Origin of the sequence: Wenjunlia tyrosinilytica (assembly GCF_014646055.1) — a bacterium.
Taxonomy (GTDB): Bacteria; Actinomycetota; Actinomycetes; order Streptomycetales; family Streptomycetaceae; genus Wenjunlia; species Wenjunlia tyrosinilytica.
In genome coordinates, this window is record NZ_BMMS01000001.1 from 1 (window position 1) to 113,290 (window position 113,290).

Annotated in this window: 100 protein-coding genes and 1 pseudogene (1 of these 101 cut by a window edge); 38 read left to right on the top strand and 63 right to left on the bottom strand. The window is 71.7% G+C overall.

Features of this window, described 5'->3' with window-relative positions:
• Positions 1-261: 261 nt before the first annotated feature.
• Positions 262-465, bottom strand: coding sequence for a hypothetical protein (locus IEY86_RS00005; RefSeq protein WP_189129332.1), 204 nt, complete (start codon positions 463-465; stop codon positions 262-264).
• A 130-nt stretch (positions 466-595) separates the two neighbouring features.
• On the opposite strand from IEY86_RS00005, the gene IEY86_RS00010 reads away from it, so the two are divergent.
• The 4 genes from IEY86_RS00010 (at position 596) to IEY86_RS00025 (ending at position 5,572) form a co-directional block, all read left to right on the top strand.
• Entirely contained in the window at positions 596-1,792 is a 1,197-nt protein-coding gene (locus tag IEY86_RS00010) for a bifunctional adenosylcobinamide kinase/adenosylcobinamide-phosphate guanylyltransferase (protein ID WP_189129333.1), read from the top strand.
• Between the two features lie 31 nt (positions 1,793-1,823).
• On the top strand, positions 1,824-3,101 hold the full coding sequence (cobT, locus tag IEY86_RS00015) for a nicotinate-nucleotide--dimethylbenzimidazole phosphoribosyltransferase (RefSeq protein WP_189129334.1): 1,278 nt from the start codon (positions 1,824-1,826) through the stop codon (positions 3,099-3,101).
• On the top strand, positions 3,098-3,883 hold the full coding sequence (locus tag IEY86_RS00020) for an adenosylcobinamide-GDP ribazoletransferase (RefSeq protein WP_189129335.1): 786 nt from the start codon (positions 3,098-3,100) through the stop codon (positions 3,881-3,883). Before cobT ends, IEY86_RS00020 begins: the two co-directional genes overlap by 4 nt.
• A gap of 162 nt (positions 3,884-4,045) precedes the next feature.
• Positions 4,046-5,572 (top strand): leucyl aminopeptidase, encoded by a 1,527-nt coding sequence (locus tag IEY86_RS00025; protein ID WP_189129336.1) that lies wholly within the window; start codon positions 4,046-4,048, stop codon positions 5,570-5,572.
• A 152-nt stretch (positions 5,573-5,724) separates the two neighbouring features.
• Here IEY86_RS00025 and IEY86_RS00030 read toward each other — a convergent pair whose 3' ends face one another.
• Positions 5,725-5,985: a hypothetical protein gene (locus tag IEY86_RS00030; RefSeq protein ID WP_229698042.1), complete on the bottom strand. Its 261-nt coding sequence runs from the start codon at positions 5,983-5,985 to the stop codon at positions 5,725-5,727.
• Positions 5,986-6,367: 382 nt separating this feature from the next.
• Here IEY86_RS00030 and lpdA point away from each other — a divergent pair, with 382 nt between their 5' ends.
• From lpdA to IEY86_RS00045, 3 genes are all read left to right on the top strand, one after another.
• A complete protein-coding gene (gene lpdA / locus IEY86_RS00035) occupies positions 6,368-7,756 on the top strand; it encodes a dihydrolipoyl dehydrogenase (protein WP_189129338.1) in 1,389 nt (462 codons plus the stop codon).
• Positions 7,757-7,812: 56 nt separating this feature from the next.
• Positions 7,813-9,606 carry a 2-oxoglutarate dehydrogenase, E2 component, dihydrolipoamide succinyltransferase gene (sucB, locus tag IEY86_RS00040; RefSeq protein WP_189129339.1) on the top strand — a complete coding sequence of 598 codons (1,794 nt, stop codon included), beginning with the start codon at positions 7,813-7,815 and terminating at the stop codon, positions 9,604-9,606.
• A 199-nt stretch (positions 9,607-9,805) separates the two neighbouring features.
• Positions 9,806-10,330, top strand: coding sequence for a DUF4240 domain-containing protein (locus tag IEY86_RS00045; protein WP_189129702.1), 525 nt, complete (start codon positions 9,806-9,808; stop codon positions 10,328-10,330).
• A 4-nt stretch (positions 10,331-10,334) separates the two neighbouring features.
• On the opposite strand, the gene IEY86_RS00050 is transcribed toward IEY86_RS00045, so the two are convergent.
• A complete protein-coding gene (locus IEY86_RS00050) occupies positions 10,335-10,832 on the bottom strand; it encodes a GNAT family N-acetyltransferase (protein ID WP_189129340.1) in 498 nt (165 codons plus the stop codon).
• Between the two features lie 64 nt (positions 10,833-10,896).
• Here IEY86_RS00050 and IEY86_RS00055 point away from each other — a divergent pair, with 64 nt between their 5' ends.
• Together IEY86_RS00055 and IEY86_RS00060 are read left to right on the top strand one after the other, a co-directional pair.
• Positions 10,897-11,805, top strand: coding sequence for a TIGR01777 family oxidoreductase (locus IEY86_RS00055; RefSeq protein WP_189129341.1), 909 nt, complete (start codon positions 10,897-10,899; stop codon positions 11,803-11,805).
• A gap of 171 nt (positions 11,806-11,976) precedes the next feature.
• Positions 11,977-13,281, top strand: a complete 1,305-nt coding sequence (locus IEY86_RS00060) for an NAD(P)/FAD-dependent oxidoreductase (RefSeq protein ID WP_189129342.1) — start codon at positions 11,977-11,979, stop codon at positions 13,279-13,281.
• Between the two features lie 65 nt (positions 13,282-13,346).
• Here IEY86_RS00060 and IEY86_RS00065 read toward each other — a convergent pair whose 3' ends face one another.
• Positions 13,347-14,846, bottom strand: a complete 1,500-nt coding sequence (locus IEY86_RS00065) for an NsdA family TPR-like regulatory protein (protein ID WP_189129343.1) — start codon at positions 14,844-14,846, stop codon at positions 13,347-13,349.
• Between the two features lie 321 nt (positions 14,847-15,167).
• Between IEY86_RS00065 and lipB the strand changes: the two genes are divergently transcribed.
• From lipB to IEY86_RS00085, 4 genes are all read left to right on the top strand, one after another.
• Positions 15,168-15,986: a lipoyl(octanoyl) transferase LipB gene (gene lipB, locus IEY86_RS00070; protein ID WP_189129344.1), complete on the top strand. Its 819-nt coding sequence runs from the start codon at positions 15,168-15,170 to the stop codon at positions 15,984-15,986.
• Positions 15,987-16,199: 213 nt separating this feature from the next.
• Complete coding sequence (lipA, locus tag IEY86_RS00075) at positions 16,200-17,150, top strand: lipoyl synthase (RefSeq protein WP_189129345.1); 951 nt, start codon at positions 16,200-16,202, stop codon at positions 17,148-17,150.
• 272 nt (positions 17,151-17,422) lie between these two features.
• Complete coding sequence (locus tag IEY86_RS00080) at positions 17,423-17,653, top strand: SCO2195 family GlnR-regulated protein (protein ID WP_373286939.1); 231 nt, start codon at positions 17,423-17,425, stop codon at positions 17,651-17,653.
• A gap of 88 nt (positions 17,654-17,741) precedes the next feature.
• Complete coding sequence (locus tag IEY86_RS00085) at positions 17,742-18,422, top strand: DUF4191 domain-containing protein (protein ID WP_189129346.1); 681 nt, start codon at positions 17,742-17,744, stop codon at positions 18,420-18,422.
• 237 nt (positions 18,423-18,659) lie between these two features.
• On the opposite strand, the gene IEY86_RS00090 is transcribed toward IEY86_RS00085, so the two are convergent.
• A complete protein-coding gene (locus tag IEY86_RS00090) occupies positions 18,660-19,127 on the bottom strand; it encodes an RDD family protein (protein WP_189129347.1) in 468 nt (155 codons plus the stop codon).
• 204 nt (positions 19,128-19,331) lie between these two features.
• Here IEY86_RS00090 and glnA point away from each other — a divergent pair, with 204 nt between their 5' ends.
• Together glnA and IEY86_RS00100 are read left to right on the top strand one after the other, a co-directional pair.
• The gene (gene glnA, locus IEY86_RS00095) at positions 19,332-20,741 is read left to right on the top strand and encodes a type I glutamate--ammonia ligase (protein WP_189129348.1); all 1,410 of its coding nucleotides are present in this window, start codon (positions 19,332-19,334) and stop codon (positions 20,739-20,741) included.
• A 203-nt stretch (positions 20,742-20,944) separates the two neighbouring features.
• Complete coding sequence (locus IEY86_RS00100; protein WP_189129349.1) at positions 20,945-21,433, top strand: hypothetical protein; 489 nt, start codon at positions 20,945-20,947, stop codon at positions 21,431-21,433.
• 40 nt (positions 21,434-21,473) lie between these two features.
• On the opposite strand, the gene IEY86_RS00105 is transcribed toward IEY86_RS00100, so the two are convergent.
• The 5 genes from IEY86_RS00105 to IEY86_RS00125 all read right to left on the bottom strand — a co-directional run bounded on the left by IEY86_RS00105 (position 21,474) and on the right by IEY86_RS00125 (position 28,113).
• Entirely contained in the window at positions 21,474-23,273 is a 1,800-nt protein-coding gene (locus IEY86_RS00105) for a choline/carnitine O-acyltransferase (protein ID WP_189129350.1), read from the bottom strand.
• A gap of 23 nt (positions 23,274-23,296) precedes the next feature.
• Entirely contained in the window at positions 23,297-24,247 is a 951-nt protein-coding gene (locus IEY86_RS00110; protein WP_229698043.1) for a class I SAM-dependent methyltransferase, read from the bottom strand.
• A 262-nt stretch (positions 24,248-24,509) separates the two neighbouring features.
• On the bottom strand, positions 24,510-25,379 hold the full coding sequence (locus IEY86_RS00115; protein WP_189129351.1) for a HalD/BesD family halogenase: 870 nt from the start codon (positions 25,377-25,379) through the stop codon (positions 24,510-24,512).
• A gap of 257 nt (positions 25,380-25,636) precedes the next feature.
• A complete protein-coding gene (locus IEY86_RS00120; RefSeq protein WP_189129352.1) occupies positions 25,637-26,458 on the bottom strand; it encodes a putative protein N(5)-glutamine methyltransferase in 822 nt (273 codons plus the stop codon).
• A gap of 206 nt (positions 26,459-26,664) precedes the next feature.
• Entirely contained in the window at positions 26,665-28,113 is a 1,449-nt protein-coding gene (locus IEY86_RS00125) for an MFS transporter (protein ID WP_189129353.1), read from the bottom strand.
• Between the two features lie 100 nt (positions 28,114-28,213).
• Between IEY86_RS00125 and IEY86_RS00130 the strand changes: the two genes are divergently transcribed.
• Complete coding sequence (locus tag IEY86_RS00130; RefSeq protein ID WP_189129354.1) at positions 28,214-29,311, top strand: DUF5937 family protein; 1,098 nt, start codon at positions 28,214-28,216, stop codon at positions 29,309-29,311.
• Positions 29,312-29,445: 134 nt separating this feature from the next.
• Here the strand turns inward: IEY86_RS00130 and IEY86_RS00135 are convergent, their stop codons facing one another.
• Together IEY86_RS00135 and IEY86_RS00140 are read right to left on the bottom strand one after the other, a co-directional pair.
• On the bottom strand, positions 29,446-30,603 hold the full coding sequence (locus IEY86_RS00135) for a YncE family protein (RefSeq protein ID WP_189129355.1): 1,158 nt from the start codon (positions 30,601-30,603) through the stop codon (positions 29,446-29,448).
• The gene (locus IEY86_RS00140) at positions 30,600-31,433 is read right to left on the bottom strand and encodes a polysaccharide deacetylase family protein (protein WP_229698044.1); all 834 of its coding nucleotides are present in this window, start codon (positions 31,431-31,433) and stop codon (positions 30,600-30,602) included. Before IEY86_RS00140 ends, IEY86_RS00135 begins: the two co-directional genes overlap by 4 nt.
• A gap of 632 nt (positions 31,434-32,065) precedes the next feature.
• Here IEY86_RS00140 and IEY86_RS00145 point away from each other — a divergent pair.
• A complete protein-coding gene (locus IEY86_RS00145) occupies positions 32,066-33,067 on the top strand; it encodes an AraC family transcriptional regulator (RefSeq protein WP_189129356.1) in 1,002 nt (333 codons plus the stop codon).
• On the opposite strand, the gene IEY86_RS00150 is transcribed toward IEY86_RS00145, so the two are convergent.
• Entirely contained in the window at positions 33,037-33,930 is an 894-nt protein-coding gene (locus tag IEY86_RS00150) for a Gfo/Idh/MocA family protein (protein WP_189129705.1), read from the bottom strand. The genes IEY86_RS00145 and IEY86_RS00150 overlap by 31 nt on opposite strands.
• A 220-nt stretch (positions 33,931-34,150) precedes the next feature.
• On the opposite strand from IEY86_RS00150, the gene IEY86_RS00155 reads away from it, so the two are divergent.
• Genes IEY86_RS00155 through IEY86_RS00170 form a run of 4 tightly spaced genes read left to right on the top strand, consistent with a single transcriptional unit; the run spans position 34,151 to position 38,401 of the window.
• Positions 34,151-35,425: an NAD(P)/FAD-dependent oxidoreductase gene (locus tag IEY86_RS00155; protein WP_189129357.1), complete on the top strand. Its 1,275-nt coding sequence runs from the start codon at positions 34,151-34,153 to the stop codon at positions 35,423-35,425.
• Positions 35,422-36,177: a DUF1365 domain-containing protein gene (locus tag IEY86_RS00160; protein ID WP_189129706.1), complete on the top strand. Its 756-nt coding sequence runs from the start codon at positions 35,422-35,424 to the stop codon at positions 36,175-36,177. Before IEY86_RS00155 ends, IEY86_RS00160 begins: the two co-directional genes overlap by 4 nt.
• A gap of 50 nt (positions 36,178-36,227) precedes the next feature.
• Complete coding sequence (locus tag IEY86_RS00165; protein ID WP_189129707.1) at positions 36,228-37,613, top strand: SAM-dependent methyltransferase; 1,386 nt, start codon at positions 36,228-36,230, stop codon at positions 37,611-37,613.
• A complete protein-coding gene (locus IEY86_RS00170) occupies positions 37,610-38,401 on the top strand; it encodes a DUF1295 domain-containing protein (RefSeq protein ID WP_189129358.1) in 792 nt (263 codons plus the stop codon). Before IEY86_RS00165 ends, IEY86_RS00170 begins: the two co-directional genes overlap by 4 nt.
• A 113-nt stretch (positions 38,402-38,514) precedes the next feature.
• Here the strand turns inward: IEY86_RS00170 and IEY86_RS00175 are convergent, their stop codons facing one another.
• The 4 genes and pseudogenes from IEY86_RS00175 to IEY86_RS00190 form a co-directional block, all read right to left on the bottom strand.
• Positions 38,515-39,351 carry an anti-sigma factor gene (locus IEY86_RS00175; protein WP_189129359.1) on the bottom strand — a complete coding sequence of 279 codons (837 nt, stop codon included), beginning with the start codon at positions 39,349-39,351 and terminating at the stop codon, positions 38,515-38,517.
• Complete coding sequence (locus IEY86_RS00180) at positions 39,348-39,932, bottom strand: sigma-70 family RNA polymerase sigma factor (RefSeq protein WP_189129360.1); 585 nt, start codon at positions 39,930-39,932, stop codon at positions 39,348-39,350. The genes IEY86_RS00175 and IEY86_RS00180 overlap by 4 nt, the downstream gene beginning before the upstream one ends.
• A gap of 214 nt (positions 39,933-40,146) precedes the next feature.
• A complete protein-coding gene (gene pulA / locus IEY86_RS00185) occupies positions 40,147-45,471 on the bottom strand; it encodes a pullulanase-type alpha-1,6-glucosidase (RefSeq protein ID WP_229698084.1) in 5,325 nt (1,774 codons plus the stop codon).
• A gap of 71 nt (positions 45,472-45,542) precedes the next feature.
• Positions 45,543-46,946, bottom strand: a pseudogene (locus tag IEY86_RS00190) (alpha-amylase); the annotation flags it as partial.
• Positions 46,947-47,217: 271 nt separating this feature from the next.
• Between IEY86_RS00190 and IEY86_RS00195 the strand changes: the two are divergent.
• The 6 genes from IEY86_RS00195 to IEY86_RS00220 all read left to right on the top strand — a co-directional run bounded on the left by IEY86_RS00195 (position 47,218) and on the right by IEY86_RS00220 (position 54,583).
• Positions 47,218-48,513, top strand: a complete 1,296-nt coding sequence (locus tag IEY86_RS00195; RefSeq protein ID WP_189129363.1) for an extracellular solute-binding protein — start codon at positions 47,218-47,220, stop codon at positions 48,511-48,513.
• 136 nt (positions 48,514-48,649) lie between these two features.
• Positions 48,650-49,654 carry a carbohydrate ABC transporter permease gene (locus IEY86_RS00200; protein WP_189129364.1) on the top strand — a complete coding sequence of 335 codons (1,005 nt, stop codon included), beginning with the start codon at positions 48,650-48,652 and terminating at the stop codon, positions 49,652-49,654.
• On the top strand, positions 49,654-50,562 hold the full coding sequence (locus tag IEY86_RS00205; protein WP_189129365.1) for a sugar ABC transporter permease: 909 nt from the start codon (positions 49,654-49,656) through the stop codon (positions 50,560-50,562). Before IEY86_RS00200 ends, IEY86_RS00205 begins: the two co-directional genes overlap by 1 nt.
• Positions 50,563-50,647: 85 nt before the next feature.
• Positions 50,648-52,258 carry a glycoside hydrolase family 13 protein gene (locus IEY86_RS00210; protein WP_189129366.1) on the top strand — a complete coding sequence of 537 codons (1,611 nt, stop codon included), beginning with the start codon at positions 50,648-50,650 and terminating at the stop codon, positions 52,256-52,258.
• Positions 52,259-52,283: 25 nt separating this feature from the next.
• Positions 52,284-53,315: a LacI family DNA-binding transcriptional regulator gene (locus tag IEY86_RS00215; protein WP_189129367.1), complete on the top strand. Its 1,032-nt coding sequence runs from the start codon at positions 52,284-52,286 to the stop codon at positions 53,313-53,315.
• Between the two features lie 194 nt (positions 53,316-53,509).
• Complete coding sequence (locus IEY86_RS00220; protein WP_189129368.1) at positions 53,510-54,583, top strand: phosphatase PAP2 family protein; 1,074 nt, start codon at positions 53,510-53,512, stop codon at positions 54,581-54,583.
• On the opposite strand, the gene IEY86_RS00225 is transcribed toward IEY86_RS00220, so the two are convergent.
• From IEY86_RS00225 to IEY86_RS00390, 34 genes are all read right to left on the bottom strand, one after another.
• Positions 54,559-57,564 carry a bifunctional [glutamine synthetase] adenylyltransferase/[glutamine synthetase]-adenylyl-L-tyrosine phosphorylase gene (locus IEY86_RS00225; RefSeq protein ID WP_189129369.1) on the bottom strand — a complete coding sequence of 1,002 codons (3,006 nt, stop codon included), beginning with the start codon at positions 57,562-57,564 and terminating at the stop codon, positions 54,559-54,561. The two genes, IEY86_RS00220 and IEY86_RS00225, sit on opposite strands and share 25 nt — an antisense overlap.
• 80 nt (positions 57,565-57,644) lie before the next feature.
• Positions 57,645-59,006 carry a gamma-glutamylpolyamine synthetase GlnA2 gene (glnA2, locus tag IEY86_RS00230; RefSeq protein WP_189129370.1) on the bottom strand — a complete coding sequence of 454 codons (1,362 nt, stop codon included), beginning with the start codon at positions 59,004-59,006 and terminating at the stop codon, positions 57,645-57,647.
• A gap of 127 nt (positions 59,007-59,133) precedes the next feature.
• On the bottom strand, positions 59,134-59,712 hold the full coding sequence (locus tag IEY86_RS00235) for a DUF2867 domain-containing protein (protein ID WP_189129371.1): 579 nt from the start codon (positions 59,710-59,712) through the stop codon (positions 59,134-59,136).
• A 2-nt stretch (positions 59,713-59,714) separates the two neighbouring features.
• On the bottom strand, positions 59,715-59,927 hold the full coding sequence (locus IEY86_RS37960) for an acyl-CoA carboxylase subunit epsilon (RefSeq protein WP_373286927.1): 213 nt from the start codon (positions 59,925-59,927) through the stop codon (positions 59,715-59,717).
• Positions 59,927-61,486: an acyl-CoA carboxylase subunit beta gene (locus IEY86_RS00245; RefSeq protein ID WP_189129708.1), complete on the bottom strand. Its 1,560-nt coding sequence runs from the start codon at positions 61,484-61,486 to the stop codon at positions 59,927-59,929. Before IEY86_RS00245 ends, IEY86_RS37960 begins: the two co-directional genes overlap by 1 nt.
• A 231-nt stretch (positions 61,487-61,717) precedes the next feature.
• On the bottom strand, positions 61,718-62,749 hold the full coding sequence (gene fabD, locus IEY86_RS00250; protein WP_229698046.1) for an ACP S-malonyltransferase: 1,032 nt from the start codon (positions 62,747-62,749) through the stop codon (positions 61,718-61,720).
• Positions 62,750-62,776: 27 nt separating this feature from the next.
• Complete coding sequence (locus tag IEY86_RS00255) at positions 62,777-64,369, bottom strand: MFS transporter (RefSeq protein ID WP_189129373.1); 1,593 nt, start codon at positions 64,367-64,369, stop codon at positions 62,777-62,779.
• 40 nt (positions 64,370-64,409) lie between these two features.
• Positions 64,410-65,228, bottom strand: a complete 819-nt coding sequence (locus IEY86_RS00260) for an alpha/beta fold hydrolase (protein WP_189129374.1) — start codon at positions 65,226-65,228, stop codon at positions 64,410-64,412.
• Positions 65,225-66,391: a beta-ketoacyl synthase N-terminal-like domain-containing protein gene (locus tag IEY86_RS00265; protein WP_189129375.1), complete on the bottom strand. Its 1,167-nt coding sequence runs from the start codon at positions 66,389-66,391 to the stop codon at positions 65,225-65,227. The genes IEY86_RS00260 and IEY86_RS00265 overlap by 4 nt, the downstream gene beginning before the upstream one ends.
• Positions 66,388-67,587, bottom strand: a complete 1,200-nt coding sequence (locus tag IEY86_RS00270) for a beta-ketoacyl-[acyl-carrier-protein] synthase family protein (RefSeq protein ID WP_189129376.1) — start codon at positions 67,585-67,587, stop codon at positions 66,388-66,390. The genes IEY86_RS00265 and IEY86_RS00270 overlap by 4 nt, the downstream gene beginning before the upstream one ends.
• Complete coding sequence (locus IEY86_RS00275; protein WP_189129377.1) at positions 67,584-68,066, bottom strand: 3-hydroxyacyl-ACP dehydratase FabZ family protein; 483 nt, start codon at positions 68,064-68,066, stop codon at positions 67,584-67,586. The genes IEY86_RS00270 and IEY86_RS00275 overlap by 4 nt, the downstream gene beginning before the upstream one ends.
• A complete protein-coding gene (locus IEY86_RS00280; protein WP_189129378.1) occupies positions 68,036-68,560 on the bottom strand; it encodes a 3-hydroxyacyl-ACP dehydratase FabZ family protein in 525 nt (174 codons plus the stop codon). Before IEY86_RS00280 ends, IEY86_RS00275 begins: the two co-directional genes overlap by 31 nt.
• Positions 68,557-69,297, bottom strand: a complete 741-nt coding sequence (gene fabG / locus IEY86_RS00285) for a 3-oxoacyl-[acyl-carrier-protein] reductase (protein ID WP_189129379.1) — start codon at positions 69,295-69,297, stop codon at positions 68,557-68,559. Before fabG ends, IEY86_RS00280 begins: the two co-directional genes overlap by 4 nt.
• A gap of 118 nt (positions 69,298-69,415) precedes the next feature.
• A complete protein-coding gene (locus tag IEY86_RS00290; RefSeq protein WP_189129380.1) occupies positions 69,416-69,622 on the bottom strand; it encodes a hypothetical protein in 207 nt (68 codons plus the stop codon).
• A gap of 11 nt (positions 69,623-69,633) precedes the next feature.
• Complete coding sequence (locus tag IEY86_RS00295; protein ID WP_189129381.1) at positions 69,634-70,272, bottom strand: 2-hydroxychromene-2-carboxylate isomerase; 639 nt, start codon at positions 70,270-70,272, stop codon at positions 69,634-69,636.
• Entirely contained in the window at positions 70,269-72,047 is a 1,779-nt protein-coding gene (locus tag IEY86_RS00300) for an alpha/beta fold hydrolase (RefSeq protein ID WP_189129382.1), read from the bottom strand. Before IEY86_RS00300 ends, IEY86_RS00295 begins: the two co-directional genes overlap by 4 nt.
• The gene (locus IEY86_RS00305; protein WP_189129383.1) at positions 72,044-72,913 is read right to left on the bottom strand and encodes a beta-ketoacyl synthase N-terminal-like domain-containing protein; all 870 of its coding nucleotides are present in this window, start codon (positions 72,911-72,913) and stop codon (positions 72,044-72,046) included. Before IEY86_RS00305 ends, IEY86_RS00300 begins: the two co-directional genes overlap by 4 nt.
• Positions 72,906-74,123 (bottom strand): beta-ketoacyl-[acyl-carrier-protein] synthase family protein, encoded by a 1,218-nt coding sequence (locus IEY86_RS00310; RefSeq protein ID WP_229698047.1) that lies wholly within the window; start codon positions 74,121-74,123, stop codon positions 72,906-72,908. Before IEY86_RS00310 ends, IEY86_RS00305 begins: the two co-directional genes overlap by 8 nt.
• Positions 74,107-75,282, bottom strand: coding sequence for a beta-ketoacyl synthase N-terminal-like domain-containing protein (locus IEY86_RS00315; protein ID WP_189129385.1), 1,176 nt, complete (start codon positions 75,280-75,282; stop codon positions 74,107-74,109). Before IEY86_RS00315 ends, IEY86_RS00310 begins: the two co-directional genes overlap by 17 nt.
• Positions 75,279-76,484 carry a beta-ketoacyl-[acyl-carrier-protein] synthase family protein gene (locus tag IEY86_RS00320; protein ID WP_189129386.1) on the bottom strand — a complete coding sequence of 402 codons (1,206 nt, stop codon included), beginning with the start codon at positions 76,482-76,484 and terminating at the stop codon, positions 75,279-75,281. The genes IEY86_RS00315 and IEY86_RS00320 overlap by 4 nt, the downstream gene beginning before the upstream one ends.
• Before the next feature lie 4 nt (positions 76,485-76,488).
• Entirely contained in the window at positions 76,489-76,752 is a 264-nt protein-coding gene (locus tag IEY86_RS00325) for an acyl carrier protein (protein WP_189129387.1), read from the bottom strand.
• Between the two features lie 288 nt (positions 76,753-77,040).
• Positions 77,041-78,090: a hotdog family protein gene (locus tag IEY86_RS00330; protein ID WP_189129388.1), complete on the bottom strand. Its 1,050-nt coding sequence runs from the start codon at positions 78,088-78,090 to the stop codon at positions 77,041-77,043.
• Positions 78,087-78,665 carry a 3-hydroxyacyl-ACP dehydratase FabZ family protein gene (locus IEY86_RS00335; RefSeq protein WP_229698048.1) on the bottom strand — a complete coding sequence of 193 codons (579 nt, stop codon included), beginning with the start codon at positions 78,663-78,665 and terminating at the stop codon, positions 78,087-78,089. Before IEY86_RS00335 ends, IEY86_RS00330 begins: the two co-directional genes overlap by 4 nt.
• Positions 78,662-79,054, bottom strand: coding sequence for a hypothetical protein (locus IEY86_RS00340; protein WP_189129389.1), 393 nt, complete (start codon positions 79,052-79,054; stop codon positions 78,662-78,664). Before IEY86_RS00340 ends, IEY86_RS00335 begins: the two co-directional genes overlap by 4 nt.
• Positions 79,054-79,467: a hypothetical protein gene (locus IEY86_RS00345; protein ID WP_189129390.1), complete on the bottom strand. Its 414-nt coding sequence runs from the start codon at positions 79,465-79,467 to the stop codon at positions 79,054-79,056. Before IEY86_RS00345 ends, IEY86_RS00340 begins: the two co-directional genes overlap by 1 nt.
• Entirely contained in the window at positions 79,467-79,799 is a 333-nt protein-coding gene (locus IEY86_RS00350; protein ID WP_229698049.1) for a DsrE family protein, read from the bottom strand. The genes IEY86_RS00345 and IEY86_RS00350 overlap by 1 nt, the downstream gene beginning before the upstream one ends.
• Positions 79,800-79,822: 23 nt before the next feature.
• The gene (locus IEY86_RS00355; protein WP_189129392.1) at positions 79,823-80,344 is read right to left on the bottom strand and encodes a hypothetical protein; all 522 of its coding nucleotides are present in this window, start codon (positions 80,342-80,344) and stop codon (positions 79,823-79,825) included.
• 9 nt (positions 80,345-80,353) lie between these two features.
• On the bottom strand, positions 80,354-80,731 hold the full coding sequence (locus tag IEY86_RS00360) for an ApeI family dehydratase (RefSeq protein WP_189129393.1): 378 nt from the start codon (positions 80,729-80,731) through the stop codon (positions 80,354-80,356).
• Positions 80,728-80,982, bottom strand: a complete 255-nt coding sequence (locus tag IEY86_RS00365; RefSeq protein WP_189129394.1) for an acyl carrier protein — start codon at positions 80,980-80,982, stop codon at positions 80,728-80,730. Before IEY86_RS00365 ends, IEY86_RS00360 begins: the two co-directional genes overlap by 4 nt.
• Before the next feature lie 169 nt (positions 80,983-81,151).
• A complete protein-coding gene (locus tag IEY86_RS00370; RefSeq protein WP_189129395.1) occupies positions 81,152-82,237 on the bottom strand; it encodes a recombinase family protein in 1,086 nt (361 codons plus the stop codon).
• 79 nt (positions 82,238-82,316) lie between these two features.
• Complete coding sequence (locus IEY86_RS00375) at positions 82,317-83,426, bottom strand: beta-ketoacyl synthase N-terminal-like domain-containing protein (protein ID WP_189129396.1); 1,110 nt, start codon at positions 83,424-83,426, stop codon at positions 82,317-82,319.
• Complete coding sequence (locus IEY86_RS00380; protein WP_189129397.1) at positions 83,423-84,577, bottom strand: beta-ketoacyl-[acyl-carrier-protein] synthase family protein; 1,155 nt, start codon at positions 84,575-84,577, stop codon at positions 83,423-83,425. Before IEY86_RS00380 ends, IEY86_RS00375 begins: the two co-directional genes overlap by 4 nt.
• A gap of 712 nt (positions 84,578-85,289) precedes the next feature.
• Complete coding sequence (locus tag IEY86_RS00385) at positions 85,290-86,072, bottom strand: 4'-phosphopantetheinyl transferase family protein (RefSeq protein WP_189129398.1); 783 nt, start codon at positions 86,070-86,072, stop codon at positions 85,290-85,292.
• Positions 86,069-86,782, bottom strand: coding sequence for a helix-turn-helix transcriptional regulator (locus IEY86_RS00390; protein ID WP_229698050.1), 714 nt, complete (start codon positions 86,780-86,782; stop codon positions 86,069-86,071). The genes IEY86_RS00385 and IEY86_RS00390 overlap by 4 nt, the downstream gene beginning before the upstream one ends.
• Positions 86,783-87,453: 671 nt before the next feature.
• Here IEY86_RS00390 and IEY86_RS00395 point away from each other — a divergent pair.
• Positions 87,454-89,205 carry an NAD+ synthase gene (locus tag IEY86_RS00395; protein ID WP_189129399.1) on the top strand — a complete coding sequence of 584 codons (1,752 nt, stop codon included), beginning with the start codon at positions 87,454-87,456 and terminating at the stop codon, positions 89,203-89,205.
• 126 nt (positions 89,206-89,331) lie between these two features.
• On the opposite strand, the gene IEY86_RS00400 is transcribed toward IEY86_RS00395, so the two are convergent.
• The 3 genes from IEY86_RS00400 to IEY86_RS00410 form a co-directional block, all read right to left on the bottom strand.
• A complete protein-coding gene (locus tag IEY86_RS00400; protein WP_373286940.1) occupies positions 89,332-90,225 on the bottom strand; it encodes an endonuclease/exonuclease/phosphatase family protein in 894 nt (297 codons plus the stop codon).
• 288 nt (positions 90,226-90,513) lie between these two features.
• The gene (locus tag IEY86_RS00405; protein WP_229698051.1) at positions 90,514-91,158 is read right to left on the bottom strand and encodes a TetR/AcrR family transcriptional regulator; all 645 of its coding nucleotides are present in this window, start codon (positions 91,156-91,158) and stop codon (positions 90,514-90,516) included.
• A gap of 11 nt (positions 91,159-91,169) precedes the next feature.
• Positions 91,170-92,783, bottom strand: coding sequence for an MFS transporter (locus IEY86_RS00410; RefSeq protein ID WP_189129402.1), 1,614 nt, complete (start codon positions 92,781-92,783; stop codon positions 91,170-91,172).
• Positions 92,784-92,938: 155 nt separating this feature from the next.
• Between IEY86_RS00410 and panB the strand changes: the two genes are divergently transcribed.
• The 3 genes from panB to IEY86_RS00425 all read left to right on the top strand — a co-directional run bounded on the left by panB (position 92,939) and on the right by IEY86_RS00425 (position 95,904).
• Positions 92,939-93,805 (top strand): 3-methyl-2-oxobutanoate hydroxymethyltransferase, encoded by an 867-nt coding sequence (gene panB, locus IEY86_RS00415; RefSeq protein WP_189129403.1) that lies wholly within the window; start codon positions 92,939-92,941, stop codon positions 93,803-93,805.
• 249 nt (positions 93,806-94,054) lie between these two features.
• Entirely contained in the window at positions 94,055-95,089 is a 1,035-nt protein-coding gene (locus IEY86_RS00420; protein ID WP_229698052.1) for an ATP-binding cassette domain-containing protein, read from the top strand.
• Positions 95,086-95,904 carry an ABC transporter permease gene (locus IEY86_RS00425; protein WP_189129405.1) on the top strand — a complete coding sequence of 273 codons (819 nt, stop codon included), beginning with the start codon at positions 95,086-95,088 and terminating at the stop codon, positions 95,902-95,904. The genes IEY86_RS00420 and IEY86_RS00425 overlap by 4 nt, the downstream gene beginning before the upstream one ends.
• Positions 95,905-95,997: 93 nt before the next feature.
• Here IEY86_RS00425 and IEY86_RS00430 read toward each other — a convergent pair whose 3' ends face one another.
• On the bottom strand, positions 95,998-99,441 hold the full coding sequence (locus IEY86_RS00430; protein ID WP_308425088.1) for an AfsR/SARP family transcriptional regulator: 3,444 nt from the start codon (positions 99,439-99,441) through the stop codon (positions 95,998-96,000).
• Positions 99,442-99,533: 92 nt separating this feature from the next.
• On the opposite strand from IEY86_RS00430, the gene IEY86_RS00435 reads away from it, so the two are divergent.
• Positions 99,534-100,331, top strand: a complete 798-nt coding sequence (locus IEY86_RS00435; RefSeq protein WP_189129406.1) for a site-2 protease family protein — start codon at positions 99,534-99,536, stop codon at positions 100,329-100,331.
• A 237-nt stretch (positions 100,332-100,568) separates the two neighbouring features.
• On the opposite strand, the gene IEY86_RS00440 is transcribed toward IEY86_RS00435, so the two are convergent.
• The 6 genes from IEY86_RS00440 to IEY86_RS00465 all read right to left on the bottom strand — a co-directional run bounded on the left by IEY86_RS00440 (position 100,569) and on the right by IEY86_RS00465 (position 105,852).
• Entirely contained in the window at positions 100,569-100,748 is a 180-nt protein-coding gene (locus IEY86_RS00440) for a hypothetical protein (RefSeq protein WP_189129407.1), read from the bottom strand.
• Positions 100,749-100,826: 78 nt separating this feature from the next.
• Entirely contained in the window at positions 100,827-101,516 is a 690-nt protein-coding gene (gene npdG / locus IEY86_RS00445; RefSeq protein ID WP_189129408.1) for an NADPH-dependent F420 reductase, read from the bottom strand.
• Positions 101,517-101,566: 50 nt separating this feature from the next.
• On the bottom strand, positions 101,567-102,511 hold the full coding sequence (locus IEY86_RS00450) for a carbohydrate ABC transporter permease (RefSeq protein ID WP_189129409.1): 945 nt from the start codon (positions 102,509-102,511) through the stop codon (positions 101,567-101,569).
• Complete coding sequence (locus IEY86_RS00455) at positions 102,508-103,407, bottom strand: carbohydrate ABC transporter permease (protein ID WP_229698053.1); 900 nt, start codon at positions 103,405-103,407, stop codon at positions 102,508-102,510. The genes IEY86_RS00450 and IEY86_RS00455 overlap by 4 nt, the downstream gene beginning before the upstream one ends.
• Positions 103,404-104,735, bottom strand: a complete 1,332-nt coding sequence (locus tag IEY86_RS00460) for an ABC transporter substrate-binding protein (RefSeq protein WP_189129410.1) — start codon at positions 104,733-104,735, stop codon at positions 103,404-103,406. Before IEY86_RS00460 ends, IEY86_RS00455 begins: the two co-directional genes overlap by 4 nt.
• A gap of 10 nt (positions 104,736-104,745) precedes the next feature.
• On the bottom strand, positions 104,746-105,852 hold the full coding sequence (locus IEY86_RS00465; RefSeq protein WP_189129411.1) for a sialidase family protein: 1,107 nt from the start codon (positions 105,850-105,852) through the stop codon (positions 104,746-104,748).
• A gap of 193 nt (positions 105,853-106,045) precedes the next feature.
• Here IEY86_RS00465 and IEY86_RS00470 point away from each other — a divergent pair, with 193 nt between their 5' ends.
• Positions 106,046-106,708, top strand: coding sequence for a hypothetical protein (locus IEY86_RS00470; protein WP_189129412.1), 663 nt, complete (start codon positions 106,046-106,048; stop codon positions 106,706-106,708).
• Between the two features lie 37 nt (positions 106,709-106,745).
• Here the strand turns inward: IEY86_RS00470 and IEY86_RS00475 are convergent, their stop codons facing one another.
• A complete protein-coding gene (locus IEY86_RS00475) occupies positions 106,746-107,432 on the bottom strand; it encodes a FadR/GntR family transcriptional regulator (protein ID WP_189129413.1) in 687 nt (228 codons plus the stop codon).
• Positions 107,433-107,589: 157 nt separating this feature from the next.
• On the opposite strand from IEY86_RS00475, the gene IEY86_RS00480 reads away from it, so the two are divergent.
• A complete protein-coding gene (locus tag IEY86_RS00480; RefSeq protein ID WP_189129414.1) occupies positions 107,590-108,525 on the top strand; it encodes a dihydrodipicolinate synthase family protein in 936 nt (311 codons plus the stop codon).
• A 128-nt stretch (positions 108,526-108,653) separates the two neighbouring features.
• On the opposite strand, the gene IEY86_RS00485 is transcribed toward IEY86_RS00480, so the two are convergent.
• On the bottom strand, positions 108,654-108,881 hold the full coding sequence (locus tag IEY86_RS00485) for a hypothetical protein (RefSeq protein WP_189129415.1): 228 nt from the start codon (positions 108,879-108,881) through the stop codon (positions 108,654-108,656).
• A 62-nt stretch (positions 108,882-108,943) separates the two neighbouring features.
• On the opposite strand from IEY86_RS00485, the gene map reads away from it, so the two are divergent.
• The 4 genes from map to efeU all read left to right on the top strand — a co-directional run.
• Complete coding sequence (gene map, locus IEY86_RS00490; protein WP_189129416.1) at positions 108,944-109,792, top strand: type I methionyl aminopeptidase; 849 nt, start codon at positions 108,944-108,946, stop codon at positions 109,790-109,792.
• A 175-nt stretch (positions 109,793-109,967) separates the two neighbouring features.
• The gene (gene efeO, locus IEY86_RS00495) at positions 109,968-111,113 is read left to right on the top strand and encodes an iron uptake system protein EfeO (protein ID WP_189129417.1); all 1,146 of its coding nucleotides are present in this window, start codon (positions 109,968-109,970) and stop codon (positions 111,111-111,113) included.
• A 64-nt stretch (positions 111,114-111,177) separates the two neighbouring features.
• Positions 111,178-112,488: an iron uptake transporter deferrochelatase/peroxidase subunit gene (gene efeB / locus IEY86_RS00500; RefSeq protein ID WP_189129418.1), complete on the top strand. Its 1,311-nt coding sequence runs from the start codon at positions 111,178-111,180 to the stop codon at positions 112,486-112,488.
• Between the two features lie 8 nt (positions 112,489-112,496).
• Positions 112,497-113,290: the 5' portion of an iron uptake transporter permease EfeU gene (gene efeU, locus IEY86_RS00505; RefSeq protein ID WP_189129419.1), read on the top strand. Its footprint extends 55 nt past the window's final position; the window shows 794 of its 849 coding nt (coding positions 1-794); it begins with the start codon at positions 112,497-112,499; its stop codon lies beyond the right edge, outside the window.

Below are 113,290 nucleotides of genomic sequence, written 5' to 3' on the forward strand. Positions count from 1 at the left end.
ACACCGGCGCGAAGCGACGCAGCCCCACCACCACCCGCCGGCGCAAACAAGCCACCCGCCCAGCACCCGCCGCTGGCCAGCGCATTTATCCCTCGCGCGGCAGCGCGCAGACAGACCGCGACCCGGGAGGCGGACCGTCAGGCCCTCACGGGTCACCACCACCGTTGGCGGCGCCTCTTTCGCGCGGCAGCGCGCCTGCGCGTTCACCAACACACCAGCCCCCCCGGCGGGGCCGGGGCAGCCGCCGGGGGAGGCGCGTGCTCAGATCTCGTGCAGGCTCATCGGGCCGTAGATCTTCGTTTCGTCCTCAAAAAGGACCAGCTGATCCACCCCGCCCTCCCGGAGCTTCTGCCAGACCTCCCCCACCCACGATTCCGCGTCGCCCTGCGTGGTGAACTCCTCCGGCTCCACAGCCGGCGGCACCTCCGTGCCGTCGGACTTCTCGAACCGCCACGTCCACGCCATAGTCGTCTCCCTCGAGCGAAGCGTCTGTGTGCCGTGCGCTCCGCAGCGTAGTCGCGCCCGTCCCGCTTAGCGATCACACCTCGCACACCCCCGCCGTGCCTGCCCGGCCCGGACGCGAGACTATCCAGGTGTGGAACTGACGCTTCTCGGCACGGCGGGCCCCGAAGGCCTGCCCCTCCCCGGCTGCCCCTGCGCGACCTGCGCGACCGCCATCGGGGACCGCGCCCGCGCCGCCACCTCAGTGCTGGTGGACAGCACGCTCCTGCTCGACCTGACCCCCGGCGTCTCCGTCGCCGCCGCCCGCGCCGGCCGCACCCTCGACCGGGTGACCCACGTCCTCCTCTCCCACCCCCACGACGGCCCACCCGTCGAGGTCCCGGCGGGGCTTCCATCTCCCACCCGCTCCCCCGACGGCCACGAGGGCGTCCTGGGCACCCACCGCGTCCGCGCGGTCGCCGTGGACTCCCCCGGCTCCGGCTACGAGATCGCCGACAGCGACGGCCACCGCATCCTCTATCTCCCGCCGGGAGCCGCCCGCGCCGGAGGCGAGGCCCCCCAGCTCCCCTACGACATCGTGATGCTCGACGTCCTCGGCCGTCCCGAAGCCCTCGCCCGGCTCAGGGCGACCGGCGCCGTGGACGCCACCACGGACGTCCTCGCCGTCCACATCGACCACACCGCCCCGCCGGAACCGGAGCTGCACCGCAGGCTCGCCGCACTCGGCGCCCGCGCGCTCCGCGACGCCGGCACCCTCTCCACCACCGACAGAGGTCCCCGCGTCCCCGCCGTTCCACGCCGCACCCTCGTCCTCGGCGGAGCCCGTTCCGGTAAGTCCGTCGAGGCCGAGCGGCGACTCGCCGCGTTCCCCGGCGTCGTCTACGTCGCCACGGCAGGCACCCGCGACGGCGACACCGAATGGGCCGGCCGCGTCTCCCAGCACCGCGAGCGCCGCCCCGCCTCCTGGCTCACCGTCGAAACCCTCGACCTCGAGCCCCTCCTCGCCGAGGACGGCCCACCGCTCCTCATCGACTGCCTCTCCCTCTGGCTGACCTCCGTCATGGACGCCTGCGACGCCTGGAACGACGACACCTGGAACAACGGCGGCGAGGACGAGTTGCGCAAGCGCGTCGAGTCCCTGGTCGCCGCCTGGCGCGCCACCCCCCGCACCGTGGTGGCGGTCAGCAACGAGGTGGGCGGCGGCGTCGTCCCCGCCACCGCCTCCGGACGCCGCTACCGCGACGAACTCGGCCGCCTCAACAGCGCCGTGGCGCGGGAGTCGGAGCATGTCCTGCTCGTCGTGGCCGGTCAGGCACTGCCGCTGAGGTGACGCGGGCGCGTGCCCGTTAAGCTCCGTCAGCGTGAGCGCCCTCAATCTCGATGACTTCGCCGACACCGTCGAACGCCCCGACGCCGCCGTCCAACGGGACGCCGAGGAGCGCCGGCACCGGCTGGGGCCGCCCGCGGGCTCCCTCGGGCGCCTCGAGGAGCTGGGCGACTGGCTCGCCGCCGCGCAGGGCCAGTGCCCGGCGCGGCGGCTGGACAACGTGAAGGTGGTCCTCTTCGCCGGGGATCACGGTGTCGCGCGGCTCGGTGTCTCCGCCCGCGAACCCGGCACCACGGTGAGCCTCGTACGCGAGGTCCTGGAGGGCGAGGCCGCGGTCAGCGTGCTGGCCCGCGCCTACGACGCGCAGGTCCGCGTGGTCGACATGTCCGTGGACTGCGACCCCGGGGAGCTCCCCGCCGAGGTCACCCGCCACCGCGTTCGCCGTGGTTCCGGGCGGATCGACATCGAGGACGCGCTGACGGCGCAGGAGGCCGAGCAGGCCTTCCGCGCCGGAATGGCCGTCGCCGACGAGGAGGCCGACTCCGGTACCGACCTGGTGGTCCTCGGGGACCTCAGCGTCGGCGGCACCACCGTCGCCGGGGTGCTGGTCGCCGCCCTGTGCGGCACGGACGCCTCCGTGGTGACGGGCCGCGGCTCCGGCATCGACGACCTCGCGTGGATGCGCAAGTGCGCGGCGATCCGGGACGCGCTGCGCCGCGCGAGGCCCGTCCTCGGCGACCAGATGGAACTCCTCGCCACCACCGGCGGCGCCGACTTCGCCGCGATGGCGGGCTTCCTGGCGCAGTGCGCGGTGCGCCGCACGCCCGTCGTCCTGGACGGAGTGGTGTCGGCGGCGTGCGCCCTCGTCGTGCAGCGGATCGCCTTCCGGGCGCCGGACTGGTGGCAGGCCTCGCAGTCCACCGGAGAGCCCGCCCTGGCCAAGGCCCTGGACCGGCTGGCCCTCGAGCCTCTGGTCGACCACGGGGTGAAGCTGGGTGAGGGAACGGGCGCGCTGCTCGCCCTCCCGGTCCTGCGCGCGGCCGCGGCCCTGCTGGCCGAACTCCCCGAGCGCGCCGCGGCGCCCGAGCCGGGGCCCGAGGCCGACGAACCAGCCGCCCACACTGTCGGGAATCCCGAGCAGGAGGACAGCGAGCCCCAGCCGGGGGCGGGCACCGAGCCCCAGACCCGCACCGAGACCGGCACCCGCACCGAGCACGAGACCGGCACCGCGTCCGAGACCCGCACCGAGACCGGCACCCGCACCGAGCCCGAGACCGGCACCGAGCCCGCCGCCGACGAGACGCGGGAGTGAGCACCGTCCGCCTCCTCACCGACGGACTGCGCTTCGCGTTCGGCACGTTGACGATCCTGCGGGTCAACGTCACCCGCTGGGACCGCACCGCCGCCCGCGCGGGCATGCTCTGCGCCCCCCTCGTCGGCCTGGTCGTCGGTGCCGCGGCGGCAGCGCTCGGCTGGGCGTTCCTCCACTTCCACGGCGGCCCGCTGCTCGCGGCCGTCGCGGCCGTCGCCGTCCCCGCCGCCCTCACCCGCGGACTGCACCTCGACGGACTCGCCGACACCGCCGACGGGCTGGGCAGCGACAAGCCCGCCGAAGAGGCGTTGCGCATCATGAAGGCGTCGGACATCGGCCCGTTCGGCGTGCTCACGCTCCTGCTCGTCCTCCTGGGCCAAGTGGCCGCGCTGGCGCGGCTGTTCGCCGAGGGGTGGCAGGCAGGGGCGGCTGGGGCCGTCGTCGTGGCGGTCACCGCCCGGCTCTCTCTGACCGCCGCCTGCCGCACGGGAGTTCCCCCCGCCAGACGGGACGGCCTGGGCACCGCCGTGGCCGAAAGCGTTCCGCTCCCCGCCGCCCTCGCCGTGGCAGCCGTCTGCCTCGCGGCGTCGGCCGCCCTCGGTGGAGCCGCCGACGGCCTGTCCGCCGTGCACTGCGTCCTCGCCGCCGTCGCCGGACTGGCCGCCGGGGAACTGCTGCTGCTGCGCTGCCGCCACCGCCTGGGCGGCATAACGGGCGATGTCCTGGGAGCCGCCGCGGAAACCGCCGCCACCGCCGCCGCCGTAGCACTCTCCCTGTCCTGAACCCCTCAAGGCCCTCCCCGCCGAAACCACGGGGCGTCTCGGCGAAGACCGACGTCTCATCGGCCGTTGCCGCGGCGTAGGCTCAACCCCGCCACCGTCCCCTAGCCTCACAAGGGCCAATATGCGGACGACGATTCAAAGACGATTCGGAACAGGAACACCGTGACTGCACTCACTCTCAGCACATCCTCCGCGGCCTCTCTGCGCGCGGACGCCGTCGTTGTGGGCGTGGCGAAGGGGCCCAAGGGCCTCGTGCTCGCCCCTGGTGCCGAAGAGGTGGACAAGGCGTTCGACGGCAGGCTCGCCGCCACGCTGGAGTCCCTGGGCGCCTCCGGCGGTGAGGGCGAGGTGACGAAGCTCCCGTCTCCCTCGGGTGTGAAGGCACCCGTGGTGCTCGCGGTCGGTCTCGGTGACGCCCCGGACAACGGCGAGGGCTACCCGGCGGAGGCGCTGCGCCGCGCGGCCGGTGCCGCCTCCCGCACGCTGACCGGGGCCAAGAAGGGCGCGTTCGCTCTGCCGGTGTCGGATGCCGCGTCGGCCGAGGCGGTGGCCCAGGGGGCGCTGCTGGGCGCGTACGCGTTCACCACCTACCGCAGCAACCCCAACGGTGCCAAGGCGGACAGCTCCAAGGCTCCGCTCGGCGAGGCCGCGCTGCTCGGCGCCAAGCCACGCGACAAGGCGTTCAAGGCGGCCGCCGAGCGTGCCGCCGTCCTCGCCGAGGCCGTCAACCGCGCCCGCGACCTGGTGAACATCCCTTCCAACGACCTGACCCCGAAGTCCTTCGCGGCCATCGCGCAGACCGAGGGCAAGGCGCTGGGCCTCAAGGTCGAGGTCCTGGACGAGAAGGCACTCGCCAAGGGCGGCTACGGCGGCATCCTCGGCGTCGGCCAGGGCTCGGCCAACCCGCCCCGTCTGGTGCGGATCGCCTACAGCAACCCCAAGGCGAAGGCCGCGCTGGCGTTCGTCGGCAAGGGCATCACCTACGACTCGGGCGGCATCTCGCTCAAGCCGGCCGGGCACAACGAGACGATGAAGTGCGACATGGCCGGCGCCGCCGCCGTGTTCTCGGCCGTGCTCGCCGCCGCCAAGCTCGAGCTGCCGGTCAACGTCACCGGCTGGCTCGCCCTCGCGGAGAACATGCCCTCGGGCACCGCCACCCGTCCCGGTGACGTGCTCAAGATGTACACCGGCAAGACGGTCGAGGTGCTCAACACCGACGCCGAGGGCCGTCTCGTCCTCGCCGACGCGCTCGCCCGCGCCGCCGAGGAGAACCCGGACGCCATCGTGGACGTAGCGACGCTCACCGGGGCGATGGTGCTGGCGCTCGGCAACCGCACCTTCGGTGTCATGTCCAACGAGGACGGCTTCCGCGACCGCGTCCACGAGGCCGCCGACCGCGCCGGCGAGCAGTCCTGGCCGATGCCGCTGCCGCCGGAGCTGCGCAAGAGCATTGACTCCCCGGTGGCCGACATCGCCAACATGGGCGAGCGGATGGGCGGCGGCCTGGTCGCCGGCCTGTTCCTCAAGGAGTTCGTGGGCGAGGACACCACGTGGGCCCACCTGGACATCGCGGGCCCGGCGTTCAACGAGTCCGGTCCGTTCGGCTACACCCCCAAGGGCGGCACCGGCGCTGCCGTGCGCACCCTCGTCCAGCTCGCCGAGGACGCCGCTTCCGGCAAGCTCAAGTAGCAGGGCGAGCAGGCGGAGCAGGCCGAGCGGCCCAAGCGGCCGGTGGTCGGGGCCGCTTGACGTAGCCGGGTCCACACGCCGAGTGACGGCGGGGGCGGCCCCGTGCAAAGGCACGGAGCCGCCCCACGAGTAGCCCGGCGGCAGCCGCCGGGCTACTCGTCCCGTCCGCCCCGCTCCTGCTCGGCCTTGCGCCGGTTCCACTCGCGCATGCGCTGGGGGTACCCCACCACTGCGGCCTCGTACACGGGTATGCGCAGTCTCTCGGCCAGCGCCCGCGCGGCACGTGGGTCGGCCACCCTGCGCCTGGTCCACTCGCCGTCCCCGGCTATGAGCACCACTGTTGTCGCGGTGACGGTCGTGGCGGGCTCGATGTACGCCTCGACGCCTCGCCTGCTGGTGGCGAAGCTCTGCAAATGGCGTTCGCCCTCAGCGATCTCCCCCCGACCGGTCCGGGACGGTTCCGCGCCCCTGGTTCGCCCACCCCGCCGGAACAGCCTCATCGAAACCCTCCCGATTTTCCCCGCCGGTTCCCCACCGTGGTCGGCCACTCTACGGGCGGCGCGAACCCCGCGTCCGGAAGGGGACTCCTGGGGGCAGGGCCCGGCCCGGCTGGTCCGAGCGGGCGAACGGCCGGTGCCGCATGTCTCACACCATGGCCCCGCGTCCCAGGCTCAGCCGACAAGTGCGAAGATGGTTCACCGGCACGACAGGGCCAGATTCGGAACGGCCGAAACGAACAGCCGCCGTCCGGTCCACCCAGACCGGTCACGGCGCACCATGCATGGAGGACGTGACGTGGCGAACGACGCCAGCACCGTTTTCGACGTAGTCATTCTCGGCGGCGGGAGCGGTGGCTATGCGGCTGCCCTGCGTGCATCGCAGCTGGGGCTGGATGTCGCCCTGATCGAGAAGGACAAGGTCGGTGGCACCTGCCTCCACAACGGTTGCATTCCCACCAAGGCCCTGCTCCACGCCGGCGAGATCGCGGACCAGGCTCGTGAGAGCGCCCAGTTCGGGATCAACGCCACCTTCGAGGGCGTGGACATCGCCGGCGTCCACAAGTACAAGGACGGTGTGATCTCCGGCCTGTACAAGGGCCTGCAGGGGCTGATCGCCCTGCGCAAGATCACCTACGTCGCCGGTGCGGGCCGGCTGACCTCCCCCACCACGGTCGAGGTCAACGGCGAGCGCTACGAGGGCCGCCACATCATCCTGGCCACCGGCTCCGTTCCGAAGTCCCTGCCCGGCCTGGAGATCGACGGCGACCGCGTCATCACCTCCGACCACGCCCTGGTCCTCGACCGCATCCCGAAGTCCGCCGTGGTCCTCGGCGGTGGCGTGATCGGCGTCGAGTTCGCCTCCGCCTGGAAGTCCTTCGGCGTGGACGTCACGATCGTCGAGGCGCTTCCCCACCTCGTGCCCGTCGAGGACGAGAACAGCTCCAAGCTGCTGGAGCGCGCTTTCCGCAAGCGCGGCATCAAGTTCGAGCTCGGCTCTCGCTTCTCCGGCGTCGAGTACACCCAGGACGGCATCCGGGTCTCGCTGGAGAACGGCAAGCAGGTCGAGGCCGAGCTCCTGCTCGTCGCCGTCGGCCGAGGCCCGGTCTCGCAGGGCCTGGGTTACGAGGAGGCCGGGGTCGCCATGGACCGCGGCTACATCCTGGTCGACGAATACATGCAGACCAGCGTTCCCACCATCTCGGCCGTCGGCGACCTGGTGCCCACGCTCCAGCTCGCGCACGTCGGCTTCGCGGAGGGCATCCTGGTAGCAGAGCGCCTTGCCGGTCTGCGCCCCGTGCCGATCGACTACGACGGCGTTCCCCGCGTCACCTACTGCCACCCCGAGGTCGCCTCCGTCGGCATCACCGAGGAGAAGGCCAAGGAGCTCTACGGAGCCGACAAGGTCGTCACCCTCAAGTACAACCTCGGCGGCAACGGCAAGAGCAAGATCCTGAAGACCCAGGGCGAGATCAAGCTCGTCCAGGTCCGCGACGGTGCCGTGGTCGGCGTCCACATGGTCGGCGACCGCATGGGCGAGCAGGTCGGCGAGGCCCAGCTGATCTACAACTGGGAGGCGCTGCCCTCCGAGGTGGCCCAGCTCGTCCACGCGCACCCGACGCAGAACGAGGCCCTCGGCGAGGCCCACCTGGCGCTTGCGGGCAAGCCGCTGCACGCGCACGACTGACCCCAGGACACGCCCCTCAATCCGCACAGAGTTTGTTCAAAGGAGCCACTGAAACCATGGCGGTCTCAGTAACACTGCCCGCGCTCGGCGAGAGCGTGTCCGAAGGCACCGTCACCCGCTGGCTGAAGGCCGAGGGTGAGCGTGTGGAGGCCGACGAGCCGCTGCTCGAGGTCTCCACCGACAAGGTCGACACCGAGATCCCGGCCCCGGCCTCCGGCATCCTCGCCTCCATCAAGGTGGCCGAGGACGAGACGGTCGAGGTCGGCGCCGAGCTGGCCATCATCGACGACGGCAGCGGCGCGCCCGCCGCCGCCTCCGCCCCGGCCCAGGAGTCCGCTCCGGCCGCGCAGCCCGAGCCCGCCCCGGCGCCCGCCGCCACTGCCCCGGCCGCCACTGCCCCGGCTCCGGCCCAGGAGGCGCCCGCCCGGTCCGGCGGCGCGGCAGAGGGCACCCCGGTGCTGCTGCCCGCCCTCGGCGAGAGCGTCACCGAGGGCACGGTCACCCGCTGGCTGAAGGAGGTCGGTGAGTCGGTCGAGGCCGACGAGCCGCTCCTGGAGGTCTCCACGGACAAGGTCGACACCGAGATCCCGGCCCCGGCCTCCGGCGTCCTGCTCGAGATCACCATCGGCGAGGACCAGACCGCCGAGGTGGGCGCCCAGCTCGCGGTGATCGGTGCTCCGGGCGCGGCTCCGGCCGCCGCCCCGGCCCCGGCGACTCCGGCCCCGGCCCCGGCTCCGGCCCAGCAGACCCCCGCCGCCCCCGCGGCTCCGGCGCCCGCGCCCGCCGCTCCGGCGCCCGCCGCCGCTGCCCCCGCCCCCGCTCCGGCTCCGGCGGCTCAGGCCCCGGCTCCCGCTCCCGCCCCGGCCGCTCCCGCCCCGGCTCCGGCCGCTCCGGCGCCCAGCGCTCCGGCGCAGGCCCCGGCCCCCGCGGGCGACGGCGAGGGTGCCTACGTCACCCCGCTGGTGCGCAAGCTCGCCTCCGAGCACGGTGTCGACCTGTCCTCGGTCAAGGGCTCCGGCGTCGGCGGCCGCGTCCGCAAGCAGGACGTCCTCGCCGCCGCGGAGGAGCGCAAGGCCGCCGCCTCGGCCGCTCCGGCCGCCAAGGCCCCGGCCGCGGTGACCCCGTCGCCGCTGCGTGGCCAGACGGTGCCGATGTCGCGCATCCGCAAGGCGATCGCCAAGCACATGGTGAACTCGCTCCAGGTGTCCGCCCAGCTGACCACCGTGGTCGAGGTGGACGTCACCCGCATCATGCAGCTGCGCGCCAAGGCGAAGAACAGCTTCACTCAGCGCGAGGGCGTCAAGCTCTCGCCGATGCCGTTCTTCATCAAGGCCGCCGTCGAGGCGCTCAAGGTGCACCCCGTCGTCAACGCGCGCGTCAACGACGACGACACGATCACCTACCACGACGTCGAGAACGTCGGCATCGCGGTGGACACCGAGAAGGGCCTGTTCGTCCCGGTGATCCACAACGCCGGCGACCTGAACATCGCCGGGCTCGCCAAGCGGACGGCCGACCTGGCCGAGCGCACCCGCAGCGGCGGCCTCAAGCCCGACGAGGCCACCGGCGGCACCTTCACGGTGACCAACACCGGCTCGCGCGGCGCGCTGTTCGACACCCCGATCCTCAACCAGCCGCAGGTCGGCATGCTGGGCATCGGGGCCACCGTCCGCCGTCCGGTCGTGATCAACCACCCGGAGCTCGGCGAGACCCTGGCGATCCGCGACATGGTGTACCTCGCGCTGTCCTACGACCACCGGATCGTGGACGGCGCCGACGCGGCCCGCTACCTGGCGACCGTCAAGGCCCGCCTGGAAGAGGGCGCCTTCGAGGGCGACCTCGGCCTGTAGCCCGGACGGCAGGCGGCATCGTCCCTCGGTCACCGTCTCCACGGGGCGCGGCCCCGGAACCCTGGACAGGGGTTCCGGGGCCGCGCTCCGTTCGCGCATGCCGTCGGACCCGCCCGTTACGCCTGCCGGTAACGACACGGGCGGGATTGCGCGCCTCCCGCATGCGATTGGCGGTGCGAAGCCCGATGCTGGACGGGTGATGGACGAGACGGAGTTCTGGGAGCTCATCGACAGCACCCGCGAGGCGTCCGGCGGCGACCCCGAGGACCATGCCGACGTGCTGGTGGAGCGGCTCGTCGCGCTCGACCCGGACGCGGTGCAGTACTTCGCCCGCCACTTCGAGGTCCGCTTCAACCGCGCGTACCGGTGGGACCTGTGGGGCGCGGCCACGGTGCTCCTCGGCGGCGCGAGCGACGACGCGTTCGACTTCTTCCGGTGCTGGCTCATCGGGCAGGGCCGCGAGGTCTTCGAGGGGGCGCTGCACGACCCCGACGCCCTCGCCGAGCTCGTCCCGGACTTCGACGAGGAGGAGGACGGCGACGCGGAGGACCTCGGCTACGCGGCGGACGAGGCGTACGAGACGCTCACCGGGACGCCGATGCCGGACCTGGGGCTGCCCGCCCCCGACGAGCCGGAGGGAACCGTCTTCGACTTCGAGGACGAGCGGGTCCTCGCCGACCGCTTCCCGCGCCTGTGGGAACGCTTCGGCGGCGGGCCCGCGTGAACCGCTATCCGTCGAGGTCCACCCGGCGTCCCATGAGGACGTCGTCCACGTAGCCCCCGCTGATCAGGAACTCCTCGGGCAGCACGCCCTCCACCACGAACCCGGCCCGCTCGTACAGCCGCCGCGCCGGGGCGTTGTGGCCGAGCACGCGCAGGGTGAGGCGGCGGCCGCCTCGTCCGCGCACGGTCTGGACGGCCGCGTCCAGCAGCGCCCGTCCGGCGCCGAGCCCGCGGGCCCACTCGTCGACGAGCAGCCCCTGTATCTGCCAGACGTGGGCGTTGCTCTCCAGCGATGTCGCGGGAACGAGCCGCAGATAACCCCCGACCTTCCCGTCCACCACGGGGACGAGGAAGTCGCAGGGCCGGTGGGTGGCGTCGAAGAAGGGCTCGCCGGGCTCCGGCCTCGGCCCGACGAAGCCCAGCTCGGACCAGCAGCGGCGGTCCATTTCCGCGAGCACGGCGTCGTCTCCGGGCAGGGACATCCGGATCTCCACTACGGGCATACGCGCCACTGTGCCAGGCGAGTGCCTTGCGCCTCTCCCGATTTCCCGGTGACAGGATGGCCTCATGCGTATTGCTGTCACGGGCTCGACGGGTTTGATCGGCTCCGCTCTGGTGCGGTCGCTGCGGGGCGACGGCCACCAGGTCGTGCGCATGGTGCGGCACGACGCGCGGGCGCGGGACGAGGTCCGCTGGGATCCTTCGGGGGGCGGCGGGACCGACCTGCGCGCGCTGGAGGGTACGGACGCGATCGTGCACCTCGCCGGGGCGGGGGTCGGTGACCACCGGTGGACCAGCGCGTACAAGGAGACGATCCGCGACAGCAGGGTCCTGGGCACGGCCTCGGTGGCGAAGGCGGCGGCGGCGCTCGACACCCCGCTCAAGACGCTGGTGAACGGCACGGCGATCGGCTACTACGGCGACACGGGCAGCACGGCGGTCGACGAGTCGGCCCCTGCCGGGGAGGGGTTCCTGGCAGAGCTGTGCCAGGAGTGGGAGGCGGCGGCGGAGCCCGCGCGGGCGGCGGGGGTCCGTACGGTGTTCGCCCGCACCGGTCTGGTGGTGGCGCCGGAGGGCGGGGCGTGGGGCAGGCTCTTCCCTCTGTTCAAGCTGGGCCTGGGCGGACGCCTGGGGAACGGCCGGCAGTACTGGAGCTTCATCTCCTTGCACGACGAGATCGCGGCCCTGCGGCATCTGATCGACACCGCCGAGGTGGCGGGCCCGGTGAACCTGACCGCGCCCACTCCCGTAACGAACGCGGAGGTCACCCGCGCGATGGGCCGCGTCCTGAACCGCCCCACGGTCCTGAACGTCCCCTCGTTCGCCCTCCGGGCCGTGGTGGGCGAATTCTCGGAAGACATCCTGGGAAGCCAACGCGTCCTTCCCACCCGCCTGCTGACCTCGGGCTTCACCTTCGCCCACCCGGAGATCACCGAGGCCGTCGAGTCCGCCCTCGCCGAGAACCAGGCGCGGTAGCCACCGCGCGGGACCGCCTCACAGGCAAGCGCGACCACCCCCACTCCGTCTCGCGACCGAATGGTCGCTCATTGGCGTCATCCAGTCGCTTTCGAGTGCGTTGTGCGCGACAGAACCGGGCATGACGACTCTGATGCGGGGACACACCCGACCTCGGGGAGGGGCAGCACCGTGCTCACACACGCGCGCCACGCAGACGTCGTCGTCGTAGGAGCGGGCCCAGCAGGGCTCTGCGCAGCACATCACCTGGTCGCCGCGGGGGTGACCGTCGCCGTACTCGAAGGGGCCGACCGGGTCGGGGGCCGGATGGCCACCGAGACCGTGGACGGCTTCCGGCTCGACGCCGGGAACCACCTCGTCAACGCCGCGTTCCCGGAGATGCTCCGCACCCCCGGCCTCGGCGGTCTGCGCCTGCGCCCGTTCGCCCCCGGCGTGCTCGTGCGGGGCGTCGGACGCAATTACCGGGTGGGCGACCCCAGGCGCCCCAGGGAAGCGTTCTCGGCGGCCAGGGCACCCATAGGCACACCCCTCGACAAGGCCCGCCTCGGAGCCGCCCTGGCGCGTCTGGCGGCCGTCCCCGCCACACGCCTGCTGGGCCGCCCCGAGACCACCATCGCCGAGGCCCTGTGCGCCCGCGGCTTCTCACCGCGCATGGTCGAGGGCTATCTGCGGCCACTGCTGGCCGCGCTCCTCAGCGACCCCGACCTGTCGACCAGCAGCCGGTGCGCCGACCTGGTGCTGCGCGGCTTCGCCCGAGGGCGGCTGTGCGTTCCCGAGGGCGGCCCCGGAGCCGTTCCCGAGCTCATGGCCGAGGCCCTGCCGCCCGGCATCGTCCACGTGGGCGAGCGGGTCACCTCCGTCTCCACGACCGAGGTGACGACCGCCGAACACGGCTCGACCTCGTGCCGGGCCGTCGTCGTGGCCACCGACGCCCACTCCGCCGCCGACCTCCTGCCCGGCCTGCACCTGCCACGGTTCCACCCAGTAACGACGCTCCACCACGCCGCCGGCACACCACCTCTGCGCGAGCCCGCCCTCGTCCTCGCCGCCGACCGCGGCGGACCCGTCGCCTACACGATGGTCGCCAGCGAGATCGACCCCGGCTGCGCGCCCCCCGGAAGGGCGCTGGTGTCCACCACGGTCCTCGGCGACCCGTCACGCTTCTCCCCGCACGAGGCGGGCCTGGACAAGCTCGTGCGCCACCACCTCTGCGACCTCTACGGGACCGACACCGCGGAGTGGGAACTCCTCGGCGTGCACCACGACCCCGAGGCCGTTCCCGCGATGCCCGCGCCGCACCACATACGCCGCCCCGTGCGCCTGCTCGGCGGCCTCTACGTGTGCGGTGACCACCGCGACACCGGCACCACCCAGGGCGCGCTGCACTCGGGCCGCCGGGCCGCCCACCATGTCCTGCGGGACCTCGGGATCCGCACCGAGTACGGCACGTCGAGGGACACCCTCAAGGCCGCCTGAACCCGTCAGGGGCGCTCAGGAGACGGCCGGGGCCCACACCCGGCCGACTTCCTGCGCCATCGGCCTCACGCGCTCGTGCGCATCCCCGCCACCCCCGCCGCCGCGGCGCGCTCGTGGAAGGCCCGCACCGCAGGGCTGTCACGGTACGGCTGGAGACGGCGGCTGAAGTCGTGCACGTACTCAAGCGCCCGCACCGACCGCATCTCCGACGCGTTGCGCAGCGCCTCCGTGGCGAGCACGCACGCCTGGTCGACCTCTCCGAGCCCCAGCCGCGCCGTGGCCAGCACGGTCCGGCAGAACACCCGGCTACGGGCATACCCGGCGCCCCTCAGCCGCAGGGACCGCTCGGCGTGCTGCACGGCCGCCCGGTACTGCTCGAGATCGCGGTGGCAGTGCCCGAACTCGTCCGCGAGCTGCGCCTCGTCGAAGAACCGCGCCCACGCCGGTGCCTCGTCGCCCGGCCGCGCCGCCTCCAGCGCCCGTTCCGCCCGCACCAGCGCCGCCGTGCAGGCGCGCACCTCCCCCAGCACCCCGTGCCCGCGCGCCTCCACGGAGTGCAGCAGTGCCTGCACCACCGGTGGTGCGCAGCCGCCGACTCCCTGCTGGGCCACCCTGGCCAGCTGGACGGCCTCGCGCCCATGCCCGAGGTAGACCGCCTGCCGGCTCATGGTGACGAGCACATAGGCCCCGTAGACCCGGTCCCCGGCGGCCTGGGCGAGCCGCAGCGACTGCACGAAGTAGCGCTGCGCCAGCCCGTGCGCTCCTATGTCGTAGGACGTCCAGCCCGCCAGCCGGGTCAGGTCCGCGACGGCGCCGAACAGCGACCTGCCGACGCTCTCGCCGTACGAGCCCCGCAGCATGGGCTCGGCCTCGTTCTCCAGGTAGCGCACCAGCGCCTGGCGGGCGTGCCCGCCCCCGTAGGCGTTGTCAAGGGTGCGGAACAGGTCGCCGACCGCGCGCAGGGCGTTGATGTCGCCGGAACCGACGCGCGAGCCCGCGGACCTGTCGAAGCCCGGCACCTCGGGCGGAAGCTCGACAAGTCCGTCGGGGCCCCGGCTCTGCCCCGGCACCCGCCCCCGCCTGCCGTTGACCGCCGCACCGCCGACGGCCTCCCGGGCGACCCGCTCGTCGGCCCGCCCGATCAGCCAGTCGCGGCTGGGCACCACGAGCCCGGCGGGGGTGAAGGCGATGCGGCGCAGTTCCGCCTGGCTGCCGGTGTCCTTGCGCCACAGCCCGCTGACGATGTCCACGGCCTCCTCGGGGCTCGCGGCGAACTCCAGGCCCGCGTACACGGGGGCACACGCGTCCAGACCGAGGTCCTGGGCGGAGAGCCTGCGCCCGAGCCGCCGGGTGAAGACCTCGGCGATGAGGGCGGGCGTGGTGCCCCGGGGCTGCTGGCCGCGCAGCCAGCGGGTGACAGAGGTCTTGTCGTAGCGCAGGTCCAGACCGTGCTCGATGCCGAGCTGGTCAACCCGTCTCGCGAGCCCCGCGTTGGAGAACCCCGCTTCTGCGATAAGGGCCGCTAATTGATGGTTCGGGTGTCGTTGCGCCGGTCCGTCGGTCATCGTGCTGCCGTCTCCTGCCTTTCGGGCACGGCTCGTCCAAAGCTCTGAGTCGGCGCGAATGTAATCCCGGAGCGCGGCCGACTCACTACTTCCGACTCCGGTTCGCCAGAACGGGTGAATCCTTGGCGCGGTACCGGGGGGTAACCGAGCGATGGCCGACAACCCCGTGATAGGGCGCTGAGCCGCCTGCTGCCGCAGGCGGGCTCCGACGTACAGTTGCTGTGTTCCGCGTGCGCCGCGCACGCGGTCCGCGTCAGCCGCCCAGCCGTTCAACAGCTCAGCCGCTCAACAGCTCAGCCGCTCAACTGCCGAGGAGATGCCGTGAACGAGCTCCGGTTCGTCCACCTGGGGTTCGGCCCAGAAGCCGTCGAGTACCAGGAGGCATGGGACGAGCAGCGCCGCGTCCACGCCGCTCGTTTCGCGGACGAGACGCCCGACACGTGCCTCCTCCTGGAGCACCGGCCCGTCTACACCGCCGGCCGGCGCACCCAGGACAATGAGCGGCCCCTCGACGGCACCCCGGTGGTGGACGTGGACCGCGGCGGCAAGATCACCTGGCACGGCCCCGGCCAGCTCGTCGGCTACCCCATCCTCAAGCTGCCCCGCCCCGTCGACGTGGTCGCGCACGTGCGGCGGCTTGAGGAGGCGCTCATCAGGACGGCGGCGGACTTCGGCCTGGAGACCACGCGGGTCGAGGGCCGCAGCGGGGTGTGGGTGCTCGGCGACCCGGTGCCCAAGGAGCACCGCCCGGCGCTCGGCGGCCTCAATCTCCAGTTGGACCCGCGGCTCGACGACGGCCGGGGCGACCACCGCAACGACCAGGACGAGGAGTACGACACCCGTCTGATGGGCCCCGAGTACGCCCCGTCCAACGCCGGGGAGCGCGGTGAGGACCGCAAACTGGCCGCGATCGGCATCCGCGTGGCCAAGGGCGTGACGATGCACGGCTTCTCGTTGAACTGCGATCCGGACAACACCTGGTTCGACCGCATCGTGCCGTGCGGCATCCGGGATGCCGGGGTCACCTCGCTCTCGGCCGAGCTCGGCCGGCGGGTGCCGGTGAGCGAGGTGCTGCCGGTGGTCGAGAAGCACCTGACCGAGGTGCTCCGCTCGGCCGTTCCGCTGCCGCGCGCGGTCTAGGCGGCGGGCCGGCGCCCACCGGCCGCCCGTCGGCGGGCGGGCGTCGCCGGGCCGTGGGGAGGACATTCCGTCCAGTGGAATGCGCCGCGCCTTCGCGGGGTTGATCGGCTTAACGGAATGCGAAAGCACGGGCGTACCCTGGTGTTCGCCGATGATTCTTCAGGATGGCTGTATCCCCCAGCACGTCTGCACTTCAAGTAGAGGGAGCTCCACGTGTCCGCTGTCGCCCCCGATGGACGCAAGCTGCTGCGCTTGGAGGCCCGCAACAGCCAGACCCCGATCGAGCGCAAACCCGCGTGGATCAAGACCCGGGCGAAGATGGGCCCCGAGTACACCGCGCTCCAGGGACTGGTGAAGCGCGAGGGGCTGCACACGGTCTGCCAGGAGGCGGGGTGCCCCAACATCTTCGAGTGCTGGGAGGACCGCGAGGCCACCTTCCTCATCGGCGGCGAGCAGTGCACCCGCCGCTGCGACTTCTGCCAGATCGACACCGGCAAGCCCGCCGCCCTCGACCGTGACGAGCCGCGGCGCGTGGCCGAGTCGGTGAAGACGATGGAGCTGCGCTACGCGACGATCACCGGTGTGGCCCGCGACGACCTCGAGGACGGCGGCGCCTGGCTGTACGCGGAGACGGTCCGCCAGATCCACACGATGATCCCGGGCACGGGCGTGGAGCTTCTGATCCCCGACTTCAACGCGGTGCCCGAGCAGCTCGCCGAGGTCTTCTCCTCCCGCCCCGAGGTACTGGCGCACAACGTCGAGACCGTGCCGCGGATCTTCAAGCGGATCCGCCCCGCGTTCCGCTACGAGCGCTCCCTCGAGGTCATCACCCGCGCCCGCGAGGCCGGGCTGGTCACCAAGTCCAACCTCATCCTCGGCATGGGCGAGGAGCGCGAAGAGGTCAGCCAGGCGCTGCGGGACCTCCACGAGGCGGGCTGCGAGCTGATCACCATCACGCAGTACCTGCGCCCGAGCGTGCGGCACCACCCGGTCGAGCGCTGGGTGAAGCCGGAGGAGTTCGTGGAGCTCCAGCAGGAGGCCGAGGAGATCGGCTTCGCGGGCGTCATGTCCGGACCGCTGGTGCGTTCGTCGTACCGGGCGGGGCGTCTGTACAAGCAGGCGATCGAGAAGCGCGGTGAGGCGGCGGCCCCGCAGGCGGTCTGACGCCCCGCGGGCCGGTCGCGGGCCGTACGAGCCGGCCGGGCCCGGTGAGGCCGGCCGTGTGATGTGCCCCTCATGGCCGTATAGCGCGTGTTTTGATCCAAACGACTGCCCTGGTCCTCCGACCAGGGCAGTCGTTGTTTGACCGGGCCATTAATGAACCCGACAGGGTTTCATGCACGTTTGACCACCTCGTCACCGACTGGTAACACAATGTGGTGACTCTGGAACGAGGCAACCCCTCACCTCGAAGACGGTGGACCACGGAGGGCATGATGCAGCCGAACGCCATGCACGCTGACCGCGTCAGCGCACCTGTCCCCACGACCGCATCGAGCCCCGTCGCCGACGCCCTGCGCGCCGTGGAGGCCATCCTGTTGCGCGGCGGCCAGCAGACCGCCCGGCGCAACGCCTGGGCCGCCGTCTGCGAGGACCGCAGGCGGGCCCGCGACCGCCGCGAGGCCCAGACCGTGCTCGACTCGGCACCCCCGTTCATCAAGCGCTGACCACCCCCCGGGGCGAGCCCGGCAGGCCGTGGCCCTCTATGCGCCACCCTTTCGTCATGAGCACACCCGGGCACGTATCCTTTGCGGCATGGCGAGGAAGGAAACATCCGAGAACCCCGGGCGGCTGAAGCAGATCCGTCTGGCTTACACGATGACGAAGAAGGCCGACCCCAAGGTCGGGCTGATTGTCGCGGCAGTGGGAATCGTCACCTTCGGTGTGGCCCTCGCCATCGGCTTCCTCATCGACCACCCGATCTACGCGGGCATCCTGGGCTTCCTGCTGGCCTTCCTCCTGATGGCGATCATCTTCGGCCGACGGGCCGAGAAGGCCGCGTTCGGGCAGATGGAGGGCCAGCCGGGTGCCGCCGCGGCGGTGCTCAACAACATCCGCCGCGGCTGGACGGTCACCCCCGCGGTGACCGCGAACCGCAACCAGGACGTGGTGCACCGCGCCGTCGGGCGCCCCGGCATCGTCCTGGTCGGAGAGGGCAACCCGAACCGGCTCAAGGGCCTGCTCGCGGCCGAGAAGAAGAAGATGGCCCGGGTCGTGTCGGACGTGGCGGTCACGGACATCATCGTGGGCGACGGCGAGGGCCAGGTGCCGCTCAAGAAGCTCCAGACCACACTGATGAAGATGCCCCGCGTCATGCCCGCGTCCCAGGTCACGGTGATCAACGACCGGCTGCGCGCCCTGGGCGACCTCATGAGCAACATGCCGATCCCGAAGGGCCCGATCCCGCGGAACGCGCGGATGCCCCGGGGCCGCTGAGGCGCGCCCTGCCCCGCATCTCCGGCGAATCTCCGGCAATCCAGAAATCGTCCGCAGTCCAGCGATCTCCCGCGGTCCAGGAATCGTCCGCGGTCCTGACCCCGTCCGACGAAACGAAGAGCGGCTCTCCGGACCACCGGAAAGCCGCTCTCGTCGTTCTCCGGCCGCGCGGGGCCGGCAGGCGTTCTTCGCCCTGCGGGCGCCTGCGGGCCCTGTGGGCTGGACGGGCCCTGCTGGCTAGAAGCGGACCTGGACCGCCCGGACCGCCTTGTCGTGCAGCCCCCGGTAGTCCCGGTCCCACACCACGGCGGGGATGACGAGGAGCAACAGGAACGTCCGCAGCATCGCCGCGAGGACGCTCAGCCGCTCGCCGTCCGCACGCACGAGCCGCAGCCTCAGCAGCCGCTTGCCCGGCGTAAAGCCCAGGGTGCCGATGAACAGCACGCTCGCGACAAAGAACACGGCACTTGTCCACATATTGGTTGCTCCCAGATCACCTCTGGCGAGAAGTCCGTATGCGATCAGCACGCACAGGCCCCAGTCGACGAACAGCGCCGCGATCCGCCGGCCCACCGGTGCGATCGAGCCCGGCCCCGTCCTGGGAAGCCCAAGCCGCTCTCCGGGGTACCCGAAGTCGGCGCCCATTTCCTCCGCCGCGGCACGCGGCCCCGAGATCCACGATCCCACCGCTCGTCTGGTGTCCACCGGACAACGGTAACGCGGCCGTTCCTGATCACTGCGCCCGAGGCTCGGTTAACGCGTGTGAAACATACGGGTCACGCTCGAGAAATCGGGACTCCCTATGGTCAACACGTGCTGGGCCCCTTCCTCGCGAAGGCGGGAGGGCGGGACGGCCCCGCCATCGACGATCACCGCCGCGGCGAACGCGGTGGGCCGAGGAGGATGTGGATGTTCCAAAACGCCGACGAGGTGAAGAAGTTCATCTCGGACGAGGACGTCAAGTTCGTGGACGTCCGGTTCTGCGACCTGCCGGGCATCATGCAGCACTTCACGGTCCCGGTCGAATCCTTCGACCCGACCGAGAACCTGATGTTCGACGGTTCGTCGATCCGCGGCTTCCAGGCCATCCACGAGTCCGACATGGCGCTCGTCCCGGACCTGAACACGGCTCGCGTCGACGCGTTCCGCAAGGACAAGACCCTCAACATCAATTTCTTCATCCACGACCCGCTCACCGGCGAGCAGTACAGCCGTGACCCGCGGAACGTGGCGAAGAAGGCCGAGGCGTACCTGGCCGGCTCCGGCATCGCCGACACGGCCTACTTCGGCCCGGAGGCGGAGTTCTACGTCTTCGACAGCGCGCGCTTCGCGACCAGCGCGAACGAGAGCTTCTACCACATCGACTCCGAGGCGGGCGCCTGGAACACCGGCGCCGTCGAGGAGAACCGCGGGTACAAGGTCCGCTACAAGGGCGGCTACTTCCCGGCCCCGCCGGTCGACCACTTCGCCGACCTGCGCGCCGAGATCTCCCTCGAGCTGGCCAAGGCCGGCCTGAAGGTCGAGCGCCAGCACCACGAGGTCGGCACCGCCGGCCAGGCGGAGATCAACTACAAGTTCAACACGCTGCTCGCCGCCGCCGACGACCTGATGCTCTTCAAGTACATCGTGAAGAACGTCGCGTGGCGCAACAACAAGACGGCGACCTTCATGCCGAAGCCGATCTTCGGCGACAACGGCTCGGGCATGCACGTCCACCAGTCCCTGTGGGAGGGCGGCTCCCCGCTCTTCTACGACGAGCAGGGCTACGCGGGCCTGTCGGACACCGCCCGCTACTACATCGGCGGCCTGCTCAAGCACGCCCCGTCGCTGCTGGCGTTCACCAACCCGACGGTGAACTCCTACCACCGACTGGTCCCGGGCTTCGAGGCCCCGGTGAACCTGGTGTACTCGCAGCGCAACCGCTCGGCGGCGATCCGTATCCCGATCACGGGCGCCAACCCGAAGGCCAAGCGCATCGAGTTCCGCGCGCCGGACCCGTCCTCCAACCCTTACCTGGCGTTCTCCGCGCTCCTGATGGCGGGCCTGGACGGCATCAAGAACAAGATCGAGCCGGTCGAGCCCGTGGACAAGGACCTCTACGAGCTCCCGCCGGACGAGCACGCGAACGTCCCGCAGGTCCCCACCTCCCTCCCGGCCGTCCTCGACGCCCTCGAGGCCGACCACGAGTACCTCCTCGAGGGCGGTGTCTTCACCCAGGACCTGATCGAGACCTGGGTCGACTTCAAGCGCACCCAGGAAGTCGCCCCCATCCAGCTCCGCCCGCACCCGCACGAGTTCGAGCTGTACTTCGACATCTAAGACCGTCGCAGGTCAGAGCGGATTTCCGCTCCCCTGGACCGTCTGTGGGCCGTCGGCCGTGTCCTTCCCCTCCAGGAAGGAACGGCCGACGGCCCTCTCTCGTGCACCGTCGGGCACGGTGCCTCCCGGCCGGTCCGTGAGGCGCGTGGCAGGCTGAGGGAACAGCTTGCCGACTGAGTGAGCCTCATGGGGAAGAGGGTGCTGTGACGACGCTCGCCGTAACCGGGCATATGGATCTGACGGACGCCTCCGTGCCGCTGGTTCGCGATGCCCTTCGCGATCTGCTCTCCGGATACCGCGGTCCGGGGCTGGTCGGCGTCTCGTGCGTCGCCGCAGGCTCGGACAGTCTCTTCGCCGAAGCCGTGCTCGCGGCCGGGGGACGTCTCGTGGTGGTGCTCCCCTCCCAGGACTACCGCCGGACGAAGGTGAAGCCGCGGCACGCCCCGCTCTTCGACCGGTTGGTCCAAGCCGCTGACGAGGTACTGGTCATGCCGTTCGAAACGGCCGGCCGCGAGGCGTACGAGAGGGCCAACCGCATGCTCCTGGACCGCGCCGACCGCCTCGTCGCCGTCTGGAACGGCAAGCCCCCCGGGGGCAAGGGCGGCGGCACCGCCGACGTGGTCCTCGACGCCCGCGCCGCCGGCATTCCGGTCGATGTGGTCTGGCCACCGGGCGCCGGGCGCACTGCGTAGGGCCGCCACCCGATCCCGGTGGCGGCCCTTGTCCACGGGGTCAGGCCTCGGAGGACAGGAGGTCGCGCAGCTCCGCCACTGCCTCCCGGAGCTTCTCGGCGAAGGTGTACATCTGGGCCGCCACCGGCATCGGGGTACTCAGGTAGACGTTGAAGCGCTCCGGCAGCAGGACGTAGGCGACGCCGATGCAGCGGCTGCTGGTGGAGCCGAAACCGAAGTACTGGATGTTGAACGACGGGGCGGAGCTGGTGCTCAGGTAGTCGTCGCGCATCTTCACCCAGCCCGGCGTGCGGTACAGCGCGGGCTGCTCGGTGACTCCCAGCCCCGCCCCGCGCCGCCGCTGGATCAGTTCCAGCTCCCACAGGTGCTGCTCGGGCACCTGGACGGCCTGGCACTCCTTGGCGCGCGCCACATGCCCCGCCGCGGCGGCGCGGAATGCCGCACGCCTGGCCTGCGCGTCCGTCGACGGGTCCTCCATCACCGCCACGAACTCCACCATTTCCGGGGTGACCACACGCATCGCCTCGGTGCGCCCTCGCCGGTACTGGCGGGTGGCGATGGACTCGTACGTGGCCCCCAGGTGCCCCTTGGCGCGCTGGTGGGCGAGCTGGTAGGCGACCTGGACGAACGCGTCCGGTGAAGCGCCCAGTGCCTTGGCCGTGTTGGCGCCGAAGTCGTCGAACGACACGGTGCTGGTGGCCGTGTTGGCCCCGTACTCCGCGAACGCCTCGGCGGCGGAGCTCACCTGGGCCCGCAGGGCGTCGTCCAGCTCGAAGACGATCGGCTTCACCTCCGGCAGCCCCTGGGAACGGGCCCCGGACTGCCGGGAGTGCTCCTCGGCGGAGGTGCCCAGCAGGGCGTCGACGAAGCTGAGGATGGTGGTCCCGTCCAGCTCGCAGTGCTCGACATTGATGCCCGCCCGGCCGTCGGCGAACACGATCAGGGACACGGCCTTGTCGAACCAGCGGTTGCCGCCGTCGCCGTACAGCAATTGGTCGCAGGCCCCCTGGATGTCGGCGGGCGCGAAGTCCTCCAGGCAGACGCAGAACAGCGCGGTCTCGACATCGTCCAGCGCCTCCGTGTTCCTGGGGTCGCAGGTGAGCAGGCGCTCCCTCGTGGCCGCCCATTCGGCGCGTGCCATGGTGGTGAGGTGCCCCACCGAGGTGTCCTCAGGAGCCGGTTCCGCACCGGCCTTCAGCACGGCGCTCAGTCCGGCCTCGAGGTCGGCCAGGCTGTACGGGGCGCCGTCCTCGCCGAGCACGTCCATCCGGAACATGCCGCCGCGGAAGAACACCACGATGTGCCGGGCCGGGGACGGGCCCGGACACTCCTCGCTGTACGGGCTGCGGACGCTGTCCTGCACCGCCCCGGGAATCCGCGTGGTGGAGAACAGGTACTTGTTCTGCTCCATCGACTGGGGCTGCCCGCGCTGCACCACGGGTGGGATGAGCTCCTGATCGAGCTGCCGCTTGTAGTTGACGGCCCCGGCGATGAGTCCGGCCGCGCGCTCCAGTTGCGACTGCGACAGCCCGTTGTCCTGGAAGAGGAAGAAGAAGTTGGCGTTGAGCGCGATACGGTCCCGGCGGCCGAGGTACCGGTACGGCCAGAAGGTGTCGAGCCAGCTCGCCACGCCCTCCGTGGCGTCGTACTCCTCCAGGGCCGCGTGCAGCACCCGGCCGGGCCCGTCGGGCCGCAGGAACGCGGCCACCTCCGCCTCGGTCGCCGCCAGCTCCTCGGCGGTCAGCAGTGGCGCGCACCAGGCGAGGAACCTCTCGCAGCTCGCCTCAAGCGTAGGCAATGGCACACGTGGCAGGCCCTCCTCCTGGGAGAAGGTCGTCATGGCCGCCATTCCCTGACTGATGTTCAATTGCGCTCTCGATTCGCGTCGTGGGGTTCGTGGGGTCCTGCAACTTCCTCGCGGGCGGCGAGTCCCCCGGCCGCGGGTGCCGAGGTGTCGTCCGGCCGGGAGAGGTACAGCTGTGCATGGAGCCAGCCTTCCGCCTCCAGGCCCCGCGAATCCACTCCGGCGGCCGACATCCTGTCCAGAACGAGCTGTTGCTCCTCCGGGGAGGCGAACCGCCGCTGTTTGAAGACCTCTTCGACGCGGATCGTCCGGTATCCCAGCCCGGTCAGCGCTCGTTCGACGGAGTCGAAGGGGAACATCCGCAGCACGAAGTGCGCCATCCAGGGGCGGCGCCCGTCCTGCGCCTGGACGACGCGGGTCAACGTCCGCTCGGTGACATAGCCGAGGCAGCCCGTCGAGATCACCAGGTCCGTCCCGGCGAGCGCGGCGCGCTGGTGCGCGGTGGGGTCGTTCCCCTCCAGGTCGGCGTGGACGGCTTCGTCGAGGAACCCGGCCTCGACCGCGTAAGACAGCGCGCTCTCGGAGGCGTCCAGGCCGACGAAGCGGATGCCGTTGGCGGGTTGACGCGAGCGGGCGAGCTCCCGGTCCCGAGCCAGCAGGGCCGCGCGGATGCCCTCAACCGTCCCCGCGCCGGCCTCCCTCTCGGCCGAGCCGCCGGACTCCGGCTCGACGCCGCCCTCAGTGCCGCTGTAGCGGGCGTACAGCTCGTCCATCGTCGCGTCGTACTTCAGCAGGGCCGCGTTGATCCCGTACGAGCAGCCGATGTCCAGCACCTTCGGCACCTCGACGTGCTGGGAGTCCCGGTATTCCTTGATGAGCTTCGCGAAGTAGGGCTTGGCCTGCTGCGGAACGCAGTAGCCGAGCGGGCGGAGCACGCTGAAATACGCGCGCGGATCGGGCTGGGTGTAGATGTGGTCGAGCGAGACTTTTCCGGTCGCGTCGAAACGCACAGGGCTTACTCCTCCGTGGACCCCAGGGGATGGGGAAAGCAGGGCGGGAAAGCAGGGCGGGCAAAGCAGGGCGGGAAAGCAGGGGCGGGAAAGCAGGGCGGGCACAGCTGGGCGGGAAAGCTGAACGGGTAAGGGCAGGGCTGGGAAGGCAGGGCCGGGGAAAGGCGGGAAAGCGGACTGGAGAGGGCCTCTTGCGACTGCTTGTCCTCGTGTCCTCGCTGTGTGCCGGGCCGAGAGCGCCGGGCCGGGTGCGCCGGGCCGGCTAGTCCAGCAGTCGGTCGCCCCGCACCGCCCGGCCCTCGGCGGCCAGATGCTCGGGCAGGACTCGGCCGAAGAGCTGCCGGGTGCGTGCCACGCTCCCTATGACACCCGGGCGCTCGCTGTAGGCGAAGATCGCGCTGTGGCGGGCGACCTCGCCCCGCACGGGGCTCACCCGGTGCAGCGAGTAGCGCCCCTTGAACAGCTGGAGGTCACCGGGTTGCAGGGGGAGGCGGCGGGTCAGCCGCTCGCCCCGGCCGTCCAGTACGTCGCGGACGGCGTCGAAGTTCTCGTCGTACGCGGACCTGATGTTGGGGCAGTACTCGAAGTCCCCTCCGGCCCGGGGCCGGCGGGTGAGCATGCTGACGGTGAACTCATTGGTGTCGAAGTGCCAGGGGTGCTCCATACCCGGCTCAACGACATTGAGGACCAGTCCGGACAGCGGGTCCGTCAACTCGTGCAGCTGCGGCAGTTCGAAGCACTCGGCGACGAAGCGCTGGAACACCGTGTCGGAGTAGAGCCGGCTGATGAGGGAGCCCTCGGGAATGCGGTCCCGTGCGACGAAGGCGTTGCCGCGCTGGAAAGTCCTCCGACCCGGATGGTTCTCGGGCAGATCCGCGTTGACGTCGATGTTGTAGACATTGACCGTCTCGACGTCGAAATGCGCCCGGGGGGCGATGGCCGAGCACTCGTCACGCAGCGCATCGCGGAGCGTGGGGCGGATGAAGTCCGGCAGCACGGTGCAGCCGAGGGTGTTCAGCTCGCGCCGGGCACGGGAAACCACGGCTTGTCCCTCGGCGCTCTCGAGTTCCGACAGGGGGTATCGAGCGGTGTCGACCACCTGGTCGAGCGTCATGGCTTCCGAAGTGCTCATCCGATCCTCTCCACGTACGGGCAGCAGGCGACGCAACTCAACTGCGGAGTACCAGAATTGAAGCTCCCACAGCGCCGCCGGGTTGTCTGTGACACGTCACACTGTGTGGGTACTGTGTTGTCGGGACGTGGTCGAGCCCCGCTCCTGTCCTCTGACTGGAGCGGGGCTCGGGCCGGTGTGCCGCGCGGTGCGGCGGGGTGTGCCGCGCGGTGCGGCGGGGCGCGGCGGGGCGCGGCGGGGTGTGCGGCGGGGCGCGGTCAGGTGGGGTTGGTGCCTATGACAACGGTGGCGTTGAGATCGTCGGACGTGGCGACCGTGGGGATCAGGCCGTTGCCGAGGAAGGTCTCCACGGTCCGCGGGGCCTGGCATTCGCTGGTCTCGACCAGCAGATGGCCGCCCGGGGCCAGCCACAGGGGCGCCTCGGCGGCCACGCGGCGCTGGACGTCGAGGCCGTCCGCGCCGCCGTCGAGTGCCGCCCGAGGTTCATGCACCCGGGCCTCCACCGGGAGCAGGCCGATCGCCTCGCTGGGGACATAAGGCGCGTTGGCGACCAGGATGTCGACGCGTCCGCGCAGGGCGGTGGGCAGAGGCTCGTAGAGGTCGCCCTCGAACACCCGGGCACCGTCGGCGGCGACATTGCGGCGGGCGCACGCGACCGCCGCCGGGTCGATGTCGGCGGCGTACAGCTCGAGGTGTCCCAGGGCGTCGAGGAGCGCCGCGCCGACCGCGCCAGAGCCGCAGCACAGGTCGACGACGACCGGGTGTGTCCGGTCAGGGGCCGGGGCACGCGTGGTGGCCCCCAGATGGGCGGCGGCCTGGTGGACCAGGAACTCGGTACGGCGGCGGGGAACGAAGACCCCGGGATCAACGGCCACCCGCAGGCCGCAGAACTCGGCCCATCCGAGGACGTGTTCAAGGGGAAGGCCGTCGACGCGCCGGTCCACCATGGCGGCGAGGTCGGCGGGTGTCCGTGCCGTGGACATGAGCAAGCGCGCCTCGTCCTCGGCGAAGACACAGCCGGCGGCGCGAAGCCTGGTGACGAGCGCGGACGGGGAAAGAAGTGGCGGTGAAACCGTCATGAGAGCCTTTCGGGATGCCGAAGGGCGCTCTCGCGGTCACCTATGCGGGGGCAACCGCACGACCGTGAGATGAGAGCACCCAGCCTGCTACAGCGGTAATGGGTCTCACCTCCTCGGTCGTTCACGCTTGGGACGGCAACATTACCCGAACCGCCTCGCGACGTGGTACATCATTTACGGCGGGCAGGCCCTGGGCCTCGAAGCGTTCAGGCCTTCGGGGCGAGGCGGACGATCGCCGCCGCGGACAGCAGGGTCGCCGCGGCCAGGGCGCACCACAGGGAGCCGGGGCCGGTGGCGAGCAGGGCGGTCAGCGTGGCCGGGGCGAGGGCGCGGCCGGTGCCCGTCGAGATCTCCCAGCGGGCCAGGGCGCGGCCCAGCAGGTGGGGCGGGGCGCACGCCACCACCAGTGCTGTCCCGGTGCCCGCGTAGAGGATCTCTCCGGCGGTGTAGAGCACGGAGACCGCCGCCACGGTGACCGCTCCCGCCGGGCCGCCGATCGCTGCCGCCGCCCAGAATCCGAGGTAGGAGGCGGCGAGCACCACTCCGGACCAGGCCAGAACCACCCGGCGGGCCCGTCCCGCGAGCCGGACGACCACGGCGAGCTGGGTGGTGATGACCAGCACGGTGTTGCCCACGAAGATCCCGGACGACCAGGCGGGTGAGGCATGCAGTGAGGTCACCAGGAGGGCGGGGAGGGCGACCTCCAGGATGTCGAAGCAGAACGCGTAGGGGAGATTCGCCGCGCTGAGGAGGGTGATGCGGCGTAGGACCGCCGCGTCCTCCGTGGTCGACTCCGCCGAGCCCCGCCGCTCGCGCGTCGCCGAGCCCCGCCGCCTGGGGACCGCCGCACCGCCTGCCTCGGGGACCGCCGCACCGGCGGCCTTCCGGACCTCCGCCCCGGCGGCCTTCCGGGCCTCCCCTCCAGCGGCCTTTCGCACCACCGCCCCGGCGGCCCCGGCCCGTCCGCCGCCCGCGCTCGCCTCCACCCGCATCGACCACACCAGTACCGCCGCCGCGGAGCCGGCCACCCCCGTCACCATCGCCAGCGCCCGGAGCGTTCCCGCGCCGCCCGCCATGGCCAGCGTCGCCAGTAGGGCTCCGGCGCCCAGGCCCGCGTTGCGCAGGGAGCGGCCCGCGGCCAGGGCGGCGTCCCTGGTGCGGCCCTCGGTGAGCGTGGCGACCATGGCGGCGTGGGTGGTGGGCCAGGTCTGGCTGCCGATGCCCAGCAGGACCGCCGCCGTGGTGAACCCGGCCGGGCCATGGGTGAGCAGGAGCAGGCCGGTGCCGATCGTGCGGACCACCAGGGTGGCCGCCACCGCTTTGCTCCGTGCGCCCCGGTCGATCCAGCGCCCCATCAGCGGCACCATGACCAGGCCCGCGAGCATGCCCGCCGACATCGCCAGGCCGGCCGCTCCCGGGCGCATGCCGAGCACACTGATGCCGTACAGCAGCAGGAACGGCCTCAGCAGCCCCGCTCCCAGGGCATCGACAACGAGGGCGAGGGCATACCGATGGCCACCCGCCACGGTCAGCGGCCCCGGTCCCCAGCGCAGCCGCCCGCTCGTGCGGCCGTCCGGCGCCGGGCACTCGCCCTCCCCCGCCGCCGCCCCGCGCTCCCCGTCCCGCTTGTCCTCCGACACCTCTGACGCGCTCATGGCCCACACGCTGCGTCCGGCGCGGTCGGCAGGCACGCCGATTGACGACTCCCGTCAAACGATCGCGGGCCGGCCCCGAGCGCCTGGCAGGATCGATGGTGTGAGCCTGACCATCGACATCACCGCGCTCCCCCAGGAGCGACTGCTCTTCACGCCGTCGCCGCTGGCGGAGCTGAGCGCGATGCTGCATGTGCTGGCCGAGCCCGCCCACCATCCGGTCCTGCACGGCTGGGCCGCCGCCACGACCACGATGGTCAAGCCGCAGTTCGCCGAGCGGCTGATGGAGGCGGACTTCCTCTGGCGCTCCTCACGCGCCGATTTCCTCCTGCCCGGCCTTCCCGGCTCCACCCTGGCCGAGGAACTCGACGCCGTCGACCGGATCGACGACGAGCTGTACGTCACCGCCGCCCTGATCACCACCTGCGGCTCCTCCCGGCTCACCCACAGGTCGGCGTCGCCTCTGACCGATCCCGCCGCCCAGGAGCGCGCCCGTGAGCTGGCCCTGGCCAGGGGCCCGCGTCAGGCGGAGTTCGCCGACAGGCTGCTCGCCGACCCTTCGGCCGTCCGGGCGCTGGTCCGCCGTCTGCTGGAGGAGTGCGAGCAGGCGTTCTTCGCCGACGCCTGGCAGCGTGTGCTGCCCCACCTGGCCGCCGACGCCCGGCGGAAGGCCGATCTGCTGTCCCGCCACGGCCTGGAGGACACGCTGGCCGCGGTCTCGCCCTCGGTCGCGCTGGACGAGAGCGCACCGGGGCGGCGGCACATCCTCGTCGACAAGCTCCAGGACAACGCCACCAACGCGGCCAAGGCCGGTGGCGTCACCTTCATCCCCACGGCCTTCGGCCGCCCCCATCTGCTGGTGGTGCACGCGCGCGGCTGGCGGCCCGTCCTCCAGTACCCGGTCGCGGAGTCCGGAGTGCCCGAGCCGGTCTCGCTCGCGGTCCTCCAGCAGCGGCTGGAGGCGCTGGCGCACCCGGTGCGGCTGCGCCTGGCGCGGACGCTGGCCCGGGGCGCCCACACGACGGGCGAACTCGCCGACGCCTGGCAGCTCACCGCCCCCGAGGTCTCCCGCCACCTCGCCGTCCTGCGCAAGGCCGGCCTGCTGACCACCCACCGCCGGGGCAGATACGTCCTCTACGAACTCGACCTCGCCGGCTCGGCCAGACTCGGCGCCGACCTGCTCGAAGCGGTGCTGCGCTGACCGGTGCTGCGCCGACCGGTGCTGCGCCGACCGGTGCTGCGCCGACCCGTGCTCCGCTGACCGGTGCTGCGCCGACGGATGAACGCGAGCACCCGACAGGGGCCCGACAGCGGCCCGACAGGGGCCCGCGGCGGTCAGCGGAAGACCCCCGTGTGCCCCAGCGAGTAGCGGCCGGGCTGCGGATAGACCGCGAGCCCATGGGGGCCGCCGCCGACCTTGATCTTCGCCAGCAGATGCCCATGGGCGGTGTCGATCGCGTAGACCTCGGAGTTGTAGCGGCCGGAGAGCCACAGCACCTTGCCGTCCGCCGAGACCCCGCCCATGTCGGGACTGCCTCCCCCAGGGAGTTGCCATTTGCGCGCGAGCCTTCCCGTGGCCAGGTCGAGGACGGAGATGGATCCCTCACCGCGGTTGGAGATGTAGAGGTGCCGGGAGTCCCGGCTGACGTAGAGGCCGTGCGCGCCCTTGCCGGTGGGCAGCAGCTCGGGGGTGGTGAACCGGTCCCCGTCGAGGACCCAGACGCCGTGGCTCGTCATATCGGCCACGTACCACGTCTTCCCGTCCGGGGAGATCTTCACGTCCTGCGGCATGGCGCCCGGCTTCGGCAGCCGCTGCTCGCCGATCACCTCCATCCGGGCGGTGTCCACCTTCAGCAGTTCGCCGGAGAACTCGCAGGAGACGATGAAGTAGCGGCCGTCGGGTGAGAAGTCGGCGTGGTTCACCCCGGAGCACCGCACCGGGACGGCCTTGACGGTCCGCATGGTGTGGGCGTCACGGAAGACGAGCTGATGGTCCAGCGAGGCCATGACGACGGCGTGCTTGCCGTCCGGGGTGAAGTAGAGGTTGTAGGGGTCGTGGACGTCCACAGGCTTGCCCGCCTTGCCGGTGGCGGGGTCGATGGGGGTGAGGGTGTTGCCCTTGTCGTTGTTGACCCACAGGGTCTTGAGGTCCCAGGACGGTACGACGTGCTGCGGCTGCGCGCCGACGCGGATGGTCTCGACGACCTTGTAGGTGGCGGGGTCGATGACCGAGACGGTGTCCGACAGTGTGTTGGGGACATAGACCCGTGACGGGAAGTGCTTGACGACGTCGGAGAGGGCTCCGGGGCGGTCGGCCGCGTAGAGGTCGTGGGTGTCGAGGAGCGGGGGCATCGCGGGGAGCCCTTCGCTGCGGACGGGCTGGGCCGAGGAGCGTTGGGCCGGGCGCCGGGCCACCTCGGAGGAGGTGACGCAGCTCGCGACGACGAGGGCGAGGGCCGCGGCGAGCAGGGGCAGGGGGAGGCGACGCGTCATGTCAGCAGCTCCGTCGCGGTGACGGGGCGCAGTCCGCGGCCGCGCAGCCCGTCGAGCAGGGCGGGGAGGGCGGCCACGGTGCCGGGGTGGCCGAGGTGCAGGCTCACCACGGATCCGGGGCGCACCTGCCGCAGGACGTTGCGTTGGACGGCCTCGGCCCCGGGATCGGTGTGGTCGAGGGAGTCCAGGTCGTACGAGAGGCAGGCGGCGTAGCCCTCCCGGCGGGCCAGGCTCTGGACGAGGGGCGTGGCGAGGCGGGCCTGCGAGGGGCGGAACCAGCGGCCCTGGGAGCCGGTGAGGCGGCGCAGGCGTTCGGCACACCCGGTGATCTCCGCGTGGGCCGCTTTCTCGTCCATGGCGCAGATGGCCCGGTGGCTCTGGGTGTGGTTGCCGAGCTCATGGCCCGCGTCGAGGATGCGGCGGGCGAGTTCGGGGTGTTCATCGAGCCAGCTGCCGACCGCGAGGACGGTGATACGGGCACCGGCCCGCTCCGCTTCGCCCAGCAGGGCGGTGGCGAGGGCGGATTCGCCCTGTCCGTGGAAGGTGAGGGCGACGGCCTGACGGTCGCGGGGGCCGTTGGTGATCTGCCCGGGCAGCCCGGCTCGGGACGGGGAGCCGGAGCCCGAGGGGCTGGACTCGGGCGAGGGCCGCCGCGTCGAGGCGGAACCGGCTTCACGGCCGGATTCGCGCTCGGATCCCTCCCTGGATCCCTCCCTGGATCCGACTTTGGCCCCTTGGCGGGATTCCTTCCCGGATTCCGGCCGGCCGCAGCCGGCGGCCAGGGCGCCGCCCGCCGCGGCTCGCAGCATGACACGGCGCTCCATGGACATATGACTCAAAGTAATCCGGAAGGGGCTTCTTCGCAGATGTTCGAGGGGCGCTCCCCCGTTTGCCCCGGCACTCACCCACCGGAGCCGCGGAGCGCCGCCCGCGAACCGGCCCCGGCCCCGTCCCGGCCGACCACCCCAACCGGCCACCCCAGCCCGCCGTCCCAGCCCCTCATCCCAGCCCCCGGCCCGGCAGCGCACCAGTCCGAGCCCGCCCAAAGCCTCAGACCACCCATGGCCAAAGCCCCTGTGGCTGACGTAAATAGGGTCACTACTTCGGATGACTTCGCATACCACCGAATGCACGCGCGCCGCGTCTGCGCGACAAGGGCGCGGCGCGGGCGCGGAACAGCGCCGCAAGGGCGCCGTCCCGGCGGCCGCGGAGACAACCGGCCGTGAATCCCCCCGCGGACCCAGGGCAGGCCGTCTCCGCCGAACCGCCTCTCCTCCGTCCACGGCACGGGAAGGACACCGTTCGCGCGTGTGGAGCCCGCTCGGCTCCTTGACGAAGGACGACAGGAAACGGTACTAACGGGATCCCTCGGCCAGCTACTCACCAAGCGCGGTCCTCGGCCGGAAAACGCGGTCTCCCCAAGGTTCTCCAAGGTTCTCCAGGTTCTCCAAGGATCTCCCCCATGAGTGAGCACCCCTGTGAAGGCCCCACCGGCAAGAGCGGCTTACGAACCCTCGTGGACAGCGGCGATCTCGACGAGACCCGCGAGATCATCAGCTCCGCCTACAGCCCCTACGAGCTGCGCTGCCTGCGCGACCCCGACCGTTTCTCCGCCTGGTACGCCGAGGGCGGGTTCCCCGGTGTCACGGTCTCCGGCCTCTCCTACGGCGCGGAGACCCTGGTCGCCCCCGAGCCGCTGGGCTCCTATCTGCTGGTCTGCAGGCTGACCGAGGGCCGGGTGCGGGTGATCTCCCCGGGCCGCGAGGAAAGGGACATCGAGGCCGGCGAGTTCTACGTCCTCGATCCGTACCGCAGTTTCCAGGTGCACTGGCAGCCGGGCGCCCGCATGGTGACCATACGGCTCGCCAGGGACCTGGTGGAGCGTGCCGCGGCCGACGCGTTGGGGATGGAGAACGCCGTCAGGACGAGGTTCACCCTCGGCCCCGCCGTCTCCCCGGCCGCCGACCGGTCCTGGGCCCGGATGTCGGACATGCTGCAACGGGAGGTCGCCGAGGGCGGTGTCGCGATGTCGAACCCCCTGGTCGCCAGGAGCATGTCGGAAGCGGCCGCCGCCACCCTCGTCGGGACCCACCGGCTGATCACCGACGGGGTGGATCCGCAGCGGACCGGGATCGTGGGGCACGCCGCCGTGCGCAGGGCGGTGATGTTCATGGAGGACAACGCCGATCAGCCGCTCACCGTGGGCGACATCGCGGCGGCCGCGCGGGTCGGCCCGCGGGCGCTCCAGGAGGCGTTCCGCCGCCACCTGGAGACGACCCCGCTGGGCTATCTGCGGGACATCAGGCTGGTACGCGCCCACGCCGAACTGTGCGCGGCGGACGGGGACACGGGCGTCAACGTCACCACGGTCGCCTACCGCTGGGGCTTCTCCAACCTGGGCCGGTTCGCCGCGCTCTACCGCCGCCGCTTCGGTCACTCCCCGTCGAGGACGCTGCGCAGCTGAGTCTCGGCCGCCTCCAGGACCTCCACGACCCGCAGGCCGAACGCCGCGTCGCACGGGTGCGGCCGTCCGGTGCGGGCGGCGGCCAGAAGCGCGTCGGCGGCTCGGGCCAGTGCCGGGACCGGGCCGTCACTTCGCTCCGGCAAAGTGGTCACCCCTGCCTCGCCCCGCAGTTCCACGCTCACTCCGGCGGCATGGGCCGGGGCGGTCAGGCTCAGCGTCACGGTGCTGGAGGCTCCTCCCGTGTGGGTGAGGACCAGGTGCACGGTGTCCCCGGGTCCGTGCACCGCGGCCTCCACCTGCTCGACATCGCCGAGCACGGGCAGAAGGACCGACAGGGCGTGCGGCCCGACGTCCCACAGGGCTCCCTTCTCGTGCCGCCACGGTGACGCCGCGAACGGGCTGTCGCCGCTGAACACCGCGCCGAGCCACTGGGCGGAGCCGGTGAACCACCCGTCCTCCACGGCCTGTTCCGCGATCCACCCGGCCGTCTCGACGCCGAAGCGGGTGGTGAAGAAGACCACCGAGGCGACCCCGGTCTCCTCGGCCGCCTCCACCACCCCGCGGCCGTCCTCCGAGGTCAGGGCCAGGGGCTTGTCCAGCAGGAGATGGCGGCCGGCCCGTGCGGCCCGAACGGCGAGCGACGCCTGCACCGAGGGCGGCAGGGCGATCGCGACGGCGTCGACGTCCGCGAGCAGGGCGTCCACGTCCGGGTACGGGCGGATCCCGTACTCGCCGGCCAGTTCGCCGGCCGCCTCCTTGCGGCGGCCCCACACACCCGTGAACTCCAGCTCGGGGTGCCCGCTCAGCGCGGGGGCGTAGGCGATGCGCGCCCACGGTCCGGTGCCCAGCAGTCCTATGCGCACACTGCCGCCTTTCATGAGAAGTCGTCCCTGCCGATGACGCTCCCGCGCCCCCTCGGGTCACGGCCGTCAACTGATGCGCAGACCCTTTCACGCGAACGGTCGGCGCGCCCGACCAATCCACCTCGCGACCTGCTCCGAATCCCTTGAGAAGCAACTTGAGGCACATCGTGAGAAGCAGTCGACATCCCTTGAACAGCAGTCGACCCCGGGAGGGCCGAAGATGCAGTCGCGGCGCAGTGTTGCCGTCATCGGCGCGGGGGTGGCCGGGCTGACCGCCGCGCACGTGCTCCAGCGCACGTGCGAGGTGTCCCTGTACGAGGCCGACGACCGGCTCGGCGGGCATGCCCACACCCATGACGTCCGGACGCGGGAAGGGCGTTCGCTTGCCGTGGACACCGGATTCATCGTGCACAACGAGCGCACCTATCCGAACCTTCTGCGCCTGTTCCGTGAACTCGGCGTAGCCACCCAGGACTGCGAGATGAGCATGTCCGTGCGCTGCGAGGGGTGCGGACTCGAGTACGCGGGCGCGCGCGGCCCGGCGGGGCTGCTGGCCCGCCCCCGCAAGGCGCTCAGCCCCCGCTATCTGCGGCTGCTGGGGCAGGTGCCCGTCTTCCACCGCAGGGCCCGCCGGGTGCTCGCCGAGCGGGACGGGGAAGGCACCGCCGTGCAGACGCTCCAGGAGTTCCTGGCCGAGGGCGGCTTCTCCTCCTACTTCGTCTCGCACTTCGTCACTCCGCTGGTCTCGGCGGTCTGGTCGTGCCCGCCGCAGACGGCCCTGCGGTACCCGGCGCGGTACCTGTTCACGTTCCTCGACCACCACGGGATGCTCTCGGTGACCGGCTCCCCCACCTGGCGGACGGTCACGGGCGGCTCGCGCGAGTACGTCGAGCGCATCGCCAAACAGCTCGCCGCCGTGCACACCTCCACCCCGGTCCGGGCGGTTCGGCGCTTCACGGACGGGGCCGTCGTCATCACCGACGACGGCGACTCCCAGCGGGTGGACGCCGTGCTCATCGCCGTCCACCCGGACCAGGCGCTGCGGCTGCTCGACGACCCCTCGGACGACGAACGGGAGGTGCTGGGCGCCTTCCGGTACTCCCGCAACCCCACCCTGCTGCACACCGACACCTCGCTCCTGCCGCGCAGCGCCGGGGCCCGTGCCTCGTGGAACTACCTGATGCCCTCCTGTTCCTCCCCCTCCGACCGGGTGCGGGTCAGCTACGACATGAACCGGCTCCAGCGGCTCACCGCGCCGGACACCTACGTGGTCACGCTGGGCGGCGCCGACCGGGTCGATCCTGACCTGGTGGTGGACCGGATGGTGTACGAGCACCCGGTGTACACCCCCGAGTCGGTGGCGGCGCAGCGGCGGCTGCCGGAGCTCAACGACGGGGTGGTGGCGTTCGCGGGGGCGTACCACGGCTGGGGCTTCCACGAGGACGGCTGCCGTTCCGGGGTGGAGGCCGCCCGTTCGCTGGGGGCCGCGTGCTGAACGGGCCCACGGCCGGCGGTCCCGGGGCGCACGCCGCGCTCTACGAGTGCGTGGTCACCCATGCCCGTACCCGGCCGCTGCGGCACTCGTTCCGCCACCGCACCTATCTGTGGCTGGTCGACCTCGACCGCATGCCCCGGCTGCCGCGGGTGCTGCGCCCGCTGGCCCGTTTCGACCCCAGGGACCACTTCGGCGGCGGGCAGCCGACGATCCGGGCGGGCCTGGAGCGGTTCCTGGACAGCCGGGGCATCCAGCTGGACGGGGGGCGGGTGGTGATGCTCGCCAACGCCCGTGTCCTCGGATACGTCTTCAACCCGCTGACGCTCTACTGGTGCCGCGCCCGCTCCGGCGAACCGCTGTGCGTGGTCGCCGAGGTCCACAACACCTACGGCGGGCGGCACTGCTACGTGCTGCGCCCGGACGCCGAGGGGCGCGACCGGGTGGACAAGGCGTTCTACGTCTCCCCGTTCTTCCCCGTCGACGGCGGCTACCGGATGCGGCTGCCGGAGCCGGGGGAACGCCTCGACCTGACCGTCCAGCTGGAGCGGGAGGGGGCGCGGCCGTTCACGGCGACCGTGAGCGGGGCGCGCCGAGCCGCTTCCCTCGCCGGTCTGCTGCGTGCGGCCGTGCGCCATCCCTGGTCCACCGCCGCCGTGTCGGCGGCCATCCGCCTGCACGGCATCCGTCTGTACCTGCGCGGGCTTCCCGTCGCGCCGCGTCCCCGTCCAAGAGTCCAGGAGGGTCTGGAGTGAGTGTGCCCGTGTCGTCCCGTCGAACAGCCGTCCCGCCGCAGGAGGCGTCCGTGCGGGGCGCCTGCGCCGAGGACGCGCACAAGTCGCCGACGCCGGTCGATCCGGGACTGTGGCCGGATGTCGCCTCGGTCCCTCGCTGCTCGCGGGCCCGGGCGGCCCTCGCGGAGCGGTTGGTGCGCGGGGCGCTGTCACGGCTGCCGCTGACCGTCCTGCTGCCGGACGGCGAGGAGTTGGGGACCGGGGGGCCGGTGATGGAACTGCTAGACCCCGGCGCGTTCTTCCGCCGGGTGGGGACCGTCGGCCTGATCGGCTTCGGCGAGTCGTTCATGGCCCGGGAGTGGGAGGCACGGGACCTGGTGGGCGTGCTCACCGTGCTCGCCTCGAACGTGGCGGCGCTGGTCCCGCCGTCGTTGCAGCGGCTGCGCGGGCTGTGGGCGCTGCGGCAGCCGGCCTCGCAGCGCAACAGCGTGGAGAACACCCGCGACAACATCCACCGCCACTACGACCTGTCCAATGAGCTGTTCTCCGTCTTCCTCGACGAGACCATGTCGTACTCGGCGGCGCTCTTCCCGGCCTTCCCCGCGACCTGGGAGTCGTTCGCCACCGCCCAGCACCGCAAGATCGACCGGCTGCTGGATCTGGCCGGGGTCGGGCGCGGCACCCGCCTGCTCGAGATCGGCACGGGCTGGGGAGAGCTGGCCCTGCGGGCGGCCGGGCGCGGCGCCGAGGTGGTGTCGGTGACGCTGTCGGAGGAACAGCGCGGGCTGGCGGTGCGGCGGATCCGCGAGGCGGGCCACGAGGACCGTGTGACGGTCCTGCTGCGCGACTACCGGCAGGTGACGGGGACCTACGACGCCGTGGTCAGCGTGGAGATGATCGAGGCGGTGGGCGAGGAGTTCTGGCCGCTGTACTTCTCCACGCTGGAGCGGCGGCTGGTGCCCGGCGGGCGGATCGCGCTCCAGGCGATCACGATGCCGCACGACAGGATGCTGGCCACCCGTCGAACGTTCACCTGGATCCAGAAGTACATCTTCCCCGGCGGCTTCCTGCCCTCGGTGGAGGCGGTGGAGGCGGTCACGGCCGAGGACACCGGGCTGCGGGTGGTGGAGCGGGAGGGCTTCGGAGCGCACTACGCCGAGACGCTGCGACTCTGGAGGGAACGTTTCTTCGAAGAGGAGGCGCGGGTCGGCGAGCTGGGCTTCGACGCCACCTTCCGCCGGATGTGGACCTTCTACCTCGCCTACTCGGAGGCCGGGTTCCGCTCGGGGTATCTGGATGTCCAGCAGATGCTGCTGACAGCGCGGTCGGCGCCGGCCAGGGCGCGGACCGCGCTGGAGGCCGCGAAGGAGACCGGGCGGGAGACCACGGAGGAAACCGGCCGGGAGGCCGCGAAGGAGACCGGGAGGGAGCCGCGCTCGGGAGGTGCCGGGGGATGAACTGGGGCGCGTTCGGCGCGAACCTCGCGGTCGCCGCGGGGGTCGCGCTCGCCGTCATGCTGGTGACGTTCGCGGTCGCCCGGGCCAAGGGGGTGCACCGCGTGGTGGACACGGCCTGGGGTCTCGCCTTCGCCGCGGTGGCCCTGGCCTCGTACGGGATGTCCGCGGGAGAAGGCGACGGGACACGGCGGCTGCTGGTCACCGTGCTCACCGCGGTGTGGGGGCTGCGCCTGGCCGCGCACATCGCCCGGCGCGGGCGCGGCCACGGCGAGGACCCGCGCTACGCCCGGATGCTGTCCAAGGCGCCGGGCAACCGGGACCTCTACGCCCTGCGCATGGTCTACCTGCTCCAGGGCGCCCTGGTGTGGCTGGTGTCGCTGCCGGTGCAGGCGGCGCAGTACATCCCCGGGCCGCCGGGGTGGGAGGCGGCCGCGGGTACGGCGCTGTGGGTCGTCGGCATGTTCTTCGAGGGTGTCGGCGACTGGCAGCTCACCCGGTTCAAGGAGGACCCCGCCAACCGCGGCCGGATCATGGACCGGGGACTGTGGCGTCTGACCCGGCACCCGAACTACTTCGGTGACTTCCTGGTGTGGTGGGGCCTGTATGCGCTCTCCTGCGGCCACTGGAGCTCGGCGGTCGCCGTCGTCTCGCCGCTCGTGATGAGCTTTCTGCTGGTCAGGGGCAGCGGCAAGCCGATGCTGGAGCGGCACATGGCCGACCGGCCCGGCTACGCCGAGTACATGGCCCGCACCAGCGGCTTCCTGCCCCTGCCGCCGCGCGCGCACTGAGGCACCGGGCTCTCGAGTGAAGGCCCCGCGACCCCTCGGAGGAGGGGAGGAGGGGGCCACGGGGCCGGTCGGTCGGTCGGCCCGCTCACCGGCGGCCGCGGATGCCCCGCCGCTCACGCCGACGACGGGAAGTTCAGCAGGAGGACGGGAGCGGTCGACGGCTCCCGCGAGCCACCGGCCGGCTCCACCGTCAGCCCCACCCCCGAGGCCTGGCGCACATCCGGCGCCAGCAGCGTGGCGGCGTCGTGCGCCTGGTCCGGCCGCAGCAGTCCGGCCGACCGCATGGTCCCGTTGTCGTCGAACCACAGCTGGTACGTCTTCGAGGCGGGCAGCTGCGGCAGACCCCCGGCGAGGAACGCGGCCTCGCCCCGGCTGCGCGAGTACACGACCACGCCATTGCCGCCGCCCTTGATCCTTCCGGTGGCGGAGACCGCGTCCGGCGCCCCGAGGACACCGGCCAGATCGCGGGCGCGCTGCTCGGCCCGGTGGGCCCTGGCCTGCTCCCGCTGGGCGTCCTCGCGCCACTGGTGGGCGAGCACCCCCGCGACGCTCGCGGCCGCCAGACACGCGGCCAGCGCGAACTTCGGCAGCCTCCGGGCCCACCGCGAGCCGCCCCGGTGCGCCCTCGCCCCGTCACCCGGACCACCCGGACCACCCGGACCGCCGACACCACCCGGCCAACCGGGCCCGGACAGATCGGTCGGCTCCTCGACCTCCGGCGGAAGCTGGCGGACGTCGGCGATACGGGCGAGCACCTGCTCCTTCATCCGCGGCGGCGGGGTCACCGCGGCCGCCGAGCCCAGCCGGGCCGCCGTGGCCTCCAGTTCCCGCACCTCCTGCGCGCACGCCTCGCACACGACCAGATGGCGCAGGAACGCCTCGCGCTCCCGCCCGAACAGGGCGTGCACCGCGTAGGCGCCGGTCAGTGTGTGCAGCTCCGCGCCGGTCATGCGGTCACCCCCAGGCAGTCGCGCAGCCGGATCAAACCGTCACGCAGTCGGGTCTTCACGGTGCCCAGGGGCACATTCAGCAGTTCGGCCACCTCGCGGTAGGTGCAGCCCCGGTAGTACGCCATCGTGACCGCCTGCCGCTGGAGCTCGGTGAGCGTGCGCAGGCACCGCCTGACCTGCTCGCGCTCGAGCCGGGTCTCCACCTGCTCGGCCACCACGTCGAACGCGGGCGCGTGCCCGCGGCTCGCGGCCCGCTCCTCCCGGTCCGCCGCCGCCTGCGAGGAGCGGACCCGGTCCACCGCCCTGCGGTGCGCCAGCGTCATCACCCACGCCATCGCGCTGCCCCTGTCGGGCTGGAAACGTGCGGCGGTGCGCCACAGGTCGACCATCACCTCCTGGGCGACCTCCTCGTACTGGGCGGGGTCGCGCAGCACCCGGCGCACCAGCCCCAGCACGGGACCGGAGACCCGGTCGTACACCCGCCCGAACGCCTCCTGATCGCCTCGGGCCACCCGCACGAGCAGTTCCTCGAGCAGGGGCTCCCGGCCCGGGGCGGGCGGGAACGGAGCCACCTCGTTCATATGCCGCCGCCGTGCGTGGACGCGGCAGCGGCCGACCGGGGACTGGTGCGGGGGCACGTGCGGCGCATGGTTCCTCCAGGTACAGGACGGGGTTGCCTACTTCTCCTTCGTAGGCACCCTGTCCGCGGATTGGTCCGGTTGGACAACGACGGAGGGCGGCTCCCCCACCCGGCCGGTGGGGAGAGCCGCCCGCCGTCGTACACGGCGTCGCCGGTCAGCGGTCGGTGAACACCGCCACCGTCCGGGCCGGGACCGTGAAGGTACCGGATCCCTTCTCGTACGAGGAGCGTTTCACCACCGCGTCCGAGCCGTCGGCCTGCACCGGGTGCAGCCGCATCGCCCGGCCCGCCAGGTCCGGCACCTTCTGCTCCTGCTCCTTCGGGGTGGCGTTGAAGACGACGACCAGGTGGTCCAGCCGCATGGTGATCACTCCCGGAGTCTCGTCCTTGCCCGAGAGGGGGAACGAGAGCCGGTCCTGGACGTCGGCGGCGCTGGTGAGGCCGAACGCCTTCTCCGTCGAGCGGATCCTGAGCAGGTCCCGGTAGGCGGAGGAGGTGGCCTCGATCGCCCCGCAGTCCGGCCGAAGGGCGCTGTCGCCGAGCAGCGGCCCGGCGAAGGGCCACTTGGACCCGTTGTCCGCGGCCGGGGGCAGGCCCCGCCCGAAGCCGTTGCCGTCCCGGCAGTTCCAGTGGATGGCGTTGAACCAGTCGCCGCTGTCGAAGGAGTTGCGGTCCAGCGACTTCGAGCGCAGCAGGTCGGTGCCCGCCTGGGACAGCGCCGGGCCCTGGGAGAGTGCGGCGGTGGCCATGGACAGCACCTGCATCCGGGAGCGGTCCGCCGCCGAGGTCCCGCGCGGCAGCTTGTACGCGAGCGCGTCGTAGAGCGTCTCGTTGTCGTGCGCGTCCACATAGGACAGCGCGTCCCCGGGGTCGGCGGCGTAGCCCGCGGGCGCCCCGTTGTAGTCGACCTCGGAGCCCCTGACCCGCTTGCCGGAGGAGTCCGTGAAGGTGAAGTCCCTCAGATTGCCTGACAGTCCGAGCTTGATCAGGTCCTGGGCGTGCAGCAGCGCGGCCCTCTGCTGGTCGGTGGAGCCATTGGTCTCGGCACCGTTGGGGTCGGTGTAGAGACCGGAGCCGAAGCCCTGCTTGCGCGGGTCCTCGTCGAACGGGCCGCCGCCGCGCACGGCGTCACGCGACCGGTCGTCGAAGGTGGCGACACCGGTGCCGGCCATGTTCTTCTGCGTGGCCTGGACGAAACGGGTGTCGTCCGCGACCTCGCCGAAGTTCCAGCCCTCGCCGTAGAGCACGATCGATGTGCCGTCCACGCCGTCCTTGGCCGGGGTCAGGGCGTCGAGCGCCTTGCGCACGGCCAGGATGTTGGCCTTGGGGTGGTGGCCCATCAGGTCGAAGCGGAAGCCGTCGACCTTGTACTCCTTGGCCCAGGTGACCACCGAGTCGACGACGAGCTTGCCCATCATCGTGTGCTCGGGCGCGGTGTTGGCGCAGCAGGTGGAGTCGGCCACCTTTCCGTCGTCGAGCAGCCGGTGGTAGTAGCCGGGGACGATGCGGTCCAGTACCGACTTGGGGTCCTGGCCGGAGGCCGAGGTGTGGTTGTAGACGACGTCCATCACGGTGCGCAGACCGGCGCCGTTGATCCCCTGCACCATGCGCCGGAACTCCACGGTCCTGGCGGGGCCCTGCGGGTCGGAGGCGTAGGAGCCCTCGGGGACGGTGTAGTGCAGCGGGTCGTACCCCCAGTTGTAGGCGTCCTCGGCGGCCGTGGCGGTGACGCACTTCTGCTGTTCGGCGGAGTCCGGGGGCATCGAGGCCAGGTCGCAGTCGGGCTCGGCCTGGTCGGCACGGCGCTCGGGGACGGTGGAGAAGTCGAACGCGGGCAGCAGGTGCAGATGGGTGGTGCCCGCCTTGGCGAGCCGCCGCAGATGCTGGACCCCGGCGGACCCCTTGTCGGTGAAGGCGAGGTACTGGCCCGGGTGCCTGGAGGTGCGGTCGGCGACGGAGAAGTCGCGGATGTGCAGCTCCTGGATCTGCGCCCGGGTCAGCGGCACGGCCGGGGGCTTGCGCAGGCCCGACCAGCCCTTGGGGGCGAGCCCGGGGTCGTCGAGGTCGACGACGAGGCTGCGGGCGGAGTCGGCGGTCAGCGCCACCGAGTAGGGGTCGGTGACCTTGTTGGTGACGACCTTGTGCGCGGCCGGGGCCCACACGGTCACCAGGTAGCGGTACGGCTTGCCCTTCCAGGAGGGCTCGCCGGACACCTTCCAGACCCCGGTGGCGTCGTCGCGGTGCATGGCGACGCTGTGCCCGTCGAGTTCCAGGGCCACGCGCTGCGCGGTCGGCGCCCAGACCGACAGCGACGGGCGGCCGCCGTGGAAGACCGGGCCGAGACGGGCGGTGGCCGCGGCCGCCCCGTACAGGTCGTCGAGGACACCGGGGATCTGCACACCGGTCGCGGCCGTGAGCGCCCCGTCGGAGCGCCGCTGGGTGGCGATGACCTGGCCGGTGAGCGCCGTGCGGACACGGTCCCGGTCGCGGGGGTCCACGGTGAAGGCCGGGTGGTCCTTCAGATGCGGGAACGCGGCCCGCTGCGCCTCGGTGAGGCCGCCCGGGACCGGGATCAGCCGCAGCCAGTGGCCCGGGTCGGTCAGGTCGCCGTCCTTGACCTCGACACCGCCCTGGGGGGCGTAGACGAGTTGCTGGCTGGTGGCGTCGGTGGCCTTCACCTTCCATGCCACGGTGTTCCGGTCGATCCACTGGGCGCGGGCCTTGGACAGGTCGGTGTCCGGCGCGCCGCCCACGCTCGGCAGCAGGTACTTCGGCTGCCCGTCGAGCAGCCACACCTCGTGGCCGTACGTGCCGAAGTCGAGCGACTGGTCGCTGGGCAGGTCCTTCTGGTCGCCCTTGTGCACGATGTAGCTCAGGGAGCCCGCGCCGTCGGCCAGCGGGACCTTGAACGTGACTCCGTACGCGTCCTTCGACGCCGGCTGGAGCGGCTTGGACCAGTCGGTGGGCTCGGCGGCGCCGGTCCAGGTGTGCAGACCCCAGCCGTCGTAGTCGCCGTCGGCGCGGTGGTAGTGCAGGACGGCGGTCCTGGTGTCCTGCGGCGGATAGGCGCCGTCGGGGGCCTTCTCGGCGAGGCCGTCCTTGCCCTGCTCGATCCAGACCTCCCCGGTCCTGGCCGGCTCGACGGCGCGCTCGGGCCCGTCGGCGGTCCCGTCCTTCTCGACGGTGAACGGCACCTTCGAGGCGTCCGGGCCGACCTTGACCCAGGCGAACGCGCCGTAGGCGTCACGGCCGGTGAACGGGGACGCGGTCTGCCCGGACTTCAGCTGCCAGCCGTCGTAGTCGCCGCCGGGGCGCTTGTAGTGCACGATCGCCCAGTCGCGCTGGACGGCGGAGGGCTTGTCCGGCAGCGGTGCCTGGCCCGCGGTGCTGGAGGCCAGGGCATGGGCGGTGTGTCCGGCGGTGTCGACCACAACGGCCTTGTACCGCAGAGGCGTTCCCTGCGACACCTTCGACAGGTCCTGGGTCACCCGGTAGGGCGCGTGGTCGGCACTGCCGAGCACCTTCCACTTGGCGCTGCCGGTCTGGGCTGCGAAGACGACCCGGTCGAGCCCGCTGCCGTCCTGCTGCCCGCCGCCGGGGACGTCGGCGCTGATCTCGACGGTGCCGGTGGCTCCGTGCTCCGGGGCGGTCAGGGTGATGGACGGCCTGCCGGAGGGCTGGGCGAGCGGCTTGTCCGCCTGGTAGACGACGGCGGACAGCGGCGGCACCTCGATGTCCAGCGCGCGGTCGGCGCCCGTGGTGGCCCGGGCGCCGCCCTCGCCGCCGTAGACGCGGGTGAACGGCATCCGCGCGGAGTGGGTGGGCAGGGAGACCTTCTTGGCCTCGGCGGCGTTGTTGACCGCGACGACGTACTCGACGCGCTCGGTGAGCCCGGTGCGCGAGAAGGCGTAGACGCCCGCTCCTTCGGCGGCGTACCGCTCCTCCTGGACGCCGTCGCGCAGCGCCGGGTGGTCCTTGGTCAGCTCGGACAGCTTCGCGATGGCGCGGTAGAGGGGGTGCTCGGGGTCGTAGGCGTCGTCGGCGTGGGTGCGGTCCGTGCCGATCTCGTCGTCGTCGAGGTAGTCGGGGGTCCGGGAGGCGAACAGCGTCTGGCGTGCGTCCTTGTCCCCGCCCGCGCCGGTGAAGCCCTGCTCGTCGCCGTAGTAGACCACCGGCTGGCCGCGGGTGAGGAACATCAGCTCATGGGCGAAGCGGTCCCGCCGCAGCAGTGCGGCGTCGTCGGCCTCGGCGTTGTCCTGCGCGACGAAGGCGCCGACACGCCCCATGTCGTGGTTGCCGAGGAAGGTGACCTGCTCGTAGGCGTTGGCCTTGTCGGTGGTGTAGCGGTAGTCCTGGGCGAAGACCTTGGCGAGGGCCTGCGCGGAGCCGCCCTGGGAGGCGTAGGAGCGCGCCGCCTGCTGGAACGGGAAGTCCAGCGTGGCGTCGAGGCGTCCCCGCGTCACATAGGGGGAGGTGTGCTCGGGGTCGCCGTCGAAGATCTCGCCGAACATGAAGAAGTCGCGGCGGCCGTGCTTGGCCGCGTAGGCGTCCAGCGCGGTCGCCCACTGGGTCCAGAAGTCCAGGTCGACGTGTTTGACGGTGTCGATGCGGAAGCCGTCCACGGCGAAGTCGCGCACCCAGCGCCGGTAGATCCGCTCCATGCCCCGGACCACCTCGGGACGCTCGGTCCACAGGTCGTCCAGGCCGGAGAAGTCGCCGTACTCACTGCTCTCGCCGGCGAAGGTCGAGTCGCCCCGGTTGTGGTACATCGCCGGGTCGTTGAGCCAGGCGGGGACCTTGTCCGCGGAGGTGACCCGGGGGGTGTAGGGGAAGGCGTCCGCGTCCACCGCCTTCATCCCGTCGCGGTCGTCGAAGGGCCTGCCCTCGCGGTCGAGGTAGGGGTAGGCGCCCTTGGACCGGTAGCCGTAGGCCTTCTCGGCGTAGTCGACGGTGTCCGCGGTGTGGTTGGTGATGACGTCGAAGAAGACCTTCATGCCCTTGGCGTGGGCCTTGGAGATCAGCTTCTTCAGATCGGCGTTGGTGCCGAAGTGCGGGTCGACCCGGGTGAAGTCGGTGATCCAGTAGCCGTGGTAGCCCGCGGAGGCGTTCTTGCCCTCGCCCTGCACGGGCTTGTTCTTGAAGATCGGGGCCATCCAGATGGCGGTGGTGCCCAGGCCCTTGATGTAGTCCAGCTCGCGGGTCAGGCCCTTGAGGTCGCCGCCCTGGTAGAAGCCCTTGTCGGCCGGGTCGAAGCCGGTGTGGAGCCGGTCGCCGTCGAGCCCTCCGAGGTCATTGGCCTTGTCGCCATTGGCGAAACGGTCCGGCAGGACAAAGTAGTACTGCTCGCGGGTCAGGTCGTGGCGGGCGGGCTGGGCCGCGAGAGCCCGGTCGGAGGGCGGAGGGGGCGGCGCGGGAGCCGCCTGCGCGGCCGCCGCCGCGGGCACGAGCGCCGTGGGCACGAGCGCCGCGAGGAGGGCCATGGCCGCGGTCGCCGCGGCGGAACCGAGGGTCCTGCGCCTGGAGCGCGTCAAGGCGGGGGTCTCCTTCATCTCTTGGCTCCGACGTGGAGCGCGACGGCGTCGTTGGAGCCGATGGTCGCGGTGAACGCGCCGTCCGCGCCGACGGAGTAGGTGGTACCGGTGCAGCCGCCGCCGGTGACGGGGTCGCCGTGCTGCACATCGCAGTAGGTCCCGGCGGGCAGGGAGGTCTGGAAGGTCCGGGTGATCGGTCCGCCCTCGTGGTTGATGGCCACGTACGCCTTGCCGCCCCGGCCGAACGCGATGGCGTCATTGCCGTTGGACCACCAGTTGGTCACGCCCGTGCCCGCGGCGGTGTTGCGGAAGCGGACCATGTTGGCGATCTGGCGCCACTTGTGCTGGCACTTCCAGCCGTCGCTGAAGCACGCGTTGACCGTCCCGCCGTTCGGCGGCCCGGCGTCGTGGTCGGAGAACTCGTAGCCGGAGTGGACGTTCGGCGAGCCGTAGGGGTGGGCCAGCATGAAGACGTTGGCGAGGGTGTAGTCGGCGTTGTCCTTGTAGCTGAGCGTGGAGCCGTTGCGCTCGGTGTCCCAGTTGTCGACGAAGGTCCGGGCCCTCGCGCTCGACAGGTAGCCCCAGGGCTCGCCGTAGTTGTCCAGGTACGACAACTTCTCATTGAGGAACATCCGCTTCAGATCCCGGCCGTAGCGGAACTCGTCGACGTCCCCGTTGCCGGTGTACTCCCCCGGCTGCACCGCCTCGCCGTCGCCCTGGATCACCTCCTGCACCCAGAACCTGCCCGGGTCGGAGGTCTTCGCCTTGATCGCCGCGAGGTCGGCCGCGGCGATGTGCTTGGCGGCGTCGATGCGGAAGCCGTCCACGCCGAGGGCGATCAGGTCATTGAGGTACCCGGCGATCTTCCCGCGCACGTAGTCACTGCCGGTGTAGAGATCCGGCAGCCCGACCAGCTCGCAGTTCTGCACGTCGCCGCGGTCCTGGTAGTCGCTGACCCAGGACCGGCACCAGTGGAAGTCCTGGACCTGGTAGTGGCCGGGGTAGTCGTACTTGGTGTACGACGAGCCCCCGGTGCCGATGCCGGAGCCGGCCGCCATGTGGTTGACGACGGCGTCGGCGACGACCTTGACGCCCGCCGCGTGGCAGGTGTCGACCATGTTCTCGAACGACCTGCGGTCGCCGAGCCGGCCGGCGATCCGGTAGCTCACCGACTGGTACGAGGTCCACCACTGCGGCCCCTGGACATGCTCCTGGGGCGGGGAGACCTCGACGTACCCGTATCCGAGGGGGCCGAGGGCGGTGGTGCACTCCCTGGCCACCGAGTCGAACCGCCACTCGAAGAGGGTGGCGGTGACGTCCTTGGCGCCCGGCGGTGCCGCCTGCGCCTGCGACGGTGGTACGGCGAAGCCGACGGCCGCGCCCAGGATCAGCGCGAGCGGCACGGCGACGGGTCTGCGGGCCACGTTGCCTCACAAGTTTTGAGGATTCTTGCAGCAAGTTTTCTGAAACATCGTTGAATCCTTCTGAGCGAGGGAACGTAGGGGGCCGCCAGGCGGCCGTCAAGGCATACGGCAGGTGAAGCCCCGGTCACTCCCACGTGACCGTGTTCACACAGAGGTCACGATTCGGAAATCCCGCAGGCGAACCGCTTGCAAACTCTTTCGCAAGGACGGCAAGCGCTGTTACGTTCCTGCGCAGCCCGGCGTCGGGCCACCCTCATCTAGGAGTTCTCATATGCGACGTGGCATATCGATCGCGGCTGCGGTCGCGGCCCTGGCCCTCGGGGCGACCGCCTGCGGCAGCGATGGTGGAGACAGCGGCGGCGACGCCGCCAAGAAGCCCGGAGACGTCTCCGGCTCCATCACCTGGTGGGACACCTCGAACTCCACCACCGAGGCTCCGGTCTACAAGGAGCTGGTGGCCCGGTTCGAGAAGAAGTACCCCAAGATCGAGGTCGACTACGTCAACGTGCCCTTCGACCAGGCGCAGAACAAGTTCAAGACCGCTGCCTCCGGTGGCAAGGGCGCCCCCGACGTGCTGCGCTCCGAGGTGGGCTGGACCCCGGGCTTCGCGGCGCTGGGCTATCTGCAGAAGCTCGACGGCACCGCCGCCGTCGACAGCACGGACGACTTCCTGCCCGGCCCGAAGGCCGGCGGCCAGTACAAGGGCGCCACCTACGGCGTCCCCGAGGTCACCGACACCCTCGCGCTGCTCTACAACAAGAAGCTCCTCAAGCAGGCGGGCGTCGCCAAGCCCCCCACCACCTGGGACGAGCTGAAGGCCGCGAGCCTGAAGGTCAAGAAGAAGACCGGCGCCATGGGCACCTACGTCAACCCCGACGCCTACTTCGCCTGGCCGTTCCTGTACGGCGAGGGCACCGACCTGGTCGACGTGCCCGGCAAGAAGATCACCGTCAACTCCCCCGAGGGCGTCAAGGCCGTCGAGACCGCCCGCGGCCTGATCGCCTCGGGCGCCGCGGTCAAGCCGGACCTGACCAACGGCTACAACAACATGCAGGCCGACTTCGGCGCCGGCAAGGTCGCCATGATCGTCAACGGCCCGTGGTCGCTGGCCGACGACTTCAAGGGCAAGGCGTTCAAGGACGACAAGTCCAACCTCGGTATCGCCACCGTCCCGGCCGGCAGCACCGGCAAGGCCGGCGCCCCGACCGGCGGCCACAGCCTCGCCGTCTACGCGGGCTCCGCGCACCGGGACGCCTCTTATCTGTTCGTGAAGTTCATGACCTCGGCCGAGAGCCAGGCGTACGTCTCCACCAAGGTGCAGACCCTGCCGACCCGTGAGTCCGCCTACACCGCCGAGGTGACCAAGGACCCGACGGTCAAGGCGTTCAAGGAGATCCTGGCCAGCGCCAAGCCGCGCCCGCAGCTGCCCCAGGGCGGCGACCTGTTCGCGGACTTCGCCGCCAACTACGGCAAGGTCCTGCTCGGCGGCCAGTCCGCCAAGGACGGTGTGGACAAGACCGCCAAGGCGTGGAAGCAGAAGTTCCTCAAGGACTTCTCCACCCCGTAGTCCGCCCTCCGGCCCGGCCGCCGCACCGGCCGGGCCGGTCGGCACAGCTCCCCCATTAGGCACCACCTTCCCCACCCGACACAGCTGCCCCGCACTTCCCACCGACACAGCCAGCCCCCGCAGAGAGCCGGAACCGATGACCACAGCCACCGCAGGGCCCGCCGACGGCGGCCCGAAGAGCGAGGACGGCCGCCCGCGCGTCGGGCTGCCGACCCGCGTCAAGCGCTCCTGGGACACCCACTGGTACGCCTGGGCGATGGTGCTGCCGGTCGTCCTCGTGCTCGGCGTGCTGGTCGGCTACCCCCTCCTGCGGGGCGTCTACCTCTCCTTCACCGACGCCACCGAGGCGAACATCGGGCGCACCATCGGGGAGAACCACATCCCGGCGACCTACAAGTTCGTCGGGGTCGACAACTTCTGGAACGTCCTGTCGGGCAAGGAGGGCAACTTCTACCCGCGCCTGTGGTGGACGTTCCTGTGGACCGCCTCCTGCGTGTTCTTCCACTACACCGTCGGCCTGGGCCTCGCGGTCCTGCTCAACCGCAAAATGCGGTTCCGGTCGGTGTACCGGGTGCTGCTGATCCTGCCGTGGGCGGTGCCCGCGTTCGTCGCCGCCTTCGCCTGGCGGCTGATGTTCAACACCGGTGACAGCGGACTGTTCAACATCGTGCTCGGCAAGCTCGGCCTCGGCGCGGTGGACTGGCTCGGCGACCCGCTCATGCAGAAGGTCTCCGTGGTCATGGTCAATGTCTGGCTGGGCGTGCCGTTCATGATGGTCGCCCTGCTCGGGGGCCTGCAGTCGATATCCTCGGAACTGTACGAGGCGGCCGAGATGGACGGCGCCTCGCCCTGGCAGCGGTTCCGCCATGTGACGCTGCCGGGTCTGCGCCCGGTCAGCTCCACGGTGATCCTGCTGGGCACCATCTGGACCTTCAACATGTTCCCGATCATCTACCTGGTGATCGGCCCCAACGCGGGCGCCGACGTGCAGATCCTGGCCACCTACGCGTACCAGCTCGCGTTCCAGGGAGTACGCGACTACGCGGGAGCCGCCACGTACGGCGTGATCATCCTCTCCATGCTCCTGGTCTTCGCGACCTTCTACCGCCGGATGCTCAACCGCCAGGAGGCGACCCGCTGATGGCCGCTGACACCACCGTCCCCGCCACCGCGGTCCAGCACAGCGCCGCCGGGCAGCGGCGGGCCGTCCGCGTCCGCCGCCGCGGCGAGCGCGGCCCCGGCGCCTCGGCGGGGCTGCATCTGACCCTCCTGGCCGCCACCGTGATCGCGCTCTTCCCGATCGTGTGGATGGCGTTCATCGCGCTCAAACCGGGCAACGGCTGGCAGGACCCGCTGGACCTGTCCGGCGGCCTGGGCCTGTCCAACTTCGACCATGTGCTGACCGACACCGAGTTCCCGACCTGGTTCGGCAACTCGGTGCTCATCGCGGGCGGCACCACGGTCATCGGCGTGCTGATCTCCGCCGGCGCCGGGTACGCCATCTCCCGGCTGCGCTTTCCCGGGAACCGGGCGCTGATGTGGACCTTCCTGATCACGCAGATGTTCCCCGGCGCGGTGCTGATCGTCGCCATGTACAACATCCTCAGCACGCTGAAGCTGATCGACACCTACGGCGGTCTGATCCTGGCGTACTGCTCGTCCGCGGTGCCGTTCTGCGCGTGGATGATGAAGGGGTACTTCGACACCATCCCCGGCGAGATCGACGAGGCCGGGCGGATCGACGGCCTGACCCCGTTCGGCACGTTCTGGCGGCTGATGATGCCGCTGGCCCGCCCGGGGCTCGCGGTGACCGCCTTCTACTCGTTCCTCACGGCGTGGGGAGAGGTGGCGTTCGCCTCGCAGTTCATGCAGAGCGAGAGCAAGTACACCCTGGCGGTGGGCCTGCAGAGCTTCGTCGCCGAGCACCGCGCGGACTGGGGGTTCCTGATGGCGGCCTCGGTGCTGATCACCGTTCCCGCGGGGTTCGTCTTCTTCTTCGCGCAGAAGCACCTGGTCTCCGGGCTGACGTCGGGCGGCACCAAGGGCTGATCGCACGTCACCCACCGCGCTCGCACAGCGTTGATCTCGTCAGTGTTGATTTTGCAATGGGCACCCGGCACACCGAAGGAAGCACATGACCCAGGACCTCGCCCGCTCCCTCCACGACAAGGCCGCGGAGGGCACCGGAGGGTGGTGGCGCAGCGCCGTCATCTACCAGGTGTACGTACGGTCGTTCGCGGATTCGAACGGCGACGGCATCGGTGACCTCCCGGGCATCCGCAGCAGGCTCCCCTACCTGGCCGGCCTCGGTGTGGACGCGCTGTGGCTGACCCCGTTCTATGCGTCGCCGCAGGCGGACGCGGGCTACGACGTGGCCGACTACCGGGCCGTGGACCCGCTGTTCGGTGATCTGTCCGACGCCGACGACCTGGTGCGGGACGCGCACCGGCACGGTCTGCGGGTGATCGTGGACGTGGTGCCGAACCACACCTCGGACGAGCATGCGTGGTTCCAGGAGGCGCTGGCGGCGCGGCCGGGCTCGGCCGCCCGTACCCGCTACCACTTCCGTCCCGGCCGGGGCGAGGGCGGTCATCTGCCGCCCAACGACTGGGAGTCGGTCTTCGGCGGCCCGGCGTGGACCCGGCTGGAGGACGGTGACTGGTATCTGCACCTGTTCGACTCCCGGCAGCCCGACCTGAACTGGGAGAACGAGGAGGTCCGGGCGGAGTTCGAGTCGATCCTGCGGTTCTGGCTGGACCTGGGCGTCGACGGCTTCCGCGTCGACGTGGCGCACGGCATGGTCAAGGCGCCCGGTCTTCCGGACATCGGGCAGAGCGAGCAGGCGACGATGATCGGCTCCCAGCGGCTGCCCTTCTTCGACCAGGACGGGGTCCATGGGATCCACCGGTCCTGGCGCCGCCTGATCGACTCCTACGCGGGTGAGCGCGTGGCCGTCGCCGAGGCGTGGACCCCGGACCCGGGGCGCCTCGCCCTGTACGTGCGCCCCGACGAGCTCCACCAGGCCTTCAACTTCCACTACCTGACCGCCGAGTGGGACGCCGAGGCGCTGCGGGCCGTGATCGACGAGTCCCTGGCGACGGCGGGCTCGGTCGGCGCCCCCTGCACCTGGGTGCTGTCCAACCACGACGTGCAGCGCCATGTGACGCGGTACGGCGGCGGGCAGGCCGGGCTGCGGCGCGCACGGGCGGCCTCGCTGCTGATGCTGGCCCTGCCGGGGTCGGCGTATGTGTACCAGGGCGAGGAACTGGGGCTGCCCGAGGTGCTCGACCTGCCGGACGAGGTGCGCCAGGACCCGTCGTTCTTCCGGGCCAACGGGCAGGAGGGCCTGCGCGACGGCTGCCGGGTGCCGCTGCCGTGGTCGGGCGAGCGGGCCCCCTACGGCTTCGGATCGGGGCCGAGCTGGCTGCCGCAGCCGAGCGAGTGGCGGGAGCTGTCGGTCGAGGCGCAGGACGGCGATCCGCGCTCCACGCTGGAGCTGTACCGCGCGGCGCTGCGTTTGCGCCACGAGCTGCCGGGCCTCGGGGACGGCACGATGACGTGGCTGGACGCTCCGGCGGGTGTGCTGGCGCTGGCCCGGCCGGGCTTCGTGTGCACCGCGAACACCACCGCCGACGTGGCCGAACTCCCCGTTCCCGGAAGGCCCGTGGTCTCCACGGCCGCGGTGGAGTTCACCGGTGGCAAGGTGCGGCTGCCGGCCGACTCCTGCGTCTGGTGGGCTGTCTGAGATGCGACCGGTACAGTCCCACGGTATGACCGCGAGGCTCGCAGACATCGCAGCCCAGGCGGGGGTCAGCGAGGCAACGGTCAGTCGCGTGCTCAACGGCAGGCCGGGGGTCTCCGCGGCCACCCGTCAGTCCGTGCTGACCGCGCTGGACCTGCTGGGCTACGAACGGCCCGTGCGGCTGAGGCAGCGCAGCGCGGGTCTGGTGGGGCTGGTCATTCCGGAGCTGGAGAACCCGATCTTCCCGCTCTTCGCCCAGGTGATCGGCCAGGCGCTCACCCGCCAGGGGTACACGCCGGTGCTGTGCACGCAGACGGCGGGCGGTTCGACCGAGGACCAGCTCACCGAGATGCTGGTCGAGCGGGGGGTGGCGGGGATCGTCTTCCTGTCCGGCCTGCACGCGGACACCACCGCGGACATGGAGCGCTACGACCGGCTCATCGGCCAGGGTGTGCCCTTTGTGCTGATCAATGGCTTCACGGACAAGGTCGCCGCCCCGTTCGTCTCTCCGGACGACCGGGCGGCGGTCCATCTGGCCGTCACCCATTTGGCGGCACTGGGGCATGAGCGGATCGGGCTCGCCGTGGGGCCGAAGCGCTTTGTCCCGGTGCTGCGCAAGATCGAGGGCTTCGTCCGGGCCATGGGCGATGTGCTGGGCACGGCCCCGGACGACGCGGAGAAGCTGATCCGCCACTCCCTCTACGGCCTCGAGGGCGGGCAGGCCGCGGCGACGGCCCTGCTCGGCGACGGCTGCACGGCGGTGGTGTGCGCCAGCGACATGATGGCGCTGGGCGCGATCAGGGCCGCGCGCCAGCAGGGGCTCTCGGTGCCCGAGGACGTCTCGGTGGTCGGCTTCGACGACTCCCCGCTGATCGCGTTCACCGATCCTCCGCTGACCACGATCAGGCAGCCGGTGACGGCGATGGGGCAGGCGGCGGTTCGGGCTCTGCTGGAGGAGATCGGCGGCACCCCGGCCCCGCACAGCGAATTCGTCTTCCTGCCGGAGCTTGTCGTTCGCGGTTCAACGGCTTCCGCTCCAAGAAATCATCCGGGAGCGTAATGCCCGAACCCTCCTATATTGGGTGAAGGGCCCCACTCATTGGGTGAAGGGCCGCACTCGAATGGAGGCCCGGAGGAGGGCGAAGCCTTAGGGGCGACCGACAGGGAAGTCAACCAGAAGGCGGATCGCGGATGCCCAAGACCCGACCCACGGACGATCGGGGGCAGTGGGCCCGTCTGGCAGACTGTCCCCCCATGGGGGCACCGACTGCTGACACCGATGACGGCCACGAGGCCTGTTCGTCCGAGCGCCCGGTGGGCTCCGTCCACTCGGACGGCGGCACCGCGGGCACACCGGCGGCCGGCGACCGCACCCCTCGAGCCGCCCTGGTGGGGCTGCGCAACGGGCTGCGTTTCCCGGGCAGACCGAAGCTCTGGTTCGAGGTCCTTCTCATCGGTGTCGCGTACTGGGTCTACTCGCTCGTGCGCAACGCCGTACCGGAGCAGAAGGCCTCGGCGATGCACCACGCCGACCAGATCTGGGACCTCGAGCGGTCCATGGGACTCGGCCTCGAGCACTGGGCCAACCACGTGGTCGACTCGGCGGCCTGGCTGATCGTCGGGATGAACTACTACTACGCCACACTCCACTTCATCGTCACCATCGGCGTTCTGGTGTGGCTGTTCCGCTCCCATCCCGGGCGCTACTCACCGGCCCGCACGGTGCTGTTCGCCACCACCGGCATCGCACTGCTCGGGTACTACCTCTACCCCCTGGCCCCGCCGCGCCTGATGAACGGCGGAGGCTTCATCGACACGGTCGTCGTGCACCACACCTGGGGGTCGATGGCCTCGGGTGACCTGGCGAACGTCTCCAACCAGTTCGCGGCCATGCCCTCGATGCACATCGGCTGGTCGACCTGGTGCGGGATCACCCTGGTGGTGCTGGCCGGGCGCCGTTGGGTGAAGGTGCTCGGAGCGCTGTACCCGGTCGCCACGCTCGTCGTGATCGTCGCGACCGCCAACCACTTCTGGATGGACGCCATAGGCGGCCTGATCTGCCTGGCCGCCGGATCCGGGATCGCCTACGCCGTGCACGGCCGCTGGCCGCACCGCTTCCCGCGCATGCCGCTGGCCAGGCCCGCCGCGGCGGTGCCGCCCGCCCCGGACCCGGTACGCGAGGAGCCGGCCGGGGGGCCGGCATCCGAGGAGCCCGTGGAGGAGCCGGTCGGAGCGGAGCCCGCCGCGCGGCGGACCTCCCTCGGGGCAGGCGCCGCACGGTCGGCGCCCGACGCCGACGAGCTTCAGCCCTCCGGCGTCCAGTTGTAGAAGATCCGGTCCACCACGGCCCGCGCCCTGCGGGTCGTGCGCCGGTAGTCCTCGATCAGCTCCCCCAGGTGCCCCGGCTCGTAGCCGAGGTACCTGGCCACCCCCGCCAGCTCCCTCGGATCGGCGGGGAAGGTGTCACCGGGGCGGCCGCGCACCAGCATGACGGCGTTGCGCACCCGCGTCGCCAGCACCCACGCGTTCTCCAGGATCCGGGCGTCCATCGGGTCGATCAGATCGGTCTCCCGGGCGGCGGCCAGCGCCTCGCGGGTCCCGGTCGTGCGCAGCCCGGGCACGGAGTGCGCGTAGGTGAGCTGGATGAGCTGCACCGTCCACTCCACGTCCGACAGGCCGCCGCGGCCCAGCTTGGTGTGGGTCGTCGGGTCGCTGCCGCGCGGCAGCCGCTCGTTCTCCATCCGGGCCTTGAGCCGCCGGATCTCGCGGACGGCGTCCTCGCTCAGCCCCTCGGACGGATAGCGCAGCGGGTCCACCGTCTCGATGAACCGGCGGCCCAGATCGGCGTCCCCGGCGACCGGCGCGGCCCTCAGCAGCGCCTGGCTCTCCCAGACGTGCGACCAGCGCCGGTAGTAGGCCGCGTAGCTGCCCAGAGTGCGCACCAGCGGCCCCTGGCGGCCCTCGGGCCGCAGGTCCGCGTCGATCAGCAACGGGGGATCGCTGGTGGGGACCTGGAGCAGTCTGCGCAGCTCATTGGCCAGCCGCCCGGCGACGGTGGCGGCCTTGGCCTCGTCGGCGCCCTCCGCCGGCTCGTGCACGAACAGCACATCGGCGTCCGAGCCGTAGCCCAGCTCATCGCCGCCGAAGCGGCCCATCCCGATCACGGCCAGCCGGGTGGGCAGGGGCTCGCCGGACTGGGCCTGCTCGGCGTTTATGGCCGCGCGCAGGGCCCCGGCGATGGTGGCCGCGTTGATGTCGGACACGGCCCGGCCGGGAACGCCGACGTCCCCGTCGAACGTGCCGATGACATCCGCGGCCGTCGTGCGGAACAGCTCCCTGCGGCGCACCCCGCGGGCCGCCGCCACGGCCTGCTCGGGTGTGCCGGCGCGGCCCACGGCGGCCATGACCTCGGCCTCCAGCGCCGCCCTGCCGCGGGGCTGGAGGCCCTCGGGGTCGCCGAGCAGGGCCACCGCCTCGGGCGCGCGCATCAGCAGGTCGGGGGCGAGACGGCCGGAGGACAGCACCCTGGCCAGGTTCTCCGCCGCGGCGCCCTCGTCGCGCAGGAGCCTGAGATACCACGGGGTGCGGCCCAGGGCCTCGGAGACCCTGCGAAAGCCCAGGAGGCCCGCGTCCGGGTCGGCGGAGTCCGCGAACCAGCCCAGGAGCACCGGCAGCAGGGTGCGCTGGATCGCCGCCGTCCGGCTCACCCCGGAGGCGAGCGCTTCGAGGTGGCGCAGCGCCGCGGCCGGGTCCCGGTAGCCCAGCGCCTCCAGCCGGGTGCGGGCGGCCTTCGGGGACAGGCCGATCTCCCCGGGTGCCAGCTGGGCCACGGCGTCCAGGAGCGGCCGGTAGAACAGCTTCTCGTGCAGTCGGCGCACCTCCATGGCGTGCCGCCTCCACTCCCGGTTGAGCTCGGTGACGGGCTCGGTGCGCATGCCGAGGGAGCGGCCGAGCCTGCGCAGGTCGTCCTCGTTGTCGGGCACCAGATGGGTCCTTCGCAGCCGGTGGAGCTGGATCCGGTGCTCCATGCGGCGCAGGAACCGGTAGGCGGCCTCGAGGGCGGCGGCGTCGGCCCGGCCGACGTACCCGCCCTCGGACAGGGCCTTGAGCGCGGTCAGGGTGGTCCCGCTGCGCAGGCTCTCGTCGGAGCGGCCGTGCACGAGCTGGAGCATCTGCACGGCGAACTCGACGTCCCGCAGCCCTCCGGGCCCCAGTTTGAGCTCGCGGTCGATCTGGGCCGCCGGGATGTTGTCCACGACGCGGCGGCGCATCTGCTGGACGTCGGAGACGAAGTTCTCCCGCTCGGAGGCGGACCAGACCATGGGGGTGACGGCCTCCATGTACTGGGCGCCGAGTGCTTCGTCACCGGCTATCGGGCGGGCCTTGAGCAGGGCCTGGAACTCCCAGGTCTTGGCCCAGCGGCGGTAGTAGGCGACGTGGCTGGACAGGGTCCGCACCAGGGGGCCGTGCTTGCCCTCCGGGCGCAGATTGGCGTCCACGGGCCAGATGGTGCCCTCGGAGGTGGTGTCGGAGCACACGCGGATCATCCGGGCGGCGAGCCGGGTGGCGGCCTGGAGCGCGGCCGACTCGGGCACGGTGCCGCGCGGCTCGGCGACGAAGACGACGTCCACGTCGGAGACGTAGTTCAGCTCGTGGCCGCCCGCCTTGCCCATGCCGATCACGGCGATCCGGCAGGCGCGGGCGTCGTCGGGGACCTCCTCGGCGGCGATGTCGAGCGCGGCGCACAAGGTGGCGGCGGACAGGTCGGCCAGCTCGGCGGCGGTCTGGGCCACGTCCGTGGTCCCGCAGACGTCCCGTGCGGCGATGGCGAGCAGGCATCGGCGGTAGGCGACCCGCAGCGCGTCCGGCCGGCTCAGACCGCGGTCGCGTTCGTCGAAGACCCCCTGGTAGAGGGAGCGCTGGAACTCCTCGACGCCCGGGTGCATATCGGTGACCTCGTACGTCACCAGCGCGTGCCAGTCACCCGGATGGCGGGCGAGATGGGTGCCGAGCGCCGCCGAGGCGCCGAGCACTCCGAGCAGCCGGTCGCGCAGCGGCTTGGAGGCGGTGAGGGTGCCCAGCAGCGCCTGTCGTTCCGAAGGAGTGAGGGCGTCGACCAGGCGGGACAGGCTCAGCAGGGCCAGATCGGGGTCCGCGGTGTCCCCCAGCGAATCGAGGAGCACCGGATCGGAGCGCACCGGCGCGAGGCCCGGGGTCTCCAGCAGCCGGGCGGCTGTCTGCGGGTCGGTGAACCCGTGGCGCAGCAGACGCAAGTGGGGACTGCTCCTTCGGCCCTCGGGTGCACCCATGCCTCGATCGACCCTCTCGTCCTCGGCCCGCGGTCACGGGCCGAGGACGAGCGTAATCCCCTCGTCCGGCGCGTGAGCGGCTATAGGACCGGCAGGTTCTTGCGCAGCTCGAACGGGGTGACCTCGGAGCGGTACTCCTCCCACTCCTGTTTCTTGTTGCGCAGGAAGAAGTCGAAGACGTGCTCGCCGAGCGTCTCGGCGACGAGCTCGCTTCGCTGCATCAGATCGATGGCCTCGCCGAGGTTCTGCGGCAGCGGCTCGATGCCCAGCGCGCGCCGCTCGGAGTCCGTGAGCGCCCACACGTCGTCGTCCGCGCCCGGTGGGAGCTCGTATCCCTGCTCGATGCCCTTCAGGCCCGCCGACAGCAGGACGGCGTAGGCCAGGTAGGGGTTGCAGCCGGTGTCGAGGGAGCGGACCTCGACCCGGGAGGAACCGGTCTTGCCGGGCTTGTACATGGGCACCCGCACCAGCGCGGAGCGGTTGTTGTGGCCCCAGCAGATGTAGGAGGGGGCCTCGCCGCCGGCGCCGGCGGTGCGCTGGGAGCCGCCCCAGATCCGCTTGTAGGAGTTGACCCACTGGTTGGTGACCGCGCAGATCTCGGCGGCGTGCTTGAGCAGGCCGGCGATGAAGGAGCGGCCGACCTTGGACAGCTGGTACTCCGCCCCGGACTCGTAGAAGGCGTTGCGGTCGCCCTCGAACAGGGACAGGTGGGTGTGCATGCCCGAGCCCGGATACTCCGAGAAGGGCTTCGGCATGAAGGTGGCCTGCACGCCCTGCTCGAGCGCGACCTCCTTCATGACCAGGCGGAACGTCATGATGTTGTCCGCCGTGGACAGGGCGTCGGCGTAGCGCAGGTCGATCTCCTGCTGCCCGGGAGCGCCCTCGTGGTGGCTGAACTCCACCGAGATGCCCATCGACTCCAGCATGGTGATCGCCTGGCGGCGGAAGTCCTGGCCGACCGGCTGCGGAGTGTGGTCGAAGTAGCCCGAGGAGTCGGCCGGGATCGGCGTGGAGCCGTCCGTCGGCTTGCTCTTGAGGAGGAAGAACTCGATCTCGGGGTGGGTGTAGAAGGTGAACCCCAGGTCGGAGGTCTTGGCGAGGATGCGCTTGAGCACGTGGCGGGGGTCGGCGTACGACGGGGAGCCGTCCGGCATGAGGATGTCGCAGAACATCCGGGCGGTCCCCGGCGACTCGGCGCGCCACGGCAGTATCTGGAACGTGGACGGGTCGGGCTTGGCAAGCATGTCCGACTCGTAGACGCGGGCGAAGCCCTCGATGGCCGAGCCGTCGAAGCCGATGCCCTCGTCGAAGGCCTGCTCCAGCTCCGCGGGGGCCACGGCGACCGACTTCAAGAATCCGAGAACGTCGGTGAACCACAGCCGCACGAACCGGATGTCCCGCTCCTCCAGCGTGCGGAGCACGAACTCCTGCTGCTTGTCCATGGGCACAGTCTCACCTCTGTTCTTTTCGCGCGTGTTACGTCCCGCGGACGCCCCTCGGCCCCATCATGGACCACGGTCCCGTGCAGGGGACAACGGGTGACCCCGGGGGCCCGCGCGCGCGGGCCGGTCAGCGGCTGCGGCCCGTGCCCCGGTCGGCGTTCGGCGGGGCGGCGGCGCGGCGCACGAGGCCCAGCATGATCACATTGTGGAACGGCTCGATCACCCGGAAGTACACCCGGCCGGCCGTGCGGTGGTAGCGGACCACGGTGGTGCAGACCCCCTCGGGGCCGTCCGCGCCCTCACGCACCACAAAGGTCGTGCGGTAGCTCAGGTGCTTGTCGTCCTTTCCCGCCACCACCTGCTTCTGCGAGACGGAGTACAAGTGCAGCGGGCCGACCTGCCGGCCCTCCTCGATGCGCACCTCGCCAGCCGTGCTGCCCTTGAGGCCGAACGGGGCCACCAGGGTGTCGCGCACGCAGAGCAGGCCGCGCAGCCAGCGCGGCGGCGAGCCCAGCATGGCGGCGGTGAAGTCGATCGCGTTGGTCCCCGGTACCACGTCCACCGCCACCGCGTCGATGTGATCGCAGCCGCCGAGGGTGAGCACCGTGTCCGCGGTCACCGGCTTGGTGTCCGTCCGGGCCACCGCCGTACGGGCCGGTGCGCCGCCGAGCAGCGCCCTGCGCAGGTGGGACACGTTCTGCGTCACGGTCATGATCCTCCGGACCTCCAGGAACCGGCCGGGCAGTGCGGGGCGCGGTGCGCCCTGCTCCATCCGGCCCTCGGCGGGCTCGTCGGGGCGCCCGCACCGCCCGTCCCCCGCCGGGCCACGGCGTACAGGACCGCCGTGATCGCCGCGAGGTCCACCGTGTCGGGGATACCGCGCACCACTCGCAGTGTGCCCGAATCCTCTGGTTCCGCCATCACACCGGGGGGTTTCCGTGCTTGCGGGACGGCAGGTCCGCGTGCTTGTCCCGCAGCATGGCCAGGGACCTGATCAGCGCGGATCGTGTCTCGGCGGGATCGATGACGTCGTCCACGAGTCCGCGCTCGGCCGCGTAGTACGGGTGCATCAGCTCGGTGCGGTACTCCTTGATCTTCTGCTCGCGCACCGCGTCCGGGTCGTCGGCGGCGGCGATCTCCCTGCGGAAGATCACATTGGCGGCGCCCTCGGCGCCCATCACGGCGATCTCGTTGCTCGGCCAGGCGAGCGAGATGTCCGCGCCGATGGAGCGCGAGTCCATCACGATGTAGGCGCCGCCGTACGCCTTGCGCATGATCAGCTGGACCCTGGGGACGGTGGCGTTGCAGTAGGCGTAGAGCAGCTTGGCGCCGTGGCGGATGATGCCGCCGTGCTCCTGGTCGACACCGGGCAGGAAGCCGGGCACGTCCACCAGCGTCACCAGCGGGATGTTGAACGAGTCGCAGAACTGCACGAACCGCGCCGCCTTCTCCGAGGCGTGGATGTCCAGCACTCCGGCGACGGCGCCGGGGTTGTTGGCCACGATGCCGACGACATGGCCGTCGAGCCTGGCCAGGGCGCATACGACGTTGGGTGCCCAGCGCTCCTGGATCTCCAGGTACTCGCCGTCGTCGAAGACCTCCTCGATGACGGCGCGCACGTCGTAGGAGCGGTTGGCGTCGGCGGGGACGATGTCGGCCAGCGCCTCGGTGGTGCGGTCCGCCGGGTCGGTGGCCGGGGTCACCGGGGCCAGCTCGCGGTTGTTCGACGGCAGGAGCGAGAGCAGGTAGCGCACCTCCTCCAGGCACTCGGCCTCGTCGTCGTAGGCGAACGCCGCCACGCCGGAGGTGCCCGCGTGGACGTCGGCACCGCCGAGCCCGTTCTGCGAGACCTTCTCACCGGTGACCGCCTGCACGACGTCGGGCCCGGTGATGAACATCTGCGAGGTCTCCCGGACCATGAAGACGAAGTCGGTCAGGGCGGGTGAGTAGGCGGCCCCTCCCGCGCAGGGGCCGAGCATCACGCTGATCTGCGGGACGACCCCGGAGGCCGCGGTGTTGCGCTGGAAGATGCCGCCGTACCCGGCGAGCGCGGTCACACCTTCCTGGATACGGGCGCCCGCGCCGTCGTTGAGGCTCACCAGCGGCGCCCCGGTCGCCCGGGCCAGGTCCATCACCTTGTGGATCTTCGCGGCGTGGGCCTCGCCGAGCGCGCCACCGAAGATCCGGAAGTCGTGCGCGTAGACGAAGACGGTACGGCCGTGGACCGTGCCCCAGCCGGTGATCACACCGTCGGAGTGCGGCCGCCGCCGCTCCAGGCCGAAGCCGGTGGCGCGGTGCCGCCGCAGCGCCTCGATCTCGCTGAACGAGCCCTCGTCCAGCAGGAGTTCGATCCGCTCATGAGCGGTGAGCTTGCCCTTGGCGTGCTGGCGCTCGGTGGCCGCCGGGTCGGGTCCGAGCCGGACCGACTCCTTGAGCTCGGCGAGTTCGGCGAGCCGGTCGGGCGGGCCCGTGTCCGTCATGGGGCCGGGGCCCGGGGCCGGGGACGACGAGGACGAGCGCTGCTCGGGGATGAAGCTCTTGGGAGCACGTCCCGTCGCCGCAGGCTCCGGCGCCTGCGAGGCGGGCTGGTCGGCTGTACGCATGTCCACACTCCTCATGGCTGAGTCGGTCGGGTCATCGGAAGCTCGTCGATCGAACCGACGGGTGGGCCGGGCCGCGCGGCCGTTCATCCCGGCCGGCGGTGTCGGCCGTCAGGCGGCCGTCCCGGCCCGACCGCGGTTCTCGTCGGACGCCGGGCCGTCGAAGTCCTCGAGGACCTGGGCCAGCCGGCGTTCGTCGTTGGTGGCCCGCACCGGGACCTCCGGGGTGATGCGGCGGCACAGGCCGCCCAGCACACGCCCCGGGCCCACCTCCACGAACCTGCCGACGCCCTCGGCGGCCACGCGCCGCACCGTCCCGGTCCACCGCACCCGCCCGGCCAGTTGGCGCCGCAGGCAGTCCACGGCCTCCCCGGCGGTGGTGACGCGGTCCGCGGTGACGCCGGAGACGAACGGCACCCGCGGGTCGCGGAAGGTGACCCGGGACAGCTCCTCGGCGAACTCCTTCTCGATCCCGGCCATCAGACTGCAGTGGAACGGGGCCCCGACATCGAGCGCGACCGCCTTGGTCGCCCCGCGCCGCTCGGCCTCCTCCCGCACCCGGGCCACCGCCCCGGCCTGCCCCGAGACGACGGCCTGGGCGGGCTCGTTGTCGTTGGCGACCTCGACGACCTGCCCGCACTCCCGCGTGACCTCGGCGCAGATCTCCTCGACCGTGGCGAGGTCGAGGCCGATCACCGCGGCCATGCTGCCGGGCACGGACTCGTTGACCGCCGACATCAGCTCTCCCCGGCGGCGCACCAGGCGCAGGGCGTCGGTCCAGTCGAGCACGTCCGCGGCGACCAGCGCCGTGTACTCGCCGAGGCTGTGACCGGCGACGACGTCGGGCGCGGCGCCCCGTCCGCGCAGCACCTCCAGCGTCGCCAGGCTGGTGAGGAAGACGGCCGGCTGGGTGACCGCGGTGTCGCGCAGGGCCTCGACGGGTCCCTCCCAGCACAGCGTGGACAGCGGGAGGGAGAGGATCTCATCGGCCGGGCGGTAGTACAGGTCGAGCAGGTCGGGCCGCTCCTGGAGCAGGTGCAGGCCCATGCCCACGCGCTGCGAGCCCTGGCCCGGGAAGAGGAACGCGGTCCTGTCCATCGCGGTCCTGTCCATCGCGGTCCTGTCGATCGCGGTCGTGTCCATCGCGGAACAGCCCCCTGTGGTGCCGGGTCAGACGGTCGGTCGGTCGAGGTCGTGCGCCGGGCGGAGCGAGGACGGCGACGCGGGTACGTCGATCGCGTCGCCGGCCCCGGCCGCGGGCTTGAGGTCCCGGACGAAGAACAGGACGAGGGCGGCGGCGGCCAGCGTGACGGCGGCGGCGTACCAGGAGCCGTTCTTCATGCCCTCGGTGACGGCGGTCTGCTTCAGCGCGGCCAGGGCGTCGGGCGTGAGGGTGCCCGCCTTCTTCATCCGCACCGCGGCCTCCGCGGCGGCGTCGGTCTTCGAGCTCATCAGGGCGCCCATGACCGCGATGCCGACGGCGTTGCCGACCTGGCGGAACATGGTGCCCGCGCTGGCGGCGACGCCGACCTGGTCCTGCGGGCCGGCGGCGACGGTCAGCTCGGAGGAGATGGGCATCACGATGCCCATCGTCAGACCGGTCAGGAGCATGCCCGGAAGCAGCAGCGTCCAGGAGCCCTTGTCGCCGTCCGGGTCGATCAGGGTGAACAGCGCTATGCCGATCGCCATGAGGACGAAGGCCGCCACCAGCGCGTTGCGGGCGCCGACCTTGGCGGCGAGGCGGCCGCCCATGGGAGCGCCCAGCATGAGCATCAACGTCATCGGCAGCAGGCGCAGGCCGGTGTCCAGGGCGGACATGCCGAGGCCGTTCTGGAGATAGATCGAGACGTAGAACAGCGCGGAGAACATCCCCGCGCCCAGCAGGAATCCGGCCATGACGCTGCCGCCGAAGGACGGCCGCCGGAACCAGCTCAGGTCCATGATGGGCGCGCTGGAGCGCGACTCCACGGCCAGGAATGCGCCGAGCAGGACGGCGGACCCGGCGAACAGGGCGAGCTCACGGCCCGACGTCCAGCCCCAGCCCGCTCCGTTGATGAGGGCGAGGTTGAGGCAGAGCAGGGAGCCGCTGACGGTCAGCAGGCCGGGCAGGTCGAGCGGCCGGCGGCCCGAGGCGGGGACGGCGGCCCGGTCCCCGTCACCCATGCCCGCCAGGGCTGCGGCGATGACGATGATGCCGATGGGCAGGTTGACCAGGAAGATCCATTCCCAGCCCGCGTTGTCGACGAGCAGACCGCCGACCAGCGGGCCGAGGGCCGTGGCGAGACCGCCGACCGCGCCCCACAGCATGATGCCGAGGGTGCGCGTCCTTCCCTCGAACGCCGAGTAGACGATGGCGAGGGTGAGCGGCAGGATCACCGCGCCGCCGACGCCCTGGACGACACGGCCCGCGTGCACCATCGCGATGTGCGACCACCCGAAGAGGGAGAACTTCCCGGCGGCGCCGCACGCGAGCGAGCCGACGAGGAAGATCGTCACACCGATGGTGTAGATGCGGCGCTTGCCGAAGATGTCGCCGAGGCGCCCGGCCGTGACGATGAACACCGCCAGGGCCAGCATGTAGGCGTTGGCCACCCACTCGAGGTCGCTGAACGAGGCGTCCAGGTCGGTCCCCATCGTCGGCAGGGCGACGGTGACGACCGTGACGTCGAGCAGGGCGATGAACAGGCCGAGCAGGGCGGCCAGCATGGTCAGACCGGGTTTCCCGGCCCGGCCCGTGGTGCTCGGCGCGTTGATCGTTGACATGGGTGGACTCAACTCCCTTGGGTGAGGCTTTCGGCAGGCGTCACGGCGACCGGTGGCCGTCCACGAACGACAGGATCAGTTCCGCCACTTCGCGCGGCTGCTCCATGTGGCAGAAGTGGGTCAGTCGGGGGTCCAGGTACAGCTCGGCGCACGGCATGTCGGCCTTGAGCGCCTCAGCCCGCTCACCGGCGAGCCCGGCGTCCTGCGGGCTGCCGAGGACGAGCGTGGGGACGTCGACGTGGGCCAGGGGGAGCTGGGTCGCCGCGCTGTACTGGTCGAACAGGGCCAGGAAGGCCTGCGGGCCCATCCCGTCGAGCATCTTGCGTGCCATCGCCGCGAACACCTCGGGGTCCATCGACTCGGCGCGCTCCCCCAGCCGGGTCCGCAGCCCCGCCGTCATCACCGCCGCGAAGTCCTCCCGGAAGGCGTCGAACACCTTCCAGTCCGCGGGCATCGACGGCGGCCAGTAGAACGGGGAGAGCAGGACCAGGGCGTCGAACTTGGGCACCGCTCCGGCGGCGAGCCACTGGAGCACGGAGTTGGCGCCCAGCGAGTGCGCGACCAGCACCGAGACCGGCTCGGGGACGAGGTTGAGGCCGGCCTCGATCCACTGGGCCGCCGTGCCGCGCGTGCGCCATTTGTAGGTGCCGCCCGTGCGCCAGGGCATGTCCATCGGATAGCTGCGGAACCGCCCCGCCAGGAAGCGGGTCAGCGGTGTCCAGCTCGACCAGACGTCCTCGAGGCCGTGGACGAAGGCCAGGGCGGGCAGGTCCGCGAAGCGGTGCACGGCCAGTTCCTCGCCGTACATCGTGGACTCGTTGACCGCGGTCCACATGCTGTCGGCCCCGCCCGCGTTCATGCCGCGCCGCCGTCCGTGGCCACACGCAGCAGTACCAGGTGGCCCTGCGGTCCCAGGACACCGAACACGGCGTCGTCCTCGCCCGGCCCGTGCGGCACCGCGGCCGTGCCCGCCGCGACCGCCGTGCCCGCCGCGACCGCCGTGCCGGCCGGGGCCGCGGAGCTCTCGCGGACCAGGTGCCGGGCGAGCGCGAGCACGCTCGTGGCGGTGGCCTGCGGAGCGCCGCGGGTCACGGTGACGCCGGCGCCGCACCCGTCGGCCCACCGCCGGGCGTCCTCCTCGGCGCGCAGCGCCGCGACCTCCGCCTCCCCGACGGGCAGGCACAGGTGCACGGAGGCGGGAGGGACGTCCCCGAGCGAGTCCAGCGCGCTGACCAGCGTCCCGCGGGCGAGGCCCGCGTCCGACGCAAGGACCCTGCGGGCCCCGCCGGTCAGCCAGCCGTAGACCCGGGCGCCGCGCTCACGCGCCGCCTGCGGAGTCTCCAGGTGCAGCAGGCAGGCGCCCGCCGCGTCCACGGACGTTCCGGCGACCGTGTGCAGGGCGGCGGGCGGCCGCCCCTCGATGGCCCCGGCGAGCACGGCGTCGGCGCGGCCCGCGCGCAGCGACCTGCCGCCCACCAGCAGCGCCTCGTAGCCCGCCGTCAGCAGGTTGGACAGTGTGACGTTGAACGCCTTCATCCGATGGGCGATGGAGACCTGGCTGGCGGGGACGTTGACCGAGAAGTTGGGGCACTCCACGGCGCTGATCCCGGGAATGCCGTTCTCCAGCAGCGCCCGGTCGATCCGGTCGACGATCTCGCTGACCGCGAAGTTGGTGCCGATCACCACGCCGGTTCGCTCCGGCGACCGCTCCGGGAGCTCTCCCGCGTCGGCCAGGGCCAGGCGCACCGCGGCCAGCGCGGCGCGGGTGACCGGGGGCAGGAACTTCCAGCCGCGCTTGCCCAGGTGCTCGGCGGGGTCGAAGTTGTCCAGTTCGCGGATGCCGGAGCCGGTGTCGCCGCCGCAGGGCAGCGAGGCCTCGGCCAGCTGCGCCACGCCGATGCCGACCCGGCTGACGGGTCCGATGCCGGTGATGGCGGCCAGCGGCGCGGCGTCCGCGCCGGAGCCGCCACCCCGGCCCGCGCTCATGTCCGTGTTCGCGTTCACGTCGGTGTTCGCGTTCATGCCCGCACCTCCGCGGCCGTCCCGGGACCCTGCGCCGCGCCGATCGCGACGGTGATGTTGTTGCCGCCGAACGCGTAGGCGTTGACCAGCAAGGTGGTGCCGCGGGTGCTCTCGGGGACGTCCCGCACCAGCCGCAGCGAGCACTCCGGGTCGACCCGGTCCAGCGTGCCGACCGGTGGCAGGACGCCGTGCCGGGAGGCCAGCGCCGCGGTGACGCAGGAGAACGCCCCGGCCGCCCCACCGCTGTGCCCCAGCGCGGACTTGACGGCGGCCACGGGCACGGAGGCCACCATGCCGCCGAGCACCGTGGCCGTGGTCCTGCTCTCCGTGCTGTCGTTGGCGGGGGTGCCGGTGCCATGGCTGATGACCGCGCCGACGCTGTCCTTGGCCACACCGCCGCGGGTCAGCGCCTCGTGGGCCGCGCGCACGGCCTGGACCCCCTCCGGGTCGGGAGCCGTCACATGGAAGGCGTCGCAGCTCCAGCCCGCGCCGAGCACCGCCGCGTACGGGGTGCGCCCGCGGGCGGCCGCGTGCTCCGCGGACTCCAGGACGAGGAAGGCCGCGCCCTCTCCGTACACCGTGCCCGCGCGGTCGCTGTCGAACGGCCGGCAGTGCACGGGGTCGGCGGCGCCCAGCCTCAAGAAGGCGCCCATGGCGGGGCGGGAGACCGCTTCCGTGCCGCCCACGAGGACCACGTCGGCCTCGCCGTCGGTGATCATCTCGGCGCCGAGGGCGACGGCGTAGGCGCCCGCCGCGCAGGCCGTGGAGACGGTCGTGGCGGGGCCGCTGAGCCCCAGCTCACGGGCGAGGACCCCGCTGGTGCCGTACGGGAACCACTGAAGCCCGGTGAGCTTGCGCCGCCCGTCCCGCTCCGCCTCCTGGAGGTCGCTGTCGCCGTTGCCGGTGCCGACGCACAGGCCCACGGTCTCCGGCTCGGCGCCCTCGCCCGCGAGGCCGGCGTCGGCGAGCGCGGCACGCGCCGCCTCGACGGCGAACCCGCTGGCCCGGCCGATCTCCCCGTCGGAGCCCGGGGCGCCGTCGACCACATAGGTCAAGGAGCCGTCCACGGCGGTGCCCGGGTAGTCCAGGGGCCGCACCGGCACCTCGCCGCGCAGCAGGCCGTTCCAGTAGCTGTCGAGGTCATGGCCGAGCGGGGAGACCACACCGAGCCCGGTGATCACGATCTGCGGTGTCACGCCGCGCCCTCCCACGAGACGAGTTCGGCCGGTCTCATGACGGCGATCGCGGAGCCGACCTCGGCCACCAGCTCGTCGCCGACGTAGGACTCACCGCTGAGGAAGACGTTGTCGCCCACGTACTGGTCGACCCGCACCACGTGCCGCAGGGTGTCCCCGGGCATGACCGCGCGGTGCAGGGCGACCTTCCGGGTCGCGGCCAGGATCAGCGCACCGCTGCGCTCCCGGCGCTGGGCCCTGATCCGTTCCATCCACAGGATCGCGCCGCCCTGTCCCCACGACTCCATCAGCAGGGACGCCGGGTAGGCGAAGGCACGGCTGCCCAGGTCCGGGGCGAGCCCGGCGTAGCAGGGCTCGCTGCCGCTGACGGTCTTGGACGTGACGATCCGCTCGTACGGCTCCATCTCCAGGACCTTGTCGACGAGCAGGATCGGATGGGCGTGCGGGATCAGGCGGCGGATGGCCGCGTAGTCGTGCATGGGTCCCCCGTTTCGGCGGTGTCGGCCACCAGCCGGAATTGGATCTTCATTTGGGCCGCTCTGGCGCCGCCGCTGGTGCACAGCGCGGTCACGAGCAGGGTGTCGCCCTCCCCCGGGCGGCACTCGCAGTGGACGTCGAGCACGTCACCGGGACGCAGTGCGGTGGTGAAGCGCACCGACTCCAGGACCGCGGGCTCGGGCACGACGCCCTCGCCCCGGACCTGCCGCACGAAGTGGATCACCGCTTCGTGGACCGACTCGATGAGGAAGACGCCCGGATAGACCGTCATGTCCGGATAGTGGCCCTCGAGGTAGGCGTCGTCGGCGCGGACCGCCTTGCGGGCGACCACCTCCGTGGACGAGAGCACCGAGGCGGAGTCGACGGGGTTGTGCGGCGCGGCCCGCCGGCGGGGCGGTGGCGCGGCCGTCCCGCCGGCGGGGTCGGTTCCCGGGGCCGCGAGCGCGGCCCCGGAGGCGCTGGAGGCGCTGGTCACAGCGCCACTCCGCCGTCGATCTGGATGACCTCGCCGGTGATGTAGGCGGCCTTGTCGGAGACCAGGAAGGACACCAGGTCGGCGACCTCCTCGGCGCCGCCGTACCGCTTGAGCGGGATCGCCTTGAGCGCGGTGGCGCGGACCTTCTCCGGCAGCGCCTCGGTCATGTCGGTCTCGATGAAGCCTGGAGCGACGACGTTGACGCGGATGCCGTAGGGCGCGACCTCCTTGGCCAGGGCGGCGCTCATGCCCTGGATACCGGCCTTGGAGGCGGAGTAGTTGGTCTGCGTGGGGTTGCCGTACACACCCGCGATGGAGGACATGTTGACGATCACGCCCTCCTTGCGCTTCATGAAGCTGAAGGCGACCGTGCGGCAGAAGTTGAACGTTCCGCTGAGGTTGGTGTCGATGACGGCCCGCCAGTCGTCCACCGGCATGAGGACCATCGGGTTGTCGCGCACGATGCCCGCCGAGTTGACGAGCACGTGCACCGGGCCGAGCTCCTTGGACGCGTGTGCCACGAACTCCTGCACGCTGTCGTAGTCGGCGACGTCGCACGGGGCGTGGTGGACCTGAGCGCCGTGCTCACGCACGAGCTTCTCGGTCTCGGCGGCCGCGTCGGCGCCGCTGCGGTAGCAGAAGGCGATGTCGTAGCCGTCCGCGGCGAGCTGCACCGCCACGGCCCGTCCGATTCCTCGCGATCCACCGGTGACGATGGCCAATCGGCGTTCGGTCACTGCGGTTGCCCTTCCTGGGTTGCCGTCGCCGTCGGCGCGGCGGCGGTGTCCTGGTGGTGGCCCCGGCCGCGCACGCGGCCGAGGTGGTGGCCGGGCCGCGGTCGCGACCCGGCCGAGGTCAGCCGCAGCCGCCGGCGGTGTCGGCGTCCATGGCGCCGCGCCGCTCCAGGAGCTCGCGCGGGATGTCGGTCAGCGGGTCCTCGCCCCACTCGACGTCGACCATGGGATAGTCGGCCGGCGTGGTGTGGGCCGCGGTGGTGCGGCTCGGCGGGGTGTGGGCCGACGGGGTGTGTGCCGGCCGGGTCTCGGTCGTCGCAGCGGTCATCACGGTGCTCCTCACGCCTTGCTCGTCGCGGTGGCCAGCGCCTGCTCCAGCGCCGGCAGGAAGTCGTCGAGCCGGTCCAGGCCCCAGAAGCGGTGCCGGCCGACCTTGAAGTACGGGACGCCGAAGATGTCGTCCTCGTAGATCTGCATCAGGGCGCGCAGACCCTGCTCACGTATGTGCGCCTCGTCGGGGGCGGCGACCAGGGCGGCGCCGGGCAGTCCCGCGTCGTCGCAGACACGGCGCAGCAGGCCGGGGTCGCAGATGTTCTCGCCCCGCTCCCAGCGCGCGGCCATCACGGCGGCGTAGTACTCGCTCTGCACGCCGAGTTCCCTCGCCTTGAACCAGGCCAGGTGCGGCAGGTCCCACCACTCGTCGCCCTTGTCGATGGGCCACTTCATGGCGTAGCCGTGCTTGGCGGCCAGGCGCTTGGTGTCGTTGAGGATGTACAGGTGCTTGGCCTTGCTCATGGCCACGTAGTGGAACTCGCCGCCCGCGGCCTCCAGGGCGGCCGCGCTGGCGGCGTCCGGCTCGGAGAACGGCACGTACTCGATGAGTTCCTGGGCGTTGGGCAGGCGCTCCTCGAGCTGCCGGACGGCCATCCAGCTGAACGGGCTGCGCAGGGAGAAGTACAGGCGCGGCGGCTTCCTCACCGGGCACCGCCCAGGAGCGCCGCCTGCACATCGGCGTCGAGGACGGCCACGGTGCCGGCCTTCTCACCGCGGCTGATGGCGTAGCCGTGCATGATGGTGCCGGTGGCGGCGCGCTCGAGGCGGTCGCCGCGGCGCACGTAGCAGTCCATCCGCGCGGTGTACATCGTGTCGCGCAGGATCTCCTCGACCTTGAAGACCGTATGGACGGTCTCCTCCATCCAGATGTCGGAGAGCACCTGCACCCGGGCGCGGGAGACCACGGGAATCCAGCCGCGCTCCTCCAGCAGCCGGCCGATGGCCAGGTCCTGGGCGTAGAGGTAGCGGTCCACGACCTCCTCCAGGGTCCGCACGTAGGCGGAGTGCTGGAGCCGGTCGGAGAAGTGGCAGTAGTAGTAGGGGGCGCGCCAGTCCCACAGCATGGCGCCGGAGCCCTCGGGCGCCAGGACGTCGGCGGCCTCCTGGCCCTCCTCGATGGTCAGGGTCGCGGCCTGGGAGTTGTCCAGGGCGCCGACCTCGGGGACCACATAGGGCTCGAGGAACGCCGGGACGGGCTCGGTGCCGGAGCCGTCCTTGACGGCGACGAGCGCCACCCGGACCTTGCCCTTGAGGGCGGTCACGGTCTGGCCGTCGCGCTCCACGGTGAGGGAGACGGTGAACGGGGCGCCCTGGCCGGGCTTGGCCTTGCCCGACACTACGGTGGCGTACACCTGCTCGTCGACCTCGAGCGCCACAGGCAGCTGCACCGAGGAGTCCACGATCTCCAGGCCGAGGCCGTAGGTGTGGTACAGCGAGCGGGCTCCGACGCCGCGGTCGCGGAAGTACTGCAGAATCGCCTCCTCGACCAGGTACATGAAGTGCTTGAACCCGATCCAGGTGCGGATGTTCGCGCCTTCGTAGCGCGGCATGCCCACATAGCTCGTGGGCTCCCCGTCGAGCAGCTCGGTCACGGTCGGTTCTCCTTGTGAGTCGTCGGTCGGCCGGGCGGCGCGGGGGTCCCGGAGGAACCCGGCCGCGTCACGGCTCATCTCGTCGGCCTGCGCCACGTGGCAGAAGTGCCCGTAGTCCGGGCGCAGCCGGACGGTCGCGGCCGGCATCGCCCGGTCCAGCCCGGCGGCGCGCATCGGGGTCAGTCCCTCGTCGCGCGTCCCGGCGAGCACGAGGGTGGGCACGGTGATCCGGGTCAGGTCCAGATGCCCGGAGGCCGCGAACTCCCGGTAGAAGACCGGGAATCCGGCGGGCACCGCCCGTTTGAGGAGCTTGCTCTCCATCAGCGAGCGGATCTCCGGATCCATCCGGGAGGCCTTCTCGCCGAGCGAGAGGTGCAGTCCGTCCACGAGCACCCGGCGGAACGCGGCCTGCGAACGCAGCCGCAGCGGCTCGGAGAGGGTGAACCCGGCGGGCCGGTAGAACGGGGCGGCCAGCACCACGGCGGCGATCCCCGGGTCCCGGACGTCCTCCAGCGTGGACAGGTGCTCGAGGATGGCGTTGGCGCCGAAGGAGTGGCCCATCAGGGCGTGCGGCTGCTCGGGGACCATCTCCAGCGCCCGCCGCAGCCACCGCGCCGGACTTCCGCCCTCGCGCCAGGTGTAGGTGTTGCCGCCGTGCCAGGGCATCTGGAGCGCGTACACGGTGTACCCCTCCAGCCGCTCGGCGAGGAGGTTCCAGTTGCGCCAGGAGTCCTCGATGCCGTGCACGGCGACCAGCGCGGGGCCCTCGCCGGGCCCGCGCCAGACCTCCATGCCGTCGGCGGCGGCCACCTGGGTCCACCCGTTCATGCCACGGCTCCCGCGGGGGTGCCGGGGACGAGCTCCAGGCTCGCCCAGCCGTCCTCGCTGTCGCCGCAGCCGACGGTGGCGGGCGCGGCGCCCGGCCCGGCCTCGGCCATCCGGGCGGCGGCGGACGCCAGCCGGACCACTCCGGCGGCGCCGTACAGCTCACCCGGCTCACGGCCGGTGACGGCCACGGGCTCGCGGTGGCGCGCAACGGGCCCGCACCGCAGCCCGGTCGGCTCGTCCCAGGCACCGGGGATCCCGAGCAGGACGACTCCCGCGGCGGCGGCCAGCGGTGGGTGCGCGCCGGGCCGCAGCCCGGCCAGCTTCGTGGCGACCGCGTCGGCGGGCTCGACGCCCACCACGACCGCCTTGCGGGCCCGCCCTGACAGCAGGAGCACCCGCGCCAGGCGTACGGCGTCCAGTCCGGCGGTGGCGCCGCTGCACACGGTCAGGTTGGGGCCGGTGAAGCCGTACCGGATGGCGATGGTGCTCGCGATGACGTTGCTGGACGCGTTGGGGGCGTCCATCGGGCTCACCACGGAGCCGTTGCGCTCGCGCATGTCGGACAGCACGGTGCACACGGTCTCGACATTGCCGAAGTTGGAGGCCACGACAACGGCGGTGCCGGCGGCGCCGGGCAGGGGTTCGGCCGGGCGCCCCGGGGGCAGGCCCAGCGCGCGGTGGACCGCGCACAGCGCCAGCCGGGTCGCCGGCTCCTTGCCCAGCAGCCCCTTGCGGCCGAGGACCTCCTTGGCCCGCTCCGGAGGGCAGGCCGGCTGCTCGGGAGAGCCCGGCAGATCGGCGGCGGCCCAGCCGGGGGCGTGCACGGCCCAGCCGTCGAGCGCGAGCAAGTCGGTGCGCTCAGACATCGACAGCCTCCACGATCGTCACCGCGTTCACCCCGCCGAACCCGAACGCGTTCACCTGGGCCACCCGGGGGCGGGCCCGCAGCGGCTGCCCGTTCACGAGGGCGAGCTTCTCGGCCTCGGGGATGGGCGTGCGCAGGCCGACGACGGGGGGCACCACACCGGAGCGCATCGCCTTGAGCGCCACCAGGACGCTCATCAGCGCGGCGCCGCCGGAGGTGTGCCCGATGGCGCCCTTGATCCCGGTGACCGGCGGCCCGTCGGGGCCGAACGCCTCCACCAGGGCGGCGGCCTCGGTGGGGTCGTTGAGCGCGGTGGCCGTGCCGTGGGCGACGACCAGGCCGATCTCCCCCGGCGCGACCCCGGCCCTGCGGTGCGCGTCGCGCATGGTGGCGACGATGCCCGCGAGGTCGGGCGCGGTCTCGTGGTGGGCGTCGCAGCCCACTCCGACACCGCGGACGAGACCCAGGGCGGGCCGGTTCTTCGCCGTCCGCTCCGTCCGCTCCACCACGACGGCGACCGCGCCTTCGCCGAGCAGCACTCCGTCGCGGTCCGCGTCGAAGGGCCGCACGGTGTCGGCCGTGGTGGTGCCCACCCGGCCGATCATGGTGAGCATGGACTCGGTCATCGTGTCGCACCCGGCGGCCACCACCGCGTCGGCCTCGCCCAGCTCCAGCAGGTCGACGGCGAGCGCGAGGGCGTAGCCGGAGGCGGCACACGCGTTGGCCAGCGTGTGCACCTCCGTGACGTCCGGGGCCACCGAGCGGACCGCCTCGGTGAAGTGGGTCTGGGCCAGGCGCAGTTCGGCGCCGTCGCCGTGCCACTGCTCCACGGCGCGGTGCTCGCGCAGGCCCGTGCCGACGATCACGGCGACCCGGCGCTCGGCCGGGTCGACGCCCGCGTCGCGGAGGGCCTCGGCCACGCAGTGGGCCAGCCACCGGCCGGCCGACCGCGGACCCGCCTCGTCGTTCGAGGCCGGGTCCGTGCCGAGGCCGGTGCCCGTGGAGGCTCTGCCCGTGGAGGCAGGGCCCCCGGAGGCTGTGCCCTTGGAGGCTGCTCCCGCGTCGTCGATGCTGTACGCGTAGTGGACATTGAGCTTGTCCGGGTCACCGGTGCGCAGGGGGGAGACCCCGCTGCGCCCGGCGAGAAGTGCCTCGAAGGTCTCGTCGAGTCCGCCGAGGCAGCTGACCATCGAGCTACCCGTGATCGCCACCGGCACGGCTCCACCCCCTGACCACCGCGGCGCCTGCCGCGCCCTCGGCGGTACGGGCGGTGATGACCGAGATCTCGCCGTCACGGGCGGGCTCGGTGCGGTGCCGCGCGAGGAGCGCGGCCAGCTGGAAGGCACCCGAGGCGCTGAACGCCTCGCCGGTGGACTCCTTGACCCGCAGCCGAGGAACGTCGGAGCCGAGCACCGAGGTGACCGCGGCCTCCTCGGCCTCGTCCAGCCGGGTCATCCCGTTGGCCGCGGTGGCGACGGTCGCCACCTGGTCGGCGGTGACCCCGGCCCGCTCCAGCGCCCGGGTCAGGCAGGTCGCCAGGCCCTGGGAGAAGGCGCCGTCGGGGCCGGGCGGGTCGAAGACCCCGACCTCGACGCTGAGCACCTCGGCGTCCGGCCGCCGTCCGGCGGCGCGCACCGCGTCGGCGTTCTCGACGACGAAGACCGCCGCGCCCTCACCCGGCGGCAGGCTGCCGCCCTCGGTGGACTGTCCGTAGTGCACCGCCCACGCGGCCTGCGGGCTGAACTCCTCGATGGAGCCGGCCAGCAGGGCGCTCGCGTAGCCGCAGCCGATGAGATTGCGGCTGTAGCGCAGGACGTTGAGCATCGCCAGGGGGCCGCCCGCGATGGTCGCGTTGGGGCCCTGGAGGCCGTACCAGATCCCGGCCTGCCCGGCGGCGCAGTTCATCACCGCGTTGGGGAAGAGCAGCGGGTTGACCAGGTACGGGCGCTCCTGGACGAAGGTGTCGCGGCTGTAGTCGCTGGTGGACTTGGCGCTGCCCGCCGTGGTGCCCAGCGTGATGCCGATGCGGGCGCGGTTGTCGTCGTCCACCTCGAGGTCGGTGTCGGCGAGCGCCGCCTTGCACGCGACCATGCCGAGCGCGGTGCTGCGGTCGAAGAACGAGGTGCCCTTGCGGCCGAGGTGGTCGCGGACCTTGAAGTCCACCAGGGCGTGGGCGTCCTGGCGCGGCAGCGGCTCCTCGAACATCCCACTGACGTCGGCGGGCCCCGCGCCATGCCCGCCGATCGCGGCAGCCAGGGCCTGCGGCCCGATCCCGGCGCCGGAGAGCACTCCGAAGCCGGTGATGGCCAGGGCCGGGGGCCCGGTCGGTGCCGGGACGGACTCGGCGGAGAGCTCCGGGGCGAGCGTCATGAGGGCCTCCCCAGGATGACGATGGCGTTGTTGCCGCCGAACGCGAAGCCGTTGACCTGGGCGATGCGGACATCGGCGGTGCGCGCCTGGTTGGGTACCGGGTCGATCTTGGGCATGTCCGGGTCCGGGGTGTTGAAGTTGATGGTGGGCGGCAGGAACGAGCCCGCGATGCCGAGCACCGAGGCGATCGCCCCGAGGCCGCTGGCGGCGCCCATGGTGTGGCCGAGCATCGACTTGGTGGAGCTGATCGGCGGAGGGTTCTCGCCGAAGACGTCGACCACCGCACTGGCCTCGACGTAGTCGTTGGCCGGGGTCCCGGTGCCGTGGGCGCAGATGTAGTCGACCTCGGACGCCTTGACGCCCGCGTTGCGGTGCGCGATGCGCATGCACTCGGCGATGCTGTCCCGGTTCGGCGCCACCATGTGGTTGGCGTCGCAGTTGAGTCCGTAGCCGAGCACCTCGGCGTGGATACGGGCCCCTCGGGCCCGCGCGGACTCCAGGCTTTCGAGGAACATCGCCGCGCCGCCCTCGCCCGTGATGATGCCCGAGCGGTCCTTGTCGAACGGCGAGCACGCCTTCTCGGTGAGCGCGCCGAGGCGGTAGAAGCCCGCGTGCGACCACCGGCCGACCGAGTCGGCGCCACCGGCGATCATGTAGTCGGCCTCGCCGGTCCTGATCAGGTCGTAGGCGTAGCCGAGGGCGTAGTTGCTCGCGGAGCAGGCGGTGGACAACGTGACCGCGTCGCCGGTCAGGCGCAGTTCCCGGTTGACCGCCTGCGACAGCCGTGCGCTGGAGACCTGACGCACCAGACCCGCGTCGAGGCCGTCCAGTCCGGCCGTCAGGCTGTCGCCCGTGAGCCGCTCGAGGACCTGGGACTCCCCACCGGTGGTCCCCATGCTCGATCCGGCCCTCGCCGCGGCGAGCTCGTCCTCGTCGATCCCGGCATCCGCGACCGCGAGGCGCGCCGCGGATGCCGCGAAGAGGCTGGTACGGCCCCACTCATCGACAGACAGCCGCCGGACCATGTCCTCAGGCCGGAAATCATGCACTTCGCCGGCCATGTAGTAGGGGAAGCCGGTGGAGTCGAAGCACGCGATCGGGGAGACGCCGTTGACGCCCTCACGCAGTCCGGCCTCGTAGGCGGACGCTCCGATCCCGATGCTCGACACAGGCCCCAGGCCGGTGATGACTACCCGTCGCATCGGTTCAGCCCAGCCAGCCGGCGTGCTGCGCCAGGATGTTGTACACCTCGGTCAGGTTGACCATCTTGGGGAGCTCCGACTGCGGGATCTCGACCTTGTACTTCTTCTCGAGGCGGGCGAGGATCTCGATCGCGCGCAGGGAGTCGGCCTCGTGCTCCTCGACAAAGTGGCTGGTCTCGGTGATCTCCTCGGGCTCGAGCTCGAGGACCTCCGCGACAATCTCGCGGATCTCGTCCAGCTGCTCCTGCTTGTTGATGGCGGTCGTCATATCCGCAAACACCTTCCATTGGTATTCCCTGACGGACTCGCAGTTCGATTCCGCTGCCATTGACATTAGGCAGGGGCGGGCAGCGGATCCAGCGGGGATGGGCGTTCGCAATAAAGCCGCTCCGGGTGCGCCCCCAACTCCCCGGGAACACGAAGGCGCCCCGCAATCCCGACCCTCGGCCCCTTTTGTGAGGACCGTCACACGGAATTAACGGGGCGCCTTTGTTATTTGTCATTCAACCGGGGAGAACATGCTCGCTCCGCACGCCGGCGCGTACGCCGGGGCGGTTCACGGTGCCGCCTGCACGGCGGACCGGGGGCGGTTGACGGCGATGAGCGAGCCGACGACGGCGACGCACCGCGTTCCCGCCCAGATCTCCCCGGACATGAACGCGTTGCCGGAGACCAGTTGCTCCAGGCGTACGACGTGCCGAAGCGCCTCTCCCGGCCCCACGCCTCCGGCGAACCGGCAGTCGCGGATCGCGGCGAGCATCAGCACCCCGTCGGGCACTTCGACCCCGGCGCCGACCAGCCACAGCAGCGCGGCGCTCTGCCCGAACGACTCGAAGGCGAGCGATCGGGGGTAGGCGTACCGCGCCGTCGGCAGGCCCTCCGGCATCTCCTGGTAGCACGGCTCGCTGCCGGTGACCGCCTTGACCGCCGAGATCCCCCGGCCGGGCTCGACCGAGACCACCCGGTCCACCAGCAGCATCGGATGGCGGACCGGCAGGAGTTCGCGGATACGGGCGTGGTCGATCACCGGTTCACCGTCGGCGGGACCGGGCGGCGCGGTGGGCGGGGCGAGGGACTCCAGTCCGCGCGGCACGCCCACCAGCACCTTCAACGTGGCCACGGCGGTGCCGTCCTGGCGGGTGCACCGGGCGTTGACCGCCCAGCGCTCCCCCTCCGGCTGCGGCTCCAGCCCGGCGTCGATGGTGATCTCCTCACCGCCGAGCATCGGGGCGAGCAGCCGGGCGGAGCGCACCTCCAGCAGCTCGGGAGGGTCGGCGAGGCCGAACGCCTGGGCCACCGCCTGCCGTACGCCTTCCAGGAGGAACACGGCGGGCAGCATGGTCAGGCCGGGGAAGTGGCCGGCCATGTACGGGTCCTCGGCGGTGACCAGCTTGGCGGCGCGCAGCCGCAGGCCGCCGTCGAGGGTGAGGAGTTCGACGCGGTCCACCGCCCGCAGCGGCGCGGCGAACGAGCGTTGGCGCGGGGCGATCGATGCTGTCCCCACCGCGACCGCCCCCTTCGCGACCGCCCCCTTCGCGACCGCCCCTTTGGCGTCGGCACCCTTCGCGGCGGCGCCCACTGCCACGGAGGCGGCGGCCGCGCTCACACCGGGACCTTGACGCCGGGCGCCTCGGCGCCGCTGTCCTGCTCCCGCGCCGGGGGCATGAGGACCGAGCTGGGGCGCAGCGCGGTCATCACGCTCTCCACGACGAGCACCTGCCGGCCGTCCGCCGTGGTGGTCGTGCCCTCGAAGAACCAGGTGCCCTCCAGCGCGCGGCTGATCCGCACCTCGTGCCGCAGCAGGTCACCGGGCAGTACCGGCCCGTGCACCTGGATGCCCGAGATCCCGCCGAACAGGGCCACCTGGTCGGCCACGACCTCACGGGGCTGGTCCCAGGCGGCGAGCAGGGCGGCGCTCTGGCACCACGACTCGACCAGCAGGGCCGTCGGATACGCGTACCCGGAGTCCGGGGTGTCGTCGGGCAGTTGCTGGTACCACGGCTCGTTGCAGGTCACGGCCTTGAGGCAGACGATCCGGTCCCCCGGCTCCACTTCGAGCACCCGGTCCACCAGGAGCATCGGGAAGCGGTGGGGGATGAGCGCCTTGAGGCTCGCCACTCCGGTCACTCCGGTCGGACCGGTCACACCGTTCGCGTGCTCGAGAACGCGTCCGACGCTCATACGAACCACACTCCGTCGTACTCGGGCCAGCGGGCGGCCAGCTCATTGGTGTCCAGGACTTCCACACCCGGCACGACGTCGTCCGGTCCGAAGCCCAGCGCCCGAAGGTCCGGCTCGTCGACCATGACAGGAACGCCCTCGGTGATCAGCTGCCGCACCGAGGTGCGGTAGTCCGGCAGGGTGTCCATGCGCACGGGCCCGAACTCCACGACGGGCTGGTAGATGTCCTCGTCCACCGCGAGGGTGACGGCCGCTCCCCGCAGGGCCAGCGCCACCGCGCCCAACTGGGCCCGGAAGTCGAGGATGCCGTAGAGGGCGTCGAAGAACTGCACCTCGACGGCGCCCCGGTAGGCCCGGTCGATCACCCCGAGCACGCGGTATTCGGACATCAGGCACCCCCGATGAAGACGGTCTTGTCGGCGCCCTCGATCGTGGAGACGAAGCGCATGGGCGAGCGGAAGCGCACCTCGTTGATGTGGCTGGTCGCACCGCGTTCGGCGCTGCACGCCGTGCAGGCGATCCACGCGAAGGTGCCGGGGTTGGCCGCCAGCATGTCGCGCACGACGCGCGAACTGGAGGGGTAGACGCCCTCCGGGTCGCGGGTGTTGATGAGCTTGGTGTCGCCGTGCGTCGTCTGCGTCAGCATGTTGGCGTAGCCGCAGGCCCACAGCCGCACCGTCCTCCCCTGGTCCAGCACGGACTGGGCCAGCCGCAGGGCCGAGGTGATGACGTCGTTCGAGTGCGGGGCCGCGGTCACCACGAGCAGGAGGTCCCAGCGGCGCTGGGTGATGGTCCCGGCCATCAGTGCCACACCGCCCGGCAGCTCTCGGACATCAGCAGCTCGGCCGCCCTGTCCATGCCCACCACGGTCACATGCGGGGAGAGCGAACGGGCGGCGAGCGCGCGCTGCGCCGCCGAGAAGTCGTCCACCCACACCTCGGCGCCCGCCTTGGCCAGGCGCTCCAACTGGGGCACACCGGGCGCGGCGGCGAAGACGCCGTCCTGCACCAGGAACACCCGGACCTCGTGGCCCGCCTCGGCGAGCACCCGGGCGTCGTCCAGGAACCGGCCGGCGTTCGGCCCGGCCCAGGTCCCCTGGCTTTCGATCAGCAGATATCGTGACGGATCGTCCACAGGCCGTCCATCCCCCTCAACGGTCATGGCAGCGCGGCCGCATCGCGTTCGGCCAGCGCCTTCAGGGTCAGCAGTTGTTTGCGCATCATGAGGGTGTCGCCGAACGCGAGCAGTCCTGCCCGGATCCGCGCCGCGCCCTTCGGGGTGGCCGCATTGAGCCGGACCACCAGTCGGCTGGCCCCGGGCTCGCGCGGGACGACCCGGTAGGTGACCGCCATCTCGCCGTAGGCCTTGGCGGCCGCGGGATAGGTCACTCCGGTCAGATGCCGGTCGGTCTCGAAGTCGACGAGTTCGAACGCGAGGAAGCGCTGTCCGAGGGCCAGATGGTCGGCGCCCGGGGTGAGCGTGGGGCTGCTGCGGTGCTGCCGCCCGTAGGTGTAGGCCGCGGTTCTGATCTGGCACAGCCAGCGGAAGGTCAGCGGGACCGGCGCGTCGACGTCGACGGCCCGGTGGAAGCTGACGAAGGGCCGCGGCGGATGGTCGTCGCACGGGTAACCCGCCGCGCACTCCTGCTCGGTGGCGCCCCATGACCTCGTGTCGAACATCGGGTCCCCCTAGGCCGGGTCCCGGTACCGCAGGCGCAGGGTCGCGGTGCGGTCCCGGTCGGTACGGCAGCGTGCGCGCACGTCCCGCACGCCGTTGGCGTGGGTGATCACGCAGTCGACGGCGAGGACGTCGCCCGGGAAGACCGGCGTGTAGAACCGCACCGAGCGGATCTCCTCGAGCTCCGGCCGCACCCCGTCCTGCTCGTCGGCGTGCCGCAGCACCGCCTGGTGCACGGCGTCCAGCGTGAACACCCCGGGCAGGAGCGGGAACGCCGGGTAGTGCCCGGTGAAGACGGGAGCGGCCGGGTCCACCGGGATCCGCATCTCGACACCGGCGTCGTCCAGGCGCAGCACCTGGGCGCCCGGCAGCAACGTTACCGCGCTCATCCAGCGGCCAGCTTCCGCGCCAGCAGGTCCTGCACATCCGGGAGGCGGCGGATCTGCACGATCTCCGCCTCCTCGATCTTCACCTGGTAGCGGCGCTCGAGGGTGACCGCCAATTCCAGGGCGACCAGCGAATCGACATCGAGGTCCTCGATGAACAGCGCGTCGTCGGTGAGCGATTCGGGATTGACGTCGAGCGCGTCGGCGACCAGTTCCCGCAATTCTTCCTTGCTCAAAGCGGCTTCCGTGGTCATCGCATCTCCTTTTCGGGTACGAGCAGCAAACCAGAGTCGAACGAGAGGCAACGGGGCCGCCGGACACCCTCGACACGGCGGCCCCGCATGATTCAGACGCTACGTGAGTGCCCGTTTCCCCGGGGCATTCGGATGGGTGTTGGGAAATCCCCGGAACCTGCCGGAGACGTCACAGGGCGAGCACACCGCGGATGACGAGTTCCGCGGGACCGAGCACCGCCTTCACCCGCAGCATGCGATTGCTGTCCGAGTAGGTCAGCCGGAGCCCCAGCGCCTGGAACGCGCTTGCCTGTGCCTGCCCCTCGGCCTCGCGCAGCACCCTCAGATGACGCGCGGTCGCCGCGACCGTCGCCTCGTGGTAGGCGCCGGTGCGCGCCGCGGTGACCAGCTGCATGAGGCGGCGCGGCGAGCACGAGGTGCGCAGCCACGAGGTGAGCGGTCCGAGGACCGCCTGCTCGCGCAGATAGACATTGCGGGGGTGGTCGATCCGGTTGGCGCTGGCGTACTCGGCGGGGAAACGGCAGCGGTAGTAGGGCTCCCCGTTGTTCCAGGTGCCCTGCATCAGCCGGTTGCAGCGGGCGCAGCGCACGAGTCCGCGCAGGATGTAGGGCCGTCCCGCCGGGGCCTCGCCGGCGGCGGGCCGGGTGCGGCGGCGGTCGAACATCAGCTGGACCCGGTCGAAGACCTCGGGCGCCACGATCGGCGGGGACACCAGTGCCGTGCCGCCCGGCTCACCGCTCGAGGTGCGCCCGGCGTAGCGGCTGTTGACGAGGATCGCCCGCACCGCGCTCTTGGACCAGGCGACCGTGCGGCGCTCGGGATCGCGACCGACGGCTCCGGGGCTGGGGATGCCGTCGGCCGTCAGGCCCTCGGCTATGCCCTGGAGCCCGTTGTCCGCCAGGTATTCGTCGAAGATGCGCACCACGATGTGGGCGGTGCGCTCGTCCGGAACGAGCGCCTGCCGCTGCGTGCCGTCAACGCTGACGGTGGCGACCCGGCAGCCGTAGGGCGGCCGGCCGCGCAGCCCCGACGCCCGGGCGGGCGCCAGGGGCATGAGGGCGTCGGGCAGCGGGGCGGTGTCGCGGAGCGGGGCGGTGGGCGGCTGGGCGGTGGGCGGCTGGATGTCCTCCAGTGGGACGGCGAACGGCTGGCCGTCCAGCACCGAAGGGGGCTGGTGATGATGCCTGCGCACAAGGGCGCTGACCCGGGCGTCGGCGACACCGCCACCCTGGCAGGTGGCGCGGCCGCGGCCCACGCGTGGGCCGAGTGTGTCTGTGTGCTTGGCGATGTGCATTCTCGTGATCCCCCGTGTTGTCACTCATGAACGTGCCTCGCTACGAGCCTCGAACGGTCACCGCGGCGAGATGCCCGTCGTCGGAAACCGCGACGACGAGCCCCGGGCCGGGATCGTTCAGCAGCCCGGCCAGTTGCAGCAGGCCGGAGACGGCGCCGAAGCGCGCGTCGGCCCCGGCCGACGCCGTGTCCTTCAGCGCCGGTCCCCGTGCCGAGAAGGCCTCCCGGACGGCCTCGTCCACCGAGGCGGTGGAGTCCGGGCCGCAGAAGGCGTATCTCAGAACCTGCTCGCCGGCTCCGAGTCCGGCCACCTTCTCGGCGGCGGCCCTCAGTGACTCGGGCCGCCAGGCACCGGCGGGGTCGCGGGTGATGAACCGTGACGTTCCACCCGTCACCTCCCCCGGCGCCGGATCGGCATCGCGGTCGCCGCGCTCCAGCAGGAGCGCCGCCGCCCCGCCCAGGGTGTCCGACCCCGGTGCGGTGTCCTCGGTGGCCGTGGCGAGCACCCGGTCGGCCCGCCCCCGGCGCAGTGCGTTCAGCGCGAAGAGCACGGCGTCCAGACCGGCCACGACCGGGTTGGTCAGCGTGACGGAGAACGCCCGGCACTGCATGGAGATGGCCAGTTGGCTGGCCGGCATATTGACGGAGAAGCCGGGCAGCTCGGCCGGGCTGAGCCCCGAGGAGCCCTCCTCGCGGATGGTGCGGTCCAAGCGGGCGTGCATGGCCGCGATGGAGTGGTGGGTGCCGGTGCAGACGCCGAAGCGCGCGGCGTCGTGGCCGTGCGGCGGCTTGTCGCCGTGGCGGGTGCCCGCGGCCTCGTTGGCCGCGGCCAGGAGATAGCGGGTGGCCGGGGTCAGGTACTTCCAGCCGCGTCGGCCGAGGTACGGCACCGGGTCGAACCAGTCCGGGCCGCCCGTCCCTGTCGTGTCCGTGCCCGTCCTGCCCGACCCTGTCCCACCCGGTCCTGTCCCACCCGGCCCTGTCCTGTCCTTCCCCCTTCCCTCCGACCCCGTCCCGCCTGTCCCCGTCCCGCCCGTCCCTGTCCCGCCCGGCCGTTGCGTCCCCGCCGCCGTCGCCGCGGGGCCGGTGAGGTCGGCCGGGCCGCGGACTCCCGGGGCGACCAGGCCGATGCCTGTCACGGAGATGTTCACGACGGCGCTCCCAGCACGAGGGCGGCGTTGTTGCCGCCGAATCCGGTGGCGCTGACCAGCACCCGCGGCTCGGTGAGCGGCACCGGGCCGTCCACCGGGACCTCGAGCGGGCAGCCGGGGTCGAGTGCGGACACATGCGCGTTCGGCGGCACCGTGCGGTGACGCAGCATCAGCGCCGCGGCGACGCAGCCGAACACTCCTGCCGCTCCCGCCGTATGGCCGATGACGGCCTTGATGCCGAAGGCGGGGGTACGGTCCACCCGCTCCCCCAGGGCCGCCGCGATCACATCGCTCTCCACCACGTCGTTGACCGCGATGCCCGCGCGGTGCAGCACCAGGGCTCCGGGCGGGCCGGACGCCTCGGCCAGCGCCCCGGCGACCGCGCGGCCCAGTTGCTCCCCGCTCGGTTCGGGTGCCGTCGGGTGGTGGCCGTCGCAGCTCCAGCCGTAGCCCTCGAGGACGGCGTAGGGCGTGGCACCCCGGCGGCGGGCGTGCTCGGCGGACTCCAGGACCACGGCTGCGGCGCCGTCACCGGTCACCATGCCCTGCCGGTCGGCGTCGAAGGGGCGGCACAGCGTGCGGTCCAGCAGTCCGAAGCGGTCGAGGGAGGCGAGCGCCACCCGCGAATAGCTGTCGGTGCCGCAGGCGACCACCACGTCGGCCTGCCCGGTGGCGATCAGCTCCGCGGCCCAGCTGACCGCGTAGACACCGGCGGAACAGGCGGTGCTCAGGCTCTGGTTGGGCCCGCCGAGGCCGTATGCGCCGGCCACGGCGGAGGCCACCTGGAAGGAGGCGGTCCCCGTGGCGGCGGGGGCGGCCCCCGCTTCGGCCAGGTCGATGTCGCCCAGCGTGGTGCCGACGGCCAGACCGGCGTCGGCGAGGTCGTCGCGGCCCAGCCCGGCGTCGGCCAGGGCCTCGCCGACCGCGTGCCCGGCCATGCCGCTGGCCCGTCCGTACAGGCGTCCGGCGCGCTCGGAGCGCTCCTGGGCGGGGCCCCGGACCCGGTACACCGAGGGGCGCTCGTCCAGGCCGCAGTCCTCGGGCGCCGGGGTCGGCGTGCCGTCGGCCCGCAGGAGTCCCTCCCACAGCGACTCCACCGAGTCGCCCAGGCAGCTCACGGCACCGAGGCCGGTGATCACGACCGGTGGCATGCCGCCCCCTGGTGCGTCCCGCTCCCCTGCTGTGCCCGGCTTTCCTGCCGTGTCCGGATCCCCGGGGACACCCGGGGCGCCCGGGAATTGTCGTCCCGGATTTTCCGGTGGTTCATTTTGTGGCGCATCCCAAGCAGCCCGTTTCCCCCGTGCGAACATGACTGACCCGAAGAAGCCGGACGGGGGCACGTGATTCCCTCGTACGAAACGTTCTTCTCTCGGTTCCGCTGCGATTTCCGTGCGTACCACCCCCTGGCGGGCGGCACGACGACAACACGATGACCATCGGGATCGACCCGAAATGCCTCGCGGGCGAATGCGGGACTCCCCGCTTCAGCGCCGCTTAAGGCAAGTTCAAGTTATGTCCGCAACCCCTGTGCACGCAACGCGGAGACCACTAGTGGACAGGCGCGGCCCCCTCTCGGCCCCCGCCCACGCCCGATCTGTCATCTTGCTGCCTTCCATCAGGGGAACCCCGCACGGTTCCTATGACGTGAACCACACATCTGTGCTGGTCCGGCGGTGCACGTCGCACCCGCCGCCCCGAGCCGAGCCGCACCTCGGCGCTTCGGCGCCCCGCCGCACGGGGCCGGGAAGGAGTGAAGCCGTGGCCCCGTCGGCGCCGCGGCCCCGCCGAGGCCACGGTCCCGCCTGCGCCGCGGCTCACGGCCGGACGGGCAACAGGTGCCGCGGATACGGGAGTCGGAGCTTGCTATGCCCGACCGGGCAGTTGGGCCCCCAGGTCCAGGAGGCGCGGTCGCAGCGGCTCCATGGCAGGCATCGGGCCGCCGTCCCCGGAGGCGAGCGCGACGGCGGCCACATGCCCCCGAGGGGCCGCGACGTCGAGCAGGGTCCAGCCCTCGGGCGTGGCTGACGGCCGGTCGTCGGGGAACGCGGGCCCCAGACCCACGTGGACACTGCCGACACCCGCCGCGATCCCGGCTCCGGTGCCCTTCAGATAAGCCTCCTTGCGCACCCAGCAGTTGAGCAGGGCCGCCGGGCGCCGCCCCGCCGGCAGGGCGGCCACGGCGTCGCGCTCGTCCGGGTGCAGATACGACGCCAGGTCGAAGCGCGAGTGCCGGGCGGAGGGCGACTCGATGTCCGCCCCCACGGGGGTCCCCGCCAGCGCGTACAGCACACAGTCCCCCGAGTGCGACATGGAGAAGTGCGGCCCCGGCCCACCGTCCACCGCGGGGCGGCCGTGCGGCCCGTCGCACATCGGGCACGGCTCGCGGCGGTAGCGGATCCGCTCGGGGGGCACCGCGAGGCGGGCGCCGAGCAGAAGGCGCAGACCGACGTGGGCGACGAGGTAACGCGCCCGGCCCTTCTCGTGCTTGGTGGCCGCCAGCCGCCGGGACTCCTCCTCGTCGAGGATCCCGGTGTACTCGCAGGCGGCCTCGGTGGACGCCTCGACCCTCACCAGCCAGGTCTCGACCGCGCTCCCGTCCGGTGAACGGCCTTGCGCAGCAAGGGACGTGCTCTGCGCCGCGGTCATTCGGACCCCCGTCGGTCGGTGCGGCCGTCGACCGGCAGCAGGCCCAGTTCCGAGGCGTAGACCCCGGCCTGGAAACGTGAGTTGGCGCCCAGCGCGCGCATGATCTCCGCGACATGCCGGCGGTAGGTGCGCACGGAGACGCCGAGTTCGCGCGCGGCGGCCTCGTCGGTGTAGCCCTCCCGCAGACATCTCAGGATCTCCTGGGACAGCTCCTGCCGGATCCTGTCCACGACCAGCGGGGCCGCGCGCCTCCAGGCGCTGGCGAAAAGGGCGTTGAGCGCCTTGACCACCGCGGGGGCGCGTACGAGCGTGGCATGGGAGCCACTGCCCTGGTCGGGGTCGGGGTCGGACTGGGTCAGGGCGATCTGCTTGTCGATCAGGACGGCGCCGTGCAGGAGGGCGTCGGTGAAGCGCACATCGATGTTCGGCCGCATCCCCGTGCACTCGGCCACCTTGTGGCGGTTGGCGAACTCCCGGGAGCACAGCACCTGCACCCGCACGGCGGCGGCGCCGGGGCTGGTTTCGGAGAGGGACCGCAGAGCCCTGCACAGCATGTCGACGGAGGCGCCGTCGGGCGGCAGCACCACCTTGACCGACCGCTTGGCCTCGCCGAGCAGCGTATGAAGGGTCTGAGCGGCGGCTTCGGTGTCGGCGGTCGTCTCCAGGAGGGACTGCGCGCCGGAAGGGGGCTCCCATCGTCTGGCGACCACCGATTCAATGAGTGCCCGCATTTCGAGAAGGGCTTTACCGACCTCGTCATCGGGATTAATGTATACATCCGATGAGCTCACCGCGGAATCCCCAGCCTCGGTGGTGACCGGACGATCGACCGGATCACGATGCTGCACGGAATCAGAATTCGACATGCGTCCCCCCGATGGCTCCGCGGATCCACGGCGCCATTGTCCCCGTCGGGGCTTCCCCTTTTGATGCACGAGTGTGATCGGGCCGACCCGGAGGGCGCGTGAACCTATGGCCGTGAGCTGCGCATACCCCTAATCGCCGCACCGGACGGACCGTTGACCCCGCCACCGACCCGGACAGGGAAAGTTCGGACATACCCCCGCGTATCACACCAGAACGCTCCCGCACAACCACCCCGTTTTGTTTATCGGACGCTACAGCGGGGCGACTTTAACGTCAACGCAGAGAATAGATGAATTCCGAACCACGGATACCAGGTAAAGCATGGGTCAACAACTCGTTTCCCGGGAACCGGGAACATGGCCCACCCATCTAGTTCCGCCGGCGCATCGGGCAGCCTCCCGGGCGTGTCGGCGAAGCGGGCCCCGGCGGTCGCCCGGTCCCCCTCCGAGGGATTTGCGTCACACTGACGTGAAGTCGCCCGGCGGGGTGCCACCACCTCGCATACGCTGACCCTGTGCCTCAACTACGTCTCGCTCTGAACCAGATCGACAGCACCGTCGGCGACCTCGCGAACAACAGCGAGGCGATCGTCCGGTGGACCCGCCACGCCGTCGAAGGCGGCGCCCACCTGGTGGCCTTCCCCGAGATGGCGCTGACCGGGTACCCGGTGGAGGACCTCGCGCTGCGCCCGTCGTTCGTGCGTGCCTCGCGGGCCGCGCTGGAAGCCCTCGCCGAGCGGCTGGCCGACGAGGGCATGGGCGAGGTGCCCGTGGTCGTCGGCTATCTGGACCGCAGCGAGAAGGCCAAGCCGCGCTACGGCCAGCCCGCCGGTGCCCCGCTCGACGCCGGAGCCGTGCTCCACAAGGGCAAGGTGGTGCTGCGCTTCGCCAAGCACCACCTGCCGAACTACGGCGTCTTCGACGAGTACCGCTACTTCATGCCGGGAGACACGCTCCCCGTCATCCGGGTGCACGGCGTCGATGTGGCACTGGCCATCTGCGAGGACCTGTGGCAGGACGGCGGCCGGGTCCCGGCCACCCGCACCGCGGGCGCCGGACTGCTGGTGTCCATCAACGCCAGCCCGTACGAGCTGAACAAGGACGACACCCGGCTGGAGCTGGTGCGAAGGCGCGCCCGGGAGGCGGGCTGCACCCTCGCGTACGGGGCCATGATCGGCGGCCAGGACGAGCTGGTGTACGACGGTGACTCGATCGTCGTCGACGCCCAGGGCGAGGTCCTGGCGAGGGCGCCCCAGTTCGAGGAGGGCTGCGTCCTGGTCGACCTGGACCTGCCCGCGGCCGGCCCCGCCCCGCGCGGCACCGCCGACGACGGCCTGGAGATCGAGCATGTGATCCTCTCCGGCGAGCCGCTGGCGCCCTACGCCAGCGAGGTGCCGGGCGGCGAGGCGGAGCGGCTCGGCGACGACGAGGAGGTCTACTCGGCCCTCGTCATCGGGCTGCGCGCCTACGTCTGCAAGAACGGCTTCAAGTCGGTGCTCATCGGCCTGTCCGGCGGTATCGACTCCTCCCTCGTCGCCGCCGTCGCGTGCGACGCGCTGGGCGCGGAGAACGTCTACGGCGTCTCGATGCCGTCCGCGTACTCCTCCGAGCACTCCAAGAGCGACGCCGCCGAACTGGCCCGCCGCACCGGGCTGAACTTCCGGACCGTGCCCATCGCCCCGATGGTCGACGCGTACCAGCGGGTGCTGGGGCTGACCGGGCTCGCCGAGGAGAACCTCCAGGCGCGGGTGCGCGGCACCACGCTGATGGGCATCTCCAACCAGGAGGGGCATCTCGTCCTCGCCCCCGGCAACAAGTCGGAGCTGGCCTGCGGCTACTCGACCCTCTACGGCGACGCGGTCGGCGCGTTCGGCCCCATCAAGGACGTGCCGAAGACGCAGGTCTTCCAGCTCTCCAGGTGGCGCAACGCGGCCGCGGACGAGCGGGGCGAGACCCCGCCGATCCCGGAGAACTCCATCAGCAAGCCGCCGAGCGCGGAACTGCGCCCCGGACAGCTCGACACCGACTCGCTGCCCGACTACGAGGTGCTCGACGACATCCTGGACGACTACGTCGAGCAGGACCGCGGCCGCGACGAGATCATCGCCGAGGGCTTCGACCCCGATCTCGTGGACCGCATCCTCACCATGGTGGACGCCGCCGAGTACAAGCGGCGGCAGTACCCGCCGGGCACGAAGATCTCGCTCAAGGCGTTCGGCCGGGACCGCCGCCTGCCGATCACGAACCGCTGGCGCGAGGGGAAGTGACCCGGTCGATCAGCCCCGCCGTGACCGCGACCGCGACCGCGACCGTGACCGTCGGGCCCCGAGGAGGCGAGGCGGCGAGGCGGCGAGGCGCTTGGGCGGCGAGCATCCTGGGCGGCGAGCATCGCCCTACGGCCGCACGTTCAGGTCCGCTGCCACTGGGCGGTGGTCGCTTCCTGTGTCCGGGAGGACCCAGGACCTGGCCGGGGTGACGCCGCGGACCAGGATGTGGTCGATCCTGGCCATCGGGAAGCCGGACGGCCAGGAGAAGCCGAAGCCGTCTCCCGCCGCGCCCTGGGCCGAGCGCAGGCCCGAGGTGATGGGGGCCAGACTGCGGTCGTTGGCGGTGCCGTTGAGGTCGCCCATCAGCACCACCCGCTGGAGCGGATCCGCCGAGATCTGGCGGCCCAGCTGCCGCGTCGTGCGGTTGCGCTGGTCCGAGGTGAAGCCGGAGGAGTCCACCCGCACCGACGCCAGATGCGCGACGTAGAACGCCACCGGCCCCTGGGGGGTGTCCACCTGCGCGCGCAGCGCCCGCGTCCAGCCGAGTCCGACGTCGACCGACTTCTGCTCCGTCACCGGGTAGCGGCTCCACAGGCCCACCGTGCCGCGGTCCACGTGGTACTTGTACTTAGCCGCCAGCGCCTTCGTGTACACCGGCTTGGCCTGCTCGGTCAGTTCCTCGAGCGCCACCACGTCCGCCCCCGCCGCGACGACGTCACGGGCGGTGAGCGAGGGATCCGCGTTGGCCGCGTCCACATTGTGGGTCAGCACCCGCAGATTGTGCGGCCCGCCGCTCTTGCCCGGCATCACCAGCCCGCCGAAGAGGTTCCCCCACACCAGCAGGGGCAGCACCAGCCCCGCGAGCGCCGTCGCCGACCGGCGCAGAGTCGCGCACACCAGCAGGACCGGCACCGCCAGCCCGAACCACGGCAGGAAGGTGTCCACCAGACTGCCCAGGTTCCCCAACGAGTTGGGGACCTGGTCGTGGAAGAACATCAGAAGACCGACCAGCAGCCCCATGACGGCGAGGATCCAGCCGCGCCGCCACGTGCCGTCGCGCCAGCCACGGCCACCGTCGCCCGGCAGGCGTCGCAGCCCCCACCGGTGCCCCCGCGTCGCGGAGCGGCCGAGCCCCGCGCCGTCGGGGTGCGTACCGGTCGTGCGTGTCTGCGCCATAGAAATCCGTCCCCTGCCGCCTTGCCTGAACATTCCAATACTCGTCCGGACGCTTGGACGGTACCCGAGGTTCCGGGTAGGACGGACGTTGGCGATCCAGGACAGAACGGTCGCTCAACGGTCACATCGCGGTCACTTTTTCCGGACGCCGTCCAGTACAGCATCCACGATGCGCTCAGGGAGATCCTCGGGGAGAGCCGCCCACTGATGCAGTACGGTGCGCATCAGCATGGGACCGGCGAACAGGTCGCCGAGAAGCTCGAGATCGATGTCGTCGCGCAGCTCACCGCTGTCGATGCCGCGCACCAGCACCTGCCGCAGCGCCTCCCGGCGGGGCGCTATGAATCTGTCGTGGTACTGCTGCGAAAGATCGGGGTGGCACATGACCTCGCTGGTGACCAGCCGCAGGAGCTCCGACTCCCTTTTGGAGACACCGCGTTGGCGGACGAACTCGATGAGCCGGACCAGGTCGTCGCGCACCGACCCGGAACCGGTCTCGGGCAGGGGGTCGTTGTCCAGGGTGGCGAGGGCGTCGAGCAGGAGTGCCTCCTTGCCCGGCCAGCGGCGGTAGATGGTGGCCTTGCCCACACCCGCGGCCTTGGCGATGCCCTCGACGGTCAGCGAGGAGAGGGTGCCGCCCCCCTCCAGCAGGCGCAGCACCCCTTCGAGGATGGCCTGCTCGACGGCTTCGCTGCGCGGGCGGCCCCGGGGACGGCCGCGGGGCTCCGCCCCGGCCGGCTCGCTGTTCCACCCCGTCGGCGTGTCCCGCACCGTCACCGTCCCGCCTTTCATCGCGCCTTGACCGCCTGGGAATTCTCCCCCGCGGACGAAGGCCCACCCTCCCCCTTCCCCTGCGGGGTCCCGGCGGGCAGGAAGACGAAGGCGATGGCCGCGCCGATGAACGCCACCGCCGCCGAGCCGAGCGCCGTGACGTGCATGGCGTGCACGAAGGAGTGGTTGGCGGAGTCGATCAGCGGCCGGCCCGCGGGGCCCAGCTTCCTGGCGATGCCGAGGGTCGCCTCGATGGACTCCCCGGCGGCGTGCCGGGCGCCCGCGGGCAGCGAGGAGGCCGGAACGGCCGCCAGTTGGCTGTTGATCCCGTCCCGGTAGGTGGTGGACAGCACGGAGCCCAGCACCGCGACACCCAGCGAGCCGCCGACCTGGCGGAAGGTGTTGTTGACCGCGGAGCCCGAACCCGCCTTCTCGCGCGGCAGCGTGGACATGATCGAGACCGTCGCCGGGGGCATGACGTGGGCCATGGCCGTGCCCTGGAGGAAGAACAGCACGCACAGCACCCAGATCGGACTGTGCTCGGTGAGGAGTTCGAAGCCGAGGAAGGTCAGCCCGATCAGGGCCATTCCGCCGGCGCAGACCGCCCGCACGCCGAACCGGTCGACCACCAGCCGCGCCCGCGAGGAGAAGATCAGCTGCGCCACGGCCAGCGGGAGCAGCAGGCAGCCCGACTGGAGGGCGGAGTAGCCGCGCACGCTCTGGGTGTAGAAGACGATGAAGAAGGTCACACCCATCAGCGCGAAGAAGACCAGGCCTATCGAGACGACGGCCGCGGAGAAGCGCGGGTCGCGGAAGTAGCGCACATCGAGCGCGGGGTGGCTGCTGCGCCGCTCGTGCAGGACGAAGAGGACGAGGACGGCGAGTCCGCCCCCTATCGTCACCAGGACCTGCGGGGCGACGAAGTCGGCGAGCTGGCCGCCCTTGATGATCCCGTAGATCAGCAGGACGAGGCCGACCACGGAGAGCAGGACGCCCAGCGGGTCCAGTCTGCCGGGCCTGGGGTCCTTGGAGTCCGGGACGATGAGCACCATCGCTATGACGGCGAAGACCACGATCGGCACATTGATCAGGAAGACCGAGCCCCACCAGAAGTGCTCGAGCAGCGCTCCGCCGGTGATCGGGCCCACCGCGATCGCCAGGCCCACCGCTCCGGACCAGATGCCGATCGCCCTCGGCTGCTCCTCGCGCTCGAAGACGTTCATGATGATGGCGAGTGTGGCAGGCATCACGAAGGCGCCGCCGAGGCCCATCACGGCCCGGAACGCGATGAGCTGGCCCGAGGAGTCGGCGAGGGCGGAGAGCAGGGAGCCGGCGCCGAAGACCACCATGCCGAACAGCAGGGTCTTCTTGCGGCCGAGCCGGTCGCCGAGCAGTCCCGCCGTGAAGAGCAGGCCCGCGAAGACCAGGGTGTAGGCGTTGATGGCCCACTCCAGACGGCTCTGGCTGGCTCCGAGGCCGGTGGGAGCGGGTGTGGCGATGGTCTTCATGGCCACATTGAGGATCGAGTTGTCCAGGACGACGACGAGCAGGCTGAACAGCAGCACGGTCAGGATCGCCCAGCGGCGGCGATGGACGACCTCGGGGACTCGGCGGGCGGTGGATGTCTCCATGCCTCCCACGCTAGTGAGCGATTAACGAAACGGATCGTCTCGTATCGTAAAGGTTCGGCAAAGCGCCCCTTTGCGCCCGGGCGGGCGCATGTCAGCATGGAGGTGATCCGGGGACGCCGTGAGGGCGCCTCGAGACGACGAGTAGGAGCACTGCGATGACGTACGTCCAGGCTGCCCCAAAACCCGCCGACAGCAGCAAGGCGCTGTACGGGGGGACCGGCACCCGACGCATCACCGTCCGCGACATCGCCGCCGCCAAGAAGCGGGGCGAGAAGTGGCCCATGCTCACCGCGTACGACTCCATGACCGCCTCCGTGCTCGACGAGGCCGGGATCCCGGTCCTGCTCGTCGGCGACTCGGCGGGCAACTGCCACCTCGGCTACGACACCACCGTCCCCGTCACCATGGACGAGCTGGTCATGCTCTCCTCGGCGGTCGTGCGGGGCACCAGCCGCGCCCTGATCGTCAGCGACCTGCCGTTCGGCTCGTACCAGGAGGGACCGGTGCAGGCCCTGCGCAACGCCGGCCGGTTCCTGAAGGAGGCCGGTTCCGGTGCCGTCAAGCTCGAGGGCGGCGCCAGGGTGCTGCCGCAGGTCGAGACGCTGGTCCAGGCCGGCATCCCGGTCATGGCCCACCTGGGCCTGACCCCGCAGTCTGTGCACGCGTTCGGCGGCTACCCGGTGCAGGGCCGCGGCAACGAGGCCTCGCACAAGCTGCTGCGCGACGCCAAGGCCATGCAGGACGCGGGCGCCTTCGCCGTCGTGCTGGAACTGGTCCCGGCCGAGCTCGCCGCCGAGGTCACGGCCTCGCTCGACATCCCCACCGTCGGCATCGGCGCCGGTCCCGACTGCGACGCGCAGGTGCTGGTGTGGACCGACATGGCCGGGATGAACTCCGGCCGCACCCCGCGCTTCGTCAAGCAGTACGCCGACCTGCGCGGGGTCCTGTCCGGCGCGGCCAAGGCATTCGCCGAGGACGTCGTCGGCGGGGCCTACCCGGCCGAGGAGCACAGCTTCCACTGATCGCGTTGCGGTGACCGCGCTCCACTGATCGCGACTCACCCGAACGGCGGAGTGTGAACCGCCGAGGTTTGGAACGGCCGAGCGGCGCCCGGGACCATCCCGGGCGCCGTTTTCCCTTCCCTGCCCTCCCCCGTGCGGGTCCTCGCGTTCGAGCGGTGTCGGCGCGCTCTCGGCGGTCTGTCGGCGGTCTGTCAGCGCCCGGCCCGCGCTGTCGGTGGCCTGTCAGCGCGGGGGAGCACGCTGATGGCCATGAACCGAATCGCTGACACGACGAACGCCGTCGAGGTCCACGGGGTGGTCAAGCACTACGGCGAGACCAAGGCCCTGGACGGGGTGGACCTGGCCGTGCCGCAGGGCACCGTCATGGGGGTGCTGGGGCCCAATGGGGCGGGGAAGACCACGCTGGTCCGGGTGCTGTCCACACTGATCAGGCCCGACGCGGGCAGCGCCTTCGTCGCCGGGTACGACGTCCTGCGCCAGCCCCGGCAGTTGCGCCGCGTCATCGGCCTCACCGGGCAGTACGCCTCCGTGGACGAGGCCCTGTCCGGCCGCGAGAACCTCTACATGATCGGCCGCCTGCTGGACCTCTCCCGCAGGGCCGCCCGCCTTCGCGCCGACGAGCTGCTGGAGCGCTTCTCCCTCACCGAGGCCGCCGGCCGCGCCGCCAAGGGCTACTCGGGCGGTATGCGGCGCCGCCTGGACCTGGCCGCGAGCATGATCGGCGCCCCCAGGGTGCTCTACCTCGACGAGCCCACCACGGGTCTGGACCCCCGCACGCGCAACGAGGTGTGGGACGAGGTACAGCGCATGGTCGGCGACGGCACCACCGTCCTGCTGACCACCCAGTACATGGAGGAGGCCGAGAACCTCGCCGAGTCCGTGACCGTCATCGACCGCGGCCGCGTCATCGCGGGCGGCAGCATCGCCGAGCTCAAGGCCAAGGTGGGCGGCCGCACCCTGCATGTTCGCCCCGTCGTGGTCGCCGAACTGCCCTCGATGGCACAGGCCCTGGACGAGTACGGGGTGCACGGCGCCACCGCGGACCAGGCGGCGGGACTGCTGAGTGTGCCGATCGCCGACGACGGCCAACTGACCTCCGTCGTCCGCGCGTTGGGCGCCGGTGGCTTCGGCATCGCCCACATGGACACCCATCTGCCCAGCCTGGACGAGGTGTTCCTGGCGGTCACCGGCCAGAGGGCCGGGGGAACCGATCCGACCGATCCGACCGACCCAGCCGACCCGACCGACCCGGCCGGCACCAAGATCGAGGAGTTCGCGGCATGAGCGCCATCACCCTGAGTCCGGTGGAGCGGCCGGACGACGCCGAGGGCCGCATCGGCCTTCGGGCCAACCTTCGGCACATCGGCGCGCTGGCCCGGCGCAACCTGATGCAGATCAAGGCCGACCCGGAGTCGATGTTCGACGCCCTGCTGATGCCGATCATCTTCACCCTGCTGTTCGTCTACGTCTTCGGCGGCGCGGTCTCGGGCAGCCAGCACGAGTACATCCAGTACATGATCCCCGGCCTGATGGCGATGATGGGGATGAACATCGCCATGTCGGTCGGCTCGGGCATCAACTCCGACTTCAAGACCGGGGTGATGGACCGCTTCCGCACCATGCCGATCGCCCGTTCCTCGGTGCTCGTCGCCAAGGTCGTCGTGGAGATGGGCCGCATGATGGTGGCCACGACGATCCTGCTGGCCATGGCCTTCGTCCTCGGCCTGGACGTCAGGACCACACCGCTCCACCTGCTGGCGGCGGTCGCCCTCGCCCTGGCCTTCGGCGCGTCCCTGGTGTGGACCTCCATGTTGCTGGGGCTCGCGGTCAACAGCCCCCAGGCCGTGCAGGGAATCGGGATGCTCGTGCTCATGCCACTGCAGTTCGGCAGCTCCATCTTCGCCCCGACCAGCACCATGCCGGGCTGGCTGGAGTCGTTCACCAAGATCAACCCCCTGTCCAATCTGGCGGACGCCTGCCGGAACCTGGTCAACGGCGGCCCGGTGGCCCACTCGGTGTGGATCACCCTGGCCTGGTCCATCGGCATCACCGCGGTCACCGCACCGCTCGCCGTGATGCGGTTCCGCAAGAAGACATGACCCGCAAGAAGAGATGACCCTCGGGAAGACATGGGCCTGGGGAAGACATGAGCCCTAGGACGTGCCCCCCGAGAAGACCCGACCAGCGTCCCGTCAGGGGGCATGCACCAGGGCGGCGGCCTCCGTGGCGGTGAGGCTGCCGCCCTTGGCGTACTCGGCCTCGAACTCCTCCCCGCCCAGTACGGCGCGCAGCCGCTGCTCGGCCGCGCCCAGTTCCTCCGCCTCGAACGGGGCCATCCGGTGGTGCAGAACGTCGTAGGCACCCAGCATGCGCGCGGCCCGCCGGGCGCTGCCGAGCTCGCCCGCCCCTCCCCCTTCGGCGACCATCGAGAGCACACAGACCGCGCTCGGGATCGTCATCAGGAGCAACTGCTGGGCGATCAGCGCCACCAGCGGGTGCCGCCCCACGGCATCGACACACTCTCGAACGAGCCGCAGTCCCTTGAGCGGGTCTCCGGCCCTGGCCTCGATCCACCCCAGCGCGCCCATGAACATCGCGCCGGTCGGAAAGCGCTGGTTCTCCTCCGAGCAGACCCGGCCCTCGAGCAGGTCCCGCGCCTGGTCGAACTCGCCTCGGCGGCCCAGTTGCACGGCCAGCACCAGTCGGCCGTAGAAAACCGCACCGTGGTCCCCCGGTCCGGCGTCCTCGGCCTGCTCGATCCCCTCGCGCAGGAACCGCTCTCCCTCCTCGGCCCGTCCGGCCCCCACGAGGGTGTCGCCGAGCTGCACCTTGAGCATGGGCAGTTCGGCGTGGGCGCCGATCGTGGTGGCCAGCTCCAGCGCCTGGTGGTACCGGTCGGCCGCCAGGGCGTAGTCACCGAGCCATCGGGACGCCTCCGCCTGTCCGGCCAGCGCCTCCGCCATCCCCCACTGGTCCCCGAGGCGGCGGAAGAGGCCGAGGCTCTCCTCGGCGTCGCGCGAGACCCGGTCCAGGCCCCGCGGCCGCTCGTTGAGCATCCTGGAGCGCAGATGGAGGGCGAGGGCCAGCTCCCACTCCCGGCCCGCCGAGCGGCACCCCTCGACCAGCTCGTCCATCAGCCGCGGCAGCCGGTCCAGGCATCCGGCGAGGAAGACGGCGAAGATCCGCATGATGCCGGGCAGCCTGCACGACTGGGGAAAGTGCGGCGGGTAGGCGTCCAGGATGGCCTGTCCCCGTGCGGAGTCCGCCTCGTCGGGGATGGCGCCCAGCTCCGCCACATGGCTGGCCAGTTGGAACAGCCGCACGCCGCGCCGGGCGTCCAGCAGGACGTCCGGCGACAACGGCGGCTCGCCGTCGAGCGGGGACACCGGAATCGGCTCCACCGGCTCCCTCGGATCCGCATAGGGGTCGGGACCGAGGGCCGCCGCGGCGCCGAACCAGTACCGGCCCTCGGCCCGGTAGTCGCGCAGGCTCCAGAACCAGCTCATGGCCAGCGTCAGGACCAGCGCCTCGTGCTCGTCGCCCGCCTCCACCGCCCGGCGCAGCGCGGCACGGATGTTGTCGTGCTCGCCCTCCAGCCGCTCCAGCCAGACCAGTTGCTCCGGACCGCGCAGCCTCGGGTCGGCGGTGCGGGCGAACTCACGGAAGTGGCGCAGATGGCGGCCCGCCGTGAGCCCTCGCGGGTCCGACTCCCGCAGCCGCTCCGCCGCGTACTCGTGAATGGTCTCGAGCATGCGGTAGCGCGCCTCGGGGCCGGGCATGTCGGCCACCACGAGCGACTTGTCCACGAGCGAGGCGAGCACGTCCGCCACGTCCTCGGCGGCGAGCGGGGCTCCCTGGCAGACATGTTCGGCCGCCTCCAGGGTCCAGCCGCCCGTGAACACCGAGAGCCGCTCCAGCAGCGCCCGTTCGCTGCCTCCGAGCAGATCCCAGCTCCAATCGACGACGGCGCGCAGGGTCTGCTGCCGGGGCAGGACGGTCCTGCTGCCCGCGGTGAGCAGACGGAACCGGTTGTCGAGCCGGTCGGCTATCTGACGAGGAGTCAGGCCGCGTAGCCGGGCCGCCGCCAGCTCGATGGCCAGCGGCAGTCCGTCGAGGCGGTGGCAGATCTCGGCGCAGGCGCCGGGGTCGTCGGCGATGTCGAAACCGGGGCGCGCCGCGCCGCCGCGCTCGGCGAGCAGGCGCAGGGCGGTGGGGTCGGGCAGCGGGGCGAGCGGGCGCACCAGTTCGCCGGGCACACCGAGGGGTTCTCGGCTGGTGGCGAGGACGGCGACGCCGGGGCAGGTGGTCAGCAGCATCTCGGCGAGGTCGGCGGCTGCCTGGACCAGATGCTCGCAGTTGTCCAGGACGACCAGCATGCGGCGGGAGGCGCAGTGCTCGGCGAGGCGCCGCGCGGGGTCGTCGCTCGGCCCGTCGGCCGTGAGAGCCTCCACGGGGGCGCTGTGCAGCACGGTCTCGCGGCCGCCGACGGCGTTGAGCACCGCGCCGGGAACGTCCTGGGAGACGTCGAGCGGGGCCAGCTCGGCCAGCCATACGCCGTCCGGCCACTGCCCGGCCACCAGCGCGGCGGCCTCCTGGGACAGCCGGGTCTTGCCCGACCCGCCGGGCCCGGTGAGGGTGACCAGCCGCGCGGACGCCAGATCCTGCCGCAGCCCGCTCAGCTCGCTCTCGCGGCCGACGAAACTGGTCAGCCGTGCCCTCAGATTCCCGGGCCTCGGATTCCCGGTCGTGGGATTGCCCGCCGTGGGATGGTCGGGCCTCCACTTCCCGGTCGTGGGGTTCCCCGTCACCGGACTGCCGGTCCGTGGATGCCCGGCGGAGGCGGGGGCAGCCGTGCCGTCGCCCGGCGGCTCCTGAGCGGCCAGCAGTTCGCGGTGCAGGGCCCTCAACTGCGGCCCGGGGTCGGCGCCGAGGCGTTCCGCCAGCTCACCGCGGACCCGTTCGAACGCCTCCAGCGCGTCCGCGGTACGGCCGCTCAGGTGCAGGGCGCGGATCAGCAGAGCGCGCAGCGGCTCGTGGAGCGGGTGGTCATGGACGAGCTCCTCCAGCTCGGGAAGGACCTCCGCGGCCCGGCCGAGGGCGAGATCGGCGGTGATGCGCTGCCGCAGCGCCTCCAGCCGCAGGGCGTCGCAGCGTGCCGCGGCCGCCGCCCGGTCCGGCAGGTCGGCCAGCGCGGCCCCGCGCCACAGGCCGAGCGCCTCACGCAGAACGGCGGCGGCGTCCTCGGTGTCTCCCACGGCGAGTGCCCTCGACCCGGCGGCGGACAGTTCCTCGAACCGGCCGAGGTCCACTTCCGCGGGAGCGGCGTTCAGCCAGTAACCGCGCCCGTCCGAGCCCACCGCGTCATGGCCGAGCGCCCTGCGCAGCCTGGCGACCAGCGCCTGGAGCGCGCCCATGGTGTCCTGGGGGGCGCCCCGCGAGGCCGTGCCCGACGCGGCGGTGTCCCGCGGGGCGGCGTCTCCCCACACCTGCCCGATCAGGATCTCGACCGGCACTGGCCGGCCCGGGCGCAGCGCCAGCGCGGCCAGCAGCGCCCGCAGCCGCGCCCCGCCGAGCGGCACGGCGCTCCCGTCGTCGCGGTGGACCTGAGTGACCCCGAGAATCCCGTAGCGCAGCACCTGCCCATTGTGATCGACCCGGCGTTGTCGTTTCGCCCATGGGAAGGCGATGATGCAAGCCGTTCCGGCCACCGATCAGGGAGCTGCCAGCAATGACCACCGTCCACCCGATGCGCCCGAGTCGCTCGGACCGGCGGGTCAGCCCCGTCTTCCTCGGGATCGTGGCCGTGATGCTCGTCTCCGGGTGGGCGGTGTGGACGGGCTTCGCCGACAACCGGCGTTTCGCGGTGTTCCTGTTCGTCGTGTCCACGTGGATCGTCTCGCTGTGCCTGCACGAGTACGCGCACGCCCGCACGGCGCTGCACGGCGGGGACATCTCGATCGGCGCCAAGGGCTATCTGACGCTGAACCCCCTCAAGTACACCCATGCCCTGCTGAGCATCGTGCTTCCGGTGGTCTTTGTGATCATGGGCGGTATCGGGCTGCCCGGCGGCGCGGTGTTCATCGAGCGCCACCGCATCCGGGGACGGTGGCGGCACAGCCTGATCTCGGCGGCCGGGCCGCTGACGAACGTGGTGTTCGCGGTGGTGCTGATGCTGCCGTTCCTCTTCCCCGGCATGCTGCCCGACAGCACCCCGGGAGAGTTCCTGGCGGCGCTGGCCTTCCTGGCGCTGCTCCAGGTCACGGCGTCGATCCTGAACCTGCTGCCCGTGCCCGGACTCGACGGCTACGGCGTGATCGAGCCCTGGCTTTCACGCAACGTCCGCCGCCAGGTGGAGCCGTTCGCGCCGTTCGGCCTGATCGCCGTCTTCGGGCTCCTGTGGATCCCGGAGGTCAATATCGCCTTCTTCGACTTCATCGACGCGATCCTGCGGGCGTTCGGTGTGCCGGAGAACCTGGCCGACTTCGGCTACCGCCTGTTCCGCTTCTGGGACAACGCAGCGCTGTAGCGCGCGTGAAAAAATACAGCGCTGTAGCGCGCGTGAAAAAATACAGCGCTGTAGCGCGCGTGAAAAAATACAGCGCTGTAGCTCGTGAAAAAACCAGCGCTGTAGCGCGCGCCAAAAACCCTGCGCTGTAGCGCCCGCCCAAACGCAGCGCTGTGGCGCGCCGAAACGGGGCGTCGCAACGGCGTGCCGAAGCGGGGGCACGCGCCCCCGCTTACCAGGACGGACCAGCCGACCCCGTCACACCCTGCGGGCCAGGCGCGCCCTCTTGATGTAGTACCAGGCCATATTGCTGGTCACGCCCGCGAGCAGCACCCAGACGATGCCCAGCCAGCTCCCCTGGGCGAACGCCACCACGGCGGCCGCTACGGAGAGCAGGCAGGCGACAACGGCGAACACGGCGATTCCGAGGCGGGGCATGGGTGGGGGCTCCTGTGCTTGTGCTGCGGTTGTGCGAGGTCGACCCGGCCATTGTCGCTCATGCCCCGCCGCACCCGGTCAGACGTCGGTGACCCGAAGCCCGGCGTGCGCCTTGTAGCGGCGGTTGGTCGAGATCAGGTTGGCCACGAGCGCCTCGACCTGGTGGGCGTTGCGCAGCCGCCCGGCGTAGACGCCTCGCATACCGGGGATACGGCCGGCCAGCGCCTGCACGGCGTCGGTGGCGGCGCGCTCCTCGCCGAGCACCAGGACATCGGTGTCGACCTGCTCGACCCCCGGGTCCTGGAGCAGCACCGCGGACAGGTGGTGGAAGGCCGCGGTGACCCGGGACTCGGGCAGCAGGAGAGCCGCCTGCTCGGCGGCGCTGCCCTCCTCCGGCTTGAGGGCGTAGGCGCCCTTCTTGTCGAAGCCGAGCGGGTTGACGCAGTCGACGACGATCTTGCCCACGAGCTCGGGGCGCAGCGTCTCCAGCAGCGCCTTGTGCCCGTCCCACGGCACCGCGATGATCACGATGTCGCTCTCCCGGGCGCACCGCGCGTTGTCCGCGCCGCGCACACCGTGGCCGAGTTCCGCCGCGGCGTTCGCCGCCCTGTCGGCGCTGCGGGAGCCGATGACGACCTGCTGTCCGGCCTCGGCGAGGCGGTAGGCCAGGCCGCGGCCCTGGTCGCCGGTGCCACCGAGGACACCCACCACCAGGCCGGAGACGTCGGGCAGGTCGTAGGGGGAGGAGGGCTTGGTCGCATCTGTCATGCGGTGATCCTGCCAGAGCGGTGTCCGGGAGCCGTGTCCGGGAGCGGTGCTCAGGCCTTCAGGCTCCCCTCGGTCAGCCCGGTGCGCCAGTACCTCTGGAGGGCGGCCATCAGGACCATCAGCGGCAGTACGGACAGGAACGCCCCGCCGACCGTGTATTGGTAGAGCTGCGGCTGCCGGTCGGCGTAGCCCTGCCAGGAGGTCAGCCCCAGGGTGATCGGGTACAGGTCGGAGTCGGAGAGCATCACCAGGGGCAGGAAGAAGTTGTTCCAGATGTGCACGAACTGGAAGAGGAAGACGGTCACCAGTGCCGGGGTCATGATCCTCAGGCCCAGGGTCCGGAAGATGGTCAGCTCCCCGGCCCCGTCGATCCTGGCCGCCTCCAGCAGGGTGTCCGGCACCGAGGCCGCCGCGTAGATCCGGCACAGGTAGACCCCGAAGGGGCTGACCATGCTCGGCACGAGCACCGCCCAGTAGGTGTTGGCCAGGCCGATCCTGCTGAAGAGCAGGTACAGCGGCAGGGCGAGCGCGGTACTGGGGATGAGCACTCCGGCCAGGACGACATTGAAGACGCCCTCGCGACCGGGGAAGCGGAATTTCGCCAGGCCGTAGCCCGCCGCCGCGGCCAGCAGGGTCGCGGCGGCGGCGCCCACCCCGGCGTAGAGCGCGCTGTTGAGGAACCAGCGCACATAGATGGCGTGGTCGTAGGTGATCACGTCGTGCAGCCGCTCGATCGGCCGCGGGTCGGAGAACCACAGGCCGAAGGTGCCGAAGAGGCCGCTGCTGCTCTTGGTCATCGACACGGTCAGCCAGTACACCGGCACCAGGAAGTAGATCGCGGCGACGGCGAGCACCGAGCAGGTCAGGACGCGGTGCCGCAGGGGTACCTCGGCCGGGCGCGGGCGGCGGGGCGCCCGGCGGGGATCGCCGCGGGGGTCGCGGCGGGTCGTGGCCCCGGTGGTGAAGCGGTCGCGTACCCGTACCAGGCCCGTCATCGCTCGTCCCCCTTGCCCGTCCTGCCCACCAGGCGCAGGAAGCCGAACGACAGCACGCACGCGACCACGGCGAGCAGGACCGCCATGGCGGCGGCGAGGTGGTAGTTGTTCGCGGCGAACGCCTCGTTGTAGGCGAGGAGGTTCGGGGTGTACGCGGCATCGATGTTCGACGTCAGCGAGCGCAGGACCAGGGGCTCGGAGAAGAGCTGGAGGGTCCCGATGATGCTGAAGACGGTGGTCAGCACCAGCGCGGGCCGGATCAGCGGGAGCTTGATCCGCCAGGCCACCTGCCAGGCACTGGCGCCGTCGATGACGGCCGCCTCGTACAGCTCGCCCGGAACGGATGTGAGCTGGGCGATCAGCACCAGCATGTTGTAGCCGGTGAACTCCCAGGTGGCGATGTTCGCGATCGACCACAGGACGGTGCCGTTGGAGAGGAAGTCCACGTCCCAGCCGACCCGGTGCAGGGTGTCGACGACGGGGCTGATCCCGGGCACGTAGAGGAATCCCCACAGGATGGAGGCGACCACGCCCGGCACCCCGTACGGCAGGAAGTACGCCGTGCGGAAGAACGGCACCCAGCGGGCCGACGCGCTCTCCAGCAGGAGGGCGAGCACCGTCGCCCCGACGATCATCACCGGCACCTGCACGGCGCCGAAGAGCAGCACCCGGCCGAAGCCCTGGAGGAACCGGCCGTCCTGCAGGGCGTGCGTGTAGTTGCCCAGCCCCGCGAAGACCTCCCGTTCGCGCCCGAACCCCAGCGGCCCGGACCGCTGCGACTTCAGCAGGCTCTGGTAGAGCGCGTAGCCGATGGGGGCGATGAAGCACGCGGTGAACAGGACGCAGAACGGCAGCAGGAACACGGCGGCCGAACGGGCGGGGCGGGCCCGGCTCACGTGCGGGTCTCCACCTTGAGGCCCTTGGCCTTCAGGTCGTCCACGGTCCGCCGCTGCACCCGGGCGAGGGCGTCGGCGAAGGATCCCTTGCCGTTTATGGCCGCGGTGAGCTCGTCGCCGAGGTGCTGGAAGGTGGCGTCCATCATCGGGCCCCAGCGCCAGGAGGTGTTGACGCCCTGCTCGGTCCCGGCGAAGACGCTGTTGTACTTCTGGCCGCCGAAGAAGTCGTCGGGCCTGTCCAGGGCGGGGTTGGCCGAACCGGCCCTCGCGGCGGGCCAGCCCACACCGGCCTTGGGCAGCAGGGCCACGCTCTCGGGCGCGCTGTTGAGCCAGACGGCGAACGCCAGAGCGTCCTTGGGGTACTTGGTGCCGGACATCAGCGCCGTGGTCGAGCCGCCCCAGTTGGCGGAGGCCTTGCCGCCCTTGTCCCACTGCGGCATGGGCGCGACCCGCCACTTGCCCGCGGTGCCGGGGGCGTTGCCGGAGAGCAGGGCGTTGCCCCACTGGGCGCCGACCCAGGTGACGATCCGGCCGGACTGGAGGTCGGAGTACCAGGCGTTCTGCCGGTCGGGCTCTGTCTTGACGAGCTTCCCGCGGACCAGGCCCTCCCAGAAGTCGCAGACCCGGCGGGTCTCCTGGCCGGTCATGTCCACGATCCAGGTGTCGCCCTTGGTGTCGAACCAGTGGGCACCCGCCTGCCAGGCCAGCCCGGTGAACCACCCTCCGGCCATCGGCGGGAACGTGGCGATCCAGGCGCCCTTGGCCCGCACCTTCGTGGCCGCCCGCTCGTACTCGGCCCAGGTCGCCGGCGGCTCGATGCCCCACTTGTCGAACAGGTCGGAGCGGTAGAACATGCCCATCGGCCCGGAGTCCTGGGGGATGGCGAAGACACCGTCGCCGAAGACGCTCTGCTGCCACTGCCAGCCGACGAACTTGTCCTTGTGCTCGCCCGCCCCGTACTTCGACAGGTCCACCAGCCCCTGGTCGAGCAGGAAGCTCGGCACCATCTGGTACTCGATCTGGGCCAGGTCGGGCGCGTTCTTCGCCTTGAGGGCGGCGTGCATCTTGGCGTACTGGGCGCCGTTGGTCGGGGAGACCTTCTCCACCTTCACCTGGACGTCCGGGTTCTGCTTGTTCCAAAGCGCGACGCAGGCGTCGATGCCGGGGACCCAGGTCCAGAACGTCAGGGTGATCTTCTCGCCCTTCCTGCGGCTGCCCGCCGAGCCCTCACCGCCGCCGCTGTCCGACGAGCATCCGGCGAGGGCGGCGGCCAGCCCGGCGGCCGCGGTGGAGCCGAGCAGGGTGCGACGGGGCATACCGCCGGTCATGGCTGCTCCTTCAGAACATCAGGTCGTAGACGGGGATACGGCGGAACGTGATGGTGGAGTACGCGCTGAAGTCACCGGTCTCGAAGAGGAGGCCGACCGTCCCGGCGTCGACGCGGACGAGGTCGGAGTAGGCGGCGGGCAGCCCGGAGACGGTGTGCACGGGGGTCCAGGTGACCCCCCCGTCACGGCTGGCGCGCACGGTCATCAGCGCGCGGGAGGCGGGGTCGGCGGGCCCGGAGTACAGCAGCAGGTCGGGGCGGGCGAGCTGGAGGACGCTCGCCTCGACGATCGGGCCGACCACACCGGCGTTGGGGCGGAAGGGCAGGTCGAGGGAGTCACCGCCGTCCGAGGAGTAGGCGTCGGCGCGGTTGCCGGGCGACGGGGAGTCATTGCGCGTGCTGAAGTAGATCCGGCCGTCGGGCAGTTCGGCGGCGGTGGTCTCGTTGACGTTGATGTAGCCGTCGGTGTTGTCGTCGATGTACCCGATGCGCCAGGTCTCGCCGCCGTCGTCGCTGAGCAGGTCGTGACCGCCGTTGTACTTGGCCTCCGTCCCGTTGTCGGTGCCGGCCGGCGGTATGGAGTGGTTGGCGGGCACGACGATCCGGCCCGCGTGCGGACCGTGCTGGAGCTCGATCGCGTGGCCCGGAGTGGTGGCGTACCAGCGCCAGTCCGGCTTCTTGGTGTCCTGGGTGATCTCCCGGGGGTCGGACCACGCCAGTCCGCCGTCGTCGCTGTGCTGGACGAACACCCGGCGGCCGTCCTCGGCGGTGACCAGGCCCCGGCGGATGCGGTCCTCGGTGGCCGCGGCGGCGTTGTGCACCTGGACCAGCAGGATCCGGCCGCTGCCGAGCAGGACCGGGGCGGGGTTGCCCGCGAGGTCGTGGCCATTGGTCGACACCGGTGTCAAGGGCCCCCAGGTGCGGCCGCCGTCCGTGGAGCGCTTCAGGACGATGTCGATGTCCCCGAAGTCGTCGGCGCCGTCGCGTCGGCCCTCGGCGAACGCCAGCACCGTCCCGCCCCTGGTGGCCAGGACGGCCGGGATACGGAAGCTCGCGTAGCCCTCGGTTCCGGCGCGAAAGGGCACCGAGGTCTCGTACCGGGCGGATTCGAGGGACATCGGGGCCTCCTGCGCGCGCCGGACCGCCGGCGCACCGACGCGCCGGAGGTAGGACGTAGGACGTCCTGCGTCCGACTTTGGACAGTAAGCACCCCGAACAGGAGCGTCAAGAGAACCGGACGGGAAGCCACCAGTTGGCCGAGCCGCCGTCAACTCGCTCCGCTCTCCGGGTGGTTGCGGCAGTATGTGCCGAATGGACACGGCTCGCGTCACCCACTTGCGCGAAATCCTCACCGGAACGGGGTGGCTGGAGAGCGCCGCGGCCTTCGCGGGATCGCTGCGCACGTCGGTCGCGCGCCCGCCCCGGCCGCGTGGTGGCCTGCTCCTGCTCGGGTCCGAGGACTACGAGCCGTGGCACCTCGCCGCCCATCTCGACGACGAGGCGGTCTGGTCCGGGCTTGCGGGGCTCGCGCCGACACTCGTGCGCTGCCGGGTGCCCGACGGGGCGCCCGAGCACCTGTCGTTCGGGCTGACCCGGCTCGAGGCGGCGGGGCGGGGCGAGACCGTGCTGGTCGTGACCCCCGACCCGATGGGCCCGGAGCTGCTGGAACGGGTCCACGGCGCACGGCGCACGGGGGCCACCGTGCTCGCGGTGGAGGCCGGGGACCCGGAACTGCGCGCGCTGGCGCACGACGCGCTCACCGTGCCCGCCGCACCCGGACCCGACCCCGGACCGCTGCTGGGGCCCTCCTGGGGGCCCGGCGGGGCACTGCCCTTCGACGTCATGCAGCATCTGGTCAGCGCCGCCGCCGGGGAACGGGGGCCGTCCTCGGCGGCCGGTCGGCGCGCCCGGCTGCTCGACCGCCTGCACCGGCTCGCCGAACAGCTCGTCACCCCGCCGCCGACGCGGTGGTGAGCGGGCCGGTCGGAACCGAGCGGCGTGGGCTCGCGGCTCAGTGGTGCGAGCGGGCGGCCGTCGCCAGCCGCCTGCGGATGTCGTCGAAGTGCCTGCGCACCGCGTCCTCGGCCCCGGCCGCGTCCCCCGACCGCACCGCGTCGAGGATCTCGTGGTGCTGGCGCCAGGTCACCCTCGGGTCCTGGTGGCGCTCCGCCAGGTCCGTGCGCACCCGGTGGAAGGCGTCCCAGAAGGCGTCGAGCAGCTCGCTGAGCAGGTCGTTGCCGAGCGCCCGGTACAGCGCCAGATGGAAGGCGCGGTCGGTCTCGGCGTGCACGTCCTCCTTCTCGGCCTCCGCCCGCATCCGGTCCACCAGGCCGGCCAGCAGGGCCAGGTCCTCCTCCGGGATACGGCCCACCACCCGGGCGACCAGCCCGGTCTCCACCGCCTCGCGCAGCTCCAGCAGTTCCAGCAGGCTGTCCCGGCCCTGGTAGTGGCCGACGACGGTACGGAAGCTCAGCCCCTCCACCAGGGGGGCCAGGGACATCGGTCCCACATAGGTGCCGAAGCCGTGCCGGATCTCCACGATGCCCATGGCCTGGAGCGCCTTGAGGGCCTCACGGACGGAGTTGCGGCTCACGCCCAGCAGCGCCATCAGGTCCGTCTCGGTGGGCAGGGCCGCGCCGGGGGCCAGGCGCCGGTCGAGGATGAGTCTCTTTATGCGCTCCTGGATGCCATCCGACATCTTCCGTCCCGGCATGCGCCTACCCCTAGTCTCGCGGTGTTCACCTACGCGACATGCGACACCAGCCGTGGCGCCTTGACATGACACTCGCGCTGGCCACATTCTGCCCCACAGGTAAGGACATACGACGTCCTACCTATCGAACTGGGAGGCGTGAATGCCACTTCCCGCCCCGCTGCGCGGTGTGGTGCCCCCGCTGTGCACGCCGTTGGCCGCTTCCGGTGATGTCGACGCCGGTTCGCTGGCGGCCTCGGTGGAGCGCATGGTCGCCGCCGGGGTGCACGGGGTGTTCGCCCTCGGCTCCAGCGGGGAGGCGGCCTACCTCACCGACGGGCAGCGTGCCATCGTCCTGGAGACCGTGGTGACGGCCGCGCGGGGACGGGTGCCGGTGCTCGCCGGAGTCATCGACACCACCACGGCGCGCGTGCTCGACCATGCCCGGGTGGCGGTGGAGGCGGGCGCCGACGCCCTGGTCGCCACGGCTCCCTTCTACACGCGCACCCATCCGGTGGAGGTCGCCGACCACTTCCGGCGGATCCGGGCGGGGGCGCGGCTTCCCTTGTTCGCCTACGACATCCCCTCGGCCGTGCACACCAAGCTCCCCCGCGCCACCGTGCTCGAACTCGCCGCCGACGGCACCCTGGCCGGCCTCAAGGACAGCAGCGGCGAGGACGGCTCGCTGCGGCGGCTGCTGGTGAGTCTGAGGGAACGCGGCCTCGACGCGTCGTTCAGCGTTCTGACCGGCTCCGAACTCACCGTGGACGGCGCGCTCCTGGCCGGGGCGCACGGGGTCGTGCCGGGCCTGGGCAATGTCGACCCGGCCGGTTATGTCCGGCTCTACGAGGCGGCCACGGCCGGACGGTGGAGCACCGCCGCGCGCGAGCAGGACCGGCTGGCAGCGCTGTTCTCCATGACGGACGCGGGCGATGAGGCGGCGATGGGCCGCAGTTCCTCCGCGCTCGGGGCGTTCAAGGCCGCCCTGCACCTGCTCGGGGTCATCGACTGCCCGGCCACGGCCGCCCCGCAGGTGGCGCTGGACGACACCGCCGTGCGGACCGTCAAGGAATCACTGGTGGCCGCCGGCCTGCTCTGAGGCACCCGGCCGCACGCCCCGCCGTGAAGGGGAGGGCGGCGCGGCCCCCGCCGTCCGGCGCTCGGGCCCGAACGGCTGCCGAACGGGCGGCTGCCGCACAGACCCGGGCACGGCGGGGGCCGCGGACGTCACTTCTCCTCCTGCTCGTCCTCGGAGTCGTGCCAGCGCGGGTCGGTCTCCCACTCCAGGTTCCGCTCGGCCGCCGTCTCCATCGCGTGCTCCGCCTCGGCTCTGGTCGCGTACGGCCCGAACCGGTTCTTCGCCGGGCAGTCGGGGCCCTCCTCCACCTTGTGGTGCTTCAGGCAGTAGAACCACTCACCGGCCTTGCCCCTTGTACGCCTCATGCCCAACGCCATCTCTCCGCCTCCCGATCCGGCCCGATCCGGGGTGCCCCGAGCACCGCGGATAGACTCCGGCCATGTCTGTTCTGGTTCCCGGCAAGCTGTCGCCGACACGCTCCGTGCCCTCCGGCATTCCGCGCCCGGAGTACGTGGGCAAGGACGCGCCCACCCCGTACACCGGTCCGGAGGTGCAGACACCGGAGACCGTCGAGAAGATGCGTATCGCCTCCCGCATCGCCGCTCGGGCGATGGAGGCGGCGGCCGGGCACATCGCCCCCGGGGTGACCACCGACGAGCTGGACCGGATCGCTCACGAGTACATGTGCGACCACGGCGCCTACCCCTCCGACCTGGGGTACCGGGGCTTCCCCAAGTCGATCTGCACCTCGCTGAACGAGGTCATCTGCCACGGCATCCCGGACTCCACGGTCCTCCAGGACGGCGACATCGTGAACCTTGACGTCACCGCGTTCATCCACGGAGTCCACGGCGACACCAACGCCACCTACCCGTGCGGCGACGTGGACGAGGAGTCCAAGCTGCTGGTGGAGCGGACGCGCGAGTCGCTGAACCGTGCGATCAGGGCCGTCCGCCCGGGGCGGCAGATCAATGTGATCGGACGGGTCATCGAGTCGTACGCCAAGCGGTTCGGCTACGGCGTGGTGCGCGACTTCACCGGGCACGGGATCAACACCTCGTTCCACTCCGGTCTGATCATCCCGCACTACGACGACCCGCGCGCGACCACGGTGATCAAGCCCGGAATGACCTTCACCATCGAGCCGATGCTGACGCTGGGCACCTACGACTACGACATCTGGGACGACGGCTGGACCGTGGTGACGAAGGACCGCAGGCGCACCGCGCAGTTCGAGCACACGCTCGTGGTCACGGAGACCGGGGCGGAGATCCTCACTCTTCCGTAGCCTCGCACCCGCCTCATCACGTCGGCGAGGCCATGACCTGGCGCTTTACCTTTCCTTGACCGTCCCGTTGTCGGATACTTACACCCCGCCGGAGAAAGTCAGGTAAGCCTCGGTTAAGTTAGGGCAGCCTTATGATGCTCGACGCCGCCCGCCGCTGAGAACCATGGAGTCCCGCATGCCCGCAGTCCGACGCCGCCCCGCCGCCGTTGGGGCCACCTCACTGTCGATCGCTCTTGCGGCGCTGGCTCTCGCGGGATGCGCGGACAAGGCCGAGGACGACGCCAAGGGCGCGGTCGAGGTGACCGCCACGGACTCCAAGTGCGAGGTCTCCAAGAAGGAGTTCGCCGCCGGACACGTCAGCTTCGCCGTCCACAACAAGGGCTCGAAGGTGACCGAGGTCTACGTCTACGGCGCCGGCGACCGGATCGTCACCGAGCGCGAGAACATCGGCCCCGGCACCCGCGCCACTATCAACGCCGAGGTCAAGGCCGGGGACTACGAGATAGCCTGCAAGCCCGGTATGAAGGGCGACGGCATCCGCCAGAAGGTCAGCGTGACCGGCAAGGGCGCGCCCAAGAAGACCGACCCCCGCCTGAACAAGGCCGTCGCCGACTACCGCACTTACACGCAGTCGCAGGCCGACGAGACCATTCCGGTCACCCAGCGCTTCGCCGACGCCGTCAAGGCGGGCGATGTGAACAAGGCCCGGTCCCTCTACGCCCTCTCGCGCATCGGCTGGGAGCGCACCGAGCCCGTGGCCGAGAGCTTCGGCGACATCGACCCCAAGGTCGACGTGCGCGAGGACGGCCTGGAGAAGGGCCAGGACTGGACCGGCTGGCACCGGCTCGAGAAGTCCCTGTGGCAGGCGAAGAAGATCTCCGCCGACGACAAGAAGCTCGCCGACACCCTCATGACGGACCTGAAGGACTGGCAGAAGCGGGTCGGCAAGGCCGAGATCACCCCCACCAGCATGGCCAACGGCGCCAAGGAGCTCCTCGACGAGGTCGCCACCGGCAAGGTCACCGGTGAGGAGGAGCGCTACAGCCACACCGACCTCGTCGACTTCAACGCCAACGTCGAGGGCGCGAAGAAGGCATACGAGCTCCTCGAGCCCGTCGCCTCGGAGAACAACAAGGCGCTGACCGCCACCCTCGACCGCGAGTTCGCGGACATCGAGAAGGAACTCGCCAAGTACCGCAAGGGCGACGCCTACGTCTCGTACGACACCGTCGGCAAGGACAAGCGCAAGGAGCTGTCCGACGCGGTCAACGCCCTGGCCGAGCCGCTCTCCAAGCTCGCCGCCGCGGTCGTCGTCAAGTAACGCCGGATCCCGGCACCATCCCGGCGCGCCCGCGCCACCAGCACGGACAGGAAGGGACACCGCCATGAGCGACACGGCCGACACCGAGCAGCGGGGCGAGGCCCCGGTGGACGAGGCCGACGGCGCACCCCGGCGCAGGGTCAGCCGCCGCTCCCTGCTCGGCTGGACCGGCGCGGGCGTGGCCCTGGGCGCGGGAGCGGTCGGCGGCGGGGTAGCCGTCGCCTCCCTCCCCGAGCAGAGGAGTCAGCCGTCGTCCGGGGGCGAGATCGCCTTCTACGGGCCGCACCAGGCCGGTATCTCCACCCCGGTCCAGGACCGGCTGCACTTCGCCGCCTTCGACGTGACGACGGACAGCCGTGACGAGCTCATCGGTGTCCTCAAGGAGTGGACGGCCGCTGCCGCGGCGATGACCGCGGGCCGGGACGTCGGCGAGGGGGCGGTCGGCGGCCTCGCCGAGGCCCCGCCGGACGACACCGGTGAGGCGCTGGGACTGCCTCCGTCCCGGCTGACGCTCACGATCGGCTTCGGGCCGACGCTGTTCGAGAAGGACGGCAAGGACCGCTTCGGGCTGGCCAAGCGCCGCCCGGAGGCACTGGTCGAGCTTCCCGCCTTCCCCGGCGACAAGCTCGACCCGGCGCGCAGCGGCGGCGACATCTGCGTCCAGGCGTGCGCGGACGACCCCCAGGTCGCGGTGCACGCCATCCGCAACCTCGCCCGCATCGGCTTCGGCAAGGTCGCGGTGCGCTGGTCGCAGCTGGGCTTCGGCAAGACCTCCTCCACCACGCCGGACGCCCAGACCCCGCGCAACCTCATGGGGTTCAAGGACGGCACCCACAATGTCGCCGGCACCGACACCGCCGCCCTGGACAAGCATGTGTGGGCCGCGCCCGGTGACGGGCAGGACTGGATGACGGGCGGCTCCTACCTGGTCGCCCGCCGCATCCGGATGCACATCGAGACCTGGGACCGCACCCCGCTCAAGGAGCAGGAGGACATCTTCGGGCGGGACAAGGGCGAGGGCGCCCCGGTCGGCAAGCGCAAGGAGCGGGACGAGCCGAATCTCAAGGCGATGCTGCCCACGGCGCATGTCCGCCTGGCCCACCCGGACAGCAACGGCGGCGCCATGATCCTTCGGCGCGGCTACTCGTTCACCGACGGCACGGACGGCCTCGGCCGCCTGGAGGCGGGACTGTTCTTCCTGGCCTACCAGCGCGACGTCCGCAAGGGCTTCGTCCCGGTCCAGAAGCGGCTGGCGGCCAACGACGCCCTGAACGAGTACATCCAGCACGTCGGCTCGGCGGTCTTCGCCTGCCCGCCGGGCGTCCGCAAGAGCGGCGAATGGTGGGGGCAGGCCCTCTTCGGCGACAAGCGTTAGGAGACGCCGTGTTCGGCAACTACCTGATCGGCCTGCGCGAGGGCCTCGAGGCCAGCCTCGTCGTGTGCATCCTCGTGGCCTACCTGGTCAAGAGCGGAAACCGCGCCAAGCTGCTCCCGATCTGGATCGGTGTCGGCACCGCGGTCACCCTGAGCCTTGCCTTCGGCGCGATCCTGCAGTTCGGTTCGCAAGCGCTGACGTTCAAGGCCCAGGAGATGCTCGGCGGCTCGCTGTCGATCCTGTCGGTGGGCCTGGTCACCTGGATGGTCTTCTGGATGCGGCGCACCGCCCGGCATCTCAGGGCGGAGCTCCAGGACAGGCTGGACGCCGCGCTCGCGATGGGCACCGGCGCGCTGATGGCGACCGCGTTCCTGGCCGTGGGCCGAGAGGGCCTGGAGACCTCGCTGTTCATCTGGACGGCGGTGCAGGCCACGGACGACGGGGTGCGGCCGGTGGTCGGGGCCGCGCTCGGCCTGCTGACGGCGGTCCTCCTCGGCTGGCTGTTCTACCGGGGCGCGCTGAGGATCAACCTGGCGAAGTTCTTCACCTGGACCGGCGCCATGCTGGTCGTGGTCGCCGCGGGTGTGCTCGCCTACGGTGTGCACGACCTCCAGGAGGCCGGGGTCCTGCCGGGCCTGAACAGCAAGTTGTTCGACATCAGCGGCACCGTCCCGAAGGACAGCTGGTACGGGACGCTTCTGAAGGGCGTGTTCAACTTCCAGCCCGACCCGACGGTCGCTCAGGTCGTCGTGTGGGTGCTGTACGTGACGCCGGTCCTGCTGTTCTTCCTGCGTCCCTCGCG

Coding starts and splice junctions, on each gene's coding strand:
- IEY86_RS00005 (WP_189129332.1), bottom strand. CDS start 465: ATGGCGTGGACGTGGCGGTTCGAGAAGTCCGACGGCACGGAGGTGCCG.
- sucB (WP_189129339.1), top strand. CDS start 7,813: ATGGCGGTCTCAGTAACACTGCCCGCGCTCGGCGAGAGCGTGTCCGAA.
- IEY86_RS00045 (WP_189129702.1), top strand. CDS start 9,806: ATGGACGAGACGGAGTTCTGGGAGCTCATCGACAGCACCCGCGAGGCG.
- IEY86_RS00050 (WP_189129340.1), bottom strand. CDS start 10,832: ATGCCCGTAGTGGAGATCCGGATGTCCCTGCCCGGAGACGACGCCGTG.
- IEY86_RS00055 (WP_189129341.1), top strand. CDS start 10,897: ATGCGTATTGCTGTCACGGGCTCGACGGGTTTGATCGGCTCCGCTCTG.
- IEY86_RS00065 (WP_189129343.1), bottom strand. CDS start 14,846: ATGACCGACGGACCGGCGCAACGACACCCGAACCATCAATTAGCGGCC.
- IEY86_RS00080 (WP_373286939.1), top strand. CDS start 17,423: ATGCAGCCGAACGCCATGCACGCTGACCGCGTCAGCGCACCTGTCCCC.
- IEY86_RS00085 (WP_189129346.1), top strand. CDS start 17,742: ATGGCGAGGAAGGAAACATCCGAGAACCCCGGGCGGCTGAAGCAGATC.
- glnA (WP_189129348.1), top strand. CDS start 19,332: ATGTTCCAAAACGCCGACGAGGTGAAGAAGTTCATCTCGGACGAGGAC.
- IEY86_RS00105 (WP_189129350.1), bottom strand. CDS start 23,273: ATGACGACCTTCTCCCAGGAGGAGGGCCTGCCACGTGTGCCATTGCCT.
- IEY86_RS00115 (WP_189129351.1), bottom strand. CDS start 25,379: ATGAGCACTTCGGAAGCCATGACGCTCGACCAGGTGGTCGACACCGCT.
- IEY86_RS00120 (WP_189129352.1), bottom strand. CDS start 26,458: ATGACGGTTTCACCGCCACTTCTTTCCCCGTCCGCGCTCGTCACCAGG.
- IEY86_RS00125 (WP_189129353.1), bottom strand. CDS start 28,113: ATGAGCGCGTCAGAGGTGTCGGAGGACAAGCGGGACGGGGAGCGCGGG.
- IEY86_RS00135 (WP_189129355.1), bottom strand. CDS start 30,603: ATGACGCGTCGCCTCCCCCTGCCCCTGCTCGCCGCGGCCCTCGCCCTC.
- IEY86_RS00140 (WP_229698044.1), bottom strand. CDS start 31,433: ATGTCCATGGAGCGCCGTGTCATGCTGCGAGCCGCGGCGGGCGGCGCC.
- IEY86_RS00145 (WP_189129356.1), top strand. CDS start 32,066: ATGAGTGAGCACCCCTGTGAAGGCCCCACCGGCAAGAGCGGCTTACGA.
- IEY86_RS00155 (WP_189129357.1), top strand. CDS start 34,151: ATGCAGTCGCGGCGCAGTGTTGCCGTCATCGGCGCGGGGGTGGCCGGG.
- IEY86_RS00170 (WP_189129358.1), top strand. CDS start 37,610: ATGAACTGGGGCGCGTTCGGCGCGAACCTCGCGGTCGCCGCGGGGGTC.
- IEY86_RS00175 (WP_189129359.1), bottom strand. CDS start 39,351: ATGACCGGCGCGGAGCTGCACACACTGACCGGCGCCTACGCGGTGCAC.
- IEY86_RS00180 (WP_189129360.1), bottom strand. CDS start 39,932: ATGAACGAGGTGGCTCCGTTCCCGCCCGCCCCGGGCCGGGAGCCCCTG.
- pulA (WP_229698084.1), bottom strand. CDS start 45,471: ATGGCCCTCCTCGCGGCGCTCGTGCCCACGGCGCTCGTGCCCGCGGCG.
- IEY86_RS00195 (WP_189129363.1), top strand. CDS start 47,218: ATGCGACGTGGCATATCGATCGCGGCTGCGGTCGCGGCCCTGGCCCTC.
- IEY86_RS00200 (WP_189129364.1), top strand. CDS start 48,650: ATGACCACAGCCACCGCAGGGCCCGCCGACGGCGGCCCGAAGAGCGAG.
- IEY86_RS00205 (WP_189129365.1), top strand. CDS start 49,654: ATGGCCGCTGACACCACCGTCCCCGCCACCGCGGTCCAGCACAGCGCC.
- IEY86_RS00210 (WP_189129366.1), top strand. CDS start 50,648: ATGACCCAGGACCTCGCCCGCTCCCTCCACGACAAGGCCGCGGAGGGC.
- IEY86_RS00215 (WP_189129367.1), top strand. CDS start 52,284: ATGACCGCGAGGCTCGCAGACATCGCAGCCCAGGCGGGGGTCAGCGAG.
- IEY86_RS00220 (WP_189129368.1), top strand. CDS start 53,510: ATGGGGGCACCGACTGCTGACACCGATGACGGCCACGAGGCCTGTTCG.
- IEY86_RS00225 (WP_189129369.1), bottom strand. CDS start 57,564: ATGGGTGCACCCGAGGGCCGAAGGAGCAGTCCCCACTTGCGTCTGCTG.
- glnA2 (WP_189129370.1), bottom strand. CDS start 59,006: ATGGACAAGCAGCAGGAGTTCGTGCTCCGCACGCTGGAGGAGCGGGAC.
- IEY86_RS37960 (WP_373286927.1), bottom strand. CDS start 59,927: ATGGCGGAACCAGAGGATTCGGGCACACTGCGAGTGGTGCGCGGTATC.
- IEY86_RS00245 (WP_189129708.1), bottom strand. CDS start 61,486: ATGACGGACACGGGCCCGCCCGACCGGCTCGCCGAACTCGCCGAGCTC.
- fabD (WP_229698046.1), bottom strand. CDS start 62,749: ATGGACACGACCGCGATCGACAGGACCGCGATGGACAGGACCGCGATG.
- IEY86_RS00255 (WP_189129373.1), bottom strand. CDS start 64,369: ATGTCAACGATCAACGCGCCGAGCACCACGGGCCGGGCCGGGAAACCC.
- IEY86_RS00260 (WP_189129374.1), bottom strand. CDS start 65,228: ATGAACGCGGGCGGGGCCGACAGCATGTGGACCGCGGTCAACGAGTCC.
- IEY86_RS00265 (WP_189129375.1), bottom strand. CDS start 66,391: ATGAACGCGAACACCGACGTGAACGCGAACACGGACATGAGCGCGGGC.
- IEY86_RS00275 (WP_189129377.1), bottom strand. CDS start 68,066: ATGCACGACTACGCGGCCATCCGCCGCCTGATCCCGCACGCCCATCCG.
- IEY86_RS00290 (WP_189129380.1), bottom strand. CDS start 69,622: ATGACCGCTGCGACGACCGAGACCCGGCCGGCACACACCCCGTCGGCC.
- IEY86_RS00300 (WP_189129382.1), bottom strand. CDS start 72,047: ATGAACGGGTGGACCCAGGTGGCCGCCGCCGACGGCATGGAGGTCTGG.
- IEY86_RS00305 (WP_189129383.1), bottom strand. CDS start 72,913: ATGTCTGAGCGCACCGACTTGCTCGCGCTCGACGGCTGGGCCGTGCAC.
- IEY86_RS00315 (WP_189129385.1), bottom strand. CDS start 75,282: ATGACGCTCGCCCCGGAGCTCTCCGCCGAGTCCGTCCCGGCACCGACC.
- IEY86_RS00320 (WP_189129386.1), bottom strand. CDS start 76,484: ATGCGACGGGTAGTCATCACCGGCCTGGGGCCTGTGTCGAGCATCGGG.
- IEY86_RS00325 (WP_189129387.1), bottom strand. CDS start 76,752: ATGACGACCGCCATCAACAAGCAGGAGCAGCTGGACGAGATCCGCGAG.
- IEY86_RS00335 (WP_229698048.1), bottom strand. CDS start 78,665: ATGAGCGTCGGACGCGTTCTCGAGCACGCGAACGGTGTGACCGGTCCG.
- IEY86_RS00340 (WP_189129389.1), bottom strand. CDS start 79,054: ATGTCCGAATACCGCGTGCTCGGGGTGATCGACCGGGCCTACCGGGGC.
- IEY86_RS00345 (WP_189129390.1), bottom strand. CDS start 79,467: ATGGCCGGGACCATCACCCAGCGCCGCTGGGACCTCCTGCTCGTGGTG.
- IEY86_RS00355 (WP_189129392.1), bottom strand. CDS start 80,344: ATGTTCGACACGAGGTCATGGGGCGCCACCGAGCAGGAGTGCGCGGCG.
- IEY86_RS00360 (WP_189129393.1), bottom strand. CDS start 80,731: ATGAGCGCGGTAACGTTGCTGCCGGGCGCCCAGGTGCTGCGCCTGGAC.
- IEY86_RS00365 (WP_189129394.1), bottom strand. CDS start 80,982: ATGACCACGGAAGCCGCTTTGAGCAAGGAAGAATTGCGGGAACTGGTC.
- IEY86_RS00380 (WP_189129397.1), bottom strand. CDS start 84,577: ATGCCACCGGTCGTGATCACCGGCCTCGGTGCCGTGAGCTGCCTGGGC.
- IEY86_RS00385 (WP_189129398.1), bottom strand. CDS start 86,072: ATGACCGCGGCGCAGAGCACGTCCCTTGCTGCGCAAGGCCGTTCACCG.
- IEY86_RS00400 (WP_373286940.1), bottom strand. CDS start 90,225: ATGGGGCTGCTGGTCGGTCTTCTGATGTTCTTCCACGACCAGGTCCCC.
- IEY86_RS00410 (WP_189129402.1), bottom strand. CDS start 92,783: ATGGAGACATCCACCGCCCGCCGAGTCCCCGAGGTCGTCCATCGCCGC.
- panB (WP_189129403.1), top strand. CDS start 92,939: ATGACGTACGTCCAGGCTGCCCCAAAACCCGCCGACAGCAGCAAGGCG.
- IEY86_RS00420 (WP_229698052.1), top strand. CDS start 94,055: ATGAACCGAATCGCTGACACGACGAACGCCGTCGAGGTCCACGGGGTG.
- IEY86_RS00425 (WP_189129405.1), top strand. CDS start 95,086: ATGAGCGCCATCACCCTGAGTCCGGTGGAGCGGCCGGACGACGCCGAG.
- IEY86_RS00435 (WP_189129406.1), top strand. CDS start 99,534: ATGACCACCGTCCACCCGATGCGCCCGAGTCGCTCGGACCGGCGGGTC.
- IEY86_RS00440 (WP_189129407.1), bottom strand. CDS start 100,748: ATGCCCCGCCTCGGAATCGCCGTGTTCGCCGTTGTCGCCTGCCTGCTC.
- npdG (WP_189129408.1), bottom strand. CDS start 101,516: ATGACAGATGCGACCAAGCCCTCCTCCCCCTACGACCTGCCCGACGTC.
- IEY86_RS00450 (WP_189129409.1), bottom strand. CDS start 102,511: ATGACGGGCCTGGTACGGGTACGCGACCGCTTCACCACCGGGGCCACG.
- IEY86_RS00460 (WP_189129410.1), bottom strand. CDS start 104,735: ATGACCGGCGGTATGCCCCGTCGCACCCTGCTCGGCTCCACCGCGGCC.
- IEY86_RS00465 (WP_189129411.1), bottom strand. CDS start 105,852: ATGTCCCTCGAATCCGCCCGGTACGAGACCTCGGTGCCCTTTCGCGCC.
- IEY86_RS00470 (WP_189129412.1), top strand. CDS start 106,046: ATGGACACGGCTCGCGTCACCCACTTGCGCGAAATCCTCACCGGAACG.
- IEY86_RS00475 (WP_189129413.1), bottom strand. CDS start 107,432: ATGTCGGATGGCATCCAGGAGCGCATAAAGAGACTCATCCTCGACCGG.
- IEY86_RS00480 (WP_189129414.1), top strand. CDS start 107,590: ATGCCACTTCCCGCCCCGCTGCGCGGTGTGGTGCCCCCGCTGTGCACG.
- IEY86_RS00485 (WP_189129415.1), bottom strand. CDS start 108,881: ATGGCGTTGGGCATGAGGCGTACAAGGGGCAAGGCCGGTGAGTGGTTC.
- map (WP_189129416.1), top strand. CDS start 108,944: ATGTCTGTTCTGGTTCCCGGCAAGCTGTCGCCGACACGCTCCGTGCCC.
- efeO (WP_189129417.1), top strand. CDS start 109,968: ATGCCCGCAGTCCGACGCCGCCCCGCCGCCGTTGGGGCCACCTCACTG.
- efeB (WP_189129418.1), top strand. CDS start 111,178: ATGAGCGACACGGCCGACACCGAGCAGCGGGGCGAGGCCCCGGTGGAC.